Here is a 113,048-nt window from a genome sequence, read left to right as displayed (position 1 = left end):
GCCCCGAGCAGGTCTTCGTCGGCAACGGCTCGGACGAAGTGCTTGCACATGCGTTCCAGGGTCTGCTCAAGCATGAGCTGCCGCTGTGGATGCCCGACATTTCCTACAGTTTCTACCCGGTCTATTGCGGGCTGTACGGCGTCGAGTCGCGGATCGTTCCGCTGACTGAAAGCCTGCAGATCGATCCGGCAGACTATCTTCCCGACGGTGAGCGCCGGGCAGGTGCGATCATTTTCCCGAACCCCAACGCGCCGACCGGCAGCGCGCTGCCGCTCAAGGCAATCGAGCGCGTCGTTGCAGGAAACCCGGACGCTGTCGTGCTGATCGACGAGGCTTATGTGGATTTCGGCGGTGAAAGTGCAATTGCGCTGGTAGACCGCTACCCCAACCTGCTGGTGTGCCAGACCTTCTCCAAGAGCCGCTCGCTGGCAGGCCTGCGGGTCGGCTTCGCGATCGGACATGCGGACCTGATTGCCGGACTTGAGCGGGTCAAGAACAGCTTCAACTCCTACCCGCTCGACCGCCTAGCGCTTGCCGGGGCCGAGGCCTCGGTTGAAGACGACGCCTACTTCCTTGAGAGCTGCCGCAAGGTGATTGCCACGCGCGAGGCGCTGGTCGTCAGGATGCAGGCACTCGGCTTCGAGGTACTGCCGTCAGCCGCCAACTTCATTTTCGCCCGCCATCCGCAGCGCGACGGCGCCGAACTGGCCGCGGCCTTGCGCCAGCGCGCCATCATCGTGCGCCATTTCAAGGCCCCGCGCATCGATCAGTTCCTGCGTATCACGGTCGGCACCGACGCACAGTGTGAAATGCTGGTCAGCGCGCTGGGAGAGATTCTCGCCGCCTGACATACCCCGAGGCCCCGGCGCGCTTCTCAAGCGCGCCGGGGCCTCGGGGTATGTCAGGCGAAAGCCGGAAAATCAAACCTTCAGCCGCATCTCCGCCGAGCGTGCGTGAGCCTGCAGCCCCTCACCATGCGCGAGAATCGACGCAACCTTGCCCAGATGCTGGGCTCCCGCCTCAGAGATGTGCACGATGCTGGTCCGCTTCTGGAAGTCATACACCCCCAGCGGTGACGAAAAGCGCGCGCTGCGCATGGTCGGCAACACGTGGTTGGGGCCGGCACAGTAATCGCCAAGCGCCTCGACCGCCCAGTGACCGACGAAGATCGCACCCGCATGGCGGATGTGATCAACCCACTGCTCGGCGTTGTCCATCGACAGCTCAAGGTGTTCCGGTGCGATGCGGTTGGCGATGGCACACGCCTGCTCGAGACTCTCGACATGAATCAGCGCACCGCGATTGGCCAGCGATTTTGCGATGGTCTCCTGTCGCGGCATCGTCGGCAACAGACGATCGATCGCATCGTGCACTGCGTCGATGAAGTCTGCGTCGGTGCACAACAGGATGGACTGGGCGAGCTCGTCGTGCTCGGCCTGGGCGAAGAGGTCCATGGCCACCCAGTCAGCATGGCCACTGCCATCAGAGATGATCAGCACCTCTGACGGCCCGGCCACCATGTCGATGCCCACCGTACCGAACACCCGCCGCTTGGCCTCGGCAACAAAGGCATTGCCCGGCCCGACAATCTTGTCCACCTGGGGAATGGTCTGCGTGCCATACGCCAGCGCAGCAACCGCCTGCGCACCGCCAATCGTGAACACCCGGTCCACGCCGGTAATCGCTGCGGCTGCCAGCACCAGCGGATTCTGCTCGCCGCCCGGCGTCGGCACGACCATGATCAGCTCGCCAACACCGGCCACCTTGGCCGGAATCGCATTCATCAGCACCGAACTGGGATACGAGGCCCGTCCGCCTGGCACATACAGGCCAACGCGATCGAGGGGCGTCACCTTCTGCCCGAGGCGGGTTCCATCGGCCTCGGTGTACTCCCAGGAATCGGCCTTCTGGCGCTCGTGGTAGACACGCACGCGGTCGGCGGCCACACGCAGCGCCTCGCGCTGCTCGACAGCCAGGCCATCGAGCGCCGCATGCAGCGCGGACTTCGGCAGTTCAAGCGCCGCCATCGAGGCCACATCGAGGCGATCGAATCGTTTCGTGTACTCGATGACTGCCGCATCACCGGTCGCGCGCACCGCGCGCAGAATTTCGGTGACGGCGGCATCGATGCGGTCGTCCGCGGATGCCTCGAACGCGAGCAGCGCATCAAGTACCGAGAGAAATTCCGGCTCGCGCGCGTCGAGACGGCGAATGGGTGTCTGGCTCATGGTAGGCCTCAGGGTTTGACCGCGCCTGCGAAGGCGTCGAGCATCGGCTGGATAAGTTCGCGCTTGAGCTTGAGCGAAGCCTGGTTGACGATCAGGCGCGAACTGATCGGCATGATGTCTTCGACTTCCTCGAGATTGTTGGCGCGCAGCGTGCCACCGGTGGAGACCAGGTCGACGATGGCATCGGCCAGACCGACCAGCGGCGCCAGTTCCATCGAGCCGTAGAGCTTGATCAGGTCAACATGCATTCCCTTGCCGGCGAAATGCGCCTTGGCGGCATTGATGTACTTGGTGGCGACGCGGATACGACCGCCAGGACGGATTGCCGCCTCGTAGTCGAAGCCTTTCTGCACCGCTACACACAGGCGGCAGCGTGCGATGTTGAGATCGAGCGGCTGATAGAGCCCTGCTCCGCCATGCTCGATCAGCACGTCCTTGCCCGCGATGCCAAGATCGGCCGCGCCGTACTGGACATAGGTCGGTGTATCGGTCGCACGCACGATGACCAGACGCACATCCGGACGATTTGTGCCGATGATGAGCTTGCGCGAGCTTTCGGGATTGTCGGTCGGGACGATGCCGGCTGCTGCCAGCAGCGGCAGGGTTTCCTCGAAGATACGGCCCTTGGACAGGGCGAGGGTGATGCTGGACACGGTTCTGACCTTGCTGAATCGGGCCCGTATTGTAACCCGCCAAGGCTTCTGTTAGCCTCACACCGAATGGCTGAACCGCGACAGCGGCTCGGCCATTTTCTTTGTCTGCTCGACCATTTTCCTTTTTGTCATCAGGAAACGATCATCATGAAACCCGAGATCATTCTCTCAACGCAGGACATGGACAGGCTCGAAGGCCTGCTGTCCGCCCCCGCCGCACGCAGCAGAAGCGATCTCGATCCGCTGCGGGCCGAACTCGATCGCGCCGATGTGCGCGAGACGGAAGACATGCCGGACGACGTCATCATGATGAACAGCCGCGCACGCTTCCTGGAAGAAAACACCGGCCGTGAATACGAGCTCACGCTCACCTACCCGCGCGACGCCAGCGCCGAAACCAGCCACGTGTCCATCTTTTCGCCTGCGGGCAGCGCGTTGATCGGCCTCGCGACCGGCCAGAGCATCGACTGGACAACACCCGACGGGAAGCCGATCCGGCTGAAGGTACTGGCCGTAAAACAGGCCGCAGCAACGGCGCAGCCGTAAGCGAAACATCCGGCGCGCCCTGACGGGCCGCGCCGGTGCAGGCGTCTTCAGTTCAGACGACGCACGCGCGCGCCGAGCGCCGCCAGCTTTTCCTCAAGTCGTTCGTAGCCGCGGTCGAGATGGTAGATGCGCTCGATCGTGGTCTCACCATCCGCTATCAGCCCGGCAATCACCAGACTGGCCGACGCACGCAGATCGGTCGCCATGACCGCAGCGCCCTGCAGACGCTCGACCCCCTTGACCACCGCCGTATTGCCGTCGATGCGGATGTCTGCACCGAGGCGCTGCAGCTCGACCGCATGCATGAAGCGGTTCTCGAAAATGGTTTCGCGGATCATCGCAACACCGTCCGCCACGCAATTGAGCGCCATGAACTGCGCCTGCATGTCGGTGGGAAATGCGGGATAGGGCGAGGTCCGCAGGTTGACCGCCTGCAGACGCTGAGGTGCCTTGAGGCGAATCGCATCGCGCTCGGTCTCGACCTCGCAACCCGCATCCATCAGCTTATCCACGACGGCATCGAGGTAGGCCGCAGACGTTCCCGTCAGCCGGACATCACCGCCGGTCACAGCTGCAGCGCACAGATAGGTGCCGGTCTCGATGCGGTCGGGCATGATCCGGTGCGTCGCGCCATGCAGGCGCTCAACCCCCTGGATACGAATGACGTCGGTCCCTGCACCGGAGATGCGGGCCCCCATCGCCACCAGGCAGTTGGCAAGATCGACGATCTCCGGTTCGCGTGCCGCGTTCTCGATCACGGTCTCGCCGTCTGCCAGACAGGCCGCCATCATCAGGTTCTCGGTGCCGGTCACCGTCACCATGTCGGTGAACAGTCGTGCGCCCTTCAGGCGCGGCACTCGGGCATGCACGTAACCATGCTCAACCGTCACCTCGGCGCCCATCGCCTGCAGCCCCTTGATATGCTGATCCACCGGGCGTGCGCCGATGGCACAGCCGCCGGGCAGGCTGACACGTGCCTCGCCGCAGCGCGCCACCAGCGGCCCCAGCACAAGGATGGAGGCGCGCATGGTCTTCACCATCTCATAGGGCGCGACCGGATTGTTCAGGCCGGCAGCCTCCAGCGTCGCGGTGCCGCCATCGATGCTGACCTTCACCCCCATCTGCCCGAGCAGGTCGAGCAAGGTGCCGATGTCCTTGAGCTGCGGAACATTGGTAAAGGTGACAGGCTCCGCCGTCAGCAATGCGGCACACAGGATCGGCAGCGCCGCGTTCTTGGCACCGGAGATGGCTACTTCACCCGAGAGGCGGAAACCGCCTTCAATCAACAGCTTGTCCATGATCTTCGCTTACAGTCCCAACTCGACGCGCGCCTCGGCCCATTTGGCCGGGGTATAGGTTTGCAGCTGCAGGGCATGGATCTCGTTGCCCATCAGCTTGCCCAGCGTGGCGTAAACGGCCTGGTGCTGGCGCACCTTGAGCTGGCCCTCGAAACTCGCGCTGACCACGATCCCGCTGAAATGCACACCATCATCACCGTCGATGAGGACGAATTCGCAGGGGAGACCCTGCTCGATCAACCGCTTGACTTCACTTGCCTCGAACATTTCCAGACTCCTCTCAGGCGCGCAACTTGTAGCCCCGTGCGAGCATCGCCAGGGTCAGTACCGCGACAAAAACAAAACACCCGCTCACCACACCGAGGCTGAGCCAGGGCGACACGTCGGACTGGCCGAAGAAGCCGTAGCGGAAGCCGTCGATCATGAAGAAGAACGGGTTGGCATGGGATACGTCCTGCCACAGCTGCGGCAGGGAATGAATCGAATAGAACACGCCCGACAGCATCGTGAGCGGCATGATCAGGAAGTTCTGAAACGCGGCAAGCTGATCGAACTTGTCCGCCCAGATGCCGGCAATGACGCCGAGCGAACTGAGAATACCCCCGCCCAGCACGGCAAACACGATCACCCACAGGGGCGCGGCCATATGCAGTTCGACAAAGGGGATCGAGATCAGCAACACGCCGACGCCGACGAACAGACCACGAAAGGTCGAGGCGATCACGTAGGCCGCATAGAACTCGCGATACGACAAGGGCGGCAGCAGCACGAAGATGATGTTGCCGGTGATCTTGCTCTGTATCAGCGAGGACGAGCTGTTCGCGAAGGCGTTCTGCAACAGCGACATCATCACCAGACCGGGCACGAGAAAGGCGGTATAGGCGATATCGCCGTATACCGTGACGTGACGATCAAGCACATGGGAGAAGATGAGCAGGAAGAGCACGGCGTTGAGCACCGGCGCCATGACGGTCTGGAAGGCCACCTTACGGAAGCGCAACACTTCCTTGTACAGCAGGGTGCGAAACCCCATCCACGGGGCGTCCTCACCAGACACTATCTGCTGTGGGCGCTCAGACACGATGCATGACCTCAATGAAAACCCGTTCCAGATCCGGCTCGCCGAGATGCATCTCGGTCACGCCTGCATTGCCTTCACGCAGACGGGCCAGCAGTTGTTCGACATCGGCGAAGGCATCGAAGGGGAACTCGATCCAGCCGCCCTCCACCGCATGCCCGCCAAGCACGAGCGCGACCTCCGGATGTGCGACCTTCACCCGCATGGTGTGCGTTGCAAAGCGATTGAGCAGGTTCTGCGTCGTATCGAGCGCGACCACCTTGCCCGCCTTGAGCATGGCGATGCGGCCACACAGGGTCTCGGCCTCTTCGAGATAGTGCGTGGTCAGCACGATGGTATGACCGTCCCGGTTGAGCTTGCGCACGAACTGCCACAAGCCCTGGCGCAACTCAACATCGACGCCCGCGGTCGGTTCGTCGAGCACGATCACCGGCGGGCGATGAACCAGCGCCTGCGCCACCAGCACCCGGCGCTTCATGCCGCCGGACAGGGTCCGCATGTTGGAAGCCGCCTTGGCCGTCAGATCCAGGCTGGCGAGGACCTCGTCGATCCAGTCGTCGTTGTTGCGAATGCCGAAATAGCCGGACTGGATGCGCAACAACTCGCGCACGGTGAAGAAGGGATCGAAGACCAGTTCCTGCGGCACCACCCCGAGATTGCGCCTGGCCTTGCGATAGTCGCTCACGACATCGTGGCCCATCACTTCAAGCTTGCCGCTATCCGCACGCACCAGGCCGGCCAGCGCAGAAATCAGTGTTGTCTTGCCGGCGCCGTTTGGCCCCAGCAGGCCAAAGAACTCGCCCTGCCGGATCTCAAGGTCGACGCCGCCCAGCGCCTGCAGGCGCCCGTACTGCTTGGTCACGGACGAAATCCGGATTGCGGGAACAGTCGTCGTCATGCTCAGCCGGCAAGCGGCAGGACTTCGTCCAGACCATAGAGTTCGATCAGACTTTTGAGCCCGTCAGGCATGCCGGTGACACTGAGTGTGTTGCCACGCGCCTTCAATCGGCGCAGCCACTCCAGCAGCAAGGCCAAGGCAGCGGAGTCCGCTTCGGTGACGCCCGCGAGGTCGACGACACAGTCGCCCTCGGGAAGAGTGCGACCGATCAGTCCGGCAACCGTCCGCATGGTCAGCGCACCGTCCATGCGGACAACGGATGCTTCAGCCATCAACTGCCCGCCTGAGCGCTCACGAGCGAACTGTTCTTCGCCTCAAGTGAACGAATCAGACCATCGATGCCGTTACTGCGAACCTCGGAGCCAAAGCTGCCCCGATAGTTGGTTACCAGGCTCACGCCGGCCACCACCACGTCGAATACCTTCCAGCCTGTGCCGGTCTTTTCCAGCATGTAGTCGATGCCGATGGGCTGCGCCCCCGGCTGACGTACCTCGGTGCGCACCTGGACCGTCGTGTCGGTCGCACCCATGCGGGTGGGCTTGAAATCGATGACCTGCTCGCGATACTGGGTCAGCGCATTGGAGTAGGTCCGCACCAGCAGGGTCTTGAATGCTTCGGTCAGACGGTCCTGCTGCGCCGGCGTGGCGTTGCGCCAGTCACGACCGACCGCCAGCATGGTCATGCGGCGGAAGTTGAAGTGGGGCAGCACCCGCTCTTCCACCAGACCAAGCGCACGCGCGGTATCGCCCGACTGAATGGCCTTGTCTTCGCGCACGATGGTCAGTACGTCGTTGGTCACCGAGCGCACCAGCACATCGGGCGGGGTCTTCTCGTCGAGCGCAAACGCGGCAGGCGCAGCAGTCGCGAACATCAACAGGAAGCAGCACAAAAATCTCTTCATCATTCTCACCAGTTCAGTTGAAATGCCCGCCAGTTTGGGCATTCAGCGCAAAATCACCGACACCGAGCAGTTCCAGGTCTTCCACTGCAACCGCTGCGAGTTCGTCTGCAGCCCTGCCCAGCGGCAGGCTGTCACCGTCTACACGGCTGAAATCTTCGTACACCCGTGGCGGGTTGCCATCGAAAACTTTGTAACGGCGCTGTTCAAGATAGAAGTCGCGCACATAGCTGTACTTGTCGAGCGTACCTTCTTCCAGGGTCTTGTCCACACCGAGGAGATTTGCGCGCGTGTTCAGGAGACGCACACCGGTCATCGTATTGCGCGTCGGGATGTGGCCAACGGACGACACGGGATCGACCGACATATCGACCGGAAGCATTGCTGCGTCACGCAAGGTGCGCGGACCGAAGAAAGGCAGCACGATGTATGCGCCATCGCCGACGCCCCAGCGGCCGAGCGTCTGACCAAAGTCCTCGTCATGCTTGGCAAAGCCCATCTCTGTCGCAATATCGAGCACACCGGCAATACCGAATGTCGAGTTGAACAGGAAGCGCATCATGTCACTCAGCGCATCTGCGAACTTGCCCTGAAGCAGGTTGTTGACGCCGATCCAGGGGTCGCCGAGGTTGCCGAACACGTTGCTCACGCCCGTGCGGACCGGCGACGGCAATACCGCATCGTAGGCCTGGGCGGCCGGCTTGATCACGGCCTTGTCCAGCCCTTCATTGAAGGAGAACATGGCCCGGTTGTAGCCTTCGAGCGGATCCTCAGGATTCGATGCCGTCGTCGCACAACCGCTGCCCAGCAACACGGTTGCCGCCAAGACCAGCACACGCGCGCCGCTTCGGAGGGGACGCATTGTTGCGTTCATTTCGGTTTTCTCCATCGGGACGAGGCCGTCATTGCGCCGGCGCTTCGGCCGCCTTGTTGAACATGAACTGACCGATCAGCTTCTCGAGCACGACTGCAGACTGCGTAATCTGGATGACGTCGCCACCCTTGAGCACGTCGACCTCCGCCCCCGGTTCAAGTCCGATGTACTGCTCGCCGAGCAGACCGGAAGTCAGGATGGTGGCAATGGTATCGCGGGGAAATTCGTAACGACTATCCAGTTCAAGCTTGACCACCGCGCGATAGCGCTGCGAATCGAAGCGGATATCCGCAACACGCCCCACCAGCACCCCGGCACTCTTGACCGGCGCCCGCACCTTGAGCCCGCCAATGTTGTCGAAGGGCGCCTCAACCACATAGAGCGTTGCGCCACTCAGGCCGGTGAAATTGCCGACCTTCATCGCCAGAAAGATCAGTGCTGCACAACCCAGCACTACGAATACACCCACCCACAGGTCGAGCGTCGTTCTGCTCATCATTGACCCCGGAACATGAAAGAAGTCAGTACAAAATCCAGCGCCAGAATTGCCAGCGCCGAGCTCACCACCGTGCGGGTAATTGCCCGCGAAACACCTTCGGCCGTCGGATTGCAGTCATAGCCTTCGAACACCGCAATCAGCGATACCGCCACACCGAAAACAAAGGATTTCAGCACCCCGTTCAGGATGTCGTAGCGAAAATCCACAGCCGCCTGCATCTGTGACCAGAACGCGCCATCGTCGACGCCGATGAACACCACCCCGATCAGCCAGCCACCAAACACGCCCATGGCAGAAAACATCGCTGCCAGCAAAGGCATCGAAATCACCCCACCCCAGAAGCGCGGCGCAACGACACGCGCAATCGGGTTCACGGCCATCATGTCCATGGCCTTCAACTGCTCGGTCGCCTTCATCAAACCGATCTCGGCCGTAATTGCGGAGCCGGCACGACTGGCAAACAGCAAGCCGGCAACCACCGGACCCAGCTCGCGCGTCAGCGAGAGCGCCACCAGCACCCCGAGCGCATCGCTCGACCCATAGCGCTGCAGCGTTTCATAGCCCTGCAGCCCGAGCACCAGTCCGACAAAAAGCCCGGACACCAGAATGATCAGCAGCGACAGCACGCCACTGAAGTAGATCTCACGGATGGTGAGATGCACACGACGGATCGACTGTCCCGAATACAGCAGCATCATGACGAAAAAGCGCGCCACAAAACCGAAGCGCCATACTGCGTCCACCGTCATTGCACCGACGCGCCGCACAAAATCAATGACCGGATTCATCGCACACCCCGATCGAGCAGACTGGACATCGGCGCCGCCGGATAATGGAAAGGCACCGGTCCGTCCGCTTCTGCGTTGACAAACTGATGCACGAAAGGATGCTCGGACGCACGGATCTCCTCCGGCGTGCCCTGGGCCACGATCCGCCCCTCGGAAACGAAGTACACGTAATCGACGATCTCGAGCGACTCATTCACATCATGGGTCACCATCACCGTACTTGCACCCAGCGCATCGTTGAGCCGACGAATCAACTGCCCGACGATGCCGAGCGAAATCGGATCGAGACCGGCAAAAGGTTCGTCGTAGAGCACCAGCATCGGATCAAGCGCCACTGCACGAGCCAGCGCCACCCGCCGCGCCATCCCGCCCGAGAGCTCGGACGGCATCAGTGCAGCAGCCCCGCGCAAACCCACTGCCTGCAGCTTCATCAGCACGAGATCACTGATCAGCCCCGAGGGCAGCTCGGTGTGCTCGCGCAACGGAAAGGCCACGTTGTCAAACACACTCATGTCGGTAAACAGTGCGCCAAACTGGAACAGCATGCCCATGCGCCGGCGCAAGGCGTAGAGCGCAGCGTTTCCGAGCTCGCCCACGTTCTGGCCTTCCACCTCAACGCGACCGCCCGTCGCGCGAATCTGGCCACCGATCAGGCGCAGCAGCGTGGTCTTGCCACAGCCACTGCCGCCCATGATTGCCACGACCTGGCCACGGTGCACATCCAGGTCGATACCGCGCAAGACTTCCCGCTCGCCATAGGCAAAACGAACGTCGCGCAGGCTGACGAGAGGCGCTTGCGTAGAAGAGGGAGTCACCGGGGAAGTCTTAGGGTAGCAAAGGGCAGCAGTTTAGCAGAGGAGCGCCGCGTCTCACGCCAAATCTGTTGCAACGCGACAACGTGCGACACGCCCCCATCAGCGGCAGGGACATCGCGGACACACGGCAGGCAGCCAGTCAGTCAATGCGACCGACCCCGCCAGCAGCGCCCCCGCAACTTGACGCAGCGACACGAGAATGTATTATGCTAATCGCATTCGTAAATTCATTATGCATATACACAAACTCATCCCCGCCATCATCTGCGCCTCGGTACTGGGCTGCGCCCAGCCGCTCCCGCGTGCGCCAGCGAATGCGCACCTGAATGCAAACGAGGTCGGGATGAGCGCCGAGGCAGCACCCACACAATCGAAACCGGCGCCAACCGCGACGGCGCACGCCCCCGAAGCCCCTGCCCCGACCTACTCGGTTTCGGTGAACCGGGTGTCAGTCGTCGAACTCCTCAATGCGATCGCACGCGACGCGCGGCTCGACATCGACATCCATCCGGGCATTACCGGCGTCGTGACGCTCAATGCCTTCAATCAGCCCCTGAGACAACTGCTTACGAGAATCTCGCGCCAGGCCGACATCCGGTTCGAACTCACAGACAGCTATCTCGCGGTGATGCCAGACACCCCCTACCTGCGCACCTACCAGGTGGATTACGTCAACCTGAGCCGAAGCATGAACGGCTCGGTCGCCACCAGCACCCAGATTGCAACCAGTTCGAGCGCGCTTGACGGCAAGCGCAGTGCCGGCGGCAACACCTCTCTCACGCAAATCGAAACACTGTCGGCAAACCGCTTCTGGGAGTCGCTCGAAACCAACATCCGGACCATCCTCAGGGAGCACACCCGGTTCATCCTGCGTCGCCGCTGCGAGGACCGCCGGCAGGATTCGTCTGATCGCGACGGCGGGCAGTCCGCCCCCTGCTCGGAGCCCGAGCAGGCCGAGTTCGTGATGGTCAATCGTGAAACCGGCGTCCTGATGGTCCGCGCCAACAGCACTCAGCACGAACGCATTGTCGAGTTCCTTGAGCGGGTTCAGACCGCCGCGCGGCGTCAGGTCATCATCGAGGCCACCATCGTCGAGGTCGCGCTCAGCGACGGATACAAGCAGGGCATCGACTGGACGCGCCTCGGCACCCGCAGCGGCAGCATCCAGCCTCGCGGCTCTGGCGCCGACAGCAGCACTCTGTCGCCAACACTCTCCTACCTGTCGGACAAGCTCGACATCAGGCTCGAACTGCTCGAATCCTTCGGCACGGTGAAAGTGCTTTCAAGCCCCCGGCTTTCGGTGCTGAACAATCAGACCGCGATGCTCAAGGTCGTCGAAGAAGTGGTCTACTTCCTGGTCGATGCCTCGACCACCGCCTACGGCGACAGCGACCGCGAGAAGATCACCGCGACCACGACACCGCAATCGGTTTCGGTCGGCATGGTGATGGCCCTGACGCCACAGATCAGCGCGAACGGCGAGATCATCCTCAACGTACGGCCGACGATCTCCAGCATTTCCGGTTTCCGCGACGACCCAAACCCTTCGCTCGGAAGCATTCCAAACCGTGTGCCGCAGATTCGCACACGTGAGATCGAATCCGTCCTGCGCCTGGCCAGCGGCGAGATCGCCGTACTCGGCGGGCTGATGGAAGACAAGCTCGATTACGACACCGGGCGCATCCCGCTTCTCGGGGCAATCCCCATCCTCGGTGAGTTCTTCACCCGGCGCGAGAACTCGGCACAGCGCACCGAACTGGTCATCTTCCTACGCCCGGTCCTGATCGAGCACCCCGCAATCGACGCCGGCTACGCCGGATATCGCGAATCGCTGCCGGCTCCGGATTTCTTTCGCGCGCCGCCCGAGCAAGCGCACGTCTTCGGTTCGCTGGCACCGGACAATGCATCCGGCCCGGGCACGCGACAACGATGAACATGATCGCCCCGCCCCCGGCCGCCGCCCCTGATCCGCAAACGATCGGGCAGCAACTGCTCGATGCCGGGCTGATCACCGAAGACCAGCTTCGCATCGGCCTCCTTGAACAGTCTCGCAGCAAACAGCCACTGGGGCGCGCCCTCATCGAGCTCGGCTTTCTCACCGAAGGCACGCTGCGTGACATCCTGAGCGCGCGACTGGGGCAACAAAGCGTCGAGCTCTCCAGCGTCGTCATCGATCCGGCCATCCTTGCCCTCGTCCCCGAGCACATCGCCCGCCAGCATCGCCTGCTGCCCTTGCACTTCGACGCAGATATCAGGCAGCTCACCCTTGCCAGCCCCGGTGGGCACGACATCATTGCACTCGATGCGCTGCGCAGCGTATGCGAACCGGGCATCGACATCATCCTGCGCCTAGCGGCCGAATCCGAACTGCGCCAGGCACTTGATCGCCATTACGGCTACCAGCTTTCAATCGACGGCATCCTGCACGAGATCGAATCCGGCACCGCACCCCAGCCACAGGATCACGGCCCGGGCCACCCCCGGCAACCCGTCATCCGACTCATTGATGCGCTGCTGGTCGACGCGGTCAAACGCGACGCTTCCGATATCCACTTCGAGCCCGAAGCCGGTTTCCTGCGGATTCGTTACCGCATCGATGGCCTGCTGCAACAGATCCGGGTGCTGCATCACAGTTACTGGCCGGCCATGGTGGTCAGGCTGAAAGTGATGGCGGGCCTCAATATCGCCGAGACGCGCAGTCCCCAGGATGGCCGCATCTCGCTCACCCTCAACGGCCGTCCAATCGACTTCCGGGTCTCCGCCCAGCCGACGCTTCACGGCGAGAACATCGTCCTGCGCATCCTCGACCGGCAGAAGGGGATCGTTCCTCTCGCGCAGCTGGGGCTCGCCGCCGAGCAGCAGGATCGCATTTCACGGATGATCGCTCACCCCGAAGGCCTGATCCTGGTCACGGGCCCGACCGGAAGCGGCAAGACCACCACGCTCTACTCCATTCTCAACCAGCTCAACGACGAAACCCGCAACATCATGACGCTGGAGGACCCGGTGGAGTATCCGATGCCAATGGTCCGTCAGACCACGATCTCGGACGGCGCGAGGATCGACTTCGCCAGCGGCATCCGTGCCATGCTCAGGCAGGACCCGGACGTGATCCTGGTCGGCGAGATCCGCGACACGGATACCGCGGAGATGGCGCTGCGGGCAGCCATGACCGGTCATCAGGTGTATTCAACCCTGCACACCAATTCCGCGCTCGGCGCCATTCCCCGGCTGCTGGACATCGGGCTTCGCCCCGACCTGCTCGCTGGCAACCTCGTCGGCGTGATCGCCCAGCGCCTGCTCAGACGCCTGTGCCCGGCATGCCGTCAGCCCGACCGCCCCTCCGTCGCCGAACAGCAAGTGCTCGGCATCCTGCCGGAGCACGCCGCGACGACGAGAATTCATCGTCCCCGGGGTTGCCCCGAGTGCGCTCACCGCGGCTATCGCGGGCGGCTTGCCATCGTCGAATGTCTGCTGATGGATGAAGAACTCGACGACCTCGTCAGTCGACGGGCAGGACGGCGCGAGCTCGCCGCCGCCGCAGCGCGCAAGGGTTTTGTCGACCTGGCCCGGGACGGCACGCGTCGCGTGCTCGACGGCAGCACCAGCATCGAAGAGCTGTCCCGCGTCGTCCGTCTCCACCGCCACGACCAGCCCCCGTCATGACGCTCCATACCTATCGGGCAATCGACAACGGTGGCCGCAGCGTGCGCGGCACCACAGACGCCGCGGACATCGAGGATCTCGAATCGCGCCTGCAGCGGCGCGGACTGACACTCGTCCACGGCGAACCGGCCAACCCGCACACCGGACGCCGCGTCTGGAGCCGACGCATCCCGCGCAGCGAACTCATCCATTTCTGCTTCCACCTGGAACAGCTGCTCGCTGCCGGCGTCCCCATCATCGAAAGCCTCACCGACCTTCGCGAAGCCACCGCGCACACGCAGATGCAGCAGGTCGTGAGCACACTGGTGGAGGACATCGAGGGCGGACGCCCGCTATCGGAAGCCGCGGCCCGCCATCCGGGTGCATTCGACGCGGTGTTCTGCAGCCTGCTCCGGGTCGGCGAGCAGACCGGCACGCTCGCCCCTGTGCTCCGCCAACTCGCAGATGCCTTGCACCGTGAAGACGAACTCGCCGCCCACGCGCGCAAACTCGCCATCTATCCGATCATCGTCGGCTCGGTCCTGTGCGCGGCAATCGCGGTCGCGCTCCTGTTCGTCGTTCCCGAGCTCGGCCGCCTGTTCCGCAGCACAGGGCAGGCCCTGCCACTGCAGACCCGCATCCTGATCGAGCTGTCGAGCGGCCTCGCACACCATGGATGGCTGATCCCGGTGGCGCTCGCCCCCGCCTTGGGCGCGACGCGCTTTGCCATCCGCAACAACCCGGCGCTCCAGCTTGGTTTCGACCGTTTGCGCCTGCGCCTGCCGTTGCTCGGTGCGCTGCAGTACAAGATAGCACTGGCACGCGTCGCCAGCCTCCTTTCCATGCTCTACGCGTCCGGGATCACGCTGCTCGACGCCCTGGGCACCGCAGAACACGCCAGTGGCAATCTCGCCATCCGCGACAGTCTGCGCACAGCAAGCCTGCGCATCACCGAAGGTCACGACATCGCGTCTGCCTTCGAGCTCACCGGTCTCTTTCCCCAGCTGGTGACCCGCATGCTGAGGATCGGAGAGCAGACCGGCAGCCTCGACACCGCGCTCGGCAACGTCGTTCATTTCTACGAGCGCGACACCAAGGAATCCATCGAGCGTCTTCAGGCGAGCGCCGAGCCCATGCTCACCCTGATCCTGGGCGCCTTGATGCTGTGGATCGTGTTTGCCGTGCTCGGCCCGGTGTACGACATCCTCACCCGGCTACCCGTCTGACTGGAGCGCAATCAATGAAGCCCGACAGACTGCTCGTGATCGACGCCGACGGACTCGAAGCCTGGCGCCACGAACGGGGTCGCCTCGAACCCTGCGCACAGTTCCGGACCGGTGGCGACGAAGCTGTCGTCGCCTTCCGCAACTGGCTGGATACACAGGTGCATCGGTGCCGCTTCGCGATCCTGATCGATCTTGCCGAAGAGCGGTGCGTGCTGGAGCACCTCCCCCGCGCCAACCGCAGTGACCGCAAGGCAATGATCCTGCGCAAGACGCGCCAGCACTTTCCGGACACGGACTTCACCACCAGCGAGCACCACGGGCGACATGACGGCAACCCGGCGCTCGATACCTTCCTGCTGTGTGCGCTGACGCGCCCGGCACTGTTCGAGCCATGGTTCAAGGCGCTCGAGCAAACCCTGGCAATCGTGACCCGCATCGACACCCCGCCTCGCCTGCTCGAGCGCTGGAACCGCGGAAACCCGTCCGGCAGTGACACCTGCCTGCTACTGAGCCTCACGGCAGCCGGGATGCGTCAGACTCTTCTTCGACACGGCAGGATGAGTTTCACCCGCATAGCGCCCCCACGAGCAGGTTCGCTTGCGGAATGCCTGCCTTTCTATGCCAGCGAGCTGTCCCAGACCCGGGCCTATCTTTCGGGTCAGCGCCTGATTGCCGACAACCTGGCGCTGAAAACCCTGTTTCTTGCCCACCCGGCAGACCGCGACATCCTGAGCAGCATCGGCGCGCAGGACAAGCGCATTGACCTTCATTTCATCGATCTCCCCGCTCAGGCGCAGCCACGGCAACCCCGCGGAGCGACGTCCGCCTCCGACACGCGTCCTTTCCTGTTGCAAGGACTCGTCGACAAACCGCCACCCATCCACTACCCGGCTGCAACCCTGACGAGCAAATTCACCACGGCGCGCCTCCGGCGCAGGTTACTCGGGATCGCCGGCAGTGCGACCCTCGCCATGCTTCTCGCAGCCAGTGCGATGTTGCTCGACGCCCGCAGCCTCGCACGACAGACCGCCCCTCTCGAAGCCGAACGGGTCGCACTGCAGCGGCAGGCTGACGACGTGAACAGGCAACGCCCTGCGCTACCCGCGCCAATGGCGGTCACGCTCGACTGGCTCGACGATCTTGAACACATCCGGAGCCGTGGGATACCAGACGATCATGTGATGCATCAGGTCAGCGCGATGCTCGAGGCCGCACCGGCACTTCAGCTCGAGCGCCTGAGCTGGCATGCGGCCGGCGCCGCACCGGACAGACGCGGCACGGTGGCCGGCCCGGCAGAGATCGCCGTCGAAATCGACGCGAGCCTTGAGCCCGACACCACCTTCGCCGATGACAGTCCGATGGAGCAAACCCAGCGCCTGATCGATGACTGGCAGCGCAGCTTCCATCTCCAGATTGAGGCCAGACACCTCCCGGGTCTCGCTTCTTCGGCGGATGAACTTGCGCGCGACCTCCCCCGACCGTCCCGCCTGAGCCTGCGCTTCATGCTGCCGCCGGCACAATCCACGCAAGGTGAGCCGTGATGGGCAGGCGCATTCCGTCGTCGCTGCACAAGGCACTGGCAATCGCCACGCTTCTGCTCGCAGCCGCAGGAGGTGTGCTTGCGCTGTCCATCCATTTCAGACACGGCCAGACACAGGCCCTCGCACTTGCACAGCGGGCACTGGAGCAGGCGCGGCTGCAGTTGCAACAGTCAAGGGACGACACTGCGCGCAGCCAGCTTGCCCAGTCTCGCCTTGCCGCACTCGAACTCGTAGACGCCGATACCCTCCCTGCCCTGCAGCACGATGCGCTGCGCAGGCTTCAGTCTGATCCGCACCTGTTCTCGGTCGAGCTCAGAACAAGACCGCGTGTGTCAGACAAACCCGCCGCTCCTGGACTCCCGACGCGCACTATCCTGCATCTGAGCCTGCGTGCCGGCGTGCTGCATGAAGAGGCGCTGAGCGTCGCGCTGCACTCCCTTGCCGCCACGCCCGGGGTCAATGTCATCCCGCGCGGATGCAACATCGTCCGCGCGCGCTCAACGCACGACGACGCCCCCACCATCGTCACGCCACTGCAGGCACGCTGCGAGCTCGACTGGCTCACCCTGCACCCGGCCACGGGTGCATCGTCATGAGAGCCAGGCGCATCCTCGTCCTGCTGCTGTGCGCCGCCCTCGCGATCAGCGGGCTGGCGCGCGCAGAACGCCCTGGCCGCCTGTTCTTCACGCCCGATGAACGGCGGGCACTCGAGGCGGCCCAGCTTCGTCCCGCCCCCAGAGCCACTCCCGAGCAGGCCGGCATTCGCTTCGACGGCATGATCTGGCGCGAGCGGCAGGTGGTGAAGGTATGGGTCGATCAGGACACGCAACTGCCGGAGCCGCCCTACCACCCGGAGCTTGAGACCGCGCAACTCCGAATCGACGCACGCACAGGGCACGAGGTTCGGCTAAGCGCTGGACAGCACTGGTCTCCAGCCAACACCACGCGGCAGCAGGAAACAATCCCGCTTCAGCGCGGAGACGAAGGCCGCGTGAAATGAAAAGGATGCAGAAGGGATCCATTCTGATCGCAGTACTGCTGATCCTCGTGATCGGCGGCACCGGCGTGATGCTGAGCGCCGACAGACTCTCGGCACGGATCCAGCTGCAGGCGCAGGCCAGGAGTACGGTTGCGCTCGCGCAGGCAAGAGATGCGCTGCTCGGCTACGCCATCAGCTATGCAGAACAGCATCCGGGTCAAGGCTACGGTTATCTGCCCTGTCCCGACGCAGCGAACACCGGCTCGGCCCGGATAGGGGCATGCAATGTCCGTGACCATGGCGCCATCGGCCGCTTTCCCTATCGCACCCTGGGGCTGTCCGATGTGCGCGACGGCTGGGGCGATTGTCTGTGGTACGCGGTGGCGGGCAGCGTCAAGAACAACCCCAAGCCGCTCGCACTCAACTGGGACAGTCCCGGTCAGTTCGACCTCACCGACAGCGCAGGGCGCCCGCTCGCTGCTCAGGGCGGGCGGACCCCGCGTGCAGTGGCGGTGCTGCTTGCCCCTGGCCTCGCCAACGCATCGCAAGCAAGACCCCCTGCATCAGGGCGGCTCTGCCCGGGGAGCAACGATGCGGTTGCCGATCTTCCCGCCTACCTCGACCAGCCTTACCCCGCAGACTTTTCATCCACGCTTGCCATCGTGCAAGGGAATCCCGCAGACACGGTCAACAACGACCTCATCGCCTGGATCACCACCGACGACATCTTCGACGGCCTGCGCCGACGGCACGACTTCCCCCTCCTCCTCGACGCCATGATCAGCCGCGCGACCACTGCACTCGACACCGCGCTGAACCAGACCGGCTTCCTTGCCGCTCACGCAACCCAGGTCAGCACTGAACGTTTTCAGGGGCTGGTCCCGGATGCCAGCACCCTTGGCATCGCTCCGCAGTTCGCGGACCTGCACGAGAACTGGCGCGACCAGCTGCATTTTGTGGCCTGTGCCAACGGCAGTCCCTGCCTGCAGGCATTCCTGACCGACACCGCCCATTCGCCTCCGCTTGCCGCCGTCGAATCATGTCGCGCACTCGTCCTGTTCGGTGGCGAACGCATCCGCAGCGGCGCTGCCGCTCAGTCGCGGCAAAGCCCTGCCGAGCGCGCCGATCCCGCGCAGTTCTTCGAGGGTCTCAATGCCGCGAGTCTGCTGGCGGGCAGCGGGGATTTCAGCGGCTCGACCGCCTTCACGATTGCGACACCCTCAGACCCGGCGAGCGCGGACGTGATCAAATGCATTCATTAGCCCGTCCGCACGCCTGCGCACGCCCGCTTTCAGGCGCCGGCTTCACCCTTGTCGAGATGGCGGTGGTGCTGGTGATCCTCGCCCTGCTGAGCAGCACCCTGATGGCACCGATCAGCGGCCAGATCGAGGCACGTGCCAGACAGGAAACGGCATCCAGGCTTCACGACATCGAACAGGCCCTGATCGGCTTCGCCATCATTCACGGCCGCCTGCCCTGCCCAAGCACCGAGCCCGACCCTGCGAGCCCCGCCTACGGGCTTGAGCAAAGCCCGCCCTGCAACCACGGCAGTCCGGGTTACCTGCCCTGGCGCACCCTGGGAACCGAGCCGACCGACGCCTGGGGCACCCCGCGCACGTCCGCGGCTTCGAGCTGGCACGGTCACTGGCGATACCGCGCTGACGCCGGCCTTACCGACGCAGCCATCAGCGCAACGTCGACGACTCAAAGCAACCTGCAGATTCGTGACCACGCCGGCACGCCGATCACCACGACCAGCGCATCACGCGCAGCTGCAATCGTCTTCTCCACCGGCCCGAACGGCATCGCCGACGGCCTCAACGCCAGTCATTCTGCAGCCACCCCCGTTTTTGAAGCCGGTGAAGCCACCAGCAGCTTCGACGATCAGCTGCGCTGGATTGGCCACCCCCTGCTGATCGCCAGGCTGGCTCAGGCGGGACGACTGTGATCGCAGCCGACGCCCTGCTCCACATGATTCATTTTCAACACAAGCCAAAAGGAGTCGTAACGTGAAAGCAAGGCAAACCGGTTTTACCTTGGTCGAAATCGCCATCGTGCTGGTCATCATCGGCCTGCTGATGGGTGGGGTTCTGAAAGGGCAGGAGCTGATCAACAGTGCCAAGGTCAAGAACCTCGCCCAGGATTTCCGCACGGTCCCGCTGTACATCTATGGATACCAGGACAAGTTCCGTGCGCTCCCGGGTGACGACGCGCGCGCCGGCACGCATGTGTGTGCGGCAGGCAGCACGTCATGCACCACGCTCGGCGACGGCAACGGCCGGATTGATGGCGACTGGGACGCTGCAGTCGGGAGCCCACAACCGGAATCCGTGCTGTTCTGGCAGCACCTGCGCCTGGCCAACCTGGCCAGCGGGCCGACAGAGACGACCGCCTCCAACTTCCTCCCGCTGAACGCCGACGGCGGTCGCATCGGGGTGCAGGCGGGCGGAGCCGGTGCGCCACTTGGTGTCCGCGGCAGCCATGCCATGTGCTCGGGCGGAGTCCTCGGGAAGTACGTCGTACAGCTCGATACCGCACTCGACGACGGCGATCCGACGACGGGTTCGATGCGAGCAGGGACAGGGAGCGGCACCACCCTCACCCCGGTCAGCACCACCAACCCGCTCGACGAGGCAGTCGCCTACGCGGTTTGTCTCGGGTTCTGAGCGCCGCTCACGCGCCCTTGAGCAATCGCTGCTCGGCCAGCTCCAGCCCCGCAGGAAGGCCGAGCAGCACGACCACGTCACCTTCGAGAATGCGGGTATCCGGACTCGGCGACAAGCCGCGAATGCCGCGCCGGCGAACGGCCGATACCGAAACCGAGATCTCATCCAGATGCAGGTCGACGAGCGTCATCCCCACCGACGCAGCACCCGGCGGCACGGACACCGAATGCAGGCGGACCAGGCTGGAATCCGGCTCGCCGACATCGGTTGCGCCATGAAAGAAGCCCCGCATCAGACCATAACGCTGATTCCGGATATCGCGAATCCGCCTCACCACGCGGTTCAGGGGCACCCCGACCAGCGCGAGCGCATGTGAGGCGAGCATGATGCTGCCCTCGAAAGCCTCCGGCACCACCTCGGCTGCACCGCCCAGGGAAAGCTTGTCCATGTTCGATTCGTCCGTCGCCCGCACCACAACCGGCAGATCGGGGCGCAGCGCATGGGCGTGATGCATCACCCGCAGTGCAGCCTCGACCTCGCTGAAGGAAATCACCAGTGCGCTGGCACGCATGATGCCGGCCGCCATCAGGGTCTCGCGCCGCGCAGCGTCGCCATACACCACCGTATCTCCGGCAGCGCCGGCCTCGCGCACGCGGTCGGGGTCGAGGTCGAGCGCCACGTAGCTGACGTTCTCCTGCTCCATGAAGCGGGCCATATACTGACCGCTGCGCCCATAGCCACAAACGATGATGTGCTTGTCGTTATTGAGTGACTGCGCCGCAACCCGGGTCAGCTCCATCGAGCGCATCAGCCACTCGGACGCCACGAAGCGCAGGACCAGTTTGTCGCTGATCTGCACGATCAGCGGTGCAGCCAGCATGGACAGCACCAGTGCAGCCACCGTCGTCTGCAGCAGGCCGGCCGGCATCAGGTTCTCTCCGGCGATTTCGGACAACAGCACGAAGCCGAACTCGCCGCCCGCACACAGCCACAGGCCCGAGCGCATCGCAGTGCCCGGCGGCGAGCCGAGTGCCTTCGACGCCATGAAGACGATGCCGAACTTGAATACCAGCAGCGCAATCACCAGACCAATCACCGCAGGCAGGTTGTGCACGATCGCGATGACATCCAGGAACATCCCCACCGTGACGAAGAACAGTCCGAGCAGTACATCGCGAAACGGCTTGATGTCCTCTTCCACCTGGTAGCGGTACTCGGTCTCGGAGATCAGCATCCCGGCGAGGAACGCCCCCAGCGCGAGCGACAGGCCGACCAGCTCCGAAAGCCATGCCAGCCCGAGCGTGATCAGCAGCACATTGAGCATGAACAGCTCGCCCGACCTGCGCTTGGCCACCACTGTGAACCACCAGTGCATCAGGCGCTGGCCAAACACAAGCACCAGCGCGAGCAGGACGACGGCCTTGACCGCCGCCAGCCCGAGCGTGAACGCGAGCTCCTCGGGCGGTCGCGACAAAGCGGGCAGGAGGATCAGCAGCGGCACCACCGCGATGTCCTGAAACAGCAGCACACCGATCGTCTCGCGCCCGTGCCGGCTGTCGAGCTCGAGCCGGTCGGTGAGCAGCTTGGACAGAATGGCGGTGGATGACATCGCCAGCGTACCGCCGAGGGCAAAGCTGGCCGTCCATCCGAAGCCGAAGAGCCGTCCGATCAGCATGGTCAGCAGCATGCAGGCCACCACCTGCAGCGCCCCCAGGCCAAACACGATGCGCTTCATTGCAAACAGGCGCGGCAACGAGAACTCGAGGCCAATCGAGAACATCAGGAACACGACTCCGAACTCTGCAAGATGGCTTGCGCCCTCCGACGATGGCACCAAACCCAGCGCATGCGGTCCCACTACCGCGCCGACAAGCAGATAGCCGAGTACCGGCGGCAGATTGAGGCTGCGAAATAGCGCCACCATCACCACCGAAGCGGCAAGCAGCAGCAAGACGAGTTCCAGGGTGTTCAGCATTGGAGCCTGTGGAGTTAAACGCCCGCACCCGGCGAGGGGTCCGGCTGTTATACAATCGCGGCCAGTCATGCCTGCCGGTTAAGCTCTCCGTCAGGCTCCGCTTTTCTTTCAGTTTAACCGCTTCATCCTATTGTGAAACCAATCGCCCCCGACTCTTCCTTGCTAGAAAGCGCTACCCGTGTCGGCCGCCGGGTGCTTGAGATCGAGGCTGCCGCGGTTGCTGCGCTGGCCGGACGCCTGGGCACCGAGTTTGAACAGGCCGTTGCGCTCATTTTGCAAAGCCCGGGCCGTGTCATCGTCACGGGCATCGGCAAGTCCGGGCACATTGCACGCAAGCTTGCCGCAACGCTCGCGAGCACCGGCACCCCGGCCTACTTCGTGCACGCTGCCGAAGCCGCACACGGCGACCTCGGCATGATCACCGAGGATGACGTCGTGATCGCACTATCGAATTCCGGCGCAAGCGACGAACTGATGATGATCGTGCCCCAGGTCAAGCGCCGCGGCACCAGACTGATTGCCATGACCGGCAAGCCAAACTCGCCGCTCGCCCGCGAAGCCGACATCCATCTCGACGCAGCCGTCAGCGAGGAGGCCTGCTCGCTCAACCTCGCGCCGACCGCCAGCACCACTGCGGCACTCGCGCTGTGCGACGCGCTTGCGGTCGCCCTGCTCGATGCGCGCGGCTTCGGCGAAGAAGACTTTGCCCGCTCCCACCCCGGTGGCAGCCTCGGCCGCCGCCTGCTGACCCACGTTCGCGACGTGATGCGTGCAGCCGACCGGGTCCCGGTCGTTGCCGAAGCGGCACCGCTGAACGAAGCATTGCTGGCAATGACCCGGGGCGGCATGGGCATGACTGCGATCGCATCGGCGGACGGGAAGGTCTCGGGCATTTTCACCGACGGCGATCTGCGTCGTGCGCTCGAGCGTGGCATCGACTTTCGCACCAGCGTGCTGGCCGACGTGATCACCCGCAACCCGCATTCGATCGGCCCTGACGCACTGGCGGCAGAAGCCGCCGAGATGATGGAACGCCTGCGTATCAGCCAGTTGCTGGTCATCGAAGACAGCGGCGCGCTTGCCGGCGCACTCACCACGCACGACCTGATGCAGGCCAAGGTCATCTGATGTCGGGACAGTCTGTGCGAATGCAGTACATTTCCGGCCGCCCCGCTCGCGGCCGCCGCGGGTAAGCGCGATGCAGTCAGCCTATCGCATCTACCCTGTACTTGCGCTTGCACTGCTTGCCGGCGCATCGATCTGGCTTGAGCGCCTGACCCGCGCCCCCGTCGCGGACGTCGCCCCGGCACAGAGCGGCGCACCCGACTTCATCGCCAATCAGACCCGCATTACCGGCTACGGCAAGGACGGCACAGAACGTTACGTGCTGCTGTCCGACCAGCTCACCCACCTGCCGCAATCGGGCGTCACCCAGCTTGATCGCCCACGGCTTGAGATCCTTTCAGGCAGCCGCCGGATGGAGATCACCGCGAATACAGGGGAAGTCTCTGCCGAGGGAGAGCGGGTCGATTTCCACGGCCAGGTCAGGGCCGAGCGCGAGGGCAATCCCGGGCAGGACATGATGCGCTTCGCCTCGGAAAAACTCACCGTCTGGCCCGAAGATCACCGCGCCGAATCCACCGCCCCGGTCAAACTGACCCAGGGGCTCACCACCGCCGAGGCGCTTGGCCTGCGTGCGGACAACCTTTTTGGCACTCTGGACCTGATCGGTCAGGCCCGGGTGAACATCCCCCGACGCCAAGGGAAAAACCCATGAAAACTGCTTTGACCATCTCCCTGCTCGCATTGGCAACGATCTGCATGCCCGCATTTGCCGAACGTGCCGACCGCGAAAAACCTGTCGACATCGAAGCCGACCGTGTCACGGTCGACGACCGCAACAAAGTCCATATCTTCGAGGGTAACGTCGTTCTCACCCAGGGCACGCTGCAGATCAAGGGCGACAAGCTGGTCGTCACGCAGGGCGCCGATGGCTTTCAGAATGGGGTTGCCACGGCGTCCGGTGGAAAGCTGGCTTCTTTCCGGCAGAAACGCGAAGGCAGCGGCGACTATGTCGACGGCGAAGCCGAGCGCATCGAGTACGACAGTCGTGGCGAGAAAGCCAAACTGTTCAAGCGCGCCTACGTTCGCAGCGGTGGAGACGAAGTGCGCGGAGCGTACATCGAGTACGACTCGGTCAGCGAGAACTACCTGGTGACCAATGCGCCGGGCAGCACCGCAAGCCCCGGCCGCGTGCGGGCAACGATTCAACCCAAGGGCGACAACAAGGCAGCACCCGCAACCCAATAAAACAACAATCGCAAACCAGAAAAGGAGAACGCATGAGTTACGAACTGATCATCACCGAGACTCGCGGCCGCGTCGGCCTGATCACGCTCAACCGGCCCAAGGCCCTGAACGCACTCAACGACAGTCTGGTCGATGAGATCGGCCATGCACTCGACGCGTACGAAGCGGACGAAAACATCGGTGCGATCCTGATTACCGGTTCCGATAAAGCATTCGCTGCCGGCGCAGACATTGGCGCCATGGCTGAGTTCTCCTATATGGACGCCTACAAGGGCGACTACATCACGCGCAACTGGGAGCGGGTCAAGACCTGCCGCAAGCCGGTCATCGCGGCGGTTGCTGGTTTCGCGCTTGGCGGCGGATGCGAACTGGCCATGATGTGCGACTTCATCATTGCAGCCGACTCGGCGAAGTTCGGCCAGCCTGAGGTCAAGCTCGGTATCCTTCCGGGCGCCGGGGGAACCCAGCGTCTGCCGCGCGCCGTCAGCAAGGCGAAGGCAATGGACATGTGCCTGACCGCGCGTTTCATGGATGCAGCCGAAGCCGAGCGTGCCGGGCTGGTATCGCGCGTGGTGCCCGCCGACAAACTGCTCGAAGAAGCCTTTGCGGCAGCCGAGACCATCGCCGGATACTCCCTGCCCGTGGTCATGATGATCAAGGAATCGATCAACCGCGCCTTCGAAAGCAGCCTCAACGAAGGCCTGCTGTTCGAGCGCCGCGTCTTCCACTCGTCGTTCGCACTGAACGACCAGAAGGAAGGCATGGCCGCGTTTGTTGCCAAGCGCAAGCCGGTGTTCAAGCACAACTGAACTTCGCTGCGGATGCCGCCGGTGCAATGCCGGCGGCGGCTTCTCCTTGAAGCGGTTTTTCATCGGTTTGAAACACCCTCTGTGCACGATGACGTCAACATGTCTGCAACGACGCTCTGACGCCGTTTCAGCGGCATTCAAGACCTCCCGGCCTGCAAGAAGCATCAGCTAAGCACTTGAATATGCAGCAGGTTAGGAAATGGTGCAGCGCACAAAAAAATAGCTTGACATGCGATCTCGTCTGCCTATAATTCAGACCATGCTGCAACGCAACATCGCGGCAAACCAAAACCCGATGTCTTTGCATAACCGCTTTTTTAGCATTCACCCAGGAGATGACCATGACCGCATTTACCCCCGAGCAGTTCGCCGCCACCAACAAGGCCAACATCGAAACCCTGCTGAGCCTGACCAACAGCGCTTTCGCCAACGCTGAGCGCCTGGCTGCCCTGAACCTGAACACCGCTCGTTCGATCCTCGAAGACAGCGTTGCCAGCACCAAGGCCCTGATGGGCGCCAAGGACCTGCAGGAAGTTCTGTCCCTGCAAAGCTCGCTGGCTCAGCCGCTGGTCGAGAAGGCTGTTGCCTACGCTCGCAGCGTGTATGAAATCGCTTCGCAGAGCCAGGAAGAGCTGTCCAAGGTCGTCGAAGGCCAGGTCGCTGAAATGAACAAGGGCGTTGCCGTTGCTCTGGACAAGGCTGCCAAGTCCGCACCGGCTGGTTCCGACGTTGCCGTGGCTGCTGTCAAGTCCGCCATCGCCGCCGCCAACAGCGCCTACGACAGCTTCAGCAAGGCCGCCAAGCAGGCGACCGAACTGGCCGAAGCCAACGTTGCTGCTGCTACCAGCGCAACCGTGAAGGCCGTGAGCACCACGACCAAGACGGCTGCCAAGAAGGCTGCCTGATCGAATTCAGCCCCGGCTGAATGAAAATGGCCCCGCAGTGCGGGGCCATTTTTTCGTCTACGGCATATCGCGCTCATGGAAGGGCGCAGAGAGTGCGCAGCCAGATGGGCATCCGGCCACTACAACAACTGCTTGAGAGACTCCAGACTGTCGGGGCCACCGTCCAGGCGAACGCAATCGTCTGATTCCTGCTCCCACGCCGCCGCTGAAGCCAGATGAAGGTGCGCAGAGATTCTGGATGCGACCAGTCCTGTGAGCAGGCCGGCTGGAACCCAGAACATCTCCGTACCTCTCAGCGCATTTGGAACGGGGCTGCCACATACCGAACAGAAGTCTGTCCGGTAGCCGCCTGGCTTTTGAAAGGAGCGGATTCTTTCCTGACCGGACACCCAGCGGAAGTGCGCTTGCTGGACAAAAGTAGCGGCATTGGCCGCAGACCCAGTTGCTCGACGACACAGGGAGCAGTGGCATTGATAGAGGTTCGGCAGCGCTCCATCAATTTCGAACCTTACCTCTCCGCACAGGCATTCGCCTTTCATCAAGCCCCCTGATCACTTAACACCGGACCGGATCGTCTGCGCAGGCTCCTGAACCTGGCCAGCGCACTGCGCTCCCGATCTTATCAACCGAGGTCTTCGGACTCGGCAGCCTTGATGTCCGGGCCAACCGCTGCCAGAGCCTCAGCCGTGTAGTGATGCGGAAAGAGCCGCCGCATCTCGCCCTCGATCCAGGCTTCGGCCCGGGTGTTCAGCTCTTCCGTTTTCACACCTTTGACGTCGATCGGAGGCCCGATGCTGACCACGATCTCGCCGGGCTGCTTCAGAAACGCATTGCGCCGCCAGAACTCGCCCGCATTGTGAGCCACCGGCACGATGGGGACCCCGGCGCGCTTTGCCAGCCAGGTTCCGCCGATCTTGTAGCGACGGGTCGTTCCCGGCGCCACGCGCGTGCCTTCGGGAAACACCACGACCCAGAAGCCTTCCTTCAGCCTGGCCCTGCCCTGCTCAACGACTTGAGCGAGCGCATCCTTGCCGGCAGCGCGGTCGATGGCGATACCGGGAATCTGGGCCAGCCCCCAACCGAAAAACGGTACGCGCAGCAACTCACGCTTCAGCACGAAGCACAGGGGCGGAAAGATCACCTGCAGGGCCATGGTTTCCCACGCCGACTGATGCTTGGACAGGATGACGGACGGCCCCGCAGGAATGTTCTCCTTGCCGATCACCCGGTAGCGGATACCGAGCAGGTGCCACACGAACCACATGACCAGCGGCGCCCACGAGGTGATGATCCGGTGCCTGACCCGCGGCGGGAAGGGAAAGGTCAGCACCCCGAAGATCGCATACGGCGGCGTGACGATCGCGAGGACGATCGCAAACAGAAAGGAACGGAGAAAGATCACGATAAAGACCCGCAGGCTCAGGCAGTGAGATCGGCAACAACCGCTGCCAGATCAGGATAGACGAGCGTCCCTTCGGGCAGGGCCGGGTCCTGTTGAGTTCTCGTGCCCTTGCCGGTGAGCACGAGATAGGGTTTGCAGCCGACGGCGATGCCAGCCTGCAGGTCGCGCAGACTGTCGCCGACGACCGGCACGCCCTTGAGGTCGACGTTGAAGCGCTCCGAGACCTGAATCAGCAAGCCAGGCTTCGGTTTGCGACACTCGCAGGTGGAGTCGGCCGAATGCGGACAGAAGAAGATCGCATCGAGCCGGCCACCGACCTGCGCCAGACTCTTCACCATCTTGTCGTTGATTGCATTGAGCGTGTCCATGCCGAACAGCCCGCGCCCGACGCCGGACTGATTGGAGGCCACGACCACCCGCCAGCCCCACTGATTGAGCCGTGCAATGGCTTCCAGCGAGCCGGGAATCGGCTTCCACTCATCGGGAGACTTGATGAACTGGTCGGAGTCCACATTGATGACTCCGTCACGGTCCAGGATGATCAGCTTCATTCACACGCTCCGCACGGGTTGGAGGCGATCCGCACGCAGCGGGCCGCCTCCGGATCGATCAGGCCGACAGACGCGAAAGGTCAGCCACCTGGTTCATCAGGCCAGCAAGCCGCGCCAGCAGGGCGAGCCGGTTCTGCCGCGTCAGGGGCTCTTCGGCCATCACCATCACGCCGTCGAAAAAGGCATCCACCGCATCGCGCAGGCTTGCGAGCTTGAGCAGGGCTTCGGTGTAGTTCTCGTTGGCAACATGAGAGCTGACCAGCGGCGCAATCTCGTTGAGCTGGTGGAAAAGCGCCTTCTCCGCCTCTTCCTGCAGCAAGGCCACGTCAGGCTCGCCGGGCTGCGCTTCGGTCTTCTTCAGGATATTGACGATGCGCTTGTTGGCGGCAGCCAGTGCGGCAGATTCGGGCAGCGCGAGGAAGGCCTCGACCGCGTCGAGCTTGGCCGGCACGAGGTCGATGCGGGCCGGGCGCAGCGCAAGCACTGCGTCGGCGACGGCAGCATCGCGCCCGCCCGCGCCTTCGCGCAGCAGGTTGCGCAGACGCTCGAGCATGAAGTCCTGCAGCTGCGCCTGGAAGCCTTCGGCAGTCAGCACTCCGGGGGCAAACCCGGCGGCGGCGAGTTCGATCAGCTGCGGCAACTGGAGCGGCAGCGGTGCTTCCATCAGGATCCGCAGCACGCCCAGCGCCGTCCGACGCAGCGCGAACGGATCGCGGTCGCCCGTCGGCACCATGCCAATGCCGAAGAATCCCACCAGCGCATCGAGCTTGTCGGCAAGCGCAACCGCACACGCAACGTTGCCGTCCGGCAGCACGTCACCGGCGAAACGCGGCTGATAGTGCGCCTGGATGGCATCCGCCACCACCGCGCTCTCACCGTCATGGCGGGCATAGTAGCGCCCCATCACGCCCTGGAGTTCCGGAAACTCGCCGACCATGTCGGTCACCAGATCGACCTTGGCCAGCAATGCGGCACGTGTCGCTGCCTGGACGTCGGCAGACAGCAGGCCGGCGATATGACCGGCCAGCACGCCGAGCCGTTCGACGCGCTCGAACTGGTTACCCAGCTTGTTGTGGTAAACCACGCTCGCCAGCCGCGGCAGGCGCGACTCGAGGGTCTGCTTCTTGTCCTGTTCAAAGAAGAAGCGCGCATCGGACAGACGCGGACGCACCACGCGCTGATTGCCGATGATGATGTTCGACGGGTCTTCCAGCTGCATGTTCGATACGATCAGGAAGCGGTTCAGCAGCGTCCCGTCGACGTCAAACAGCGGAAAGTACTTCTGGTTCGCGCGCATGGTGAGAATCAGACACTCCTGCGGTACGGCCAGGAATTCAGCCTCGAACTCACCAACGTAGACCGTGGGGTGCTCGACCAGCGCCGCCACTTCGTCGAGCAGATCGGCATATTCGCCGATCGACGCCTGCTGGCGTGCAGCCTCGGCGATCAGCTGGCGTTCGATCTCGCCTCGGCGCCCGGCAAAATCCGGCATCACCTTGCCTTCGGCCAGCAGCGTGGGCTCGTAGGCGTCGGCGGTGGCGATATCGATCTCGCCTCGGCTCATGAAACGGTGACCACGGGTGGTGCGGCCACTGTCGAGATCGAGCACACGCCCCGGCACGACGTCCGCGCCGTGCAGCATTGAGAGCTTGTGCACCGGACGCACGAAGGTCGCATCACCATCCCCCCAGCGCATCACCTTCGGGATGGGCAGCGCCTTGACCGCGTCCTGAACGATGGTCGACAGCACGTCTTCCAGCTTCGCACCCGGCACGGTTGCGGTGTGGAACAGGGCTTCGGCCTTGCCATCGACACGGCGCTCGAAGCCGGCAACCGCATCCAGCGCAATGCCCTTTGCTTCCATCTTCTTGAGCAAGGCCTGCGTGGGCTTGCCTTCGGCATCGAGGGCCACGGACACAGGCATCAGTTTCTCTGTCACGTCCTTTGCCGCAGCGGCAGCGACAACGTCCGCCACGGTCACGGCCAGCCTGCGGGGGCTGGCGAAACTGCGGAAGGTCGCAGTGGCGGGTGCCAGCCCGCGTGCTTTCAGACCCTCGGCAATCTTGGCAGCAAAAGTCTCGCCCAGACGCGGCAGCGCCTTGGGTGGCAATTCTTCGGTCAGAAGTTCGACGAGCAGGGTCGCGCTGGTCATCACGCGGGCTCCTTGTTGTTCAGCATCGGGAAGCCAAGCGCTTCACGGGATTCGTAGTAAGCCTGCGCCACCGCGCGCGACAGGTTGCGGATGCGGCCGATGTAAGCCGCGCGCTCGGTCACCGAGATCGCGCCACGGGCGTCGAGCATGTTGAAGTTGTGCGCCGCCTTGAGCACCATTTCGTAGGCCGGCAGCGCCAGGCCGACTTCCATCAGGCGCTTGGCTTCGGATTCATAGTTGGCAAACAGCGAGAACAGGAACTCGACGTTCGAGTGCTCGAAGTTGTAGGTCGACTGCTCGACCTCGTTCTGGTGGTAGACGTCGCCGTACGTAACCTTGGAACCGTCCGGATACACGGCCCAAACGAGGTCATAGACGTTCTCGACGCCCTGCAGATACATCGCCAGGCGCTCGAGACCATAGGTGATCTCGCCCAGCACCGGCTTGCAGTCGATGCCGCCAACCTGCTGGAAATAGGTGAACTGGGTGACTTCCATGCCATCGAGCCACACTTCCCAGCCCAGACCCCAGGCGCCGAGCGTGGGGTTCTCCCAGTCGTCCTCGACAAAGCGGATGTCGTGCGCGTTGGGATCGATACCGAGCGCACGCAGGGAATCGAGATAGAGCTCCTGGATGTTCAGCGGCGACGGCTTGAGCACCACCTGATACTGGTAGTAGTGCTGCAGACGGTTCGGGTTCTCACCATAGCGGCCATCCTTGGGACGGCGCGAGGGCTGGACATAGGCCGCATTCCACGGCTCGGGGCCGAGTGAGCGCAGAAAGGTGGCGGTGTGCGAGGTGCCGGCACCCACTTCGAGATCGTAGGGTTGCAGCAGCACGCAGCCACGCTCGCCCCAGAACTGCTGGAGCGTCAGGATGACTTGCTGGAAGGTCGGATTCTTGAGTGACATGGTCTCGGGCGGCAGGGCCGCGCAACGAACGCAAAGCACAGGATTTTACTGGCATTCGGCCCCGCGCGGGCAGGCGATCAGCTGCATCGGCTCAATCGCGGTGCGCCAGCGCGCATTTTCAGGGTGTCTGCAATGCCGGCGGCAAGCGCATTGCCAGCGCCGTCAGGCTAGGCGGCAGGCGCCCGCCGTCGCCGCAGCACGGCGATCAGCAGCAGTCCGGCAGCAATTAGCAACACCGGCCAGTTGCCCCAGTGTGCATATGGCGTCATCCCTTTGAAGCCACGCACCTCGGCTTCGAGCACCCCCGCCTCGAAGGCTGGCAACACCGCGTCGACGTGACCATCGGGCTGAATCACGGCAGTCATGCCGGTATTGGTCGAGCGCAGCATCGGGCGTCCGGTCTCGAGCGCGCGGACGCGGGCGATCTGCAGATGCTGGGGCTGCGCCAGCGAATCGCCATACCAGGCAAGATTGGAAATGTTCAGCATCAGCGTAGCTTGCGGCAGGCTGGAGAGCAGCTCCGCCCCGAAGAGATCTTCGTAGCAGATGTTCAAGGCCACGCGCTGCCCAAGCACACTCATCGGCGGCTGCTCGCGGGCACCGCGCGTCTGATCCGACATCGGGATGTCCGCCAGACGGTAGAACCAGCCAAAGAAAGGCGGCGAATATTCGCCGAAGGGCACGAGATGGCGCTTGGCGTAGTGCTGCTGCGGCCCGTTGCCAACGCTGATCGCGGCATTGAAGATCTGCCCGGCATCGTCACGGGAGAACACCCCAAGCACCAGCATGCCGCCACGCTCACTCACCATGCCGCCGAGCAGGTCGAGATAGCCTTCAGGCAGTCGCTCCACCAGTGTCGGCAGGGTGGTCTCCGGCAACACCACGAAATCCGCGCGACTATCGCTCACCAGCCTCAGATTGGTCTGCAACACCTCGGCAAAGTGCCCGGGCGCCCACTTGAGGTCTTGCTCGACATTCGTCTGGATCAGGGCAACCGACAGCGGCTCGCCCTCGGGCTCGGTCCACTCGACGCGGCCAAGTCCGATCGCGAGCACGAACACGCCGGCGATGATCGCAAGCGGTCGCGGCAAGCCCCGCAGCCGGCGCCAGGGTGCAAGCGCAGCCAGGGCCGCAACGAAGGCGACCGCGCCGCCGACGCCGTACACGCCGATCACCGGCAGATAGGCAGCCAGCGGGCTGGGCGGGGTCTGCGAATAACCGGTGGCAAGCCAGGGGAAGCCGGTGAAGACAACGCCCCGCAGCCACTCGGCGAGAATCCACAAGGCCGCGAACAACACCCCCCTCCAGACCAGACCGCCTGACTTGAGGCGCACATAGAGCGCACCGGCCAGCGCCGGATAGAGCGCGAGGTAAAGGCAGAACAGCAGAATGGCGAACGCCGCGAGCGGCATGGGCATGCCACCGAAACGGTTGAGCGCAACGTAGAGCCAGGACACGCCGGCCAGGAAAGCACCCAGCCCCCATCCGAGCCCGCACATGAATCCCGCCCGGGCATCGGGGGCGCGCTCAAGAAGGAAGGCCAGCGCGCCCACACCGAGAAATACGAGCACGAACCAGCCGAAGGGCGCGAAGCCGAGCACCGACACGCCACCAGCCAGCAACGCCGGCAGGAAAACCGGCGTCAGCCGGCCCCGCAACAGCGCGATCATCAGTCGCCGCTGACTTCGGATACGACCGGCACCCGCTCCACCACGAGGGTGTGCACTCGGCGACTGTCTGCGCGGAGCACCTGGATTTTCAGCCCCTCAAGCACCACGGCCTCGCCACGCTTGGGCAGGCGACCGAACTGACGAATGACCAGGCCACCGACGGTGTCGACTTCCTCATCGCTGAAATGAGTCGCAAACGCCGCGTTGAAGTCCTCGATCTCGGTGGTTGCCTTGACGCGGTAGCGCCCGCTCTGGTCGAGGCGGATGTTGTCGCCGATCTCGTCGAAATCGTACTCGTCCTCGATGTCGCCGACGATCTGCTCGAGCACATCCTCGATGGTCACGAGGCCGGCAACGCCACCGTACTCGTCGACAACGATGGCCATGTGATTGCGGCTGACCCGGAAGTCGCGCAGCAGCACGTTGAGGCGCTTGGATTCGGGCACGAACACCGCTGGACGCAGCATGTCGCGCAGATCGAACTCGCGACCGGCAAAGTAACGCAGCAAGTCCTTTGCCAGCAGGATGCCCGATACATCGTCCTTGCTCTCCCCGATTGCAGGGAAGCGCGAGTGGGCAGTGTCGACGACAAAGGCGGCGATCTTGTCCATCGGATCGTCGACATGCACGACGTCCATCTGGGCACGGGGAATCATCACGTCACGCACCTGCATGTCCGACATCTGCAGGGCGCCCTCGATGATCGAAAGGGCATCGGCATCGAGCAGATTGCGATCGAATGCCGAGTGAAGTAGCGCGAGAAGCTCATCGCGATCTTCCGGCTCGCGCGAAAGAAGGGCCGAAAGTCGCTCGATTAGCGAGGGTTTACTAGGGCTACTGTCCATTTTAGTGATGGGTAAGGAATAAGGAGTGAGCAATTACAAGCACGAACCATGCATGCAATCACCCACGCCTTACGCCTCACCCCGAGGCGTTGCCCTCATGCATATGGGTCAGCATAGCCGAGGGTACGCAGAATGTCGCGCTCGCGCGCTTCCATGACGCTCGCCTCAGCCTCCACTTCATGGTCATAGCCCTGCATGTGCAGCATGCCATGCACCACCAGATGGGCAAAGTGCGCATCGAGCGACTTGCCCTGCTCACCCGCTTCGCGCACCACAACCGGCACGCACAGGACGAGATCGCCCATCAAGGGTGCGCCCTCGACCTGCGGCATGTCCGACTCCTCGCCGTAGGCAAAGGTCAGCACATTGGTCGCATAGTCCTTGCCACGGTAGTTGCGGTTGAGCTCCCGGCCTTCCGCTTCGCCCACGAGACGCACGGTAACCTCGACATCCCGCTGCAGCGCAGCCTGAGCCCAGCGCCGGATCTGGTGCTTCTTGGGCGCACTGATCCGGTCGCTGCCTTCCAGCGCCTTCTGCACCGTCAGATTCAGCATCGGCGGCGCTACGGTTTCCGGCAGATCGATCGAATCGACCTCGATCATGTCGTGATGCACGTCCACGCGCAGGGTCAGCACGTTACAGGCGGCCGGTTGCACGCTGATGACGGGGACATCGGCCTCATTTACCGTGTCCGCCTCGACCTCGATGTCTCCCCACGCCTTGCTGGGAAAGGACAGCAGCAGGCGGCGGCCATCGCTGAACTCAACCTCAAGGCGCTCGGCCTTGACACGGCTCGAGCGCCCCTCGCTGTCGATGGCAATGATCTTGGGGCTATTCGCCTGCCTGGGCATGACTCACTTCCTTTGCTTTTGCTGTAGCAGCACGCGCAACGCGCGCCGTCTGCTTGTCGTAGGCTTCAACGATGCGGGCCACCAGGGGGTGACGCACCACATCTTCTTTCTGAAATTCGGTAAAGGCCAGTCCGCGCACCTTGCCAAGCACTTCGCGTGCCTCAAGCAGGCCGCTGCGGTTGCCTCGCGGCAAATCGATCTGGGTGAGGTCGCCGGTAACGACGGCCTTGGCACCGAATCCGATCCGGGTCAGGAACATCTTCATCTGCTCGGGCGTCGTGTTCTGTGCTTCATCGAGAATGATGAACGCGTTGTTCAGCGTGCGCCCGCGCATGAAGGCAAGCGGTGCGATCTCGAGCGTACCGCGCTCGAAGAGCTTGGTGACCCGCTCCACCCCCATCAGTTCATACAGGGCGTCGTACAGCGGTCGCAGATAGGGGTCGACCTTCTGCGCCAGATCGCCCGGCAGAAAGCCAAGGCGCTCGCCCGCCTCGACCGCAGGCCGGGTCAGCAGGATGCGCTCGACCAGGTCGCGCTCCAGTGCATCGACCGCACTCGCGACCGCGAGATAGGTCTTGCCAGTACCGGCGGGGCCGATGCCGAAGGTGATGTCATGCTCCTGGATGTTACGCAGGTATTCGACCTGACGCGGCGTGCGCCCGTGCAGATCGTGCTTGCGCGTCATCAGCACCGGCGCCGATTTCACGGCATCCGCATGGGTGCCGATCTCGATCAGCGCAAGCTGCAGATCGGCGGGCGACAGGTGCTCGTCGGCCCCGGCATAGAACTGCTTCAGCGCCTGCTCGGCGAGCCGCGTCTTGGTCAGCGCCCCCTGCAGCGAGAAGCGCTCGCCACGGCGGGAAATGGTGATGTCGAATGCAGCTTCGATCTGGCGCAGATTCTCGTCGAGCGTGCCGCACAGATTGGCGAGCCGGGCATTGTCGACCGGCTCGAAGGACAGTTCGATACTGCGCGCCATCAGGACTCCCGCGTCACGATTTCGCCACGCAGGCTGTGCGGCAGCGCAGACGTGATCCGGACATCGATGAACTGGTTGATCAACCGGGTCCGGTTGGGCGAGCTTGCCACAAAGTTGACCACGCGGTTGTTATCGGTGCGCCCTGCAAGCTCGTCCGGATCCTTGCGCGAAGGCCCTTCGACGAGGATGCGCTGCACGGTTCCCACCATGGCCTGACTGATGACCTGCGCCTGCTCGTCGATCCGCTTCTGCAGCCGCGCCAGCCAGCGCAACTTGGTCTCCTGCGGTACCGGATCTTCAAGATCCGCCGCAGGCGTACCCGGACGCGAACTATACACAAAGCTGAAGGACGAATCGAAGCCCACCTCGTCAATCAGCTTCATGGTCTTCTCGAAGTCCTCTTCGGTCTCACCGGGGAAGCCCACGATGAAGTCCGACGACAGCGACAGGTCGGGCCGCGCAGCGCGCAGCTTCTTCACCACCGACTTGAATTCGAGCACGGTGTAACCACGCTTCATGGCCGCCAGCACGCGATCGGAACCGGACTGCACGGGCAGATGGAGATGGGACACCAGCTTGGGGATGTTCATGTAGGCATCGAACACCCGCTGCGACATCTCGCGCGGATGCGAGGTCGTGTAGCGGATACGCTCGATGCCGGGGATGTCGGCCACACACTCCAGCAGGAAGGCAAAATCACCCTCCTCGCCGCCTTGGCGCACGATCTCGCCGCGCCAGGCATTCACGTTCTGCCCCAGCAGGGTCACTTCCTTCACCCCTTGCGCCGCCAGTCCTGCGACCTCAGCCAGGACATCATCGAGCGGGCGGGACACCTCCTCGCCACGTGTGTAAGGCACCACGCAGAAAGTACAGTACTTGGAGCACCCCTCCATGATCGACACGAAGGCACTCGCGCCCTCAACCCGCGCCGGCGGCATGGCGTCGAACTTCTCGATCTCGGGGAAAGAGATATCCACCTGCGAGCGACCGCTCTTGCGCCGGGCCTCGATCAGCGCCGGCAGACGATGCAGGGTCTGGGGGCCGAACACCACGTCCACGTAGGGCGCGCGCTTAACGATCGCCTCGCCTTCCTGGCTCGCCACGCAACCACCCACACCAATGATCAGATCCGGATTCTGCTGCTTGAGCAGACGCACCCGACCAAGGTCGTGAAACACCCGCTCCTGCGCCTTCTCGCGTACCGAACAGGTGTTGAACAGGATGATGTCCGCTTCTTCGGGGTTCTCGGTCTTGGTCAGACCGTCTTTCGCACCAAGTACGTCCGCCATCTTGTCGGAGTCGTACTCGTTCATCTGGCACCCGAAGGTGCGGATGTAGAGTTTCTTCATTGAGGGGTGTTCACTGCTTGGGGTCGGGCGCAGCGATTTCCTCGGGCGTGAGAATCCACACCCGATGAACCTGGCCAATATTATCGATCAGCACTCGAACCATATGCTCTCCGTTCACGTAGGAGGGCAATACGATACGGTTGTGGGTGTCACGAATCTGTGCACCGGGACTGAGCAGGAAGACATCGCCATCCACACTCACCTTCCCGACCGCGACAAAGGTCATTTCCACCTTCTTGGCACCAGCGGGAAACGGCCGCAGCCCAGCGGCGAGCGCAAGCTGAGAACTCAGGCAGGCCAAAACGAGGCACAAAACGAGACGGAGGTCGCGCACGATTTCCCGGCAATGCCGATGGAGGATATCAAGGCTCTGGATGATCTCCGATCGCCCCCGTCCTGTCAATGCAAACCCCTTATAAATCAAGCCCTCCAGCCCGGACGCCAGCAAAACCCCAGCCTCGCCGCGCACAGCGCACCTGAAAATTCCCTTCAACAGGATATTGACGCACACAGGTTGAACGGCTATATTGCTGCGCTCTGTTGGTGATGTAGCTCAGACGGTTAGAGCGATGGATTCATAACCCATAGGTCGGCAGTTCGATTCTGCCCATCACCACCAAAAATACTCAAGGCCGTTGATCCGCAAGGTTCAGCGGCCTTTTCTCTTTCAGGAAGCCGTCCGGTGCTGCACAAAGGTGCTACACATGGCCAGAGACTTCCTAACCCGATCCAGGCACGGCACTATCTATTATTTTCGCCGTCGGGTGCCCGATGATTTACTCACTGCGGTTGAACAGCCTTTTTTGATCCGCTCTCTCGGGACCAGTGAGCGCAGTCAGGCTATCATCTTGGCCCGTGCTTACGCGGCACAGACCGATATTGCTTTTGCCCAACTTCGCACCATGACTGACAAGAAGCTCACAGCCCAGGAACTTCTCGACAACTTCGCCAAGCTACCCGACTGCCGAGAACGAATCAGACGGGCCGGAATGCAGCTTCGACTTGCAGAGTCAGAGCGCGATAATGACAGGCTCGAACGCGAGATCGCAGAGGGGCTATATCAGCAGCAGGAGCAGCAAAAGCGCCATGCGCGTGACTTGGAAGTTGCGATCATGGTAGGAGCAGCCAGATCAACCCCGCCAGCCCCTCCGAGCACCACCCCGAGCATTTCAGCCGATGAATTATTCGAGGACTTCTTGCGAGAAGGCGTCGGATCAGGGCGCTGGAAAGACGCCAAAACCGCCAGAACTCGGGACTATGGGCCAATCTGGAGAAGGTTCGCTGCCCATGCAGGCAAGCACGACTTGACGGTTGCAGCCGCAAAAGCCTATCGGGCAGAAGTCATGGGGCGTGAGCAGGACAGCCCCGAAACGAAGAACCGAAATCTATACCGGGTTAGCGCTGTGATCGCTCACGGAGTTAATCACCACGACCTCGACGCAAAGATGCTGCCCCACTTGAAGGCCGCCAAAGGTAAGCGGAGTGGTGGTAGCAAGGTGAAGAGTTACCTTCCTTTCACGGACGACGAGCTGAGGCTGCTATTCCACTCAGAGTTCTATCGGGAGAATTCATTTAAGAAGGCTTCGCAGTTCTGGTTGCCCATGCTCGGCCTCTATACAGGCGCACGCCTGGAGGAACTGGCCGGGCTGCACCTTGCATCGTTCTCGACGGTTCATAGCCACCACTCCATGCGGCTGTCAGACCACGACACCACTGACGAGGGCAAGAACGAACACGCCCCGCGGGAGGTGCCAATTCACCCCGAGCTAATCAGGGCAGGTCTGCTTGATTACGTTGAATTGCTGCGTGCTGAAGGACACGAGCGGCTATTTCCAGAGATAGGTGCTGCTGCCCGTGACGGCTTCGCCAAGCGTGCCACGACTGATTTCACGGACTACCGGCGATCAGTTGGCGTAGGCAAGGATGAAGGGGAGCGTTCTCGAAAAGTTTTCCATTCGTTCCGTTCAACCCTGGCCGGCAAGTTGTTCCCCTTGACGGGTGATGCCGACCTACGTCGTCGCTTGCTTGGACATGCAGCAAAGGACGTTCATGCTGGCACCTACCTAGGTGCGATAGACATCCCGATGGAGCGTGCAACAGAGGTAATGTCCCGCGTGTCGTTCGGGCTTCAACACCCGGAGTTCAAGGACACGACCGCTTACAAGAAAGCCAGGAACCGCAAACCACGCTCCCTGAAGCCCTGAGAGGCTGCCAGGGCCTCACAATCACGCTCTATGCAGCTTTCTCGGAACTGGGTATAGCCACCCATTACCTGGGCTATTCACGGGCTCTGCGGCCCTAACAAAGAATCGGAAGTGCTTAGCTCCGATACGTTACGATTGCACGTTGAGTTGTCGACGATCCTAGCTGGCGCACGTTGGTCATGGACATGAAACAGAAATACAAAGTTATCTCCTTATTCTCAGGCGGCATGGGTCTTGACCTTGGCCTAGATAGCACAGGCCGTTACGAGATCGTTGCGTGCGCAGAGAAGGAGCGCGTTTTTTGCGACACGATCAGAAAGAACGTTGCCGCAGGACGGGTGAATCCCAACCTTCAAGTTTTCGAGGGTGACATTACCGACCTGGCCCCATCAGAGGTATTGAATGCGCTTAGCCTAAAACCGGGGGAGGTTGATCTGTTGGTGGGCGGCCCACCGTGCCAATCTTTTAGCACCGCCGGGAAGCGAGGAACGGTCCAAGACCCCAGAGGGACATTGCTCTGGCAATACCTTCGTTTCGTTGAACACATCCAGCCCAAATTCTTTTTGATGGAGAACGTTAGAGGGCTTATCTCTGCCGCGTTACAGCATCGCCCTATTGCCGAGCGGCCAGAAAATGGTGGGCCACCACTAAGCGCTGATGAAGAGCCTGGCTCCGTGGTCCGACGCTTTTCCGAAGATTTGCAGGCGATACCTGGAGCAGCTTACCACCTTGATGTATTCGAGGTGAATTCAGTCAATTATGGTGCGCCTCAAATTCGTGAGCGAGTGATCTTCATCGGCAATCGCTACAACGAACAGGTGGATTTTCCCAATCCAACCCATGGCCCTGTCGAATCAGTGAAGCCACAGGCTGATTTGTTCCAGAGCGCGGCAATACATCCCTGGAGAACTCTTCGTGATGCTATTGGCGATTTACAGGAAGCCGATCCTGTCGTTCTGGATTTCAGCCCTCGGAAAAAGAGTTTTCTGTCACTCATCCCGCAGGGGTCAAATTGGAGAAGTTTGCCTGTCGAGTTGCAGCAGGAGTCAATGGGAAAGGCATGGCACGCCAAAGGCGGGCGCTCTGGCTGGTGGCGTCGGCTGACCTTCGATCTGCCATGTCCTACGTTAGTCACAATGCCGAATCACGCCAGCACTTCGCTCTGCCACCCGGTTGAAACACGAGCGTTGAGCCTGCGCGAATACGGCCGAATTCAAGAGTTTCCTGATGACTGGGAGTTCTCAGGGACGGTTTCCGAAAAATACCGCCAGGTTGGGAACGCGGTTCCGACTCGCTTGGGCAAAGTTGCCGGTGATGTCATCGCATCACATTTAGATGTCGTGAAGGCGCGGGACTGGAAAAAACTTGACGTCGCCCCTGATGCATTCAGAATAGTCTATATTCAGTCGCATGTGAGAACCCGTCAGTGGTTCAAGGGCGGGAAGGCTATTGTCTGGGAGGACGGTGGCGACAGCGATGAGGCCGCATACGCCCACAGAAAAACACAACGAAAATCGCGCAAAATCGCGTAGAAGGAATTGGTGATGGCGAGAGGTCACGCAGGGTTACCACGTGCGGTTCCACTTACGCTGAGCAAAGCGGAGCTATTGGAAACTCTTGGTTGCATTGATCAGGACTCCTTAGCCAGGCAGCGTGTCTTGGACATAGAGACGTTGTTCCGCGCGAAAATCAGCAATCATGTTGCGAGCTTGCCGCCGGCGGAGTCTGTGTTCGCCAAATTCTCGACAAGCCCTTTCGTATTGATGATGTATTCCAAGAGGAACAATTATTCGCGGGTCAGCCAGATCGAAGGTGACATCTTACCTGCAAAGTTATTCTCTTCGATGGAGACATCGGCAGGCAGAATGATTGAAGAGATTCTGCTGCCGGTCTTTGGTTGGCAATGTGTTCTCAGCGGAATGCATACCTCCAACTCCTCCCTTGATGGGCGAAAGCTGGACCGTGGTTTGCTCAAGGTTGCCACCCTCAAGAGTGGTCCTCGTTGCCTAAATGATGAGATGAGCGAGAACTTTGCTGACGCTATCATCAGCCACGCACCTGCCTGGGCAGCGGAGGCAGGAGTTACGGAGATTGATTTCACGTATGGCGTCCTTTACGGCACTCAGAAGCAGTCGAATAAGAAGGACTGGCACATTATTCGCAATCTGGCTGAGAAATTGCCAGAAGGCAGCTTCCACGAACTACCTCACAGTCGTTGGCAGTGTGGATTCACTCATAAGGGAATCAGGATCAATGCAACGATCCGCGTAGGGAAAAGCTGGTGGGATTTCCTTGGTGGCCAGACGTGCTTGGTAGAGTTGTGTGCAGCGCTAATCCGCGCCTGCGTTCGCCCTGGTGAGATGGACGCTGAGGACCAGAGCTACACAATTTCGGACTTGGCCGACATTGTCTCGACTCGTTCCGTGCCGCAAGCCTTCAACTCCGCCCTCTTGCAGCGAAGTCAAATTCCTTGGTTGTTCTTTCTGGTGCGTCATTTCTGCGATTCATTGACTGACTAGGCACGGCTTGGGTGGCCTATCTGTTTCATGACGCGCTGAAGTTGAATTAGTGACCAGGAGCCACCCTTGGCGGTTTTTACGCCGAGGGTGTTTAGTTGATCAACCATGGCTCGCTGGGTCATTCCCGCCGCCTTAAACCCCGCAACCACGCCAGACAGGCGTTCGGCAAAAATTTTGGCTGCTGATTGACGAGCTTCAAGGTGAGGCTTGAGGTTTGCGGCTCCTGCTGAGCCAAGCTTGACCCCTCTTGCTTTTGCTGCTGCTAGTGCTGCCGTGGTCCGTTCGCTGATCTGGTCGCGCTCCCACTCGGACATTACGGCGTGCATGTGAATCATCGTCTTGTTGGCGTTGGGCATGTCAGCCGCCACAAAATCCACGCCTGTTTCTAGTAAGCCTGAAACGAAATGCACATTGCGTGCAAGTCGATCAAGTTTTGCAATGATCAGCGTAGCTTTGTTTCGCTTGCACATTGCAAGGGCTGCGGCCAGTTCAGGGCGCTTTGCCAGCGCATTGGAACCCTTGCCAGTTTCAATCTCTTGAAACTCCCCAATTAACTCCCCGTTCTGAGCTGCGAGATACGCGCCAACAGTTTGGTGTTGAGCATCAAGGCCAAGACCGCTCCGTCCCTGTTGGGCGGTGCTGACGCGGAAGTATGCAACGAACTTGCGGTGCCCCATGCGTTTCTCCTGACTACATTTCGAGACGGACGTTTGATATGTAGTCATGATATCATTTTTCGTGACATGTCACGTATTTTGTGATAGATTCGTTCTTATGAATACGAAATCCGAACCTTCCTCGAAGCGCGGTCGAAAGCCCATCGGTGATGCGCCCATGACCGCTGCCGAGCGAAAGCGTGCCAGCCGCGCTCGTAAGGCTGCTGAAGGTCATGGCGAGTTCATGGTCTCGCTTGGGGGTGGGATGCTGTCATTCATTGATAGGATGGTTCTTTCAAGCGGATCTAGCCGCTCGCAAGTGCTCTTCGACCTCCTTGAAATGGCTATCTCCCGCATGGCCTTAGTGGAAGTGCTTGCAGAAGAGATGTGGGCGCAGGGGGCGACCGATGAAGAGGTTCAGGCTTTCATGGCTGAATCGTTGCGTTCAGCCCCTCCCGCACACTTGGTTCAGAAATACAGGGAGGTGATGGGCATTCAGTAATCATTTCCCTCATGCTTTATCGGTATCCAGACGTTCGGGCATGAGTGGGCGGCATCTTTGATGGCGCAGGGGTAGAAGGAACTGACAGAACCCCAACGGTGGAGTTGGCCCAAAAGGTCGCCGCAGGCCGTGTCAGTGAGTGTGATTCGATGAGCGCCGGACCTCGATCTAGTCGAATCATGCAACACATAGCTGTGGCTACGATTGAGGCTCAATGGAACCTATACCATGTTCATGGTCGGGTTGAGGCGTGCCACCTAACCTTCATCGCACTCGATGGGGTTGGGGGAGTATTGCACCTCAACCTACCCATGTTTTGCATTCAGTATTCAGACCTCCGGTCTGAAACTGAAAAGAATGCCCTTCCTACGTCCAAAGTGTTTATCAGAAGAAAGTCATGATAAGGAAAACAGCAAGCCCCGCAGAGATCAGTCAGGCATTGGCGTTAAGAGAGGCCGGTTACACCGCCCTCTCAATCAGCCAGCGCCTTGGGATCAGTGTGCGGTCGTTGCAACGTCACTTTGCAGACCACGGCACGAAGAAGGGAAGTATCAAGAAAGATGTTTTGGACAACGCAAGGGCTGACCTGTTGAAGCGGGTTACGTCAGATGAGGCAATCAAAGAAGAGGCTGCCAAGCTCATCAATGACGACCTGGCGCACGCTCAACATCTCCGGGAGTTGATGATCAACGCCACCGAGCATCTTCAAGCTACATCGCTTAAGGAAGCCGTTCTGGTCATGCGTGCGGCAGCAGCCTACTCCACCGCGATCAAGAATACGTCAGACATGATGCGTCACACGCTACGGATCGAGAAGAGCATTGACGACACCGAGAAGGACTTGCCGGAGTTGTTGATCAAGGAACTGACCAGCGACGAGATTGAAGCCATGAGGAAGGCGGGTCGAGAGGACGAAGCAATCGTCTAATCCTAATGGCGGGGTGATGGCACGATCATGGCAAGGAGCGAAGTCCTAGAAGAATTGCGACGTCCAGATGCCCTACCTTGTCTTTTGCGCGAAGTGAATTTGAAAACTCACCTGACCAGGCCCGCCCTGGCAAGGTTGCCAATGGAAGGGTGATTGACCGTTACGGATTACGCCTTCACACTGCCGGTCAGGTGTTGCACTTGGGTGTGACACATCGATCAACCTCGACACCGAGGCGGCGACAGAAAGCCCCGACAGATCAACGGCCTGATTTTTTTTGGTGGTGATAGCTAGATTCTGCCCATCACCACCACAAAATACAGTGGAAAGCCCAGCCCTCACCGGCTGGGCTTTTTGCTTTCTGGCCTGGACCTGGGTCGCGGATCGACACACCTGACTCCGCCAAGGTGGACAACGAGTCCGTACCGGCGCAACTCAGCCACTTCGCAGAACAACACGAACAACCGAACATCGGCCGCGCCCGGTGAGGCGCGACAACTCGATGACCTCAGTCGGCCAAGGTTGGGGCGCACCAGGCAATGTGCCCCTTGCCAGCCTCATCCAGGCGCTCAACCAGAGCAGCGGCTGAGCTCTCCTCAAGCGAAAAAACGAACGTGACCTGTGCGCCATGCTGAACGCATTGCAGTTGCCCCCGGGCCGCTTCAAGCTCTCGACGCAGCAGCCCCTCAAGCGCGTAGGGAACCGCGCATTGAAGGGTTCGCACTTTCAGAACAGGCACCTTGGTCGCCGACTTGAGAGCCTGGGCAACGCAGTTCGTGTAGGCCCGCACCAATCCGCCTGCCCCTAGCTGAACGCCTCCGTAGTAGCGCACAACCGTCGCCACGACTCCGTCCAGATCCTGATGCCGCAGCACATCGAGCATCGGGCGCCCGGCCGTACCTGACGGTTCGCCATCATCCACCGCAGCGGAGTGGCCACCCGCAAGAAGCGCCCAGCAGACATGCGCGGCCCCGGGATGCGTCTCGCGCAATCCGGCGACGATGAGCTTTGCGGCCTCACGGTCGGGGACGGGTTGCACGCAACACAGGAACCGGCTCTTCTTGATGAGCAGTTCACTCTCAACGGCAGAGGCAATGGTCAGAGACATGAGCGGGAGGGTAAAGCAGGGGCAGGTCACCCGCCAACGGCGCACCGAAGAAAAACAATGAGCTCAGCCGTCACCGGCTGAGCTCATTCGCATTCCCTTCGGGCCATGGCTCAACGCAAAGGAGCCATGCTCAAACCGCCACCGGCATGGGGCCGTCACGATTCTCAGCAGACGCGCACTCCACCGGCCGCGATCAGGCCAGGCCCGCAATGAGTGTCTCGATCGTGCGCACGAGCACCTCTGATTTCCTTGCGTCAAGCCCATCGGGATGGGGCGAGGCAAACCGGCGTGAATCGTTGTCGTAGTACTTGCCGTTGGCCGTCGCAAACTCATCAGACAGTGCCGCGCGAGTGAGGATATCCGCTCCAATGGCGAGATCGCCGCCGTCGACGCCGAAGCCCTCCTTCACCATCTTGCTCCCCAGCAGGGATCCGGGATTAACCGCTACGATGACCGGCCCGTCCGCCTTCAGTTCGAGCGCCAGATGTCGGGCCCACATCGTCAGTGCCAGTTTGCTTTGCGCATACGCAGCCATGTCAGCCAGAGGGACCTTGCCCGCCAGCGCGTCCACATCAACCGGCGCCTGCGCAGCGGAGGACAGGTTGACCACCCGGCCAGACGGCCCCAGCAAAGGCATGAGCCGTTTCGTCAGCAGATAGGGCGCGATCGTATTCACCACAAATCGCACGTCGAGCCCGTCGGGGGTAATGGGTTCGGGCGTACGGAGGATGCCGGCGTTGTTGATCAGCACATCGAGTTTGGAATGCCGCGCGGCCACGGCGCTGGCGAGCCCCTCGACCTCGCCCATGCGTGACAGGTCAGCCACGTAGGTTTCCACCACACCAGCCCCCGGTAGCGCACGCAACGTTTTCTCCACCTCCGCCAACTTGCGCGGATTACGTCCGTGCAAGAGTACGGTGTGCCCTTTCGAGACCAGCATTTTTGCTGTCTCCAAGCCAATGCCGTCGGTCGAACCGGTGACAAGAATCGTTTTCTGCATTGTCGCTCCTCGCTTAAGCGCTGAAGTCCGGCAGCACTTCGGCGGCCAGACGGTGGATTGTGGTCTCGATATCAGCATGGTTGAAGCGCAGGTTCAGCGCCACGTGATTCACGCCGATCGATTCCAGCTCTTTCAGGTAGGTCCGAAGGTGAAGCACGCCTGAGCGAAAGCCCAGATGAATCGGTTGCGGCGGCATCTCAGGGTCGTCGGTCAGATCGACATAGAGCGATTGCATCGCCGGCTTTGCTGCGCCGCCCACGGCCTCGACCCGCGCCCGCCAGTCGGCAATGATCTTCGCCTGCACCAACGCCGGGCGCGGATAGGTGATCCAGCCCGCGCCGTGGCGTGCGATCCAGTCAGGGTCCTGCTGGCTGGCGCCAGTGATCAGCAGCGGCAGTTGTCCGCCCGCAGGTTTGGGCAACATGTCCATGTCGCCATCGGGGCAGCCATAGATGTTCTCAAACGCTGGCGATGCGTCCGACATGCGCTCGATATAGTCGAAGCTGGCACGAAAACGGGCGCCGCGTTCGGCAAAAGGCAGGGCGAGCGCCGGATACTCTTCCGGCCGGTCCCCCGACGCAACCCCGAGAATGATCCGCCCCTCCGACAGCACGTCTGCGCTGGCCGCCGCCTTCGCCACATGGGCCGGATGACGCAGGGGCAGCACGATACTCGCCACGCCCAGCGCGATCCGCTCGGTACGGGCGGCGAGAAAACCGAGGTAGGTAAAGGGGTCGAAGATCTGACCTGCATCGCCGAATGAGGGGACGTTGAAGGGAACGTCCCGCAGCCAGACCGCAGAAAAGCCAAGCGCCTCGGCCAGCCGAACCCGCTCCACGTGACGGGCCATGGTTGGCACCGGACTGCTTGCATAGGTTTCCAGCGGCACTACCAGTCCGAGGCTCAGCCGGTTCGGGCGGAAGGTGCTGTTGTATCCCCGGTTGATAGGCTGAAACTGTGGGGTATCGATCGTCTTGGACATGCGGTTTTCCGTTATTGCGAGCAGCGGACGACGACACACGCCGCGGCGATCGCGTTCCTTGCCGATCCGCGCCGTTCAGGCGAGATCGTCGTTGCCTTCGATGAGGAAGTGGTGAGTTATGGGGCACAGACTGCAAAGCACCTCGACGCCCTGCTGCCAAGCCGTGGACATCCAGAGCACGGGCTTAAAGGTAAAGACTTGCGTTTCGTGGATAAAGCAGGCATTCAGGAGTTCTTAATTCGGCTTTTTGATATAAACATGGATACAGAAAGCATCCGGCTCTTTCTACTTGCGGCGGAAAAGCTCAACATCAGTGCCGCAGGCCGCGCATTGGGCCTCGCGCCTGCTGCGGCAAGTGCGCGACTGGCCAAGCTGGAAACCACCCTGGGTGCGGACTTGCTGCTGCGGTCAACGCGCAAGGTGGCCTTGTCGATGGAAGGGGCCGAGTTCCTGCCCTACGCCCGGGAGATCCTCGCGCAGGAGAGCGCGGCATTTGCAGCCCTGGGACTGGGACGGCCGGTTGCGAGCGGCACCTTGCGCTTTGCCGCTTCGAGCACCTTTGCACAGCTCTACATCGCGCCGCTGCTGCCGGAATTCCTTGCCCTGCACCCAGGCATCACGCTCGACCTGAGACTGTCCGACACGCAGTTCGACCTGATTGAGGGCAGCTTCGACCTTGCCCTGCGCAACGCGGTGCTCGATGACAGCAGCCTCAAGTGTAGAAAGCTGGCCGAAGACCGGCGCGTGCTGTGCGCATCGCCCGCTTACCTTGCGCAGAACGGAGTCCCCCGCCACCCCGACGACCTGGGTGCACATCAGCTGATCGGCTTCAGGGACCTGGCGTCCAGGGCGCTGATCAGTGACGACGGGCGATCGGGGCGTTTCGACCCGCGCCTTGCAGGCGGCCGACTGGTGCTGGATGACGGCTTGAGTCAGAAGATCGCCACACTCGCAGGGGCAGGAATCTCGGTGAATTCACTGTGGAGCGTTCATCGCGAACTTGCAGAGGGCAAGCTCGTACGCGTACTGCCGGACTACTGGGTCGACGATCAGTCCGCGTTGTGGCTGGTCTATCCGAAATCCAATGTCCTGACGGCAAAGGTCAGGATATTCATCGACTTTCTGATGGACAGAATCGGCAACGCGCCAGCATGGCGCGCGCCTTGAAAAACAGCGCCCGGCAGCCACGACAAGGGCCGCCGGACGCTGATGCCATCAGTCCTCGATGACCGGCGCCGGTTCGTCCACTCCGGCAAACCAGGTGGACTTGATCACGTCGTGAATCTCGCCGATCCCCACCTGCAGATCATCCACAAACCGGTGCAGGTCGTCCGGTGAGCCGGCCAGCCAGTCGGTATCCACCGAGTCGAAGCGCGCCTGCAACGCCGTTACCACTGCACAAGCCGCATCGTTCCGCGGCAGGGTGTACATGTTTCGATGCAGGTCCATGAGACAGCGCTTCACCGAACGCGGAAAAAGCGGGTCGTTGAGGATGAAGCGAACCACTTCCGGACCGCGCACGCGGTGACGAACATGCTGGCGGTACATCTGGTAGGCCGACAGCGACTTGAGCACGCCCATCCACTGCAGATTCTCGAAGGGTGTGAGATCTCCCGGTGCGCGGGGCAGCAGGTTCGCCGAGCGCACGTCCAGGGTACGGGTGGTCATGTCGGCACGCTCGAGATAGCAGCCCATACCGCAGAAGGTGCGGGCCGGCGTGTGACTCAAGGTACCGATGATCATCCCGGTAATGGTCTGGCAACCGCGAATCACGGTCTTGAGAAACCCGTCCATCCGGCGCACTGAAATGCCCTGGCTGGCCTGCTCGCTGACGGCGTGGTAAAGCTGATTGACTTCCTCCCACACCTCGCGCGGCATCACCTCGCGAGTGGTACGCAGGTTCTCGCGTGCGGCAGCAAGTGCCGAGACGATCGAGCCACTGTAACGCCGGTCGGCACACAGGAAGGCCAGCACGCTGGCCTCGTCGCGCTTGCCATAGTGCTCGTTGAAGAGTTCGTCACTGCCCGTGATATTGATCAGCGAGGACCAGCCCAGGTTGGCCGTACCCGGAAAATCGAGCATCACGTGGCGGCTGACCTGGATCAGACGGGCAGTGTCTTCGGCGCGCTCCATGTAGCGCCCCATCCAGTAAAGGTTTTCTGCGACTCGGGACAACATGTTCAGGCCCCCTCGGTATCGACAATCCAGGTGTCTTTGCTGCCACCACCCTGAGATGAGTTCACCACCAGCGACCCCTTGACCAGCGCAACCCGTGTCAGGCCACCCGTCGTTACGTAGGTATCGGTACCGGCAGAGAGAATGAACGGACGCAAATCGACGTGCCGTGGATCGATACCGTCTCCGCACAGTGTTGGCGCGGCAGACAGCATGAGTGTCGGCTGCGCCATGTAGTTGCGCGGATCGGCCTTGATGCGCTCCGCGAATTCGGCCTGCTGTTCAGCTGTTGAGTGCGGCCCGACCAGCATGCCGTAACCGCCTGATTCGTTGGCAGGCTTGACCACCAGCTTGTCGAGATTGTCGAGCACATAGCGCCGGTCGTCTTCGTACATGCACAGATAACTCGGCACATTGGGCACGATCGCCTCTTCGCCAAGGTAATACTTGATGATCTTGGGGACGAACGCGTACACGACCTTGTCGTCCGCAACACCCGCACCCGGCGCATTGCACAGCGCCACCTTGCCCGCGCGCCAGGACCGCATCAGGCCGCGCACGCCCAGCATCGAGTCGGGATTGAAGGCCTCCGGATCGATGAACAAGTCATCAACCCGCCGGTAGATCACATCCACCCGCTTGAGGCCATCGATCGTGCGCATGTAGACACAATCGTCGGTACCGACAATGAGGTCGGAGCCTTCGACGAGATCCACGCCCATCTGCTGCGCAAGATAGGCGTGCTCGAAATAGGCCGAGTTATAGATGCCCGGGGTCAGGATCGCGATCGAAGGCATCTCGCCCGGACGCGGCGACATCGCCGAGAGCATGTCGTAGAGCTGTGACGGGTAGTCGTCGACCGGCATGATCCTGCCGGTTTCGAACATCTCGGGCATCACCCGCTTCATCACGTTGCGGTTCTCGAGCATGTAGGACACGCCCGAGGGGATGCGCAGATTGTCTTCGAGGACGTAGATGGTGCCATCCTTGTCGCGCACCAGATCCGAACCGCAGATGTGTGCCCAGATGCCGTGCGGCGGACTCACACCCACGCATTGAGGGCGGAAGTTCACCGACTGCTCGAGCAGTTCGGCCGGAAAGACGCCATCCTTGATGATGCGCTGGTCGTGGTAGAGGTCGTCGATGAACAGGTTCAGCGCGTGCACGCGCTGCTTGAGCCCCGCCTCGACGCGCTCCCACTCCTTCAGCGGAATGATTCGCGGCACGATGTCGAAGGGCCAGGCCCGATCGATCATGTTGCCGTCCGAATACACGGTGAAGGTGATTCCCATCACCTGAATCGCCACCTCGGCGGCGGTCTTGAGCTCTGCCACCTCTTCGGCGGACAGGCTCGCCAGGTAACGGCACAACTCATCGGCTGCTTCCCGGGGCACCCCGTCCTCGGTGACAAGCTCGTCGTACAAACCCGAACAGGCGTAATCGCTCCAATCGATGCGTGCCATAGCTCCCTCTGCGGTACCGGCCCGCGAATTGCGGGTAGATTCGTCATACAGTACCCTTGCCGCGCCGTATTTTCCAGCACAGCCTTCATCAAGCGCGTTCATGCGCCCACGGCTTGACGACGGATACGCCGCATGGGGAATTGAGCCACAAAATTGGCGGGGGCATCCGCCCCTTACTGCACAGCGAAGCCCGCCATGCGCGACGTGAAGAGCGCCCACCCGACCCGGCTTCGCCGACGCATGCACGCGCACGCGGGCGGTTTCCTTAAATTAGGGCTTTCGGTTGATGGCCTGCTGGCTGGCCGCATTCAGGCACTGGCGTAGCAGATTTCCATGCTGGTTGTCTCACGGGCAGTGCCGGCGCACACTTCCCGCACAGAGGATTGAAATCCATCTGCGTGCAGCCGAGACATCCGCCGCATTCATTCCTACTTACGAAGTGGTAATCTTCGCCACCGCAAAGCGCCCCGGGACCGCGCTGCCGATGTCTCGTCATCGGTCGTTACCGAAAATGCTCCAAGGCCGTTTTCAGGAAGGAAGATTCTGATGCACCGCATTGCTCTGACACTGACCGTCGCCACATGTCTCGCCTTTCCCTTGCACGCGGCCAGCCAGCAGGAGCGCACCGGACGCCTTGAACGCGTCACGGCAGACAGGCAGGTCCGCGTCTGCATCTGGCCGGACTATTACGGCATCAGCTATCGCAACCCGAAAACGCAGGAGCTCTCGGGGATCGACATCGACATGGCCGAGGCGCTCGGCAAGGATCTTGGTGCCAGCGTTGTTTTCGTAGACAGCTCATTCGCACGCCTGATCGACGACATCAGCGCCGACCGGTGCGACGTCGCCATGTTCGCGGTTGGCATCACCCCGCAACGACAGAAAAAACTGCGCTTCACCACGCCGCATCTCGCCAGCGACATCTACGCCATTGCGTCGAAAACCAACCGCCGCATCAAGCAGTGGGACGATATCGACAAGCCGGGGTCGGTCGTCGCCGTGGCGAAGGGGACGCTGCATGAGCCTGTGATGCGCAACAAGCTCAAGGCCGCCGAACTGCTGGTGCTCGACACCCCGTTTGCGCGCGAACAGGAGGTGCAGGCGGGGCGGGCCGACGTATTCATGACCGATTACCCTTACATTCAGCGCTTTCTCGCGAATGCACAGTGGGCCCGACTCGTGTCCCCTCCAAGCACGTATCACGTCACGTCCTATGCCTATGCGATGCAACCCGGGGATGACGATTGGCATGCCCGCCTCGAGCGCTTTGTCAGCGACATCAAGCGTGACGGTCGCCTGATGTCTGCCGCCAGGCGCCACAAGCTTGACCCGATCGTCGCTCCGTGACGCAGAGCGTGCGCCAGCTGCGCCTCACCTTCCTGCTCACGCTGTCGCTGTTCTCGGCCGGGCTCCTTGCAATCACCGGCTACACCCTGTGGCGCCTGAACGCTGACGCGGTGCGTGCGGGCTATGAGATCTCGGCGCTGCACACCCGCAGCTTCGAGGACTATCTGACACAGAGCCTGAATATTGCCGAACTGGCGGCCGCCACCTCGGTGACAGAAAACGATGGCCGCCCCGACCTCGCGGCGACTGAGGTCGCCTTTCTCGCCACCTTGCGCAATTCTCCCTTCCTGCGCTCGATGTCGCTGGTCGACGATCAGAACCGCATCATCGCCAGTTCCAATCCGGCCAATATCGGCGAGACGATCACGCTGGAAGACTTTCTTCCGCCGGTCAGCGGCGCCCGCGAGATTCTGCGCATTGGCGTCCCGTGGGCCGGACGCGATTTTGCCGGCGGACGCCGCTCCACGGCAGACGCCCCGCTGGACGCCGATGCGCTGAGTTTCATCCCGGTCGCGCGCAGCCTGAGCTTCGGCGACCACGCGGTCACGATCCTGATCGCGCTGAATCCGGACTTCTTCGTCAACCTGATGTCGCAGAGCGTCCATTCCGAAACGGCCCTGATCAAGGTGCTGCGCTACGACGGCACACTGCTGATCGCCAACGACCCCGACGCCCGAGCAGGCACGGTCAATGCCGGCGACCTCGCTGCCCTGGTGCAAACCGACGCCGAGCACGGTCGCTTCGAGCGCGACACGGATGACCGCGGTGGCGCCCTGAGCACCTTCCGCGCCTCCTCCCTGTACCCCTTCATCGTGATCACCCACCTGTATCGCGACACCGCGCTGCAAGGCTGGAGAAGCGAAGCGAAAGCCCTGGTGTTCGTGGTCGGCTCGGCCCTGCTCGCCGTCATCCTGATCGCCGGCGCCTTCTACCGTCGCCGCATCCAGCTGATGACCCAGCGCGCCGAAGCGGAGCGGCTGCAGCGCATCAATGCGACGGTTTTCGAGTCCAGTGCCGAGGCGATCGTCATTACCGACGTCAACGCCGACATCATCTCCGTCAATGCCGCCTTCACCCGCATCACCGGTTACGGCACAGACGAGGTCATCGGCCGCAACCCCCGTCTGCTCGCATCCGGCACACATGACAGAGCCTTCTACACCCGGATGTGGACCACCCTGCTCAACGAGGGCTTCTGGCGCGGGCAACTGGCCAACCGGCGCAAGGACGGCACGCTCTACCACGTGCAGATGTCGATCACCGCCTCGCGCGACACACAGGGAAAACTGCAGCACTACATCGGCGACATTGTCGACATCACCGAACGCAAGCAGGCGGAGGAGCGCCTGCACCTCGCCGCCAGCGTATTCACCCATGCACACGAAGCCATCATGATCACCGCACCCGACGGCCGCATCATCGATGTCAACGCAGCCTTCAGCCGCATGACCGGCTTCAGCCGCGAAGAGGCGCTGGGGCAGAACCCTCGTATCCTGAAGTCCGGCCGTCAGTCCGACGAGTTCTACGCAACGATGTGGAAAACCCTGGTCGAGAACGGGCAGTGGTCGGGGGAGGTCTGGAACCGACGCAAGAATGGCGAGGTGTTCGCCGAAATGCAGACCATCAGCGCGGTGCGCGACGAGCACGGCAACATTCAGCGTTACGTGGCACTTTTTTCGGACATTTCCCGGCTCAAGGAGCACGAGAGCCAGCTGGAGCACATTGCCCACTACGATGCGCTGACCAGCCTGCCCAACCGCGTACTGCTTGCCGACCGGCTGCACCAGGCCATGGCCCAGGCCCAGCGGCGGAAACAGCGCCTGGCCGTCGCCTATCTCGACCTCGACGGCTTCAAATCGGTCAACGACCACAACGGCCATGACGCGGGTGACCAGCTGCTGATGACCGTGTCGACACGCATGCGCCAGACGCTGCGCGAGGGCGACACGCTCGCCCGCCTGGGCGGCGACGAGTTCGTCGCGGTCCTGGTCGATCTCGATGCGGTCGCCGACAGCGTGACACTGCTCACCCGCCTGCTCGCGGCTGCCGCCCAGCCGGTTCATGTCGACGATCTGGTGCTGCAGGTTTCGGCCAGTGTCGGCGTCACCTTCTATCCGCAGACGGAGGAAGTGGATGCCGACCAGTTGCTGCGTCAGGCCGACCAGTCGATGTACCAGGCCAAGCTCTCGGGCAAGAACTGCTATCACGTCTTCGACGCCGACCATGACCGCAGCGTGCGCGGCCACTACGAGAGTCTCGAACGCATCCGCCAGGCCATGACCGAGAACGAACTGGTCATGTATTACCAGCCCAAGGTCAATATGCGCACCGGCAAGGTGGTCGGCGCCGAAGCGCTGATCCGCTGGCAGCACCCCGAAAAGGGACTGCTGCTCCCGGGCTCCTTCCTGCCGGTCATCGAGAACCATCCGCTGTCGATCGAGCTCGGCGACTGGGTCATCGACACCACGCTGAGCCAGATGGAAGCCTGGCATGCCCTCGGCCTCGACCTGCACGCCAGCATCAACGTCGGCGCCCGCCAGTTGCGCGACCCCGGCTTTGTGGACCGCCTGCGCGACATCCTGAGCGCACACCCGCAGATCCCGCCCTCCTGCGTTGAGCTGGAAGTCCTGGAGACAAGTGCGCTCGAGGATCTCGCCGGGGTCGCGGAGATCATCCAGGCCTGCAGCGAGCTCGGCGTAAAGTTCGCACTCGATGACTTCGGCACCGGCTATTCGTCGCTGACCTACCTCAAGCGCCTGCCGGTCGCCCAGCTCAAGATCGACCAGAGCTTCGTACGCGACATCCTCGACGACCCTGACGATCTCGCCATTGTCGAAAGCGTGCTCGGCCTGGCCGCAGCGTTCCGCCGCCAGGTCATTGCGGAAGGCGTGGAGACCGTGGAGCACGGAGAGCTGCTGCTGCAGCTCGGCTGCGAACTGGCGCAAGGCTACGGGATCGCGCGTCCGATGCCCGCCGCGGCGATACCTGGCTGGTGCGCATCGTGGCGCCCCGACCCGACATGGCAGGCTTGCCGGACCGTCAGACGCAGCGCGCTGCCCCTGCTCTTTGCCAGTGTCGAACATCGGGCGTGGATCAGCGCCTTGATTCATTACCTCAAGGGCGAACGGGGGGCACCGCCACCGCTCGATCGTCATGAATGCGCATTCGGCAAGTGGCTGGACGCTGGCGGCCTGAACCATCGCCGAGGCGACAGGACCTGGGAGCAGATTCAGTCCGTGCACCGGTCGGTTCATGAACTGGGCACGCAATTATGCACCATGCATGCCCGGGATGAGGTTCAGCACGCCGAGCTTGAACGCGGCATCCGCGACTTGCTCGAACTGCGCAATGCGCTGATCCTCCAGCTGCGGGCATTGCTCCAGCTTGCCGAGCGCCCGGCCGGGCAGCGCCAGGCGGAGTACCGCCCGGCGGAAGCGGTCACGCAGCGCTCACATACCGCCGGCACGGAAAGATAAACCCGCCTGCATGTACAAGGCTGGAATGAAACATAGACCATGCTAAGGTTTGTACCTGCGCAGGCGTTTTCGCCTGACGCGCGGCAATGCTCAACCCCAGCGCTGAAGAGGATCCATGGCGATTGACAAGAAGCTACTCGACGACCTTGAGCGACGCCAGGCCGAGGCCATTGCCTCCGGCGGGCCGGAACGCATCGCCAGGCGCCATGCCAAAGGCCAGCTGACCGCACGCGAGCGGCTGCAGGGCCTCTATGCCAGGGACACCTTCCAGGAGTTCGGTCTTCATGCCCAGCATGAGACGCGCGGCTTCGGCATGGAGAAGAAATCGCTCCCCACCGATGGCGTCATCACCGGTATCGGCTTTGTCGACGGACGCCCGGTCGCAGGTTTCAGCCAGGACTTCATGATTGCCGGCGGATCACTCGGCGCCGTCCACGCGCGCAAGATCTGCGAGCTGATGGACCATGCCGCACGTGGCGGCATGCCGCTGGTCGGCTTCAACGATTCGGGTGGCGCGCGGATTCAGGAAGGTGTGGAAAGCCTGTCGGGCTATGGCCAGGTATTCAACCGCAACGTGCTGATGTCAGGCGTCGTACCCCAGATCGCGGTCATCTGCGGGCCGTGCGCAGGCGGCGCGGTGTACTCCCCGGCGATGATGGACTTTCTGATCATGACGCGCCACTCGGCGAGCATGTTCATCTGCGGTCCGGAAGTCATCCGCGCCGTCACCGGCCAGCACACGACCTTGGAAGAAATTGGCTCGGCCGAAGCCCATGCGCGCGACTCGGGCAACATCCACTTCATTGCGGAAGATGACCGCCACGCCCTGGAGCTGGTACGCAAGCTGCTGAGTTATCTGCCATCGAACAACATGATGGACCCGCCCCACCGCCTGAGCGAAGAGATCACGCTGCAGGACGACACCGGTATCGAAGACATCCTGCCGGAAGACGCCAAGCGTGCCTACGACGTCAAGGATGTCATCGCCCGCCTGGCCGACGAAGGCAGCTTTCTGGAGGTGCAGCAGGAGTTTGCAGCCAACCTCGTCATCGGGCTCGGACGCATCAATGGCGTCGTGGTCGGCTTTGTCGCCAACCAGCCCCTGGTCAAGGCCGGCACGCTGGACATCGACGCCTCGGACAAGGGTGCGCGCTTCATCCGCTTCTGCAACATCTTCAACATTCCCCTGGTCACGCTGGTCGATGTGCCCGGCTTTCTGCCCGGCGTGGCGCAGGAGAAGCAGGGCATCATCCGGCACGGCGCCAAGATGCTGTTCGCCTATGGTGCAAGCACCGTCCCCAAGATCACCGTCATCATGCGCAAGGCCTACGGCGGCGCCTTTCTGGCAATGTGCTCGCGCGACATGGGTGCCGACCTCGTGCTGGCGTGGCCGACGGCCGAGATTGCCGTCATGGGGGCGGAGGGTGCAGTCAACATCCTGTACCGCAAGGAGATCGACGAGGCTGAAGACCAGGCCGCACGTCGTCGCGAGCTGATCGACGAGTATCGCGCCGAATTCGCATCGCCCTACCAGTCTGCCGCGCGCATGTTCGTGCATGACGTGATCCAGCCACGGCGAACCCGCGCTGCGGTGTCGCTGGCCCTGCGCTCCTTGCTCTCCAAACGCGAGACGCGTCCTCCCAAGAAGCACGGCAACATCCCGCTGTGAGGACCGGGGAGCACCAGCGATGAGCGTAACCGACACCCTGGCATTCATTCTGACCGGCTTCAGCGTCGTGCTCATCGCACTGTCGCTGCTGTGGCTGGTCAGCGCGCTCATCGGGCGCCTGTTCGCGGTCGCCGCGCCCCGTCCGGCCGCCGTCGCTGCGGTCGCCCCGCCTGCAGCCGGGCCGACACCCGCTGCGCCCGGCATCCCGGCGGCGCATGTCGCAGCAATCACGGCCGCCGTCGCGGTCATGACCGGTGGGCGCGGACGGGTGGTCTCGGTGAGGGCGCCAGCCCATCTGGCCGTCACCTGGGCCCGCGAGGGCCGCACCGAGCAGTTTTCATCGCATCGCGTGCGCTGGGACTGGGCCATCCCCGGCCCACCCCATGTTGACCAGGACGCACCCCCGCAAGACCCGGCGCCCGTGCAGCCCCCCGTCAACAGACATCAATGAGAGAAACAATGAGAAATTTCAGGATCACCGTTGACGGCACCCCCTACGAAGTCAGCGTCGAGGAACTGGATGCTGTCGCGCCGGCCAGCGCGAGCCCGTCACCGGCACCGTCCCCCGCTCCGCGCCCCGCTCGCCCCGCAGCGGCGGCCGCGCCAGCCGCGCCGCCACCCGCTGCAGCAGCTGACGGCGGTGCGGGCGACGTGCCCAGCCCACTTGCCGGGACAGTGGTTTCGGTCGATGTCGCGGTCGGTCAGCACGTCACGAAGAGCCAGCAACTCGTGGTCCTCGAGGCGATGAAGATGAACACCTACATCACCGCACCGCGTGACGGCAGAATCACGGCGATCAACGTCGCTGCCGGCACCGCAGTGGCCGAGGGGCAGTCCCTCCTGAGCATCGGCTGAAGCGTGCACCACAGCCCCCCGACAGCCCGAGCACCTCATCCGAAGGCCTCCCGATGGACATGCTGAACGACCTCATTGCGCTCACCGCCTTCGGCCATGTGACGCTGCAGATGATGATCATGTGGGTGGTCATCTGCGGCCTGCTCTACCTCGCGGTGTACAAGAACTTCGAGCCCTTGCTGCTGGTGCCGATTGCCTTCGGTGCGCTGCTGGCGAACCTGCCCACCGAGGGCATGGTCAACCCGCCGGTGGGCGACACCCCGGGCGGTCTGTTCCACTACATCTCGCTCGGGGTCCATCTGGAGCTGTTCCCGCCGATCATCTTTCTCGGCGTCGGCGCACTGACGGATTTCGGCCCGGTCATCGCCAACCCGCGCACCTTCCTGCTCGGTGCCGCCGCCCAGTTCGGTGTCTTCGCCACCTTCATCGGTGCCGCAATGCTCGGCTTTTCGACCGACCAGGCAGCGGCCATCGGCATCATCGGCGGCGCCGACGGCCCGACATCGATCTTTCTCGCCAACAAGCTCGCCCCCGAACTGCTGGCACCGATCGCGGTGGCGGCCTATTCCTACATGGCGCTGGTACCGCTGATCCAGCCCCCGATCATGCGCGCGCTGACCACCACCAAGGAGCGCGCCATCCGCATGCGCTCGCTGCGTCAGGTATCGAAGACGGAGAAGCTGATTTTCGCGCTGGTGGTCACCGTGCTGGTCATCCTGCTGGTGCCCGCCGCCTCAGCCCTGATCGGGATGCTGATGCTGGGCAATTTCCTGCGCGAGTGCGGCGTGACAGAGCGTCTGAGCAAGGCCGCACAGAACGAAATCATCAACATCGTCACCATCCTGCTCGGCACCTCGGTCGGCATCACCATGACCGGTGAGCGCTTCCTGCAACTGGAAACGCTGAAGATTCTGAGCCTGGGCATCGTCGCCTTTTCCATCTCGACGGCATCGGGCGTGCTGATGGCCAAGCTGATGAACCTGGTGTCGAAAGAGAAGATCAATCCGCTGATCGGTTCGGCAGGCGTGTCTGCCGTCCCGATGGCGGCCAGGGTCAGTCAGGTGGAAGGTCAGCGCGCCGACCCCGGCAACTTCCTGTTGATGCATGCGATGGGGCCGAACGTGGCCGGCGTCATCGGCACTGCCGTCGTCGCCGGTTACTTCATCGCCAGGCTCGGAAACTGAACCCGGTCGCGTCGGCCTCAGCCCCGCTTTCCCTCATTGCCATGCGTTTCGGCAAAACGCCTCTCCAGCTCGAGGCGCAGCGCCTTGCGTGCCGCAGCGGCCTCGAAACGGCGCTTCTCCTCGGGGCTGAACGGCCGTAGCGGCGGCACCGGCACCGGCTTGCCCTCGTCGTCCACCGCAACCATGGTGAAGAAGCAGCTGTTGGCATGGCGCACTTCCTGGGTGCGGATGTTTTCCGCCACCACCTTGATGCCGACCTCGAGAGAAGACTTGCCGGTGTAGTTCACGCTGGCGAGAAAGGTCACCAGCTCGCCCACCATGATCGGCTGGCGGAACATCACCTGATCGACGGAGAGCGTCACGCAGTAGCGTGCGGCGTAGCGACTGGCGCAGGCATAAGCCACCTGGTCGAGCTGCCTGAGGATGGCACCACCGTGCACCTTGCCGGAAAAGTTAGCCATCTCCGGGGTCATGAGGACGGTCATCGTGAGCTGGTGTGCAGGCAAATCCATTGTTCTTGCTTCCGACTGAGTGTTGGGGGGTGCCCTATATTCGCATGATCCGACGCCCGGGCGCACGGCTGCAAGCCGGATTCAGCCTCATCCTGCCACCAGCGTACTTTCGGTTCGCTTTCGGCTCACGGACGCCCAAAAAAATGCCCCGCTCGCTGGCGGGGCATTCGTGAAGCAATGCTGACCTTTGGTCAGGCTTCGACCGAACTCCGGATCAGGTGATCGAAGGCGCTCAGCGCGGCCTTGGAACCCTCGCCCATGGCGATGATGATCTGCTTGTACGGCACCGTGGTGCAGTCACCGGCGGCAAAGATGCCCGGCACCGAGGTCTGGCCCTTGGCGTCAACGATCACTTCGCCGAAGCGCGACAGCTCGATCGCGCCCTTCATGAAGTCGGTATTGGGCAGCAGGCCGATCTGGACGAAGATGCCTTCGAGCTCGATGCGCTTCATCTCGCCGGTGCTGCGGTCCTTGTACATCAGGCCATTGACCTTGTCGGTACCGGTCACTTCGGTGGTCTGGGCACTCTTGATCACGGTGACGTTGGGCAGGCTGTAGAGCTTCTTCTGCAGCACTGCATCGGCACGCAGAGTGTCGGCAAACTCAAGCAGGGTGACATGGGCCACGATGCCGGCAAGGTCGATCGCCGCCTCGACGCCCGAGTTGCCGCCACCGATCACTGCCACACGCTTGCCCTTGAACAGCGGGCCATCACAGTGCGGGCAGTAGGCCACGCCCTTGCCACGGAACGCCTGTTCGCCCGGCACGTTCATTTCGCGCCAGCGTGCGCCGGTCGCCAGAATCACGGTCTTCGCCTTGAGCGAGGCGCCGTTTTCAAGCTGCACCTCGGTCAGGTCGCCCGGCACCAGCTTGGCCGCACGCTGCAGGTTCATGATGTCGACGTCGTACTGCTTGACGTGCTCTTCGAGCGCCGCAACCAGCTTCGGCCCCTGGGTTTCCTTCACCGAGATGAAGTTCTCGATCCCCATGGTATCCATCACCTGGCCACCGAAACGGTCGGCCACGATGCCGGTGCGAATGCCCTTGCGTGCGGAATAGATCGCCGCCGCCGCACCCGCCGGGCCACCACCGACGATGAGCACGTCGAACGCGTCCTTGGCGGCAATCTTGGCGGCCTCGCGCTTCTCGGCGCCGGTATCGATCTTGCCGATGATCTCGGCCAGCTCCATGCGCCCCTGGCCAAATTCCTGGCCGTTCAGGTAGACCGTGGGCACGGCCATGATCTTCCGCTCTTCCACTTCGCCCTGGAACAGCGCGCCATCGATCATGGTGTGGCGGATGTTCGGATTGAGGATGGAGAGCAGGTTGAGCGCCTGCACCACGTCCGGGCAGTTGTGGCAGGACAGCGAGATGTAGGTCTCGAAATTGTATTCGCCCTCGATGTTCTTGATCTGCTCGATCACGTCCGCCTCGACCTTGGGCGGATAGCCCGCGCTCTGCAGCAGGGCAAGGATGAGGGAGGTAAATTCATGCCCCATCGGCAGGCCGGCAAAGCGCACGCGCGCTTCTCCGCCCTTGGGACCGACCGAGAAGGAGGGCTTGCGCTCGGAGTCGTCACGACGTTCGATGACGCTGATGAGGTCCGACTGTTCGGCGACATCCTTGATCAGCGCCTGCATTTCGCGCGACTTTTCGCCATCGTCCAGCGACGCCACGATCTCGATCGGCTGCGTCACCCTTTCCAGATAGGTTTTCAGTTGAGTCTTGATATTGGCGTCCAGCATGATGACTTCTTCCTTGATAGTGAGGACCATCGGCATGTTCGGTGGTCCGGATACAACGCAGCCGGCGCGTGGCCGGCTGCAGAGCAGGCTGCCTGGGCCGGATAGGCCCGGGCAACTACAGCGACAACTTAGATCTTGCCGACGAGGTCGATGGACGGAGCCAGGGTCTGCTCGCCTTCCTTCCACTTGGCCGGGCACACTTCGTTCGGGTGCGAGGCAACGTACTGAGCAGCCTTCAGCTTGCGCACGGTTTCGGTCACGTCACGGGCGATCGCGTTGTCATGGACTTCCATGGTCTTGATGACGCCGTCCGGATTGACGATGAAGGTGCCGCGCAGTGCCAGGCCTTCTTCGGCGATATGCACGTCAAAGGCGTTGGTCAGCTTGTGGGTCGGATCGCCCACCAGCGCGAACTTGGCCTTGCCCACGGCGGGGGAGGTCTCGTGCCACACCTTGTGCGAGAAGTGCGTATCGGTGGTAACGATGTACACTTCGGCGCCAGCCTTTTCGAACTCTGCATAGTGCTCGGCCGCGTCTTCAATCTCGGTCGGGCAGTTGAAGGTGAAGGCTGCAGGCATGAAAATCAGGACGGACCATTTGCCCTTCAGATCTGCATCGGTCACTTCGATGAACTTGCCGTTCTTGTAGGCTTGAGCTTTGAAAGGCTGAACTGCGGTGTTGATCAGGGACATTGCTGAGTCTCCGTGTGGGTTGATGTAACTGCGACGAACAAATGATAGTCGCTTGAACGAATTTGCTCTAATTGAGATTGAAGATGGCCTCGATTGGAATTTACTATCGAAAGCCATCAGGTGATTGCCAGCCTGAATTCTACTGAATCTGAACCCGCCCCGCGCAAGCAACTCAAAGACGCGTTCCCACCCCCTTTAAAACTGCATCACGACCATGACAGCACTTCGCACCCTTATTGAATCCATTGGTTTTCAACGTTTCATCATCACGGTGATTGTCATCAATGCCATCACCCTCGGGCTGGAAACCTCGGAAGCGGTGATGGGCGCTGCAGGTGGGGTGCTCATTGCCCTCGACCGGCTCGCGCTGGCGATCTTCGTCGTCGAGATCGCACTCAAGCTCCTGGCCTACCGGCATCGCTTCTTCACAAGCGGCTGGAACCTGTTCGATTTCACCATCGTCGCCATCACGCTGGCGCCCACAGGCGAAGGCATGGCCGTGCTGCGCGCGCTGCGAATCCTGCGGGCCCTGCGCCTGGTGTCGGTCATTCCGTCGATGCGCAAGGTGGTCAACGCCCTGCTCCGCGCCCTGCCCGGCATGGGCTCCGTCCTTGCGCTGCTGCTGCTGGTGTTCTATGTCTCATCGGTGATGAGCACCAAGCTCTTCGGTGCGGACTTCCCGGAGTGGTTCGGCTCCATCGGTGCGTCCTTCTACACCCTGTTCCAGGTGATGACGCTCGAATCGTGGTCGATGGGTATCGTGCGCCCGGTGATGGAGGTCCATCCGCTGGCCTGGGTCTTCTTCGTGCTCTTCATCCTGCTCACCACCTTCGCGGTGCTCAACCTCTTCATCGCCATCGTGGTCGACGCGATGACCGAGGTCGAACATCAGGAGCAGGACCAAACACGCACCCTGGTCATGGTGGATCACGAAGTCCTGATGGCGGAGATTCGTGCGCTGAGGACGGAAATCAGAGCGCTCAAGAACGACGCCTGATAATCGAGTAGGGGACGGGGTCGCCCCCGTCGCCCTCTCACACCACCGTACATGCGGTTCCGCATACGGCGGTTCATGAAAAACACTGGAGTCGTCGCGTCGTGTCGAGCAGCGACACCAGCCCCAAACGATCAAAGAAGGACTTCGGGAAGGCCGCATTCATGTGGCTGGCGCCACTGTTCCACCACGGCCCGCGCTGATTGAACGCTGAGCGAAACGCCCGCTCCTCCTTCAGTCCTGCCCTCACCAGGCTCTTGGCACGCGTATAGGGCCGCTTCCACTGCCGCCACAGGATGCAGCGCAGCTTACGCCGGAGCCAACCGTCGATCTCTTCCAGCACCCGCTTGGTCTCGGTCAGCTTGAAATACGCTGCCCAACCCCGTAGCACCGGATTCAATTCTTCGATCGTGGCGCGCACGCTGCGACCCCTCGCGCCTTTGAGCACATCGCGAATCTTGTCCTCCAGCCGTTTCAGGCTGACTGGCGCAATCCGCAGCTTCGGGGTCTTGTGCCATGTCAGGCTATAGCCCAGAAACTTCCTCTCCCACGGTCGTGCGACCGCGCTCTTGGCCTCATTGACCGTGAGCTTGAGCCGCTCGGATAGAAACTGGCTGATACCCGCCAGAACACGCTCGCCTGCCGCATGGCTTCGGACGTAAATGTTGCAGTCGTCTGCGTAACGGCAGAACGCGTGGCCCCGACGCGCCAGCTCCCGGTCCAATTCCGTCAGCACAATGTTCGACAGCAGCGGACTCAATGGGCCGCCTTGCGGCGTACCCTGCGTCCTCGGGCTGACCACCCCCTCTGCCATCATCCCTGCCTCCAGATACCGTCGAATCAGCTTCAGTACCCGCCCATCCTCGATCTTCTTCGCCAACTTTGCCATCAGGATGTCGTGATTGACCCGGTCAAAGAACTTCTCCAGATCCATATCCACCACGACTCGTCTGCCTTGGGCGACGTATTGCTGTGCCGCCTTGACCGCCTGATGGGCAGACCTCCCCGGTCGGAAGCCGTAGCTCGACTCGGAGAACTCCGCCTCGAAGATCGGTGAGAGCACCTGATGCAACGCTTGCTGGATCAAGCGATCCGTCAGCGTCGGAATGCCCAGCATCCTCATCCCACCTTGCGGTTTCGGAATATCCACTCGGCGCACTGCTTGCGGAACGTACATCCCCGCCAGCAGCTTGGCCTTGATCGTCGGCCAGTGTTGCTGCAAGTGAGCCTTGAATTCGGACACCCCGATGCCATCGACACCGGCCGCACCCTTGTTCCTGACCACCCGCTCATACGCAAGCCACAGGTTGCCGCGCTCACACACGACTTCCATCAGCCCGCTTTCACACGCCCACTCCGCTTTCGTCCGCTCAACACCCGCCGATTCAACCTCGACACGCAGCCCAGCACCCTCCAGATACCGTCCAGACTCCTCTGCCCGCGCCCCATCTGCCCGATGGGCTTCTGTCTTCGTCAGTTTCATCGAGAAACGTTCGCCTACTCGCGTTCTTCCATGTTCGGCCCTTCGCCCCAAACCGGCGGCTACTATGGCCTCGGCTGACTTCCTCACGCGCATCCCGACGCCTCACGACGTCAGTAGCACCATGGCACCCGTGAGGATCTCCCCGGGTATGACGCACATACCTTCACGCTTATGCCTGTCGGATCTACGCCACAGCGTTCCGTGCAAGTTTCGGGCTTTGACGATATTGGCCGCCTCACCCCACTGCAGCGCCTCGTATCCGCTTCCTGTTCGTCAGGCCAGCGCTTTGCCTTCGGCTTCCTCCAGATTCGCAGTTGCCCGCGACACCCTTGCCGTTCAGCTAACTCTTCCCCTTGCCGGGTGAGTAGAGGACTTACACCTCCTAGTAAGTGCGCCCTGCCGGGCGCACCAAAACAAAGCGGGCGCCCAGTGGCGCCCGCTTTGCGATTGAAACGGCTTGCGACGCCTCAGGCCGAAGCCAGGTGACGGCGCACCGAGATCTCCGCACCAAGCCAGCCCAGAAAGGCTGCAAACGACACGATCGCGAGCGACTCCGGCCACTGCGGCCCGGCCAGCGAAAACACCGCGCCATAGGTCTCCGCCAGCCCTGCAACCGGTGCGGCCAGCGCGGCCACGCCCAGCCACACGGCCCCCAGCGCCACCAGGCCACCAAGCACGCCCTGCAGGCCGCCGAACCAGTAGAAGGGGCGGCGGATGAAAGGATCGGTCGCGCCCAAGAGCCGGCTCACCTCGATCTCTGCCCGCTGGGTAAGAATCTGCAGCCGGATGGTATTGAAGGTGACGATGACCAGCGCGAAACCGAGCAGCCCCGCCAGCATCAGCACCGCCGAGCGGCCGAGCACAAGCAGCGCATGCAGCCGCTTCACCCATCCCGAGTCGAGCTGCACATGTGCCACCCTGGGCCAGGTCTTCATCTCGCCGGTGAGCGCTTCGAAGGCAGCGGGATCGCCGGTGCGCAGCGTCACCACGAAGGCGTCGGGCAGCGGGTTGGCATCGAGCCCGCCAAGCACGTCACCCAGCCCGCCCCGCTCCAGTTGCTGCAGGGCTTCGTCCCGCGGCACAAAGCGGAAGCTGGCCAGTTGCGGATCGGCGCGCAGGCGCTTCTCGATGGCTGCGGCGTCGGCTTCGTCGGCACCGGTTTCGAGAAAGACGCTGATCTCCGGCGTGCCCGAAACCCCGCGCGCAAGCGAAGCGATATTGTCCAGCAGCAGATAGCCGCCTGCCGGCAGCGACAGGGCAATGCCCATCACCAGCGCCGACAGCAAGGTGCCCAGAGGCTGGCTGGCAAGGCGCCCGAGCGCCTGGGCGATCGCCCTGAAATGCAGATAGAACCAGTTGCTCATGCGCCCTCCGTCAGCAGACCCTTGGCCAGCGTCAGCCGACGCGGCGAGGACTCGGCGAACAGGGTCGCATCATGGGTGGATACGAGCACGGTGACACCTGCACTGTTGAATGATTTGAACAAGGCGGCAATCCCGGCCGCAGTGGCCGAATCCAGATGCGCCGTCGGTTCGTCGGCAAGCAGGATCGAGGGGCGGTTGACGATGGCACGGGCAATGGCGACCCGTTGCTGCTCACCGCCCGACAGGCCCGCCGGCATCTCTCTTCCCCGCCCGTCCAGCCCCACGCGCTCGAGTGCCGCCGCGACACGCTTGGCGGCGTCGCCGGGCGGGTGTCCGGTGATGACCAGCGGCAGCATCACGTTGTCGAACACCGAACGGTCGAACAGCAGGCGGCTTTCCTGCAGCACCAGCCCGAGGTTGCGCCGCAGGTAGGGAATGGCGCGCGACGGCAGCCGGGACACATCCTGCCCGTTGATCCGCACCGCACCCGCGGTCGGCCGTTCAATGGCCGGGATCAGCTTGAGCAGGGTGCTCTTGCCTGCGCCTGAATGGCCCGACAGCACCACCAGTTCGCCATGGCGAATCTCGAAGCTGACGCCGGCAAGCGCCGTGTAGCCGCCCGCATAGCGTTTGGCAACGTCCTCGAAAACGATCATGCCTTGTCGCCCCTGGCCGCAGCGTTTGCCCCGGCAAGCGGCTCGAACAGGGCGTCGACGAACTCACGCGACTTGAAGGGCTGCAGATCGTCGATGCCTTCGCCCACGCCGATGAAGCGCAAAGGCTTGGGGCACTGACGCGCGATTGCGGCAATGACGCCGCCCTTGGCCGTGCCGTCGAGCTTGGTCACCACCAGTCCGGTGACACCGATGGCGGCATCGAAGGCCTTGACCTGGGCGAGTGCGTTCTGGCCGATGTTGGCGTCGAGCACCAGCACGACCTCGTGCGGACCGGTGGGGTCGGCCTTGGTCACGACGCGGCGCACCTTGGCGATTTCCTCCATCAGGTGCAGCTGGGTCGGCAGACGCCCGGCCGTATCGGCGAGCACGATATCGATGCCGCGCGCACGCGCCGCGTTGATGGCGTCGAAGATCACTGCAGCCGCATCACCGCCGTCCTGCGCGATCACGGTCACGTTGTTGCGCTGCCCCCAGGTCATCAGCTGCTCACGCGCAGCGGCGCGGAAGGTATCGCCCGCGGCCAGCAGCACGCTCTTGCCCTGAAGCTGGAAGTACTTGGCGAGCTTGCCGATCGAGGTCGTCTTGCCCGAGCCATTCACCCCCGCAATCATGATGATGTAGGGCTTGTGGCCGGACACGTCGAGCGGCTGCTCGAGCGGCGCGATGATCTTGTGCAGGCCATCGGCCAGCGCCTGCTGCAGCTGGTCGGCGGTTTCGAGCTTGTCGCGCTTCCAGCGCAGGCGCAGGTCGTCGATCAGGTGCTGGGTGGCGTCGACGCCGCAGTCGGCCATCAGCAGCGTTGATTCGAGCTCTTCGAGGAGGTCCTCGTCGATCTTTCTGCGCCCGAACAGGCTCGCCAGACCGCCACCGAACTGCTGCCGGGTTCGCGACAGGCCGGCCTTGAGGCGCTCGGCCCACGAACGCTTGGGCGCAGCCGCCTGTTCGACTGCGGACGCAGCCACGGCCGGGGTAACGACCGGGGTAACGGCGGCGGGCGCGGCAGGTGAGACAGGCGCTTCAGGCTCGACCGCATCCGGCGTCACCTTCGCAGGCACCGCAGGCTTCTCCTCGGGCAGCGGCGCGGGGACGGGTGCTGCGGTTTCAGTGGTTGAGGGCGCGGACGGATCGTCGGCAGACGGCGTTACGGCAGGCTTTTCGGACTTGCCGGACTTCTTGAAGAAACCAAACATGGGCGCTCGGGTCAGAGGGATCGTTCGGGTGGGCGCCATCGCACTGAGCGGGCGCTGCAATCCGGATAGGACTAAGATGCGGCTCCGCGTCGTTCCGGCTTCGGCCGAAGCGAGCATGGCGCCCCGAATTCTATCAGATGCAGGACATCTCCATGTTTCACCAGACCTTTCCACGCTTGCTGCTTGCCGGTGCCACGCTGCTGCTCAGCCTGGGCGCCCACGCCAACCCGTTCGAGACCACGCTCGCCAATGGCATGAAGGTGATCGTCAAGGAAGACCGCAGGGCTCCCTCGGTCGTGCACATGGTGTGGTATCGCACCGGATCGATGGACGAGCCCGAAGGCGTCTCCGGCGTCGCCCATGTGCTCGAACACCTGATGTTCAAGGGCACGAAAACGCTGAAGGCAGGCGAGTTCAACAAGCGCGTTGCGGCAGTGGGCGGGCGTGACAACGCCTTCACCAGCAAGGATTACACCGCGTACTTTCAGCAAGTACCGCCTTCGCATCTCGGCCAGATGATGACGCTCGAAGCGGATCGCATGCGCAACCTCGTCATCACCGACGGCGAGTTTGCGCGCGAGCGCGCCGTGGTCCAGGAGGAGCGCCGCCTGCGCACCGACGACCAGCCCCGCGCCCTCGTGTACGAACAGCTGATGTCCACCGCCTTTCAGGCGCACCCTTACCGGCGTCCGGTCATCGGCTGGATGAGCGACCTCGAGGCGATGAAGGCAGAAGACGCGAGGACCTGGTACCGACGCTGGTACGCCCCCAACAATGCCTATCTGGTCGTCGTCGGCGACGTCGACCACAAGTCCGTCTTCGAGATGGCGCGCGAGCACTACGGCAAGATCAAGGCGAATCCCCTGCCCGAGCGCAGGATCAGCACCGAACCCGAACAGCAGGGGCCGCGCAGCGCGGTGGTGAAGGCGCCGGCCGAGCTGCCCTACCTGGCCATGGCCTGGAAGGTGCCGGCACTGCGCAACCCCGACGCTGACCGTGACGCCTATGCCCTGCAGGTTCTGGCCGCGATCCTCGACGGCTACGACGGCGCCCGTCTCAACAGTCGCCTGGTGCGCGACAGCCGGATCGCGATGTCGGCCGGGGCCGGCTACGACGGCACCGGCCGCGGCCCCTCCCTGTTCTACCTCGACGGCGTGCCGGCGGCCGGTCAGAGCATGGAGAGCCTTGAAACCGCGCTGCGCGCCGAGCTTCAGCGAATTCGTGACGAAGGGGTCAGCGAGGCCGAGCTCAACCGGGTCAAGACCCAGGCACTCGCAAGCAAGGTCTACAAGCGCGACTCGCTGATGGGGCAGGCGATGGAGATCGGCTATATCGAGGCCGCCGGCCTGTCCTGGCGCGACGATGAGCGTCTGCTCGAAGGTCTGCGCGAAGTCACGGCCGACGAGGTACGCAGCGTCGCACAGCGTTACTTCAGCGACGACACCCTGAGCATTGCCCGCCTGGACCCGCTTCCCGTAGGCAAAAAGACCCCGCGCTCACCGCTTTCCGCCATCCGTCACTGACCTTCCGGAAGACTGCTTTCAATGACAGCACGCATCGCTTTCCCGGCAGCCGCATCGCTGCTGCGCAACAGTCTGGCCCTGGCGGCCGGCCTCCTCTTTTTCGGCAATACGGCGCTGGCCGGACCGGACATCCAGCAATGGACGGCCAGCACCGGCGCCCGCGTCCAGTTCGTCGAGAGCCGGGCCCTGCCGCTGGTGGACATTCAGATCGACTTTGCCGCCGGCAGCGCCGTCGAACCGGCAGACAAGGCCGGCCTCGCAGGACTCACCCGGGGCCTGCTCGATGCTGGCGCCGGCACGCTGGACGAACAGGCGGTGTCCGACCTCAGCGCGGACATCGGCGCCCAGATCGGCGGCGGCACCGACAACGATCGCACCAACCTGTCGATCCGCAGCCTGTCTTCAGCCAGGGAGCTCAACGCCGCTGTCGACCTCGCGGCCACCCTGGTCTCGGACCCGACCTTTCCCGCGGCGGTCCTCGATCGCGAACGCGAACGTGCAATCGCCGGCCTGCGTGAATCCCTCACCAAGCCGGGGACGCTGGCTGCACGCAGCTTCAACGAGGTCGCCTACTCGGGCCATCCCTATGGCAGAAACGTCACGGCCGAATCGCTCGCCGCCATCAGCCGCGACGACCTGGTCGCCTTTCACCGCGACCACTACGCCGCCCGGTACGCCTCGGTCAGCATCGTGGGCGACGTGGACCGTGCCACCGCCGAAGAAATTGCCGTCCGCCTGACGAACCGGCTTCCCGCCGGCGTCGACACAGCCCCCCTGGCTGCGCCGGTGCAGCCAGCGGCACAGACCCTGCGCATCGCCCACCCCTCTGCACAGGCGCACATCGTGATCGGACAGCCGGGCATGGCGCGTGAAGACGCCGACTATTTCCCCCTGCTTGTCGGCAACTACGTGCTTGGCGGCGGCGGCTTCGTTTCCCGCCTGACGCGTGAGGTGCGCGAGAAGCGGGGCTTCGCCTACAGCGTCTACAGCTACTTCGCACCGCAGCAGGTCGCGGGACCGTTCGAGATCGGGCTGCAGACCCGCGGCACGCAGACCACCGAAGCACTCAAGGTGGTGAATGACACCCTCAACACCTTCATCGCCGAAGGTCCGACCGCCGCCGAACTGCAGGCGGCCAAGGACAACCTGGTCAATGGATTCGGGCTGCGTCTGGACTCGAATCGCAAGATCCTCGACTATGTCGCCATGATCGGCTTTTACCAGCTTCCGCTCGACTGGCTCGACCGCTACCCGCGTGCGGTGGCGGCGGTGTCCCGCGAACAGGTGCGTGACGCGTTCTCGCGCCGCATCCGCCCCGAGCACCTCGTGACCATCATTGCCGGCGGCGACGGCGACGTTGAGACGACCGGCAACGCAGGTGACAAGGGCCGATGAGTCGTGTTCGCATTGTCGGCGGCGAATGGCGCTCCCGCCTGCTCGACGTGGCCCGCGTGCCCGGACTGCGCCCCACACCCGATCGTGTGCGTGAGACGCTGTTCAACTGGCTGGGACAGGATCTCGACGGACTGAACTGCCTCGACCTCTTTGCCGGCACCGGCATTCTCGGGTTTGAAGCGGCCTCGCGCGGCGCCGAAAAGGTCACGATGGTCGAGTACGACCCCCGTGCTTTTGGTGCGTTGAAGCAGGCTGCAGAAACCCTACGAGCGTCGCAGGTAGAGATCATTCGCGGCGATGCGGTAAAATTCCTGCAATCCACCCCTCGGAAGTTCGATGTGGTGTTTCTTGATCCGCCATACAGGCAGGGCTGGATCGAGCGCGTGGCGCCTCTGATCGACAGAATCATGCAGCCGGATGGATGGCTGTATGTCGAATCGGAGTCGACGGTGACGCACCTGGGCGGATGGCAGACAGTCAAACAGGGTCACGCCGGACAGGTTCATTTCCATCTCATGCAGGGAACGCAGAAATGAAGGATGTGGTGGCGCTATACCCAGGAACCTTCGACCCGTTCACGCGGGGACACGAAGATATCGTACGACGTGCAGCGCTGTTGTTCGAGGAAGTCGTGGTAGCGGTGGCTGCGAGCCCGGGCAAAGGCCCGATCTTCAGTCTGGATGAACGCGTGGCCATTGCGCAGGAGGTGCTGAGCCCTTTTCCGAATGTTCGGGTCACGGGTTTCAGCGGACTGCTGATGGACTTCGTTCGCACTCAGCGCGCCCGGGTCGTATTGCGTGGCCTGCGTGCGGTTTCCGACTTCGAGTACGAGTTTCAGATGGCCGGGATGAACCGCAAGCTCTATCCGGACGTCGAAACGGTATTCCTGACGCCCGCCGAGGAATACATGTTCATCTCTGCCACCATGGTGCGCGAGATTGCCCGCCTGGGCGGGGACGTTAGCAAGTTCGTGCAGGCAAGCGTGCTTGCGCAGTTGCAGCACAAAGTGAATTTAAAGCGATAGCAAGGAAGCAATCCACATGTCTCTCATCATTACCGACGAATGCATCAACTGCGACGTCTGCGAACCCGAATGCCCCAACGGCGCGATCTACCAGGGTGACGAAATCTACGAGATCGACCCCAACAAGTGCACCGAGTGCGTAGGCCACTTCGACGAACCGCAGTGCCAGCAAGTCTGTCCGGTCGACTGTATCCCGCTCGATCCGAACAACGTCGAGACCAAGGAACAGTTGATGGAGAAATTCGTCAAGCTGACCGCGAAGAGCTGATCAGCCCCAACCCGGCTGAAAACACAAAGGGGCGAACATTGCGTTCGCCCCTTTTTTGTCTGCTCGGCTCGTCGCTCAGGCGACCCGGGCTTGCTGCTCCGCCTCTGCTGCCGGCTGCGCGCCCAGGGCGCGCATGATGTCAGCCTCGATTGCCGCCAGCTCTCCCAGCAGCACCAGCAAGCCGGCCTCGGCCTGCTTGAGTTCGTCCACCCGGTCTTCCAGCGTATCCGTGGCCTGATGGATTCGCTTCACGCTTTCCAGGCGACGCTTGAGTTGCAGTTGATACTCGCGCACCTGGGTCTCGAGCGGTGACATCACCGCACGCAGCCATTGCTCGACATCCCGGTTTGCAACTTCGAAGGTGCGACGCGCCTGAACCGCAACCGTCTCGAAAAACTTCTGCGTCAGGGTGTGCTTTTCGGTGGTCACCAGCGTCAGCGTGGTGTTGATCTGACGGTTGAACGCCTTTTCCAGACGGTCGAGTTCCGCCTCGTAGCGCTGCGTCGAAAACGCCTCGGGCGAGGTCAGCTGCAGACCATGCTCGACACTGAAACGCTTGTACATGCTGTCGAGCATGCGGGTGATCTCGGCAATCTCCGAGGTGGACTGGCTCAGATTGCCGCGCAGATGGGCGAAGAAACCTTCCATCGCATCACGCAGGCCGCGGGTGAAGCTCGACTCGAGCATGGCCTCGCGCGTGCGGCGGGTCTCGTTGCGCAATGCATCGAGACCCAGGTGCGTGAGCAGGTTATTGGTCAGATTCGAGAACACCGAGCGCACCGCATAGTATTTCTGCAAACCCTGCTCGAACTCCTCCTTTTCGACCCGGATCTTGCGCATCATGTATTCGATGACGTTCTGGTTCTTGCCGCGCAGATCGGTGAGCTCCTGCAACTGCTCGCGCACGCCATAGAGCCGCGCATCCAGCAGCGCCGTGGTCTGGCGCACCAGGTCGGAGGTTTCGCCGAGCGTGTTTTCGCGCACGATTTCCTGCTTGGTCGGCAGCAGGTCTTCCGTCAGCGCGCGCTCGAGTTCCGGCAGGCGACTGCGTGCCAGCAGCGACGCATCCCCATTGACCCGCGCAACCAGTCCCTTTTGCGCAGAGACGGGGAAAACCGCCTGCGGCTCCACGTCCAGCGTGTCGGCAACGGTCTGAACCTGGCGCGTGATCTCAGCCTCGATCCGGGCGTCATCGCGCAGTCCGTCCCACAGGCCGTCGATCTTGTTGAGCACGACCATGCGCCCGCGCTGCCGCCCCTGACCGACGCTGACGTACTCACGCCATACCGCGAGATCGCTCTGGGTCACACCGGTATCGGCGGCCAGGATGAACAGCACCGCATGCGCATTGGGCAGCAGTGACAGGGTCAGTTCGGGCTCGGCACCAATGGCATTCAGACCCGGCGTATCAAGCACCACCAGCCCCTGCTCGAGCAAGGGGTGGGGAAACTGGATCACCGCATGGCGCCAGCTCGGCACTTCCACCAGGCCATCGTTGCCGGGCTTCAGACCGTCATCGCCCCGTGGGTCCACCTTGAATCCGAGGCGCTCGGCCTCGTCCTGGCTTACCCGGTGCACCTCGCCGACGCGCGCCAGCGCGCCCTGCAGCTCCTTGGCGGAACCCGCCGTGAGCGGCACCACGGTCCATTCATCGGCCTTGAGCTTGAGTTCGCTGACCTGCGCCTGCAACACCCGGGTCGCAATCGGCAGCAGCCGCAACTCAGGCGTCGCCCCGGCAGTCCATTGCAGCTCGGTCGGGCACATGGTGGTGCGGCCGGCGCTGGACGGAAGAATGCGGTCTCCGAAATCGGAGAAGAAGATGGCGTTGATCAGCTCGGACTTGCCACGCGAAAACTCGGCGACAAATGCGATCGTCAGCTTGTCCTCGCGCAGGCGCTCAATCACGTACTGCAGGCGGAGGTCGGCCTGTGCATCGCCAACATCGTTGCGCGTCAACCAGCTGCGCAAACGCGCCACCGATTCCATGGCCGCGCCGCGCCAGCGGCTGTAGGCGGAAAACTGTTCTGCCAGAGTCATGATCAATTCACCTGTTCTGCCAATACTTTGAGCGCGCATGACGCTCACTCCGTGAGCATAGCGCCGATCGCACCGGCGTGCCATTCCTTCGTCCCCTCGTCTGCCAGGCCGCCACGGGCTCAGCGCCCCCGCCGCTGGCACTGCGGGCAGAAAAAACTCGCCCGCTGCCCGCTCACAAGCCGCTCGACCGGCGTACTGCAGACCCGGCACGACTCGCCGTCGCGTCCGTAGACGAAGTACTGCTGCTGAAAGTAGCCGGGCTGGCCGTCGCCACCGACGAAGTCACGCAGGGTACTGCCTCCGGCCTCGATTGCGGCGCTCAGGGTCGCCCGCACCGCCTCCGCGAGGCGCTGGTAACGTGCCAGCCCGATGCGTCCCGCCTGCTCCAGCGGATGAATGCGGGCGCGGAACAGGCTTTCGGACGCGTAGATATTACCCACCCCGACGACGCGATGGCTGTCCATCAGCACGTGCTTTACCGGCGCACGCAGACCGCGACTCAGCCGATACAGGCACTCGCCGTCGAAGGCGTCGCCCAGCGGCTCCGGCCCGAGCGAGGCGAGCAGCGGATGCATCTCGGCTGCGCCCTGCTGCCACACCACCAGACCGAAACGGCGCGGATCGCGCAGACGCAAGGCGCGATCGCCGAACACGAAATCCACATGGTCATGGACACCGGCGGGCTCGTCGGGATCGATCACCCTCAGGCTGCCCGACATGCCAAGATGCACGATCACGCTGCCATTGCCGAAATCGAACACCAGATACTTTGCCCGGCGCCATACGCGCACCAGGCCGCGTCCGCACACCTCCTCGGCAAGGGCTGGCGGAACAGGCTGGCGCAAGCGCGGATTCCGCACCGCAAGCCCCGTCAGCACGCGCCCTTCGACATGCGGGCGAACGCCGCGACAGGTGGTTTCGACTTCGGGCAACTCGGGCATCGGCAATCCGGAAAAGTGGGCTGAAGCGCAGGCAACTTGCCGGCGCAGGTGCAAAGTGCCTACCATGAGGCGAACCGAATTCTAGAACAGCCCTCCAAGCCATAGTACCTGCATCGCAGCCCTGCACCCCGTGCAGCGCCCCGAACCTGCAAAGCCCGCCAGCCGAGCCCACGGAACCAGCCGGACCGCCTTATGAATCGCACCATTGCCCGCCGCCTAGCACACCTCGGCACCGCCCTCTTGCTGGGTCTGTCGCCGGGCGCCTTTGCCCTTGCACAGGAAGCGCCAGCTGCAAGCACACTGCCCGCACAGGAACTCACCCCGCAGACGCTTTACCGTTTCCTGCTGGCGGAAATCGCTGGCGCCCGCGGGCAGATCGGTCTGGCTGCGCAGCTCTACCTCGAAATCGCACGCGACACACGCGACCCGCGCATCGCGCGCCGGGCAGCCGAGGTGGCGCTGTTTGCGCGCAACGCCGACATGGCCGCCGAGGCCGCGCGAATCTGGAGCGAAGCCGACCCCGACTCGGAAGAGGCCAAGCGCCTGCTCGCAGGCGTCGTCAGTACGCACGGCGGCCGCATGGAAGACGTGCAGATCCAGCTCGCCCGCGCGCTCGCCCAGGCGCCTGCGAATCTCGACGCCAACCTCATGGGACTGAACCGGGCCTTGTCGCGACTGGAGGACAAACAGGCCGCCCAGTCGATGGTCATTCGCCTCACCGAGCCCTACCTCGACCACCCGGAGGCGCATTTCGCCCGCGCGCAGGCCGCTGCGATTGCCGGCAGCCCGATGGAGTCGCTGACGGCGATCAACGCCTCGCTGCTTCTGCGCCCGGACTGGGAGACCGGCCTGCTGTTCAAGGCCCAGCTCCTGATGCAGACCGGCGCGCATACCGAGGCAAGCCACCTGCTGCAGGAGGCGATCACGCGCCAGCCCAACAACCGCAACCTCCGTCTGGGCTACGCGCGCAGCCTGATTGCCGCCAAGCAGTTCGAAACCGCGCGCACCGAGTTCCGGACGCTGCAGGAGAGCGCACCGGGCGATCGCGACCTGCTGTACGCGGTTGCACTGCTGTCGCTGCAGCTTGACGACCCCAGCGCGGCCGAGCCGCTGCTGAAACAGGCACTGGAGGCCGGCCATCCCGAAGCGGACGCCATCCGGATCCATCTCGGACAGGTCGCCGAACAACGCGAAGACGGCGCGGCCGCGCGCAAGTGGTTCGAATCCGTCGGCCCCGGCGCGCATTACGCCGAAGCCCGTATCCGCAGCGCACACAGCCTGGCGCGCGAAGGCCAGATCAATGAAGCGCGCAGCCTGCTGCAGACACCGACGGAGGACGCAAACCTGAGCAGGCGCTTCCGCCTTGCCGAGGCGCAGATGCTGCGCGAAGCCGGGCGCACGGAGGACGCTTTCGACGTCATCGACGACGCCTTGCTGCAAGCGCCCGACGACGCCGATCTGCTCTACGAGTCTGCCATGCTCGCCGAGCGCCTGGACCGCCTCGAGGTCATGGAAGGACGTCTGCGCAAGGTCATTGCGCTGACGCCTGATCACGCACACGCGAAGAACGCGCTCGGCTACTCGCTTGCCGACCGCGGCATTCGCCTGGAAGAGGCGGAGCGGCTGATTGCCAGTGCACACGAGCTTGCACCGGACGATGCCTTCATCCTCGACAGCCTGGGCTGGGTCAGCTTCCGCCTTGGCGACAACGAGGCCGCGCTCGAGCACCTCCAGCGCGCCTACTCGATGCGCCCCGACCCTGAGATTGCAGCACATCTGAGCGAGGTCCTGTGGACGCTAGACCGCCGCGCCGAGGCCGAAACGCTGCTCGACGAAGCCCTTGCCGAACACCCTGACAACGAAGCCCTGCGCAGCACCGCCCTGCGCCTGCGCAAACCGTGAGGGCAGCCAGGCACGTGCGCCGCAGGCTTCTCGCGACCACCTTCGTCACCGCCCTGCTCGCAGCCTGCGCACCGCTGCAAACCGTGCCGGGAAGCGTCGCGGTGGTTCGCACCGCCAGCCCGTACTTCGAGCTCGATGGTCGCCTGTCCGCCACCGACGGCGAGCGCGCAGCCAACGGTCAGATCGAGTGGCGCCACGCCCAGTCCGCCGACCAATGGACCGCGTACAGTCCGCTGGGACAGATCGTCGCGCGCCTCGACAGCAACGCAGCAGGGGCCGAACTGATGCTCGCCGACGGCAGGCGTCAGCGCGCCGCCAGCGCATCCGAACTGCTTCCTGCGCTCATCGGCGTCGACCTTCCCCTGCAGCGCCTTCCCGGCTGGATTCAGGCCAGCCCGCAACCGGACGCCGAGGTCCGCAGCCTCGACGAGGTCGGCCGGCCAAGTCTGGTCATCGATCAGGGCTGGCGCATCGACTACACCGAATACCTCAATCCCGCGGCAGATGCCCTGCCGCGCCGCCTTGAAATATCGCGTGGCGACGCCCGCGTCCGACTTGTGATCGACCGATGGACTCTGCAACCCTGACCCACCCTGCAAACCCGCCCGCCCCGCAGCTCAGGGGCTGCCTCGCCCCGGCCAAGCTCAACCTCTTCCTGCATGTCACCGGTCGCAGGGCCGACGGCTACCACCTGCTGCAAACCGCATTCCGCTTGCTCGACTGGGGCGACACCCTCGATTTCAGCGTGCGCGAGGACGGCCAGATCCGCCGCCTGTCCGACCTGCCGGGCGTGCCCGAAGAGGAGGACATCGTGATCCGCGCCGCGCGCCTGCTGCAGCAGTCGACACACTGCAGCGCCGGCGCTGACATCACCGTGCACAAGGTCTTGCCGATGGGTGGCGGACTCGGCGGTGGAAGTTCGGATGCAGCCACGACACTGATGGCGCTCAACCACCTGTGGCGCACCGGCCTCAGCGCGGAACAGCTGCAGGCGCTCGGACTGACGCTCGGGGCCGACGTACCCTTCTTCATCTATGGCCGGGACGCGTTTGCCGAGGGCGTCGGCGAGAAATTCCAGCCGTTGCATCTCGATCCCGCCTGCTACGTTGTGGTGTCGCCAGGTGTCGGAATATCGACAGCAGAAATTTTTTCATCGAAGGACTTGACGAGAGATAGCGTCCCCATCAAAATAGCGGACTTAACAGCAAGCCATGCACGGAACGACCTGCAAGCAGTAGCGTGCAGAAAGTACCCGGAAGTGGCTGAGGCAATCGACTGGCTGGCGCAATTTGCACCGGCAAGGATGACTGGCTCAGGTGCCTGTGTGTATGCGGCAGTCGATTCGGAAGCTCAGGCTCAACGTATCGTCGATCAATGTCCGACACGCTGGCAGGCCTGGAAGGCAATTAGCCTGGCACAGCATCCCATGAGTCGCCTCGGCGGGTGATCAGGTTTCAATTGGGGAGTCGCCAAGTTGGTCAAGGCACCGGATTTTGATTCCGGCATTCGAAGGTTCGAATCCTTCTTCCCCAGCCATATTACGACGGGCAGGCCTCTGGCCTGCCCGAGTCGTTTTTGAAGACAGTTTCATTCTATCGGCATCGGAGATTCGGTCATGCCCTACGGCAGCCTGATGGTCTTCACTGGCAACGCCAACCCCAAACTCGCAGCAGATGTGGTTCGGCGGCTGGGCATTTCCCTCGGTTCGGCCACGGTAGGCCGCTTCTCCGACGGCGAAGTCAATGTGGAGTTGCTCGAAAACGTGCGTGGCAAGGATGTGTTCATCCTCCAGCCTACCTGCGCACCCACCAACGAGAACCTGATGGAAATGCTGGTCCTTGTCGACGCGCTCAAGCGCGCATCGGCCGGCCGCATCACCGCAGCAATCCCCTATTTCGGCTATGCCCGTCAGGATCGTCGTCCGCGCTCGGCCCGGGTGGCGATCACCGCCAAGGTCGTGGCCAACATGCTGCAGGCCGTCGGTGTCCAGCGTCTGCTGACCATGGACCTGCACGCTGACCAGATCCAGGGCTTCTTCGACATCGCGGTCGACAACGTCTACGCCGCACCGGTGCTGCTCGCCGATCTCGACAAGCAGAAATACGAAGACCTGATGGTGGTCTCGCCCGACGTCGGCGGCGTGGTGCGCGCACGTGCATTCGCCAAGCGTCTCGAGTGCGATCTCGCGATCATCGACAAGCGTCGCCCCAAGGCCAACGTTTCCGAGGTCATGAACATCATCGGTGAAGTCGAAGGCCGCACCTGCGTGATCATGGACGACATCGTCGACACCGCCGGTACGCTGTGCAAGGCGGCCAGCGCGCTCAAGGCCAACGGTGCCAAGCGCGTGCTTTCCTACTGCACGCACGCCGTGCTGTCGGGTGCTGCGGTTGCACGTATCAACGAATCCGAACTCGACGAACTGGTTGTCACCGACACCATTCCGCTGCGCGAGGATGCCAAGGCCAGCAACCGCATCCGCCAGGTCTCGGTGGCCTCGCTGCTGGCCGACACCATGCTGCGCATCAGCAACGAGGAATCGGTTTCCTCGCTGTTCATGGAATAACCCTTTCGGCCCGCGGCTTGCTGCGGGCCTTTTCATCTCTGCCTGGTCGCGGGCAGAGACTTCATCAACTGGAGTAGTACACATGCAAATCGAATTCAAGGCTGTAAAGCGCGAACTGCAGGGATCGAGTGCGAGCCGCCGCCTGCGTCGCGAAGGCCAACTGCCCGGCATCGTCTATGGTGGCGAAGCTGCAGCTCAGCCGATCCTGCTGGATCACAACGAGCTGTTCCACCTGCTCAAGAAAGAAGCCTTCCACGCTTCCGTGCTGTCCATCAACATCGATGGCGCCAAGGAAACCGTCCTGCTGCGTGACACGCAGTGGCACGCCTACAAGCCGCAAGTCATGCACATCGACTTCCAGCGCGTCAAGGCCGGCGAAACCATCCACCTGAAGGTGCCGCTGCACTTCATCAACGGCGACGAGTGCCCGGCGGTCAAGACCGGCGGCTGCATCGTGGCTCACGTGCTGACCGAACTCGACGTCGAGTGCCTGCCCTCCAACCTGCCGGAATTCATCACGGTTGATCTGTCCGCTCTCGAGCCGGGCGAGTCGATCCACGTTTCCCAGGTCGTGCTGCCGGAAGGCGTGAGCACCGTGCATCACGGCGAAGGCGACCCGGTTGTGGCCAGCGCCCAGACGCCGCGTGGCAGCGTTTCCGCCCAGGCTGAAGGTGAAGAAGGCGAAGAAGCCGCAGAGTGATTGCGGCTGCTGCCAAACGGGCTTTCCGGGACTGAACGACGATGACGACTGCGGCAGCACGCCCTCCCCGTCTGGTTGTCGGTCTCGGCAATCCCGGCACCGAATATTCCGAAACCCGGCACAACGCCGGGTTTTGGTTTTGTGAGCGGCTCGCTGATCAGCTTGGCGCACGCTTCTCGCATGAATCACGTTTTCACGGGCTGGTCGCCAATGCGCGCGACGCCGGCATCATGTTGCTGATGCCCCAGACCTTCATGAACCGCTCAGGTCAGGCCATCGGCGCACTGGCACGGTTCTACCGTATCGAACCGGCAGAGATCCTGCTGGTGCATGACGAGCTCGATGTTCCGCCCGGCCAGTTGCGACTGAAGTTCGGCGGCGGACTCGGCGGTCACAACGGACTGAAGGACACCTCTGCCCACCTCAATACCAACGACTACTGGCGACTGCGAATCGGTATCGGCCATCCGGGCGATCGCAACGAAGTGGTCAACTACGTGCTCAAGCCCGCCCGGCGCGAAGAGCAGACGCTGATCGACGAAGCCATCGATCGCGCCCTCCTCGCCTGGCCCATTCTGGCCCGTGGCGACTGGACGGCAGCGACCCAGCGCCTCAATGCGCGCCCCGCTCCGCCCAAACCACCCAAGCCACCGAAGGCCCCCAGGCCCGTCGCAGACACGCGCGGTGCGCCAGACAACTCCAAGGACGAAACCCAGTCATGAGCCTGAAATGCGGAATCGTCGGCCTGCCCAACGTCGGCAAGTCGACCCTGTTCAACGCCCTCACCAAGGCGGGTATCGAAGCGGCCAACTATCCCTTCTGTACCATCGAGCCCAACGTCGGCATCGTTGAAGTGCCGGACCCGCGCCTCGACGCCCTGTCGGAGATCGTCAAGCCGCAGAAGATCCAGCCCGCCATCGTCGAATTCGTCGACATCGCCGGTCTGGTTGCAGGTGCATCCAAGGGTGAAGGCCTGGGCAACCAGTTTCTCGCCAACATCCGCGAGACCGATGCCATCGTCCACGTCGTGCGCTGCTTCGCCGACGATAACGTGATCCACGTTTCCGGCAGCGTCGATCCGATCCGTGACATCGAAGTCATCGACACCGAACTCGCGCTCGCCGACATGGCGACGGTGGACAAGGCCCTCAACCGCTACAAGCGCCCCGCCGCTGCCGGCGACAAGGAAGCAAAGGCGCTGGTTGCGGTGCTCGAGAAGTGCATCGCCCAGCTCGATCAGGCCAAGCCGGTGCGTGCCCTCGACCTCGCCAAGGAAGAGCTCGCCCTGATCAGGCAGTTCTGCCTGATCACCCAGAAGCCGGTGCTGTACGCCGCCAACGTCGCCGAAGACGGCTTCGAGAACAACGCGCAGCTCGACGCCGTCCGCGCCCATGCCGCGGCAGAAGGTGCCCAGGTGGTCGCGCTGTGCGCCTCCATCGAAGCCGAGATCGCCGACCTCGACGACGCCGACAAGAAGGACTTCCTCGAGTCCATGGGCCTCGAAGAGCCCGGCCTCGACCGCCTCATCCGCGCCGGATACACGCTCCTCGGCCTGCAGACCTACTTCACCGCCGGGGTGAAGGAAGTGCGCGCCTGGACCATCCACGTCGGCGACACCGCACCGCAGGCAGCCGGCGTGATCCACACCGATTTCGAGCGTGGTTTCATCCGCGCCCAGACCATCTCCTTCGACGACTTCATCACCTACAAGGGCGAGTCGGGGGCCAAGGAAGCGGGCAAGATGCGCGCCGAAGGCAAGGACTACGTGGTCAAGGATGGCGACGTCCTGAACTTCCTGTTCAACGTCTGACGCGGATGCCGGGCGACCGGCACCGTCCTGAAAACCGGACGATTCCGCAAGGATCCGAAAAGCCGCGTACCCACGCGGCTTTTTCTTTGCGCGTCGTTCCCTGCGCCTGCGATATGGCTTCCGGCGTCGATCAGGCCTCGTCCAGCCCCAGCGCCAGCCAGCTTCCACCGGCGTAACGCAGCAGCTGTGCGTCATCGAAGCGCCACAGGTGCAGCCAGCCATTGTCGAGGAGCTGGCGGACCACGTCGTGCTGCGCGATCACATGCTCGATCGCCCGCTGCGGCGCGTCGATGACCACCGTCAGACGCAGCGGCTCGTGCACCCAGCCCGCACCATCGTGCAAGGACTGCTTTGACAGCCCGATACGCAGATCGCCGCCGTTGCCCTCAAACACCCCGATGTGCCCACCCACCACGTTGTGCAGCAACTTGTTGCCGCTACCCAATCGACCTGGATCGCAGGTCGAGGCGTGGTATTGCCAGTTGATCCAGTGCGTCACCAGCATCGGCGCGGTCATCAGCAACTCAAGCACGCTGCCATCCGGGTCGTGCCCGGCATCGTAGTCATGCAGAAAGCTGCGTCCATCCAGCGCCAATCCGTGGCTGCGATGACGCGGCGCGATGATGAACGCCGCATTGCCCGCCAGCCCCCACTCGGGCCGGGTCTGGGCGCCATCGTTGGCACGGCGACGCAGTTGTGTCAGAAGGTGCTCGCCCCCGGCACGCGGATCCAGTCCGAGTCGCACGGCACGCTCGCGCCTGACCTGATCGCAAGCCTGGGCGAAGACGGTCCTCTGCAGTTCGTCCCAGCGCGCAAGCTTCGATGCCGGCAGCAGATCGAGATCAAAGCCTTCGATTTCATCGGTCGTCGTGTTGTGCAGGGCGGCGACAAACACGGTGTGCTCGGGAATGAAGACTCCGCCTGCCTTCAAGCCTGCACGTACGGCCGGCTCATTGAGCAGTTGCGCCAGCACGCGGGCATTCACTTCACCCGTCTGACCGCAGCAGGCGCCGCAATCCAGCGCGGCGGCGTGGGCATTGTTGGCACTCTGACTGCCATGCCCGACCAGCAGCACCAGCGGCGCGAGATCGCGATCCAGCCCCATGGCATGCAGCACACGCGACGACAGCGCCACCTTGGCGTCGATGTCCAGACCGGTGAGGCCCGGACGACACAGGGGCCGGTAACGCGCGGACAGGCCGGCCAGATCGTCACGCTTGCGCGCGGCCGTGGAAGGCCTCAGCCAGTTCGACAGCTTGCCGAGATAAGCCACACCGGCCGCTTCCACGAATGAGAACGCCGCACTGGGCCAGCGTCCACCTGCGCGCCATTGTGCCGACCAGGCAAAGCTGCGCTGCCGGGCCTGGCGCGCCGCGTGGTTCAGTTCATCCTCATCCGCGCCCCGACCGGACGCAGCCACCGTGATGCGATCCGTCACCTCGAGGGCCGGTGCAAGCAAGCCCGGCAACTGCGGTCGCCGTGCCGACGTGGCAAGTGGCGTATAGGCAAGCGGGAGGCCGAAGAAGCCCGCAAAACCAATGGTCTGGATGGCGGGACTGACCGCTTCAAGCGCCCTGCGCAAGGGCTCGCTGCGCACATCGATACAGAAGGCGGCCTGGATTTCGACGTGCTGCCCGGCACCGCCACGCCCTGTGCTGCGGGCGACTGTGCCGAGCTTGTGCGCCAGCTGACGCTGATAACCCGCTTCGAGTGCCACCTGCCAGACCTCATCCACGACGAGCATGTCTTCCGCCTCATCAAGCAGCGCAGCAGCACGAATCCATGCCCCCTGCACGGCTGCGAAGGCCTGCCGGGTGACGACATCGTCCTTGCACTCAAGCAGGATCGCCCCCCAGGCAAGCCGGATCGCGAGCAAGTCACGCAGATGCGAATCCGTCTGCCCTGCAAGTCTGGCCTGCCAGCCACGATAGGCACACCACGACGCCCAGCCATTGACCGTGAGCAGGATGGCTTCGAGGTAGTCGGGCCATACCGGCTCCGGCAGTCCCAGTCGCTGCAGAACCCAGCGCTCGGCGTCCTCCCGCGTGGCGGGCAGCGCGCTGAACGAACGTTCGAGATCGGGCAGCCCCATCAGCACGCCGATGCCATGATCGTGGATCAGGGTCTCCCGCCAGAAGGCATACAGCCCCTGATCGCGCTCGGGCTGCCAGTCCGCCTGATGCTCGTCGAAATAGGCGGCACAGGTCTGACTGACCTGATGCGTGATCGCCTGCCGCCACGACAGCCGGGCATGGCGCTCCGGATCGTCGTCCAGCACATCGATCAACAGGGGCAAGGCAGGCAAGCCAGGCGCAGTGTGCAAGGCATCGACACATTGCCGCTCGGTGAGCGCGGCGGCCTGAGCAGCAGACATTGAGGACAGCGCATGGGCAAGGTCCGGGCGGGTGATGCGCCCCGCCTCCCAGGCTTGCTGCAGATAGCTGCGCGACGGGAACACCTGGATGCCACCCAGCACCGCCATGCGCGCCGCGACCTGCCGAACGGGTCTGCCGATCCGCGACCAGTGCGGATTGACGGCAATTGCGCGATCGAGCGGCCAGGCCGGGGCGGTGGTCTGGCACGCCTGCTCGCACGCAGCTTCGATACGTGTGTGCAGCGCTGCGTCATCCTCAAGCCGGGACGAGGCGCGTACAAGGGTCACTGTGTCCATGAAATCCTCCTGAAATCTGATTACCTGGGGGCTGCGACGGCCACTGCGCCAGCCATCGCGTGGCCATCAGACGCTGCGGTTCCAGCGGTCCAGCGCGTTGGCCACAGGCGCAAGGCCAGGCGGGTGTAGAGCTCGTCCACATAGAAGCCGGCGTAGCTCCAGCGCCGCCACACGGCCAGCCATTGCGGATGAAGCTGCAGGGTGACGAGGCAGAGATACATCAGCGCCATGCCTGCCAGGGCGACAAGTCCGGCAGCATGGAGCGGTGCGTCCGTCAGGCCGAACGGCAGGGCATGTGCCACAAGCGCTGCCATCGTGAGCCCCGACACCATGCTCAAGCCCGCGACAAGCGACCACCACGCCCGACCGGCCTCGCCGTCATGCCGGGCGGGCGACCACAGCAGCGGCGACCACGCCAGCGCCAGCACGCCGCTCCACCACCATGGCCAGCCCGCAGCGGGGGCGAGCGCCTGAATCAGGCCGACAAGCGCAGCCGCCAGCAGCGGTGCCGCCACCAGACTCCGCACCGAAGACGCAGCACTGCCGCGCATCATCTGCAACTTGTTGGTGTGCACCACCGTGGATGCCGACAGAAAGGCATGCGCCTTGTACAGCGAGTGACCGACAAGATGCAGCGCGGCAAGCGTGTAGAGGCCGAGACCACATTCGAGCACCATGAAGCCCATCTGCGCCACGGTGGACCACGCCAGCCGGACCTTGATGCTGATGCGGGTCAGCATCACCAGGCCTGCAAGCAGTGCAGTGCCAAGCCCGAACGCGACCAGCAGCCAGCGTGCTGCAGGTACCGCCTCGAGCAAGGGCGCGAAGCGGATGAGCACGAAGCCGCCGAGGTTGACCACGCCGGCATGCAGCAGCGCGGAAACCGGCGTCGGCGCTTCCATGACCTGGATCAGCCAGCCATGCACAGGCAGCAGCGCAGTGCGCAGGATCACCGCCAGCACCAGACCCACTGCGCTCAACTGCAGCGGGAGCGACACGCCGTCCTGCGCCAGGTGTTGCCGGAGATCGGACAGCGATCCGCTGCCCACTGCCCACCATGCAAGCGCCGCAGCGCAGATCAGCAGTGCGTCGGCCAGGCGGTCGGCAATCCGCTTCTTGTGCGCGGCCAGCAAGGCGAACGGGCGATCCGGGTAGAAGCAGAGCAGGTGCTGCAACGCCACGCCCACCAGCGCCCAGGCTGCGATCAACACCAGCCAGTGCTCCGCAAGCAGCAGCAGATGGACGGCGGCCAGCACCCCTGCAAGCGCGGTGACATAGCGCGCCTGCCCTGCCTCGCCCTGCAGGTAGCGCGACGAGAATACTGCGATGACCGTACCCAGAAACTGCACCAGCACCGCCAGAACGGCACCCAGCGAACCGACCGCCAGCCAGGGCAGCCATTGCATTGAACTCGCACCCGGGGACGGTGGCACCAAGACCTGGTGCAGGCCCAGGCTCGCCAGCGCGCACAGCAGCGCAGCGCCGGAGAGAAGGCTGAAACGCTTCCACAGCGAGGCCTCGCGTGCGCTGCCGGCGCGGGGCAGCATCGCGGCGATCAACATCAGGGCAGCAGGCGCCAAAGCGCTGGCCGGGAGCAAGAAGCTCGATAGATCCATGACGGGCAACCTCAAATTGAACCGGCGCCATGGTGCTATCATCAATCAATTCCGTAAAACACATTAATCAGAACTAATTGATATCGAAAAGTGAATGGTTAATCTGGAGCAGCTGAACTTTCACCACCTGTTCTACTTCTGGCGCGTCGCCCGCATGGGCCACCTGACACGTGCCGCGCAGGAGTTGCACACCTCGCAGTCGGCACTTTCGGCGCAGATCAGGCAGCTGGAAGACCGTCTGGGTGAGGCCCTGTTCGAACGCGAGGGGCGACGCCTGGTGCTGACGGATACGGGCCAGCTGGTGCTCTACTATGCGGAGTCGATATTCGGGCTGAGCCAGGAAATGCTCGGGCGCCTGCAAGGCCGCAGCGAGGGCGTGATCCGGCTGCGCGTGGGCAGCGTCGCCACCATGTCGCGCAACTATCAGGAGAACTGGATTCGGCCGCTGCTGGCTGATTCCTCGGTGGTGCTGACCCTCGAGTCGGGTTTGCTGGAGGGCCTGCTCGAGCGCCTGGTGCAGCATCAGCTCGACGTGGTGCTGGCCAACGAAACCGTGCCCACAGATGCGGACCGCCCCTTGCACTGCCGTTTCCTGGGCAGTCAGGCGATCTCGCTGGTCGGGCCCGCAAGCATCTGGAAGGGCCGCAGCTTGCGCGTTCCGGATGACCTCGATGGTGTGGACCTTGCGTTGCCCGGACCACGACACGCCCTGCGCGCGCAGTTCGACGCCATGTGCATGTCTGCCGGGGTGCAGCCACGGCTGCGGGCCGAAGTCGACGACATGGCCATGCTCCGCCTGATCGCACGGGACAGCAACTGGCTGACCGTGCTGCCCGAGGTGGTGGTGCAGGACGAAATACACGCGGGCAGCCTGGTGAGCGTGGGCCAGTCCACGCAGCTGCAGGAGCGCTTTTACGCCATCACGACACCGCACCGCCATCGTATCGAGCGCCTCGAACGCCTGCTGCAAGGCTCCACCGAAGTACCGGACCCCTCTGGCGCTGCATGAAACGTGCGCAGCGGGCCTGGCGGCTGCGCGACAGCCGGACCGACCATCACCCGAGCTTCGGCGCCCCGCCCGATGCTCGCGAAACAGCCGTATCCAGCGCCCACAGGTGTGCTGCCACCAGCGCGCGCCAGGGCGAGAATTCGGCCAGGAAGCGTTCCGTTTCGGCGGGCGAAACAGGGACCGGGCTTTCCAGCAGGTGCTGCAGACCACGACGCACGGCAACATCGCCATGCAGCGAACCATCAAGCCAGCCGAAACCGCGCAACAGCGCGTAGTTGATGGTCCACGGCCCGATGCCGCGGATGCGCAGCAGGCAGGCCTGAATGTCGTCGATTGGCGGCTTCTCCACCCACGCATCGAGTGACAGATCGCCGCTGACAAGCAGCCCGCTCAGCGTGAGCAGGGTCAGCGCCTTGGCCCGGGAAAAACCCGCCGCGCGCAATCCAGGCTCGCCCAGCGCCTGCACGCCTGCCGCATCGGGATAACAATACAGACCACTCGAGTGACGAAGCCCGACCGCTTCGATCAGTCGCCGGCGAATCGTCAGCGCGGCGGCGACGCTGATCTGCTGCCCGGTGACGGCCCAGCTCAGCGCCTCGAAAGGTGTCGCCGCCAACGGTACGCGCAAGCCCGGATGGTCCGCGATAAGCCTGCCGACCTGCGGATGTGCGCGCCATCTTTGCTCGAAGTCCTCGACCGCCTGCGTCAGCCCGAGCATGCGCCTCACCATGCCCGTCAGCAGCAAACCGTCTGACGGCGAGAGCGGTCCATCGACATCCAGCCGCGCCGCGGCCCTTCCGCCCGTGAAGACAATCTCCAGGCAAGCCGCCCGCCCCGACCATGCCAGCCCCTTGCGCAAACAGTTCCCCTGCACCTGCTCCGCCACCTGCAGCGAATCGCGCAAATGAAGCGCAAGCACATCACCAGCACGAAACCCCACCGGCAGATCAAGCTCGCAATTCAGCACACCACCCTCCAGACCGCACCCTTAAAGCTCTCCGCGCCCTCCGCGCGAACCCGCCTTTCCTCCGTTCGTCACGCCCCATCCGCCTCATTCGCCCGCCGCCTCGCGCGCAAGCAGTGTCCGCTTTCGCTCCACCCCCCAGCGGTAGCCCGACAGGCTGCCATCAGTACGCACGATGCGGTGGCACGGAATCGCCACCGCGAGCACGTTGGCGGCACACGCCCCCGCCACCGCGCGCGCACCACGGGGCGTACCGACGCGCTCGGCAAGCTCGGCATAGCTCAGCGTCGTGCCTGCGGGAATCTCCCGCAGTGTCTGCCACACCCGCTGCTGAAATGCCGTGCCGCGAACATCCAGCGGCAGGTCCAGACCAAGACGCGGCGCCTCCACGAAAGCGATCACCCTTGCGACCAGGCGATCGAAGCCCGGGTCGTCGCCGATCAGTTCAGCCTGCGGAAACAGGTCCTGCAGGTCGCGCGCCAGCACTGCCGCGTCATCGCCCATCAGGATGGCGCACACGCCGCGTCGGCTGGCGGCAACGAGGATGGCGCCAAGCGCACACTCACCGATTGCGAAACGGATCTCGGTATCGACTCCGCCTGCACGAAATGCCGTGGGGGTCATGCCGATCAAGGCATCGGCATTCTCGTAGAAGCGGCTGCTGGCATTGAAACCGGCGTCGAACAAGGCTTCGGTCACGCTCGAACATGCGCGCAGCCTTGCCTGCACCCGCTGCGCGCGACGGCCTGCGGCATAGCCGGCCGGCGTCAACCCTGTCACCGACTTGAACACCCGCAGCAAATGGGACGCGCTCAGACCCGCGTGATCTGCGAGATCAGCCAGCTTTGGCGGGCTGTCGGCGGCGTCGATCATGCGACACAGGTCGGCAACCATATCCGCATGCAGGCGGGACTGAGGTGCCTGATCCGGACGGCAACGCTTGCATGGCCTGAACCCGGCAGCGATGGCGGCGGCCGCGTTGTCATGAAAATCGACGTTCTCCGGCCGCGCCGTGCGTGCGCCACACGACGGTCTGCAGAAGATGCCGGTCGTGCTCACCGAATACACGAAGCGGCCATCGGCACCGGGATCACGCGCCACCACTGCAGCCCAGCGCGGATCGGCAAGCGTGCGACCGGCGCGCAGTTCGCGGGCTTGGGACATCATGTTGTGCGCTCCTGAATGAATCCTTTCGACAGACTCATCCTAGCAAGGCCAACCCGAGCCGGCACTCCGCTACGTGCTTTCGAATTCGCACCCTGCCCGCACCCCTCGATCAGAAACCGATTCTGAGCAAGGCCCACAGCGTGATCAGCGTCCCCAGCAGCGCGCCGCCGTAACAGATCAGCCTTGCACCCGTGCCGCCGTGAATGCCGACATCGTGCAGGCTGTGAAATATGCGATGCCCGGCGTGCCACAGAAAGAGCGGAACGATGGCGAGCACGAAGGCCTTGCCGATCCAGCTCTGCGCAAAGGCCATCATGTTGGCGTAGCTCATCGCATCCGGCGCCAGCAGGATGCCAAGCGGAACCGCGATGCCGGTGATGAACACCAGCGCCGGCCCCAGAATGGCGGCCAGCATGCCACCGGCGCCGAACAGCCCCCAGAAGATCGGGGCATTGGAGCGCTTCAAGGGCCGGCTCATCGTGTCAGCCCCCATGCAAGTCCGAGCAGGACCAGGCTCGCCACTGCCGTCACAGCGAGGCCGCCACCGGTGATCATCGCCGGCGCCAGGCGCTTGCCGCCGATCACGACCGGCGGCATGGTCTTGGGCATGATCTTGAACCAGGTCCAGCTGTGGTAGGACATCATCGCCAGCACGGCGAGATGGAAGACCACCGCCAGCGGATGCTTCATCGCGGCAAGCCAGCCATTCCACGCCGCCTCACCCTGCGCCAGACACACCAGCCCGATCAGCAGCACCACGCCATAGGCAGCGACGAACAGGGCCGTGCCCTCGTGAATCATGTACTCGACGAAGAACGGGTTCTTGCGCCACCAGCCGGCCATCGGCCGCGTATAGGGACGTCGCTTGCTCATTTCTTTCCCCCCTTCGGCATCAGGAAACTCAGGAAGTAGTCGCGCGCCGCCGTCGTCTTGTTCTGATTCACCGCATTGGCCGGGTCGACATGCTTGGGACAGACCTCCGAGCAGTAACCGACTGCGGTGCAGTTGAACACGCCCTCTTCCGCCGCAACCAGTTCCATGCGCTGCGCCGCGCCGCCATCACGCGAATCGGCGTTGTAGCGGTGCAGCAGCGCAAGCGCGCCAGGGCCGACGAAATCCGGATTCAGTCCGTACTGCGGACAGGCCGCGTAGCACAGCAGGCAGTTGATGCATGAACTGAACTGCTCGTACTTCTCCAGCTCCGCCGGCGTCTGCAGATACTCGCCTTGAGCGAGCGTGCGGGGCGCTTTCGGGATGATGTAGGGCTGAATGCGCTCCAGCTTGTCGATGAAATCCTCCATCACCACGACCAGATCGCGCTCGATGGGGAAGTGGTTGAGCGCCTCCACCCGCACCGGCCCCGGATACAGGTCGCGCAGAAAGGTCTTGCACGACAGCGCCGGCTTGCCGTTGATCATCATTCCGCAGCTGCCGCAGATCGCCATCCGGCACGACCAGCGGAAACTCAGGGTTTCGTCCAGTTCGTCCTTGATGTGCAGGAGTGCCTGCAGCACCGACATGTCGTCGGTAAAGGGCAGCTCGTAGGTCTGGAGAACCGGCTCCGCATCCTGCTCCGGACGGTAGCGCAGCACTTCCATGGTGATCGTTCTAGCCATGCCGTGCCTCCTTTTCAGCCTTCTCGCCCGCAGCGCCATAGGCGCGGACCGCAGGTTGCGAGCGGGTGATCTTCACCGGACCATAATCAATGCGCGGCTGCGCCTCGCCGTTATAGTGCGCCAGCGAATGCTTGAGGAAGTGCGCGTCGTCACGCTGCTCGAGGCCATCCAGACGCTGATGCGCACCGCGCGACTCCTTGCGGTTGAGCGCCGAATACGCCATGGCTTGCGCCACATCGAGCTGATAGCCGAGTTCGATCGCCAGCAGCCAGTTGGTATTCCACACGCTGGACTTGTCCTCGATGCGCACATTGCGGAAGCGCGCGCGCAACTCGTCGAGCTTGTCGCACGCGGCCTGCATGGTGTCGGCCAGACGGTAGATGCCGCAGCCGCTTTCCATGGTCGCGGCCATCTCGCGACGCAGGGTCGCGATGCGTTCCGTGCCATCGGAGCGGGTCACCAGCGCGCGGGCTTTTTGCTCCACAGCCTGCGCCTGTCTGAGCAGGGTCGCAGAAGCACTGCGCGGTGCAGCCTTGGCAAAGGCAGCCGCCTCGAGTCCGGCCACCTTGCCAAACACGCACAGCTCGGCCAGCGAGTTCGATCCCAGGCGGTTGGCGCCGTGGATGCCGACGCTGGAACATTCGCCTGCGGCGTACAGGCCCGGCAGGGGCGAGGCGCAACGACCATCGACCAGAATGCCGCCCATCGTGTAATGCACCGCCGGCCGCACCGGGATGGGCGTCAGCGCAGGGTCGACGCCGAGAAACTCCTCGGCAAGCTCGTAGATCTGCGGCAGGCGCTCACGCAATTTCTTCTCGCCGAGGTGGCGCAGATCGAGGTGCACCACAGAGCCCTGCGGGCCCTCGATCGTGCGCCCCTTCTGCTGCTCATGCCAGAAGGCCTGGCTCAGGCGGTCGCGCGGGCCCAGCTCCATGGCCTTGTTGCGCGGCTCGGGTTCGGCCGGCCCGAGACCGTAATCCTGCAGGTAACGATAGCCGTCCTTGTTAAGCAGGAAGCCGCCTTCGCCCCGACAGGCTTCGGTAAACAGCAGGCCGGTGCCCGGCATGCAGGTGGGGTGGTATTGGACGAACTCCATGTCGCGCAGCGGCACACCGTGACGGTAGGCCATGGCCATGCCGTCGCCGGTGACGATGCCGCCATTGGTGTTCTCGCGGAACACACGACCCGCGCCACCGGTGGCCAGCACCACCGCGCCGGCTTCGATCAGGGTGAATTCGCCCGAGGCGATCTCGATCACCGCCACGCCCTGCGCACGCCCGTCCTCGACGATCAGGTCAGCACAGAAGTGCTCATCGAAACGCTTGATCGAGGGATACTTGATCGAGGTCTGGAACAGGGTGTGCAGCATGTGAAAGCCGGTCTTGTCGGCGGCAAACCAGGTGCGCTCGATCTTCATGCCACCGAAGGCACGCACATTCACATGGCCATCGGGCTTGCGGCTCCACGGGCAGCCCCAGTGCTCAAGCTGTACCATTTCCTCCGGGCACTGGGCGACGAAATAATCCACCACGTCCTGCTCGCACAGCCAGTCGCCACCGGAAACCGTATCGTTGAAGTGATGCTCGAAGCTGTCGTGCGACTGCACCACACCGGCCGACCCGCCTTCCGCTGCCACCGTGTGGCTGCGCATCGGATAGACCTTGGACACCAGCGCAACCTTGAGCGCAGGATCGGACTCGGCCACCGCAATCGCTGCGCGCAAGCCTGCGCCGCCCGCCCCCACGATCACGACATCTGCCTTGAAAACCTCCATCGACGGTCCTCCTGTTGCGTATTGAACGGAGTGATCCTTACCCTTCAGGCATGTCCGCAGCCGCCCGCAATCAGCTCAGCATCGCACGACCGGCTTGCCGTTGCGGCCCCGCCACTGCATGAGCATATCGTCATCGGGCCGCGAAAGGCACCGTTTTCTGCTGCGGCACCGCCCTCAGAGCACCGATTTCAACAGCCCCCTGATCCAGCGCCAGCGGCTGATGACCAGGGCCAGCGCAATCAGTCCGCAGCCCAGCAACTGCATGGCACTCATCGACTCGCCAAACCACCAGGCTGCGACCAGCGCAGTCCACACCGGTTCGAGCATCAGGATCACCGCCGCATGGCTTGGCGTGGTCAGACTCTGACCGTGCAACTGCACCAGAAAGCGCAGGGTCGTCGCGATCAGCGCGCTTGCCAGTAGCCAGAACAGCACGGGCGTTGGCACTGTCGCGGGCCAGGTTTCCACGAGTGCAGATGCCGGAAGCACCAGGACACCGACGATCAGGACCTGAATCGTGCTCAGCGCCAGCACCGGCACGCCACGCACCACGCGTGAGTTGAGGTTGAACAGGAATGCAAAGACCAGTGCAGCGGCGAAAAAGAACCACTGGCTGGGCTCGACCCGGAAACCGTGCGCCAGCGACAGACAGGCAAAACCGCTCAGGGCGACCGGCAAGGCCACCCAGGTGCTGACCGGCGGCCGTTCCCCGAAGAAGATTCGCGCAAACACTGGCACCAGCACGATACCCAGGCTGGCAATGAAAGCCCCTTCGCCGAGATGCTTGCCATGCTGAAGTCCGAGAATCCACAGTGACATCGCCGCGGCAAACAGCACACCCACCATCGCAGCACGCCCGAGCGCAGCGCGATCGAGTACCCGCAGCTGAGGCCAGCTGAAGACGGCGAGCACCAGACCGGCGATCAGAAAACGCCACCCCACGAACTGAAACGGCGCCAAGCCGGCAAGTGACTCCTTGGAGAAGATCCAGCCGCAGGCGGCGAGCAGGGTCGCCGCGAGCAAAAGCAGGTCAGCTTTCAGGGCATGGTTTCCGGATGCGTTCATCAGGGCCTGTAGCGGCCGTAGCCGAAGGGAAGCCGGCGATGTTACCCCGGCTTGCGTCGCCGCGCCCAGCGCACGCTTGATGCCCGGCGCCGGATTTCAGTCGAGGCCGGCTGCGGGCAGACGGGCGAGTTTTCGCTGCAGCGTGCGCCGGTGCATCTTCAGTGCGCGGGCCGTGGCGGAAATGTTGCCTTCATGTTCGGCCAGCACGCGCTGCAGATGTTCCCACTCCAGCCGGTCCACCGACATCGGCACGTCCGGCGCGCGCTCGTCGATCACCACGTCCTCGGCACGCAAGCCCTTGATGATGGAATCCACGTCGGCCGGTTTGGCGAGATACTGCGTAGCCCCGAGCTTTACCGCATCGACCGCGGTGGCGATGCTGGCATAGCCGGTCAGCACCAGGATGCGCGCGTTCGGGCTGGCTTCGAGCAGCGGGCGGATCAGGCGCAGACCCGAGGCGCCGTCGAGGTTGAGATCGAGCACGATGAACTCGGGCGCGTGATCGCGTGCAAGCGCGAGCGCGCCGTCGCTGTCGGTCGCGCCATGAACGTCGAAACCGCGCTGGCCCAGCGCGCGCGTGAGCACGCGATTGAAGGCGGGATCGTCGTCAATGACCAGCAGCGTCGCAGCACAGTCCGTATTCATTCCGGTTTTTCCTGCAGGGGAATGCTGAGACGGGCGATGGTGCCACCATTGCTGCCGATGGTGAAGCCGAGCGTGCCGCCATGATGTTCAACCGCCGAATACGCCAGAAACAGCCCGAGCCCCATACCCGACGCGCTCCCGGCCAGCGGCCCCGTGCGCGCGGCGGCGCACACCGCAGCCGGAATACCGTCCCCCTGATCGGACACCTCGACCACGAAGTCACCGCCGGACACCTGCGCCCTGACCCCTACCGGCGCACGCGCCTGCCCGGCCTTGGCATTGGCATTGGCCGCGTTGTCGATGAGATTGTGCAGCGCCTCACCCAGACTCGCATCGGCCACGATGCGGGCCGCGTGCAGCGGCACAGGGATGCTCAGCGCGGCGCTGGCGTGCGGACGCAGCCCGCGCCAGCGCGTCAGCACCCCGTCGATCCAGTCGCCAGCACTCACCGCACCGCCACCTTCGGCACGCTGCTGCCCCGCCTCGCGCGCAAGGCCATTGAGGATGTCCCGGCAATGATCGACCTGGGTCCGCATCAGTTCGATGTCTTCGCGTGCGTCGTCGCCGAGGTCGGTGCGACGGGCCAGTTCATCGCTGAGGATGCGCAGGGTACCCAGAGGCGTGCCCAAACGGTGAGCGGCGCCGGCGGCAAGCTTGCCCACCCCGACGACATAGGCATCACGCGCACGTGCGGCATCGCTCGCGGCCAGCGCCTGCTCCCGGCGCAGCAAGGCAGCGTTGAGACGAACCACGAACCACACCACGGTGAGCGCCGAAAAGGAAAAACCCAGCCACATGCCTGCAAGGTGCCAGGTCATGGCCATGTGTGCATCCGCCAGTTGCACCGCATGATGGAAGCGCCACAGCAGCGAGTATTCGAGCACGGCCAGCGCCGCCAGCGCCCAGGCCTGCGGGGCCGACAGGATGGTCGCCCCGACGGCGACCAGGGGCAGCAGGAAGGCAATCGCCGGATTGGTCGCCCCACCGCCGAAGTACAGGAATGTCCCCCACGCGAGCATGTCCGCCATCAGCTGCAACATCGCCCCGCGCCGCCCGGTCAGGCCGGACAGCACACCGGCATGCATCAGCAAATTGATCGCCACCAGCGCCAGTATCACGGCAAACAGGGGGCTGCGCGGATGTGCAGGCGCCACCTGCGGAAAGACCAGCAGCGCCACCACGGACATTGCAAGCACCGACAGCCAGCGCAAATGCAGCAGGCGCTCGCGATCCGTGCGCACCTCGCCGAGCGCCTCGGAAGGCCTTGCCACCCGCGCCTCGGAAGACGTCACGGAGACGGGGTTGGGCGCGGATTCGGACGTACTCATGCCGGTACTCGAGTGAGAACAGTGTGCATCTAATCGATCGACTGATTTTCCGTCCTTGTCATGAATCAAGGATTTCAATATCCAGCGCTCCTAAAGTGTCCCTGCGACAAAACGTCACAGGACAATGTGTCGCAGGCAGACAGCCCGCGTTTCCGCCCGCAGCACGCGATGCGCCCGGTGCCTCGACATGCAATTACCACAGCTGAAACGGAGCCATACGATCATGAACGAAGCCAAGATGAAGCCGGCCGGCGAGATGCCCGATCCGGGCCGCCGCAAGTTTCTGAACACCGCCGCATTCGCCGGCCTCGCCGGTGCCGGCCTGTCGGTCGGGCTTTCTGCCTGCAACAAGGAAACAGCACCTGCGCCTGCTGCCTCAACGGCACCGATGGCAGCCGCAGAGCATCTCGAAGTCGGCAAGTACGAAGTCGCGCCCGGTCAGCTCGATGAATACTATGCCTTCTCCAGTGGCGGTCACTCGGGCGAATGCCGTATCTACGGCCTGCCGTCGGGTCGTGAGCTGAAGCGCATCCCCGTGTTCAACATGGACTGCCTGGTCGGCTGGGGCACGACCAACGAATCCAAGGCCATCCTCGGCACCAAGCCCAACGGCACGCCCAAGTACACCACCGGCGACACCCACCACGTTCACCCCTCGTACACCGACGGCACCTACGACGGCAAGTACATGTTCGTGAACGACAAGATCCACGGTCGCCTCGCCCGTATCCGCATGGACACGATGGAAACCGACAAGATCACCGAGATTCCCAACATCCAGGGTTTCCACGGCACCTTCCCCGACAAGCGCGACCCGGTCGATGCGGCCATCAACCACACTACCCGCGTGTTCTGCGGTGCCGAATTCTCGATTCCGCTGCCCAATGACGGCCGCGACATGGAAGACGGCAGCAAGTACAAGTCGCTGTTTACCTGCGTCGATGCCGAGACCATGGAGGTGCGCTGGCAGGCACTGATCGACGGCAACTGCGACCTCGTCGCCAGTTCCTACGACGGCAAGCTGGCTGCGACCAACCAGTACAACACCGAGATGGGTATCCACTACGAAGGCATGATGGGCGCCGAGATGGACGCCTGCCTGTTCTTCAACGTCGCCCGTATCGAAGAAGCGGTGAAGGCCGGCAAGTTCACCACCATCGGCAGTTCCAAGGTGCCCGTGGTCGATGGCACACGCGCCGCGAACGCCGACCCCAAGACCGCACTGACCTGCTATGTGCCGATCCCGAAGAACCCGCACGGCGTGAACATCAGCCCCGATGGCAAGTACTACGCCTGCTCCGGCAAGCTGTCACCGACGGCCTCCGTCATCGAACATGCGCTGGTGCTGAAGTGGTTCGACGGCGAACTGCCCGAAGCCCGCGAAGCCGTAGTTGCCGAGCCGGAAATCGGCCTTGGCCCCCTTCACACCGGTTTCGACAACAAGGGCAATGCCTACACCACGCTCTTCCTCGACAGCCAGATCGTGAAGTGGAACGTGGAAGCCGCGATCAAGTCGTTCAAGGGCGACACCGCGGCCAAGGTGGTGCTCGACCGTATCGACGTGCACTATCAGCCGGGTCATGGCTTCACCTCGATGGGTGAAACCAAGGAATCCGACGGCCGTTACTTCGTGTCCGACAACAAGTTCTCCAAGGACCGCTTCCTGCCCGTCGGCCCGCTGCATGCCGAAACCGCCCAGCTGATCGACATCAGCGGCGACAAGATGAAACTGGTGGCCGACCACTCGGTGTATTCCGAGCCGCACGACTCCATCATCATCCGCCGCGACATCATCAAGACGCGCCAGATCTACAACCTCGACGACTTCCCGCATGCGGTCAAGGATCCGAAGGAATCGGGCGTGTTCCGCGACGGCAAGAAGGTCACGGTCAAGCTCACCAGCCAGGCACCAGCCTTCAGCCTTCGTGAGTTCAAGGTCAAGAAGGGCGACGAAGTCACCATCATCCTGACCAACCTCGACAAGGTGGAGGATCTGACCCACGCCATGGCGATTCCGAAGTACGACATCAACTTCATCGTCAATCCGCAACAGACCCAGTCGGTGACCTTCGTTGCCGACCAGCCGGGCGTGTACTGGTGCTACTGCACCAACTTCTGCCACGCCCTGCACCTCGAGATGCGCTCGCGCATGATCGTCGAGGCCTGACCGAAAGCCATGACGTTGCAGGGTAAAACCTGCAGCGCCGGGTGATGACAAGCAGTTTTCGGGGGGCGTCAGCCCCCCGCTTTTTTTTCTTCGCCCCGGCCAACTTGATACGAAACAAGGCACCCGCTGCCTTGGCAAATTAGTCTTTCCGCATCTACTGTTTTCCATCGAGGAGTTCCCGAATGTCTGTCCTCGCAGCACTACGCAACCTGGCCCTCGCGCTCACGCTCGGGGCCTGCGCGGGATCGGCCTTCGCCAATTCGTATGAAGCACAGCTTCCGCCCGAACTGAACAGCTCGCCGCGCATGTGCGACTACGTCGCCTGCGCCGACGTGATGCCGGGCGCAGACAGTTTCTCCGAACGCAGGGGTCAACCCCCCTATGTCGAGGCCTATCGCAGCGCGGACGGCGGCAAGCAGTTGCTCGGCTACGTCATGCTGTCGACCGACATCACCGATATCCCTGCCTACTCGGGCAAGCCGGTGGTCACCCTGATCGGCATGGACACCAGCGGTCACTTCACCGGGGTGAAGGTGCTCAAGCACTCCGAACCCATCCTGCTGCTGGGCATCCCGGAAGAGGCGCTGATCGAATTCAACAACCAGTACCTGGGCAAGTTCGTCGGCGACAACATCGAAATCGGGCGCTCGCGCCCCGAGCAGGACATCATCGGCCTCGACGCCATCACCGGCGCCACCGTGACCGTGATCGCGCAGAACCAGGTGATGATGCTGTCCGGCGGCGAAGTGGCCAAGCAGGTTGGCATCCTCAAGCCGACGATCCGTCCGCAGGCGAAATTCATCGATACCGGCGCCAGGCCGGGCTGGCAGCAACTGGTGGAAGACGGCAGCGTACAGCGCCTCACCGCGACCGCCGAAGAAGTCGGCCTGCCGCACCGTGGCCAGCCCTATATCGACCTCTGGTTCGGCTACCTCAACCAGCCCACCGTCGGCCGCGCCGTGCTTGGCGACGGCCCCTACAACAGCCTGATGAGCCGGCTGGGCGAAGGCGACCACGCCATCTTCATCGTGCGCAGCGCCGGCATCGAGTCGTTCAAGGGCTCGGGCTTCGTGCGCGGCGGCATCTACGACCGTGTGCAGGTGCGCCAGGAGCGCGACGCCTTCACCTTCCGCGACACCGACTACTTCAACCTCTACGGCATCGCCGCAGCCGGCGCGCCCGCCTTCAGCGAGTCGGCCATCTTCATCGTGCGCTCGGGCGCCTTCTCCGCCGCCTACCCGTGGAAGCTGGTGTTCCTCGCCAACAAGATGGACAAGGCCACCGGCGCCAAGACCTTCGCCAACTTCGACACCGAATACTGGCTGCCCGCGACCTACATGGAAGGCGGCCACCCCGAGATCGTCAAGCCCGACCCGGTGTGGCTGAAGATCTGGAAGGAGCGCATGCTCACCATCATCGCCTTCACCGCCTTCCTCGTCGCCATCGCCGTCGTCTATTCGCAGCGCGACACCCTGGTGCGGCGCTCGACGCGCAAGAACAAGTGGCCGGTGAATGCCTTCAAGTACGTCGGCTGGGTGATCAGCATCGGCTTCGTCGGCTTCGGCCTGCTGGCCCAGCCCTCGATCACCCAGGTGCTGACCTGGTTCCATGCGCTGCTGTTCCAGTGGCAGTGGGAGCTGTTCCTGTCCGACCCGTTCATCTTCATCTTCTGGTGGTTCATCATCATCACCGTGTTCCTGTGGGGGCGCGGCCTGTTCTGTGGCTGGGCCTGCCCCTTCGGTTCGCTGTCCGAACTGCTGTACAAGATCGGCGGCTGGGTGGGACTCAAGCGCTACCAGTTCAAGCTGCCCAAGCCCCTGCATGACAAGCTCAAGTGGGTAAAGTACGGCGTCTTCTTCGGCCTGCTGGCGGTGAGCATGTTCTCGATGGGGCTGGCCGAAAAGCTGGCCGAGGTCGAGCCGTTCAAGACCACCTTCCTGGTCGGACTGTTCAACCGCAGCTGGCCCTACACCCTGTTTGCCAGCGCCCTGCTCGGGCTGTCGATCTTCACTGAGCGGCCGTTCTGCAAGTACCTGTGCCCGCTCGGCGCCGGCCTCGCGATGCCATCGACCTTCCGCTGGTTCGGTCTCAAGCGCAAGCAGGAGTGCGACTCGTGCAAGGCCTGTGCCGTAGGTTGCGGCTCGCAGGCCATCGACAAGGACGGTCGCATCGATCAGCGCGAATGCCTGCTGTGCATGGACTGCATGGTCTACTACTACGAAGACCATGCCTGCCCCCCGCTGTCGCAGGAGCGCAAGCGCCGCACCAAGGCCGGCCTCACGCTGACGCCGATCGGCGCCGACGGCTACTACATTCCGATCAAGCCGGTCGCGGCCTCCTAGTGACTGCCCGCTTGACCACGATCATGGGGAAACAAAATGGTTAATCCGAAAATGCCGACCGAGCCAATGGACCCGCCCTATGCCGGCAAGACCGGCGTTGCCGGTCGCATCGGCGCCGAGCTCTGGGATCACCTGTGGCCATGGAGCCGTACCGGCTTCCAGCGCCAGCGCGCCATTCAGGCCGCCGGTCTGGCCCTTGGGCTGGCCGCCTCGGTGGTGTGGGTGCTCGCCGCCATGGGACGCCTGGAGGCCGGCGCGATCATCGGCTGGTGGTTCGGCTGGAGCGTGTTCGAAGTCGTCGTCCGCCTCGGTGCCAAGCCCTACGTCAAGGAAGGCCCGTGGTGGGGCGCGGCTTACCGCAGCGCGACGCTGATGGACATGATCTGCTACGTCTCGTTCAAGAATCTGCTGATCGGCGCCGTGCTCTTCCTGTCGCTCAAGAGCCTCGGGCTGGTGAGTGTCTGAGAACCCCGTCCAAACCACACAAGGATTGACCCCGATCATGCTGCGCTTCGCCCTCCCCGTCCTGCTGCTGTGGCTGTGCACCTCGGTGCACGCCGCCACGTGGACGGTGCGCCCGGGCGAGTCCATTCAGGCCGCCATCGACGCCGCTGCCGCCAATGACACGGTGAGCATCGAGCGCGCGCATTACCGCGAGAACCTCGTTCTCGACAAGCCGCTCACGCTCAAGGGTATCGACCGCCCGACGCTCGACGGCGGCCATCGCGGCGACACCATCCGCATCCGCAGCGCGCAGGTGACGATTGACGGCCTCATCGTGATCAACTCCGGCGCCGACCTCGAAAAGCAGAATGCGGGCATCTACCTGCAGCCGGGCTCGGATTCGACGCAGGTACTCAACTGCGACCTCGTCTACAACCTGTTCGGACTGTGGATCGAGACCTCGAAGAACGTCGAGATCCGCGACAACCTGATCGCCGGCAAGCGCGACCTGATGTCACAGCACCGCGGCAACGGCATCCAGCTCTACAACACTGAGGGCGCACAGATCATCGGTAACAACATCAGCTTCGTGCGCGACGGCATCTACGTGGATGTGTCGCATCACGCGGTGTTTGCGCGCAACCGCATCCATCACGTGCGCTACGGCACCCACTACATGAACTCCCACAACAACGTGTGGGAAGACAACGATTCGTACTACAACCGCGGTGGTCTGGCGCTGATGATGACCCGCAACCAGGTCATCCGGAACAACCGTGCCTGGGGCAATTCGGACCACGGCATCATGCTGCGCACCATCCAGGATTCGGTGATCGAGAACAACGTGGTGGCGGGCAACGCACGCGGCTTCTTCATCTACGACGCCGAGTTCAACACCCTGCGCAACAACCTGGTGGTCGACAACGATGTCGGCGTGCATCTGTGGGCGGGGTCCTACCGCAACCAGGCCGAAGGCAACGACTTCATCTCCAACCGCACCCAGATCAAGTACGTCGCTGCACGCGACGAGATCTGGGGCAAGGAAGGCGGCAACTACTGGAGCAACTACGTCGGCTGGGATCGCAACGGCGACGGCATCGGCGACGTGCAGTACGAAGCCAACGACATGGTGGACCGCCTGTCATGGCGCCACCCGATGATGAAGCTGCTGCTCGCCAGCCCGGCGGTGCAGACCCTGCGCCTGGTAGCGCAGCAGTTTCCGCTGCTGCGCGCACCGAGCATCGTCGACCCCAAGCCGCATATGCAGCCGACCCACCCTGACTGGAGCCAATGGCGTGGCAGACACTTCCCCCACCCCGACTGATTCGGGCGACGCCGTGATCGTCGCCCGCGGGGTCCGCAAGCACTACGGCGCAATCCACGCGGTTGACGGCGTCGATCTCGACGTCCGCAGCGGCGAGCTGTTTGGCCTCATCGGCCATAACGGCGCCGGCAAGAGCACGATGTTCAAGATGATGCTCGGCCTCATCCCCGCAACGGCCGGCGAGATCCGCATCGACGGTGCCATCGTTGGCGGCGGCAACTTTCGCGCAGTGCGCCGCAGCGTCGGCTACCTGCCGGAAAACGTCGTGCTCTACGACAACCTGACCGGACTGGAAACGCTGCAGTTCTTCGCCCGCCTGAAGGCAGCGCCACAGGCGGACTGCGCCCCCGCGCTGGAGCGCGTCGGCCTTGCCCATGCGGCGAAGCGGCGCGTCCGCGAATACTCCAAAGGCATGCGCCAGCGCCTCGGCTTTGCCCAGGCCTTGCTTGGCAAGCCGCGCATCCTGTTTCTGGACGAACCCACGACCGGCCTCGACCCCGAAGCCATCCGCGGTTTCTACGCCATCCTGCGCCAGCTCAAGAGCGAAGGCGTGACCATGGTGATCACCTCCCACATCCTCGCCGAGATCCAGGAGCGGGTCGACCGGCTCGCCATCATGACCGCGGGCAAGGTGCAGGCCAGCGGCACGGTGCAGGCGCTGCGCGAAGAGATGGATCTGCCGCTGTGGTTCAGCGTTCACGTCGCGCCCGAGGACTTTGACGCGGTACGCAACGCGCTCGGCCACTTGCCGGTGATCGCCATCGAGGCCCGCGACGATCACGTCGCCGTGCAGTGTCGGCGCGAGTCGAAGATGGCGGTGATCGAGGCCCTCGCCGGACTCGATGGCCGGGTGCGCGACCTCACCGTACGCGAACCCTCGCTCGAAGACGTGTTCTTCGGCTTTTCGGACTAAGGAGGCGAACATGGAAATCGCACAGATCGCCACCATCGCCGGCAAGGAATTCTGGGACCGCATCCGCAACCGCTGGGTACTTGCGGTTGCCTTGGTATTCACGGTCTTCGCCCTCGTGATCGCCTATTTCGGCGCCGCACAGCAGGGCGCAGTCGGCTTTCGCTCAATCGACGTCACCATCGCCAGCCTGGTCAGCCTGGTGATCTATCTCATCCCGCTGATCGCGCTGGTGCTCGGTTTCGACGCCATCGTCGGTGAGCGCGAACGCGGCTCGCTCGACCTCCTGCTGTCGATGCCGATCACCCGGGTGGAGCTGCTGCTGGGCAAGTATCTCGGCCTGGCTGCCGCACTCACCTTTTCCACCGTGGCCGGTTTCGGGCTGGTGGCGGTGGTGCTGTCGTCGCAGCTCGAGCTCGACGCGCTGTTCCACTACTTCGGCTTCATGCTCAGCTCGGTGCTGCTCGGCTGCGCCTTTCTCAGTCTGGCGGTGATGCTGTCGGTGTTCGCCGGCGACCGCACCCGCGCCTCCGGTCTCGCGATCGCGATGTGGTTCTTCTTCGTGCTGGTGTTCGACCTGCTGCTGCTCGGTGCCCTCGTCGTCAGCGGCGGACAGTGGGGCGGCGAGCTCTTCCCCTACCTGCTGCTGCTCAACCCCGCCGACGTGTTCCGCATCCTCAACATCTTTTCGCTGGAGGATGTGCGTGCGCTCTACGGCCTCGCCACCGTCTTCCCCCCCAGCCTGGCCAACCCTGCACTGCTGGGCGTCGTCATGTTTGCCTGGATCGCTCTGCCGCTCGGCATTGCGGCGTGGCGCTTCAGAAAGTGAGTACAAAAATGAACCCCTCCCGCTCCCCCCTCATCCGCCTGCGCGGCGCCGTCACGGTGCTGCTTGCCGCGGGACTGCTGGCAGCCTGCGGCGCCGACAAGGGCTCGGACAGCAGCATCCTTGCCGTCGAAATCGACCGCAGCACCAGCTGCGCCCTCGACGGCATGCTGCTGGCCGACTATCCCGGCCCCAAGGCCCAGATTCATTTCGACGGCCTCACCCAGCCCGAGTTCTTCTGCGACACGGTGGAGATGTTCTCGATCTACCTCAACCCGGAGCAGGCCCGCCGCGTCAGTGCGATGTTCGTGCAGGACATGGCCAAGGCCGACTGGGACAACCCGAAAGGCCACTGGATCGACGCCAGAACGGCCACCTATGTACATGGCTCGAAGCGCACCGGCTCAATGGGGCCGACCATCGCCTCGTTCGCCAGCGCGGACGATGCACGCAAGTTTGCCGATACCGAAGGCGGCAAGGTGCTGCGCTTCGACGAGGTGACGCCCGACATGGCGATCCTCGACGGCGGCGCCCTGCACGACAAGAGGATGTAAGCCATGGAATCCATCTACGAACATGTTTCACCCGAGATCGCAGCAGAGCTGCAGCAGACCGCAAAGGTGATCTACGAGACGCGCGAGAACCGCAGACGGGTGCTGCAGCACGCCGGCGCCACGGACGAAACCGCGCTCCTAGACAGCATCGCCAGCGGCACGGTCGCCGAGCATCCAGCCTACGAGCTCTACCTCGCGGCACGCATCCTGGCCGACACCTGCGAGGCTGCCCGCGCCGCCCTTGCGGCCAGACTGAAGGAGGTCAACCGCTGATGAACCTGCACACCGAACTGCTCGACCACATCACCGCCCGTTTCGGCGAGCGTCTGCAGGGCGCACCGCAGCTGACGCAGGACGCACTCGCGCTCAGCCTGGACAACGGCGTGCAGCTCACCATCCGCTACGCGGCGACCGACGCCTACTCGCTGCGCTGGACCTGCCAGGCCGTCGGGAAATCGGTTGAGATGGGCATCGACACCGCGCCGGCGCACCCGACCCTCGCCACCCGTCCCAACCATCTGCACCTGGCCGATGGCCGTGCGGTGGCCGATCCGCTGACCCGGACGGACGCCTCCCCCGCAGACAACCTGTCTGCCCTGATCGAAGCCCTGCTGCGCGACCCGCAACTGGACTTCCCGCAACCATGAACAGCGGCGGCGCACTGCGCAGTGTGCTGCTGGGCAGCGCCGCCCTGTGCGTTGCAACCGCGGCGGCACTGTCGTGGCAGTATGCGGCCCGCCCCAGTGTCGAGTTCTCGCCTTCGCCCGAAGACATCTGCATCGTGCCACCGTCTCGAGCCTCCACGGCCCATCCGTGGAACCCTGCCTCCGGACTGGGCAAGCATGACGCCCGCCCCGCGCCTGCGGATGCGCGCTGCCCGGTGTGCGGCATGTATCCCGCGCGCTTTCCGACATGGGTGGCGCAGATCATCTTCGAAGACGGTTCGGCGCACTTTTTCGACTCGCCGGTGGATCTGCTGATCTTTCTGCAGGACCCCAGGCGTTTTGACGCCGAGCACAGCGCATCCGACATCGCGAAGCGCTACGTCGTCGATCATCGCAGCGGAGATTGGCTCGATGCCGGCAAAGCCAGCTTCGTGCTCGGCTCCACTGCCCGCGGGCCGATGCGCGGCCCGGATCTCCCCGCATTCACCAGTGCCACCGAGGCAGCCGCCTTTGTTGCGCAACGCGGTGGGCGCATCGTCACGCTGAAAGACATCGACGCCGACACCCTCGCCCGCTTGCGTGACGCCAGCCACGCCGCGCATTCAGGCTGAGGCACAGCGCGCCGGACAAAAAAATGGAGGCCTCGCGGGCCTCCATTCTGTTTGTGTCGCAGCCCTGCGGGGCTGCAGACGATTACTGCGATTTTGCGACCATGTAATCGACCGCCGCCATCACTTCCTCATCCTTCAGGGTTGCCGCACCGCCGCGCGCCGGCATCATGCCTTTCTCACCGGTGAATCCCTCGAGTGCATGCTTGTGCAGGACGTCCATGCCCTGGGCGATACGGGGAGCCCATTCATCCTTGTTGCCCGGCATCGGCGCACCGGCCACACCCGCTGCATGGCACAGCGCACAGGTCTTCTTGTACACGCTTTCGCCCGCAGCATTCGCAGGCGCTACAGATGCCGGCGCCGGAGCCGGGGCTGCGGCGACCGGGGCGGGAGCAGGCGCAGCGGGCGCCGCCGTGCCCTGAGCCGAACCGGAATCCTGGCCGCCACACGCGGCAAGCAGGGCCGAGAGGGCTGCGGCCACGATCAAGGTGTTCTTGTTCATCTGTTTTCTCCGTCAATTCCAGGGGGTTCAAAGAGCCGGGCCATGTCGTCTCACCGGCAATGCCTGCATGCTAGCGAACGCGTCCCCGGATTGGATTGACTGCAATCAATTCACGATTTTCGAACACCGCTTCAGGCCTGAAGCGTGGCTGATGACAAGGCGGTGCGGACCAGTCTCACCGCAGGTCCGTGCGCGCTGGCCTCAACCCCGAAACCAAGGCCTTTCGCGAATTCGAGCATGCGCGTATTGGTCGCCAGAATCTGTCCGTACATCGTCTTCAATCCCCGGCTTCTGGCATGCCGGATCAGCGCCTTCATCAGGCGGCGGCCCACCCCGCTTCCCTGCCAGGCATCGGTCACCACAAGGGCAAACTCACAGCTCATGCCGTCGGGCTCGATACAGTAACGGGCAGCAGCAATCTCCACCGCCTCACCTGCGGCCTGAGCAAGCACGATGAATTCCGTGCATTCATGCGGGTCGGGGTCGCACAGCCCCTGCAACTCTGCCTCGGCAAACTGAAAGTCACCGCGCCCGAAGCGGAAATAGCGTGCGCCATACGACAATCCGCGCAGAAAGGATCGCGATCTGGCGATATCGGCCGGACATACCGGGCGCAACAACAGCTGGCTGCCATCGCGGCCTACCCAGGTTTCCTCGATGTCGCCACGGACGGCAGCGCGCGTACCGCAGCACGTGCCGGCATCGGGCGCGACGAACAAGGGCAAGGCCGGCAGACGGGCGGACTTAAACGGCGACTCGGTCGACATAAGCGGAAATCATCAGAGAGGTCTGAGCGGACAGCTGTCCAGGCCCCATCCCGACGCCGAACGACGCTTCGACTTGAACCGGAGAATCCTGTGCTGACGCTTGAATGCTCGCGCTTGAGCATCGCTCGCCAAGGTTGCGAGCGCATTACAGAAGCATGACAAGAGCCAGGCCAAGGCGCCACCCATGCCCCTGCTGCTATGCTTGCAGCCCGTTCCACGCGCCGCCGGACACCGGCACCGCCCCATTCACCGACGCCGGAAGCAGGCATGACTCCCGACCGCGAAGCCCCCGCAGCCCTTGCCGGACGCCCCCTCTACGAACCGATTGCGGAACTGCTCGCGCGCTTTGCCGATACGACGCTGCCGGACACCGGCCAGCTCGACCTGCTGTTGCAGCACACCGCCGCCCACACGCTCAAGACCGGCGGCAGGCCGATCCGCTTCGTCGCGCCGCCAACCGTGCTGCCCGCCTACGAGTCACATATCTTTGAGACGGGTGAAGTACCCACCCGGCCCGATGACTGGCACGACTTCTTCAATGCACTGGCATGGTGTGTATGGCCGCGGACGAAATCCCGCTGCAACGCGCTTCACATGCAGGAGATGCAGGCACGCAAGGACGCAGGCCTGAGCGGACGCGGGCCGATGCGCGACACCCTCACACAGTTCGACGAATGCGGCATCGTGGTGGTGTCGTCCAGCGCCGAGATCACCGCGCTGCTCGCGGCCCATGCATGGGAGGAAGCGTTCTGGGAACGACGCGCGCAGCTGATCGGGAGCACGCGCTTTCTGATCATCGGCCATGGCATCTGGGACCAGTTGCGCCAGCCCTTTATCGGTCTGTGCGCCAAGGCCATTTACCGCGTCGTCGATCCAGCGTGGCTCAGACTCCCGCCCTCCGAGGCGCAGGCCGAGTGCGATGCCTGGCTCGCCGCCCATCTGTCAGACCCGGCCACGGTGCTGACGCCGCGCGCGCTGTCGCCCCTGCCGCTACTGGGCATTCCGGGCCTCACGCCGGACAGCGAATGCCGCGACTACTATCGCGACACCCGCCAGTTCCGGCCGCGGCGCGCGCGCTGAGGCAGATCAGCCGCCCGAGCACCCGCAGCCATTGCCGCCGCCGCAGCTGCCGGCCGCCGGGCCTGCCGCGGCAGTACCCGCAGCGGCCTCACTCACCTGCACACTGAAGTCGATGACGATGTTGCCCGGCTCGCGTGCCACGTAGGCAATGCCGACCTGGCGGCCATAGCGCTGCTGGATCTGGTCGAGCAGCGGCAAGGGGTCGTGGTCGTTTACGAAGCGCATGGTTTCACCGTCGGACAAAGCCTCGAGTGCGCCGAAAATGGCTGCATGGCGAAATCGCTTGGCAACGCCACGCGCGTCAAAAGAATGAACTGCAGTATCGAACATCGCGGTCTCTTCCATCAGGGTTTGGTCCGGACTTTCATTGCGGCCGGTATCGCATCGACCCGCATCCTGATCCAGCCGGCGACAACAATCCTTGAGGAAAAACAAGAAACGCCCCGCGTTTCGCGCGCGCTTCGCCTGCCCGTTCTGTGCCCTGCGTCCGACATCGCCGGGCGACTGCTTTATACTTCGGCCCAACGCAGAAGGACGGATTGCTTCCGACAGGTCCGCTTCGTCGACATGTGGTCGCCACGGCCGACTTCCACGGGCGGGCTTCGCCGTCATGGCCTCGCCAGACTGCCGCCCTCAGCACCACTGCACCACATCGATTTACCGGCCTCGCGGCACCGTGCTGCCAACAGGCCATCCACCGGAGTTTCACCAGCATGATCACCCTCAAGAGCGTCACCCTGCGCCGCAGCGCCAAGGTGCTGCTCGACAACGCATCCGTTACCCTGAACCCGGGCGAAAAGGTCGGCCTGGTCGGGCGCAACGGCGCCGGCAAATCCACCCTGTTCGCACTGCTCAACGGCACCCTGCACGAAGACTCGGGCGACTTCAGCATTCCCGCACACTGGCGCATGGCGCAGGTGGCGCAGGACATGCCGGAAACCGATCAGTCCGCCACCGACTTCGTCATCGAGGGCGACGTCGCCCTGCTCGCTGCGCAGAAGGAAGTGACTGCGGCAGAAGCGGGGGACGATGGCGAACGCATGGCCTACGCCTACATGGCCCTGCACGACGCCGGCGCGCATGACGCCCAGGCGCGCGCGCAGGCGCTGATCCTCGGTCTCGGCTTCAAGACCACCGAGCTGTGCAACCCGGTCAACAGCTTCTCCGGCGGGTGGCGCATGCGCCTGCAGCTGGCACGCGCACTGATGTGTCCGTCCGACCTGCTGCTGCTAGACGAACCGACCAACCACCTCGACCTCGACGCGCTGGTGTGGCTCGAAGCGTGGCTCAAGCGCTATGACGGCACCCTGGTGGTGATCAGCCATGACCGCGAGTTTCTGGACGCGATCACCAACGTCACGCTGCACATCGACAACAGCAAGCTCACGCGCTACGGCGGCAACTACAGCACCTTCGAAGACACCCGCGCGCAGCAGATGGAGCTGCAGCAGAACGCCTACGCCAAGCAGCAGGACAAGATCGCCCACCTGCAGAAGTTCATCCAGCGCTTCAAGGCCAAGGCGAGCAAGGCCAAGCAGGCACAGAGCCGGGTCAAGGCCCTCGACCGCATGGAGCGCCTGGCACCGGTGCTGGCAAGCGCCGACTTCACCTTCGAGTTCAAGGAGCCGGTCAGCCTGCCCAACCCGATGCTGACCATGGAGCACGCCTGCTTTGGCTACCCGCCTCCCGAGGACGCGCCGGCCGGCACACCGCCCACCACCATCGTGCGCAATGTCAGCAAGTCGGTGATGGCGGGCCAGCGCATCGGCATTCTCGGTGCCAACGGTCAGGGCAAGTCGACCGTGGTCAAGACCGTTGCCCGCGCCCTCAAGGCCACGGCCGGCGAGATCACCGAAGGCAAGGGCCTCAACATCGGCTACTTTGCGCAGCAGGAACTCGACGTGCTGCGTCCGCAGGACAATCCGCTCGAACACATGGTGCGCATGGCCCGCGAAGGCCTGCCTGCCGGCCAGAGCGGACGCGAGCAGGATCTGCGCAACTTCCTCGGCACCTTCAACTTCAGCGGCGACATGGTCAAGCAGGCCGTCGGCACCATGAGCGGTGGCGAGAAGGCGCGCCTGGTGCTGTGCATGCTGGTGTGGCAGCGCCCCAACCTGCTGCTGCTCGACGAGCCGACCAACCACCTCGACCTCGCCACCCGCGAGGCGCTGGCGATGGCGCTCAACGAGTTCGAAGGCACGGTGATGCTGGTCAGCCACGACCGTTCGCTGCTGCGTTCGGTGTGTGACGAGTTCTGGCTGGTTTCGCATGGCGGCATCGAGCCTTTCGACGGCGACCTCGACGATTACCAGCGCTACCTGCTCGACGAAGCCAAGCGTGCCCGCGAAGAACTGAAAGAGTCACTGAAGAGCCCGGCAAAGGAAGTCGCCCCGGTCGCTGCGCCGGTCAAGGCGGCCGCAAAGCCGAGCCCGGAGGCGGTCAAGGTGCTCAGGCGCGACCTGGGCAAGGTCGAGCAGCGCATCCTCGAACTGCAGACGCAGAAGCATGCGCTTGAGGCCCGCCTCGCTGCACCGCTGCCGCCGCAGGAGATCGGCGAGATCGGTATCCAGGTGCAGAAGCTGACCGAAGAGCTCGACGCCCAGGAGGAAATCTGGCTCGATCTCTCGACCCGGATCGAAGAAGCAACACAATAAGCTGACAGCAGATAACAGGATGCCCCCCCCAACCCTGGCATGAGAGGAGTTTCCACATGGACACAGTGATTGATTTTCTGAACACGATCTTCTGGGGCTATGTGCTCATCTACGGACTGCTCGCGGTTGGGGTGTTCTTCACGCTGCGGCTGGGCTTCCTGCAGATCGTTCATTTCCCCGAGATGATCCGGGCCATTCGCGGTTCGCGCAGCGCCGACCGCGAGGGCATCTCGCCCTTTCAGGCCCTGTGTACCAGCCTCGCCTCGCGCGTCGGCACGGGCAACCTGGCCGGGGTGGCGGTTGCACTCTACCTGGGCGGCGCCGGCGCGATCTTCTGGATGTGGATGGTGGCTTTCGTCGGCATGGCGACGGCCTACGCGGAAAGCACCCTCGCCCAGCTCTACAAGGTGCGCAACGAGGACGGACAGTTTCGTGGCGGCCCGGCGTTCTATATTGCGAGAGGCCTGGGCGCGCCGTGGGCGGCTTCAATCTTTTCCGTCTGCCTGATCCTGTCCTTCGGCCTCATCTTCAACGCGGTGCAGGCGAACTCGATCTCCAGCGCAGTCGAAGCCGCATTCGGCATCCCGAAGATCGCTGTCGGACTGGGTATCGCGGTACTGGCCGGCATCGTCATCTTTGGCGGCATCCGCGGCATCGCCCGCTTCGCCGAACTGGTCGTACCGTTCATGGCCGGTGCCTATGTGCTGGTCGCGCTTGCGGTCATGGCCCTCAACATCGGTGAGGTTCCGGACGTCCTGATGCATATCGTGCGCTCTGCTTTCGGCCTTGAAGAGGCGGTCGGCGGTGTCGCCGGCTCGGTTGCCGCGGCCATGCTCAACGGCGTGAAGCGCGGGCTTTTCTCGAACGAAGCCGGCATGGGCAGCGCGCCCAACGCAGCGGCCACGGCATCGCCCGATCCGCACCACCCGTCGTCGCAGGGCTTCGTGCAGGCGTTCGGCGTGTTCATCGACACCATCGTGATCTGCACCGCAACCGCGGTGATGATCCTGCTTTCTGGGGCGCTGGAGCCCGGCTCCGGGCTCACCGGCACCGAGCTCACCCAGGCCGCACTGACGGTGCACCTGGGCGCATTCGGCACCTATTTCGTCGCCATCGCAATTTTCTTCTTCGCCTTCACATCCATTGTCGCCAACTACGCCTACGCCGAGAACGCCCTCACCTATCTCGGAGTCGGTCACCACGCCGGGCTGACCGTCCTGCGTATCGCCGCCCTCGCCATGGTGGTGTGGGGTGCGCTGCAGAGCGTGGCAACGGTGTTCAACGCAGCAGACGCATCGATGGGACTGATGGCGTCCATCAACCTGGTGGCCATCCTGCTGCTGTCGGGCACGGTCGCGAAACTGACCAAGGACTATCTGGAGCAGCGTCGTGCGGGCCTGACGCCGCATTTCCACGCGGCCAAGTACCCCGAGCTCAAGGGCGAGTTCGACCCCACCATCTGGACCGAGCGCTGACGATGACCGCGCATGCGCCTGCGGCAACCCCGCAAGCGCATGCCGGCGCCCGAAATCGGGGAGGCACGACCACCGCCCCGATGTCCGTCACACCGTCGCGATCACCGCATCGGACAGCGTCTTGAGCGCCGGCATCGGCGCTGCCGAGCGCAGACGGATCATGCCGGTCGGAACATGCGCAAACTCCTCGGGCAGGGTCTCGACCACCAGACCGGAGAAATGCGGTGACTGCTCGACGACCCGGCGCGGCATCAGCGTCCACCCGAGGCCGACGGCAACACAGCCGAGGATGCCTTCCAGCGTCCCGAACTCCATCGCATCCGCCATCGCGTTGCCGGATGCGCGCTGCCACGACAGTGCGCGCGTCCGGTAGGCACAGCCCTCGCGAAAGATGATCAGCGGCTGACTGACCGGGCTGGTGCCGGACGCACTGACCTGAACCAGCTCTTCCACCACCAGTTCGTCGAAATGCAGGTCGGCATGCATGACCGGCCCCGCAACAAAGGCGCAATCGAGCTTGTGGTCGATCACCATCTCGGCCAGTGCGGCGCTGGTCTGCGTCTGCACCCTCAGCTCCAGGCCCGGATGGGCGGCTCGCACCGCTTTCAGCGCAGCGGGCAGATGCAGGGCGGCGAAGGTC

Annotated in this window: 109 protein-coding genes and 2 tRNA genes (2 of these 111 only partly in view); 57 read left to right on the top strand and 54 right to left on the bottom strand. The window is 63.4% G+C overall.

Annotation, left to right across the window (positions count from 1 at the left end; all coding sequences use genetic code 11):
• Nucleotides 1–848 carry the 3' portion of a histidinol-phosphate transaminase gene (gene hisC, locus AC22G6_RS04905; RefSeq protein ID WP_487365853.1) on the top strand. 226 nt of this gene lie to the left of the window's left edge, so the window shows 848 of its 1,074 coding nt (coding positions 227–1,074); the start codon falls outside the window, past its left edge; the stop codon is at nt 846–848.
• Nucleotides 849–920: 72 nt separating this feature from the next.
• Here hisC and hisD read toward each other — a convergent pair whose 3' ends face one another.
• Both hisD and hisG read right to left on the bottom strand, forming a co-directional pair.
• On the bottom strand, nt 921–2,228 hold the full coding sequence (gene hisD, locus AC22G6_RS04900; RefSeq protein WP_487365852.1) for a histidinol dehydrogenase: 1,308 nt from the start codon (nt 2,226–2,228) through the stop codon (nt 921–923).
• An 8-nt stretch (nt 2,229–2,236) separates the two neighbouring features.
• Nucleotides 2,237–2,881, bottom strand: coding sequence for an ATP phosphoribosyltransferase (gene hisG, locus AC22G6_RS04895; RefSeq protein ID WP_108949354.1), 645 nt, complete (start codon nt 2,879–2,881; stop codon nt 2,237–2,239).
• A gap of 147 nt (nt 2,882–3,028) precedes the next feature.
• Between hisG and rnk the strand changes: the two genes are divergently transcribed.
• The gene (gene rnk / locus AC22G6_RS04890; RefSeq protein ID WP_487365851.1) at nt 3,029–3,427 is read left to right on the top strand and encodes a nucleoside diphosphate kinase regulator; all 399 of its coding nucleotides are present in this window, start codon (nt 3,029–3,031) and stop codon (nt 3,425–3,427) included.
• Between the two features lie 47 nt (nt 3,428–3,474).
• On the opposite strand, the gene murA is transcribed toward rnk, so the two are convergent.
• Genes murA through AC22G6_RS04840 form a run of 10 tightly spaced genes read right to left on the bottom strand, consistent with a single transcriptional unit; the run spans nt 3,475 to nt 10,575 of the window.
• Nucleotides 3,475–4,725 (bottom strand): UDP-N-acetylglucosamine 1-carboxyvinyltransferase, encoded by a 1,251-nt coding sequence (gene murA / locus AC22G6_RS04885; RefSeq protein WP_108971229.1) that lies wholly within the window; start codon nt 4,723–4,725, stop codon nt 3,475–3,477.
• Between the two features lie 9 nt (nt 4,726–4,734).
• The gene (locus tag AC22G6_RS04880; protein ID WP_108949356.1) at nt 4,735–4,992 is read right to left on the bottom strand and encodes a BolA family protein; all 258 of its coding nucleotides are present in this window, start codon (nt 4,990–4,992) and stop codon (nt 4,735–4,737) included.
• A gap of 13 nt (nt 4,993–5,005) precedes the next feature.
• Nucleotides 5,006–5,758, bottom strand: coding sequence for an ABC transporter permease (locus tag AC22G6_RS04875; protein WP_108949357.1), 753 nt, complete (start codon nt 5,756–5,758; stop codon nt 5,006–5,008).
• A gap of 40 nt (nt 5,759–5,798) precedes the next feature.
• Entirely contained in the window at nt 5,799–6,701 is a 903-nt protein-coding gene (locus AC22G6_RS04870; RefSeq protein ID WP_487365850.1) for an ABC transporter ATP-binding protein, read from the bottom strand.
• Between the two features lie 2 nt (nt 6,702–6,703).
• On the bottom strand, nt 6,704–6,973 hold the full coding sequence (locus AC22G6_RS04865) for an STAS domain-containing protein (RefSeq protein WP_487365849.1): 270 nt from the start codon (nt 6,971–6,973) through the stop codon (nt 6,704–6,706).
• Nucleotides 6,973–7,602: an MlaC/ttg2D family ABC transporter substrate-binding protein gene (locus AC22G6_RS04860; protein ID WP_487365848.1), complete on the bottom strand. Its 630-nt coding sequence runs from the start codon at nt 7,600–7,602 to the stop codon at nt 6,973–6,975. Before AC22G6_RS04860 ends, AC22G6_RS04865 begins: the two co-directional genes overlap by 1 nt.
• Before the next feature lie 13 nt (nt 7,603–7,615).
• Nucleotides 7,616–8,473, bottom strand: a complete 858-nt coding sequence (locus AC22G6_RS04855; protein WP_487365847.1) for an MlaA family lipoprotein — start codon at nt 8,471–8,473, stop codon at nt 7,616–7,618.
• A gap of 28 nt (nt 8,474–8,501) precedes the next feature.
• Entirely contained in the window at nt 8,502–8,969 is a 468-nt protein-coding gene (gene mlaD / locus AC22G6_RS04850; protein ID WP_487365846.1) for an outer membrane lipid asymmetry maintenance protein MlaD, read from the bottom strand.
• Nucleotides 8,969–9,760 (bottom strand): lipid asymmetry maintenance ABC transporter permease subunit MlaE, encoded by a 792-nt coding sequence (gene mlaE, locus AC22G6_RS04845; RefSeq protein ID WP_108949362.1) that lies wholly within the window; start codon nt 9,758–9,760, stop codon nt 8,969–8,971. The genes mlaD and mlaE overlap by 1 nt, the downstream gene beginning before the upstream one ends.
• Entirely contained in the window at nt 9,757–10,575 is an 819-nt protein-coding gene (locus AC22G6_RS04840) for an ABC transporter ATP-binding protein (protein ID WP_108949363.1), read from the bottom strand. Before AC22G6_RS04840 ends, mlaE begins: the two co-directional genes overlap by 4 nt.
• Nucleotides 10,576–10,918: 343 nt before the next feature.
• Between AC22G6_RS04840 and AC22G6_RS04835 the strand changes: the two genes are divergently transcribed.
• From AC22G6_RS04835 to AC22G6_RS04795, 9 genes are all read left to right on the top strand, one after another.
• A complete protein-coding gene (locus AC22G6_RS04835; protein ID WP_487365845.1) occupies nt 10,919–12,508 on the top strand; it encodes a secretin N-terminal domain-containing protein in 1,590 nt (529 codons plus the stop codon).
• On the top strand, nt 12,505–14,241 hold the full coding sequence (locus tag AC22G6_RS04830; RefSeq protein WP_487365844.1) for a GspE/PulE family protein: 1,737 nt from the start codon (nt 12,505–12,507) through the stop codon (nt 14,239–14,241). Before AC22G6_RS04835 ends, AC22G6_RS04830 begins: the two co-directional genes overlap by 4 nt.
• Nucleotides 14,238–15,446 carry a type II secretion system F family protein gene (locus AC22G6_RS04825; protein ID WP_487365843.1) on the top strand — a complete coding sequence of 403 codons (1,209 nt, stop codon included), beginning with the start codon at nt 14,238–14,240 and terminating at the stop codon, nt 15,444–15,446. The genes AC22G6_RS04830 and AC22G6_RS04825 overlap by 4 nt, the downstream gene beginning before the upstream one ends.
• A gap of 14 nt (nt 15,447–15,460) precedes the next feature.
• The gene (locus AC22G6_RS04820; protein ID WP_487365842.1) at nt 15,461–16,987 is read left to right on the top strand and encodes a hypothetical protein; all 1,527 of its coding nucleotides are present in this window, start codon (nt 15,461–15,463) and stop codon (nt 16,985–16,987) included.
• Nucleotides 16,987–17,583 (top strand): hypothetical protein, encoded by a 597-nt coding sequence (locus AC22G6_RS04815; protein WP_487365841.1) that lies wholly within the window; start codon nt 16,987–16,989, stop codon nt 17,581–17,583. Before AC22G6_RS04820 ends, AC22G6_RS04815 begins: the two co-directional genes overlap by 1 nt.
• Nucleotides 17,580–17,987: a hypothetical protein gene (locus AC22G6_RS04810; RefSeq protein ID WP_487365840.1), complete on the top strand. Its 408-nt coding sequence runs from the start codon at nt 17,580–17,582 to the stop codon at nt 17,985–17,987. Before AC22G6_RS04815 ends, AC22G6_RS04810 begins: the two co-directional genes overlap by 4 nt.
• Nucleotides 17,988–17,992: 5 nt before the next feature.
• Entirely contained in the window at nt 17,993–19,228 is a 1,236-nt protein-coding gene (locus AC22G6_RS04805; RefSeq protein WP_487365839.1) for a hypothetical protein, read from the top strand.
• Nucleotides 19,216–19,914: a prepilin-type N-terminal cleavage/methylation domain-containing protein gene (locus tag AC22G6_RS04800; RefSeq protein ID WP_487365838.1), complete on the top strand. Its 699-nt coding sequence runs from the start codon at nt 19,216–19,218 to the stop codon at nt 19,912–19,914. The genes AC22G6_RS04805 and AC22G6_RS04800 overlap by 13 nt, the downstream gene beginning before the upstream one ends.
• A gap of 61 nt (nt 19,915–19,975) precedes the next feature.
• Nucleotides 19,976–20,632, top strand: coding sequence for a type II secretion system protein (locus AC22G6_RS04795; protein WP_487365837.1), 657 nt, complete (start codon nt 19,976–19,978; stop codon nt 20,630–20,632).
• A 7-nt stretch (nt 20,633–20,639) separates the two neighbouring features.
• Here the strand turns inward: AC22G6_RS04795 and AC22G6_RS04790 are convergent, their stop codons facing one another.
• Nucleotides 20,640–22,607: a monovalent cation:proton antiporter family protein gene (locus tag AC22G6_RS04790; RefSeq protein ID WP_487365836.1), complete on the bottom strand. Its 1,968-nt coding sequence runs from the start codon at nt 22,605–22,607 to the stop codon at nt 20,640–20,642.
• Between the two features lie 159 nt (nt 22,608–22,766).
• On the opposite strand from AC22G6_RS04790, the gene AC22G6_RS04785 reads away from it, so the two are divergent.
• The 5 genes from AC22G6_RS04785 to AC22G6_RS04765 all read left to right on the top strand — a co-directional run bounded on the left by AC22G6_RS04785 (nt 22,767) and on the right by AC22G6_RS04765 (nt 26,631).
• Complete coding sequence (locus tag AC22G6_RS04785; protein ID WP_487365835.1) at nt 22,767–23,735, top strand: KpsF/GutQ family sugar-phosphate isomerase; 969 nt, start codon at nt 22,767–22,769, stop codon at nt 23,733–23,735.
• Between the two features lie 70 nt (nt 23,736–23,805).
• Nucleotides 23,806–24,384: an LPS export ABC transporter periplasmic protein LptC gene (gene lptC / locus AC22G6_RS04780; RefSeq protein ID WP_487365834.1), complete on the top strand. Its 579-nt coding sequence runs from the start codon at nt 23,806–23,808 to the stop codon at nt 24,382–24,384.
• Nucleotides 24,381–24,917 (top strand): lipopolysaccharide transport periplasmic protein LptA, encoded by a 537-nt coding sequence (gene lptA / locus AC22G6_RS04775; RefSeq protein WP_487365833.1) that lies wholly within the window; start codon nt 24,381–24,383, stop codon nt 24,915–24,917. The genes lptC and lptA overlap by 4 nt, the downstream gene beginning before the upstream one ends.
• Before the next feature lie 32 nt (nt 24,918–24,949).
• A complete protein-coding gene (locus AC22G6_RS04770; protein WP_487365832.1) occupies nt 24,950–25,726 on the top strand; it encodes an enoyl-CoA hydratase in 777 nt (258 codons plus the stop codon).
• Nucleotides 25,727–26,067: 341 nt separating this feature from the next.
• Nucleotides 26,068–26,631 carry a phasin family protein gene (locus AC22G6_RS04765; RefSeq protein WP_108951350.1) on the top strand — a complete coding sequence of 188 codons (564 nt, stop codon included), beginning with the start codon at nt 26,068–26,070 and terminating at the stop codon, nt 26,629–26,631.
• A 119-nt stretch (nt 26,632–26,750) separates the two neighbouring features.
• On the opposite strand, the gene AC22G6_RS04760 is transcribed toward AC22G6_RS04765, so the two are convergent.
• The 11 genes from AC22G6_RS04760 to AC22G6_RS04710 form a co-directional block, all read right to left on the bottom strand.
• Complete coding sequence (locus AC22G6_RS04760) at nt 26,751–27,170, bottom strand: GFA family protein (RefSeq protein ID WP_487365831.1); 420 nt, start codon at nt 27,168–27,170, stop codon at nt 26,751–26,753.
• Nucleotides 27,171–27,253: 83 nt separating this feature from the next.
• Complete coding sequence (locus AC22G6_RS04755; RefSeq protein ID WP_487365830.1) at nt 27,254–28,033, bottom strand: lysophospholipid acyltransferase family protein; 780 nt, start codon at nt 28,031–28,033, stop codon at nt 27,254–27,256.
• A gap of 17 nt (nt 28,034–28,050) precedes the next feature.
• Nucleotides 28,051–28,584: a D-glycero-beta-D-manno-heptose 1,7-bisphosphate 7-phosphatase gene (gene gmhB / locus AC22G6_RS04750; protein ID WP_487365829.1), complete on the bottom strand. Its 534-nt coding sequence runs from the start codon at nt 28,582–28,584 to the stop codon at nt 28,051–28,053.
• Between the two features lie 58 nt (nt 28,585–28,642).
• A complete protein-coding gene (gene glyS, locus AC22G6_RS04745) occupies nt 28,643–30,736 on the bottom strand; it encodes a glycine--tRNA ligase subunit beta (RefSeq protein WP_487365828.1) in 2,094 nt (697 codons plus the stop codon).
• The gene (glyQ, locus tag AC22G6_RS04740; RefSeq protein ID WP_108949381.1) at nt 30,736–31,647 is read right to left on the bottom strand and encodes a glycine--tRNA ligase subunit alpha; all 912 of its coding nucleotides are present in this window, start codon (nt 31,645–31,647) and stop codon (nt 30,736–30,738) included. Before glyQ ends, glyS begins: the two co-directional genes overlap by 1 nt.
• Nucleotides 31,648–31,814: 167 nt before the next feature.
• A complete protein-coding gene (gene lnt / locus AC22G6_RS04735; RefSeq protein ID WP_487365827.1) occupies nt 31,815–33,317 on the bottom strand; it encodes an apolipoprotein N-acyltransferase in 1,503 nt (500 codons plus the stop codon).
• On the bottom strand, nt 33,317–34,162 hold the full coding sequence (locus AC22G6_RS04730; RefSeq protein ID WP_108949382.1) for a CorC family transporter: 846 nt from the start codon (nt 34,160–34,162) through the stop codon (nt 33,317–33,319). The genes lnt and AC22G6_RS04730 overlap by 1 nt, the downstream gene beginning before the upstream one ends.
• Before the next feature lie 95 nt (nt 34,163–34,257).
• The gene (gene ybeY / locus AC22G6_RS04725) at nt 34,258–35,013 is read right to left on the bottom strand and encodes an rRNA maturation RNase YbeY (RefSeq protein WP_487365826.1); all 756 of its coding nucleotides are present in this window, start codon (nt 35,011–35,013) and stop codon (nt 34,258–34,260) included.
• The gene (locus AC22G6_RS04720; RefSeq protein ID WP_487365825.1) at nt 34,994–35,992 is read right to left on the bottom strand and encodes a PhoH family protein; all 999 of its coding nucleotides are present in this window, start codon (nt 35,990–35,992) and stop codon (nt 34,994–34,996) included. Before AC22G6_RS04720 ends, ybeY begins: the two co-directional genes overlap by 20 nt.
• A complete protein-coding gene (gene miaB / locus AC22G6_RS04715; protein WP_487365824.1) occupies nt 35,992–37,341 on the bottom strand; it encodes a tRNA (N6-isopentenyl adenosine(37)-C2)-methylthiotransferase MiaB in 1,350 nt (449 codons plus the stop codon). Before miaB ends, AC22G6_RS04720 begins: the two co-directional genes overlap by 1 nt.
• A 10-nt stretch (nt 37,342–37,351) precedes the next feature.
• Entirely contained in the window at nt 37,352–37,834 is a 483-nt protein-coding gene (locus AC22G6_RS04710) for a hypothetical protein (protein WP_487365823.1), read from the bottom strand.
• Between the two features lie 49 nt (nt 37,835–37,883).
• Between AC22G6_RS04710 and AC22G6_RS04705 the strand changes: the two genes are divergently transcribed.
• The 4 genes from AC22G6_RS04705 to AC22G6_RS04690 all read left to right on the top strand — a co-directional run bounded on the left by AC22G6_RS04705 (nt 37,884) and on the right by AC22G6_RS04690 (nt 42,064).
• A tRNA-Met gene (locus AC22G6_RS04705) sits at nt 37,884–37,960 on the top strand.
• A gap of 85 nt (nt 37,961–38,045) precedes the next feature.
• A complete protein-coding gene (locus tag AC22G6_RS04700; RefSeq protein WP_487365822.1) occupies nt 38,046–39,545 on the top strand; it encodes a DUF6538 domain-containing protein in 1,500 nt (499 codons plus the stop codon).
• Nucleotides 39,546–39,724: 179 nt separating this feature from the next.
• Entirely contained in the window at nt 39,725–41,077 is a 1,353-nt protein-coding gene (locus tag AC22G6_RS04695; protein ID WP_487365821.1) for a DNA cytosine methyltransferase, read from the top strand.
• Between the two features lie 126 nt (nt 41,078–41,203).
• Nucleotides 41,204–42,064: a PDDEXK family nuclease gene (locus AC22G6_RS04690; protein WP_487365820.1), complete on the top strand. Its 861-nt coding sequence runs from the start codon at nt 41,204–41,206 to the stop codon at nt 42,062–42,064.
• On the opposite strand, the gene AC22G6_RS04685 is transcribed toward AC22G6_RS04690, so the two are convergent.
• The gene (locus AC22G6_RS04685; RefSeq protein WP_487365819.1) at nt 42,061–42,741 is read right to left on the bottom strand and encodes a recombinase family protein; all 681 of its coding nucleotides are present in this window, start codon (nt 42,739–42,741) and stop codon (nt 42,061–42,063) included. The two genes, AC22G6_RS04690 and AC22G6_RS04685, sit on opposite strands and share 4 nt — an antisense overlap.
• A gap of 157 nt (nt 42,742–42,898) precedes the next feature.
• Between AC22G6_RS04685 and AC22G6_RS04680 the strand changes: the two genes are divergently transcribed.
• Together AC22G6_RS04680 and AC22G6_RS04675 are read left to right on the top strand one after the other, a co-directional pair.
• A complete protein-coding gene (locus tag AC22G6_RS04680; RefSeq protein ID WP_487365818.1) occupies nt 42,899–43,222 on the top strand; it encodes a hypothetical protein in 324 nt (107 codons plus the stop codon).
• 397 nt (nt 43,223–43,619) lie between these two features.
• Nucleotides 43,620–44,150, top strand: coding sequence for a hypothetical protein (locus tag AC22G6_RS04675; RefSeq protein ID WP_487365817.1), 531 nt, complete (start codon nt 43,620–43,622; stop codon nt 44,148–44,150).
• A 508-nt stretch (nt 44,151–44,658) separates the two neighbouring features.
• Here AC22G6_RS04675 and AC22G6_RS04670 read toward each other — a convergent pair.
• The 3 genes from AC22G6_RS04670 to AC22G6_RS04660 form a co-directional block, all read right to left on the bottom strand.
• Nucleotides 44,659–45,258, bottom strand: a complete 600-nt coding sequence (locus AC22G6_RS04670; protein ID WP_487365816.1) for an IMPACT family protein — start codon at nt 45,256–45,258, stop codon at nt 44,659–44,661.
• Between the two features lie 193 nt (nt 45,259–45,451).
• On the bottom strand, nt 45,452–46,258 hold the full coding sequence (locus AC22G6_RS04665) for an SDR family NAD(P)-dependent oxidoreductase (RefSeq protein ID WP_487365815.1): 807 nt from the start codon (nt 46,256–46,258) through the stop codon (nt 45,452–45,454).
• Nucleotides 46,259–46,271: 13 nt separating this feature from the next.
• Nucleotides 46,272–47,240, bottom strand: coding sequence for an LLM class oxidoreductase (locus AC22G6_RS04660; protein WP_487365814.1), 969 nt, complete (start codon nt 47,238–47,240; stop codon nt 46,272–46,274).
• A 258-nt stretch (nt 47,241–47,498) separates the two neighbouring features.
• Between AC22G6_RS04660 and AC22G6_RS04655 the strand changes: the two genes are divergently transcribed.
• Entirely contained in the window at nt 47,499–48,407 is a 909-nt protein-coding gene (locus tag AC22G6_RS04655) for a LysR family transcriptional regulator (protein WP_487365813.1), read from the top strand.
• A 48-nt stretch (nt 48,408–48,455) separates the two neighbouring features.
• Here the strand turns inward: AC22G6_RS04655 and AC22G6_RS04650 are convergent, their stop codons facing one another.
• Together AC22G6_RS04650 and AC22G6_RS04645 are read right to left on the bottom strand one after the other, a co-directional pair.
• Entirely contained in the window at nt 48,456–49,418 is a 963-nt protein-coding gene (locus AC22G6_RS04650; RefSeq protein ID WP_487365812.1) for an alpha-E domain-containing protein, read from the bottom strand.
• Nucleotides 49,419–49,420: 2 nt separating this feature from the next.
• A complete protein-coding gene (locus AC22G6_RS04645) occupies nt 49,421–50,878 on the bottom strand; it encodes a circularly permuted type 2 ATP-grasp protein (protein ID WP_487365811.1) in 1,458 nt (485 codons plus the stop codon).
• A 546-nt stretch (nt 50,879–51,424) separates the two neighbouring features.
• Between AC22G6_RS04645 and AC22G6_RS04640 the strand changes: the two genes are divergently transcribed.
• The 6 genes from AC22G6_RS04640 to AC22G6_RS04615 all read left to right on the top strand — a co-directional run bounded on the left by AC22G6_RS04640 (nt 51,425) and on the right by AC22G6_RS04615 (nt 59,409).
• Nucleotides 51,425–52,225 carry a substrate-binding periplasmic protein gene (locus tag AC22G6_RS04640; RefSeq protein ID WP_487365810.1) on the top strand — a complete coding sequence of 267 codons (801 nt, stop codon included), beginning with the start codon at nt 51,425–51,427 and terminating at the stop codon, nt 52,223–52,225.
• The gene (locus tag AC22G6_RS04635; RefSeq protein ID WP_487365809.1) at nt 52,222–55,701 is read left to right on the top strand and encodes an EAL domain-containing protein; all 3,480 of its coding nucleotides are present in this window, start codon (nt 52,222–52,224) and stop codon (nt 55,699–55,701) included. Before AC22G6_RS04640 ends, AC22G6_RS04635 begins: the two co-directional genes overlap by 4 nt.
• Before the next feature lie 115 nt (nt 55,702–55,816).
• Complete coding sequence (locus AC22G6_RS04630) at nt 55,817–57,370, top strand: acyl-CoA carboxylase subunit beta (protein WP_487365808.1); 1,554 nt, start codon at nt 55,817–55,819, stop codon at nt 57,368–57,370.
• Nucleotides 57,371–57,389: 19 nt separating this feature from the next.
• Nucleotides 57,390–57,821 carry an OadG family transporter subunit gene (locus AC22G6_RS04625; RefSeq protein WP_487365807.1) on the top strand — a complete coding sequence of 144 codons (432 nt, stop codon included), beginning with the start codon at nt 57,390–57,392 and terminating at the stop codon, nt 57,819–57,821.
• An 8-nt stretch (nt 57,822–57,829) separates the two neighbouring features.
• The gene (locus tag AC22G6_RS04620) at nt 57,830–58,225 is read left to right on the top strand and encodes an acyl-CoA carboxylase biotin carboxyl carrier protein subunit (RefSeq protein WP_487365806.1); all 396 of its coding nucleotides are present in this window, start codon (nt 57,830–57,832) and stop codon (nt 58,223–58,225) included.
• A 53-nt stretch (nt 58,226–58,278) separates the two neighbouring features.
• The gene (locus tag AC22G6_RS04615; RefSeq protein ID WP_487365805.1) at nt 58,279–59,409 is read left to right on the top strand and encodes a sodium ion-translocating decarboxylase subunit beta; all 1,131 of its coding nucleotides are present in this window, start codon (nt 58,279–58,281) and stop codon (nt 59,407–59,409) included.
• Between the two features lie 17 nt (nt 59,410–59,426).
• Here AC22G6_RS04615 and AC22G6_RS04610 read toward each other — a convergent pair whose 3' ends face one another.
• The 3 genes from AC22G6_RS04610 to ahpC all read right to left on the bottom strand — a co-directional run bounded on the left by AC22G6_RS04610 (nt 59,427) and on the right by ahpC (nt 62,358).
• On the bottom strand, nt 59,427–59,921 hold the full coding sequence (locus AC22G6_RS04610; RefSeq protein ID WP_108949396.1) for an acyl-CoA thioesterase: 495 nt from the start codon (nt 59,919–59,921) through the stop codon (nt 59,427–59,429).
• Nucleotides 59,922–60,112: 191 nt separating this feature from the next.
• Nucleotides 60,113–61,666, bottom strand: coding sequence for an alkyl hydroperoxide reductase subunit F (gene ahpF / locus AC22G6_RS04605; RefSeq protein ID WP_487365929.1), 1,554 nt, complete (start codon nt 61,664–61,666; stop codon nt 60,113–60,115).
• Nucleotides 61,667–61,794: 128 nt separating this feature from the next.
• Nucleotides 61,795–62,358 (bottom strand): alkyl hydroperoxide reductase subunit C, encoded by a 564-nt coding sequence (gene ahpC / locus AC22G6_RS04600; protein ID WP_108949397.1) that lies wholly within the window; start codon nt 62,356–62,358, stop codon nt 61,795–61,797.
• A gap of 214 nt (nt 62,359–62,572) precedes the next feature.
• On the opposite strand from ahpC, the gene AC22G6_RS04595 reads away from it, so the two are divergent.
• The gene (locus AC22G6_RS04595) at nt 62,573–63,355 is read left to right on the top strand and encodes an ion transporter (RefSeq protein ID WP_487365804.1); all 783 of its coding nucleotides are present in this window, start codon (nt 62,573–62,575) and stop codon (nt 63,353–63,355) included.
• Nucleotides 63,356–63,428: 73 nt separating this feature from the next.
• On the opposite strand, the gene ltrA is transcribed toward AC22G6_RS04595, so the two are convergent.
• From ltrA to ftsY, 4 genes are all read right to left on the bottom strand, one after another.
• Nucleotides 63,429–64,928, bottom strand: coding sequence for a group II intron reverse transcriptase/maturase (gene ltrA / locus AC22G6_RS04590; protein WP_487365803.1), 1,500 nt, complete (start codon nt 64,926–64,928; stop codon nt 63,429–63,431).
• Nucleotides 64,929–65,302: 374 nt separating this feature from the next.
• Nucleotides 65,303–66,199, bottom strand: a complete 897-nt coding sequence (gene ftsX, locus AC22G6_RS04585; protein WP_487365802.1) for a permease-like cell division protein FtsX — start codon at nt 66,197–66,199, stop codon at nt 65,303–65,305.
• Nucleotides 66,196–66,855 (bottom strand): cell division ATP-binding protein FtsE, encoded by a 660-nt coding sequence (locus AC22G6_RS04580; protein WP_487365801.1) that lies wholly within the window; start codon nt 66,853–66,855, stop codon nt 66,196–66,198. Before AC22G6_RS04580 ends, ftsX begins: the two co-directional genes overlap by 4 nt.
• Nucleotides 66,852–68,066 carry a signal recognition particle-docking protein FtsY gene (gene ftsY, locus AC22G6_RS04575; RefSeq protein ID WP_487365800.1) on the bottom strand — a complete coding sequence of 405 codons (1,215 nt, stop codon included), beginning with the start codon at nt 68,064–68,066 and terminating at the stop codon, nt 66,852–66,854. The genes AC22G6_RS04580 and ftsY overlap by 4 nt, the downstream gene beginning before the upstream one ends.
• A 152-nt stretch (nt 68,067–68,218) precedes the next feature.
• Between ftsY and AC22G6_RS04570 the strand changes: the two genes are divergently transcribed.
• The 5 genes from AC22G6_RS04570 to AC22G6_RS04550 are packed head-to-tail and all read left to right on the top strand — an operon-like array spanning nt 68,219 to nt 72,276.
• Entirely contained in the window at nt 68,219–69,589 is a 1,371-nt protein-coding gene (locus AC22G6_RS04570; RefSeq protein WP_487365799.1) for a M16 family metallopeptidase, read from the top strand.
• Nucleotides 69,590–69,610: 21 nt separating this feature from the next.
• On the top strand, nt 69,611–70,984 hold the full coding sequence (locus AC22G6_RS04565) for a M16 family metallopeptidase (RefSeq protein ID WP_487365798.1): 1,374 nt from the start codon (nt 69,611–69,613) through the stop codon (nt 70,982–70,984).
• Nucleotides 70,981–71,520 (top strand): 16S rRNA (guanine(966)-N(2))-methyltransferase RsmD, encoded by a 540-nt coding sequence (rsmD, locus tag AC22G6_RS04560; RefSeq protein WP_108949403.1) that lies wholly within the window; start codon nt 70,981–70,983, stop codon nt 71,518–71,520. Before AC22G6_RS04565 ends, rsmD begins: the two co-directional genes overlap by 4 nt.
• Entirely contained in the window at nt 71,517–72,008 is a 492-nt protein-coding gene (coaD, locus tag AC22G6_RS04555; RefSeq protein ID WP_487365797.1) for a pantetheine-phosphate adenylyltransferase, read from the top strand. The genes rsmD and coaD overlap by 4 nt, the downstream gene beginning before the upstream one ends.
• A gap of 16 nt (nt 72,009–72,024) precedes the next feature.
• Nucleotides 72,025–72,276 carry a YfhL family 4Fe-4S dicluster ferredoxin gene (locus tag AC22G6_RS04550; RefSeq protein ID WP_108949405.1) on the top strand — a complete coding sequence of 84 codons (252 nt, stop codon included), beginning with the start codon at nt 72,025–72,027 and terminating at the stop codon, nt 72,274–72,276.
• Nucleotides 72,277–72,351: 75 nt separating this feature from the next.
• Here the strand turns inward: AC22G6_RS04550 and AC22G6_RS04545 are convergent, their stop codons facing one another.
• Both AC22G6_RS04545 and mutM read right to left on the bottom strand, forming a co-directional pair.
• Nucleotides 72,352–74,313: a dynamin family protein gene (locus AC22G6_RS04545; protein WP_487365796.1), complete on the bottom strand. Its 1,962-nt coding sequence runs from the start codon at nt 74,311–74,313 to the stop codon at nt 72,352–72,354.
• A 119-nt stretch (nt 74,314–74,432) separates the two neighbouring features.
• Nucleotides 74,433–75,254: a bifunctional DNA-formamidopyrimidine glycosylase/DNA-(apurinic or apyrimidinic site) lyase gene (mutM, locus tag AC22G6_RS04540; protein ID WP_487365795.1), complete on the bottom strand. Its 822-nt coding sequence runs from the start codon at nt 75,252–75,254 to the stop codon at nt 74,433–74,435.
• Nucleotides 75,255–75,446: 192 nt separating this feature from the next.
• On the opposite strand from mutM, the gene AC22G6_RS04535 reads away from it, so the two are divergent.
• The 8 genes from AC22G6_RS04535 (at nt 75,447) to ychF (ending at nt 82,232) form a co-directional block, all read left to right on the top strand.
• The gene (locus AC22G6_RS04535) at nt 75,447–77,156 is read left to right on the top strand and encodes a tetratricopeptide repeat protein (RefSeq protein WP_487365794.1); all 1,710 of its coding nucleotides are present in this window, start codon (nt 75,447–75,449) and stop codon (nt 77,154–77,156) included.
• 14 nt (nt 77,157–77,170) lie between these two features.
• Entirely contained in the window at nt 77,171–77,743 is a 573-nt protein-coding gene (gene lolB, locus AC22G6_RS04530) for a lipoprotein insertase outer membrane protein LolB (protein WP_487365793.1), read from the top strand.
• Nucleotides 77,725–78,603, top strand: a complete 879-nt coding sequence (gene ispE / locus AC22G6_RS04525) for a 4-(cytidine 5'-diphospho)-2-C-methyl-D-erythritol kinase (RefSeq protein WP_487365792.1) — start codon at nt 77,725–77,727, stop codon at nt 78,601–78,603. Before lolB ends, ispE begins: the two co-directional genes overlap by 19 nt.
• Before the next feature lie 12 nt (nt 78,604–78,615).
• A tRNA-Gln gene (locus AC22G6_RS04520) sits at nt 78,616–78,692 on the top strand.
• A 79-nt stretch (nt 78,693–78,771) separates the two neighbouring features.
• A complete protein-coding gene (locus tag AC22G6_RS04515) occupies nt 78,772–79,722 on the top strand; it encodes a ribose-phosphate pyrophosphokinase (RefSeq protein WP_108949410.1) in 951 nt (316 codons plus the stop codon).
• An 82-nt stretch (nt 79,723–79,804) separates the two neighbouring features.
• Nucleotides 79,805–80,422: a 50S ribosomal protein L25/general stress protein Ctc gene (locus AC22G6_RS04510; protein ID WP_487365791.1), complete on the top strand. Its 618-nt coding sequence runs from the start codon at nt 79,805–79,807 to the stop codon at nt 80,420–80,422.
• A gap of 41 nt (nt 80,423–80,463) precedes the next feature.
• Nucleotides 80,464–81,144 (top strand): aminoacyl-tRNA hydrolase, encoded by a 681-nt coding sequence (pth, locus tag AC22G6_RS04505; protein ID WP_108971284.1) that lies wholly within the window; start codon nt 80,464–80,466, stop codon nt 81,142–81,144.
• The gene (gene ychF, locus AC22G6_RS04500) at nt 81,141–82,232 is read left to right on the top strand and encodes a redox-regulated ATPase YchF (protein ID WP_487365790.1); all 1,092 of its coding nucleotides are present in this window, start codon (nt 81,141–81,143) and stop codon (nt 82,230–82,232) included. The genes pth and ychF overlap by 4 nt, the downstream gene beginning before the upstream one ends.
• 130 nt (nt 82,233–82,362) lie before the next feature.
• Here ychF and AC22G6_RS04495 read toward each other — a convergent pair whose 3' ends face one another.
• Together AC22G6_RS04495 and AC22G6_RS04490 are read right to left on the bottom strand one after the other, a co-directional pair.
• Nucleotides 82,363–84,903: a YbcC family protein gene (locus AC22G6_RS04495; RefSeq protein WP_487365789.1), complete on the bottom strand. Its 2,541-nt coding sequence runs from the start codon at nt 84,901–84,903 to the stop codon at nt 82,363–82,365.
• A gap of 20 nt (nt 84,904–84,923) precedes the next feature.
• Nucleotides 84,924–86,519, bottom strand: coding sequence for an NADH-quinone oxidoreductase subunit L (locus tag AC22G6_RS04490; protein ID WP_487365788.1), 1,596 nt, complete (start codon nt 86,517–86,519; stop codon nt 84,924–84,926).
• A gap of 94 nt (nt 86,520–86,613) precedes the next feature.
• Here AC22G6_RS04490 and AC22G6_RS04485 point away from each other — a divergent pair, with 94 nt between their 5' ends.
• Complete coding sequence (locus tag AC22G6_RS04485) at nt 86,614–87,528, top strand: LysR family transcriptional regulator (RefSeq protein WP_108971288.1); 915 nt, start codon at nt 86,614–86,616, stop codon at nt 87,526–87,528.
• A 46-nt stretch (nt 87,529–87,574) separates the two neighbouring features.
• Here the strand turns inward: AC22G6_RS04485 and AC22G6_RS04480 are convergent, their stop codons facing one another.
• The 9 genes from AC22G6_RS04480 to AC22G6_RS04440 all read right to left on the bottom strand — a co-directional run bounded on the left by AC22G6_RS04480 (nt 87,575) and on the right by AC22G6_RS04440 (nt 96,087).
• On the bottom strand, nt 87,575–88,495 hold the full coding sequence (locus AC22G6_RS04480) for a DNA-3-methyladenine glycosylase family protein (RefSeq protein WP_487365787.1): 921 nt from the start codon (nt 88,493–88,495) through the stop codon (nt 87,575–87,577).
• A gap of 84 nt (nt 88,496–88,579) precedes the next feature.
• Nucleotides 88,580–89,659, bottom strand: coding sequence for a bifunctional DNA-binding transcriptional regulator/O6-methylguanine-DNA methyltransferase Ada (gene ada, locus AC22G6_RS04475; RefSeq protein WP_487365786.1), 1,080 nt, complete (start codon nt 89,657–89,659; stop codon nt 88,580–88,582).
• A gap of 109 nt (nt 89,660–89,768) precedes the next feature.
• Nucleotides 89,769–90,125 (bottom strand): fumarate reductase subunit FrdD, encoded by a 357-nt coding sequence (gene frdD / locus AC22G6_RS04470; RefSeq protein ID WP_487365785.1) that lies wholly within the window; start codon nt 90,123–90,125, stop codon nt 89,769–89,771.
• 8 nt (nt 90,126–90,133) lie between these two features.
• A complete protein-coding gene (locus AC22G6_RS04465; protein WP_487365784.1) occupies nt 90,134–90,532 on the bottom strand; it encodes a fumarate reductase subunit C in 399 nt (132 codons plus the stop codon).
• Nucleotides 90,529–91,275 carry a succinate dehydrogenase/fumarate reductase iron-sulfur subunit gene (locus AC22G6_RS04460; protein WP_108949419.1) on the bottom strand — a complete coding sequence of 249 codons (747 nt, stop codon included), beginning with the start codon at nt 91,273–91,275 and terminating at the stop codon, nt 90,529–90,531. The genes AC22G6_RS04465 and AC22G6_RS04460 overlap by 4 nt, the downstream gene beginning before the upstream one ends.
• Nucleotides 91,268–93,049, bottom strand: coding sequence for a fumarate reductase (quinol) flavoprotein subunit (gene frdA, locus AC22G6_RS04455; RefSeq protein ID WP_487365783.1), 1,782 nt, complete (start codon nt 93,047–93,049; stop codon nt 91,268–91,270). Before frdA ends, AC22G6_RS04460 begins: the two co-directional genes overlap by 8 nt.
• Nucleotides 93,050–93,223: 174 nt before the next feature.
• Nucleotides 93,224–94,114 carry a DMT family transporter gene (locus AC22G6_RS04450; protein WP_487365782.1) on the bottom strand — a complete coding sequence of 297 codons (891 nt, stop codon included), beginning with the start codon at nt 94,112–94,114 and terminating at the stop codon, nt 93,224–93,226.
• A gap of 96 nt (nt 94,115–94,210) precedes the next feature.
• Nucleotides 94,211–94,759, bottom strand: a complete 549-nt coding sequence (locus AC22G6_RS04445) for a response regulator transcription factor (RefSeq protein ID WP_487365781.1) — start codon at nt 94,757–94,759, stop codon at nt 94,211–94,213.
• Nucleotides 94,756–96,087: a sensor histidine kinase gene (locus AC22G6_RS04440; protein WP_487365780.1), complete on the bottom strand. Its 1,332-nt coding sequence runs from the start codon at nt 96,085–96,087 to the stop codon at nt 94,756–94,758. The genes AC22G6_RS04445 and AC22G6_RS04440 overlap by 4 nt, the downstream gene beginning before the upstream one ends.
• A 223-nt stretch (nt 96,088–96,310) precedes the next feature.
• On the opposite strand from AC22G6_RS04440, the gene nosZ reads away from it, so the two are divergent.
• The 10 genes from nosZ (at nt 96,311) to AC22G6_RS04390 (ending at nt 105,930) form a co-directional block, all read left to right on the top strand.
• Nucleotides 96,311–98,254 carry a TAT-dependent nitrous-oxide reductase gene (nosZ, locus tag AC22G6_RS04435; protein WP_487365779.1) on the top strand — a complete coding sequence of 648 codons (1,944 nt, stop codon included), beginning with the start codon at nt 96,311–96,313 and terminating at the stop codon, nt 98,252–98,254.
• Between the two features lie 182 nt (nt 98,255–98,436).
• The gene (locus AC22G6_RS04430) at nt 98,437–100,596 is read left to right on the top strand and encodes a 4Fe-4S binding protein (RefSeq protein WP_487365778.1); all 2,160 of its coding nucleotides are present in this window, start codon (nt 98,437–98,439) and stop codon (nt 100,594–100,596) included.
• A 36-nt stretch (nt 100,597–100,632) separates the two neighbouring features.
• Nucleotides 100,633–101,061 (top strand): transcription regulator, encoded by a 429-nt coding sequence (locus AC22G6_RS04425; RefSeq protein ID WP_108949426.1) that lies wholly within the window; start codon nt 100,633–100,635, stop codon nt 101,059–101,061.
• A 37-nt stretch (nt 101,062–101,098) separates the two neighbouring features.
• Entirely contained in the window at nt 101,099–102,364 is a 1,266-nt protein-coding gene (locus AC22G6_RS04420) for a nitrous oxide reductase family maturation protein NosD (RefSeq protein WP_487365777.1), read from the top strand.
• Entirely contained in the window at nt 102,336–103,277 is a 942-nt protein-coding gene (locus AC22G6_RS04415) for an ABC transporter ATP-binding protein (RefSeq protein WP_487365776.1), read from the top strand. Before AC22G6_RS04420 ends, AC22G6_RS04415 begins: the two co-directional genes overlap by 29 nt.
• Nucleotides 103,278–103,287: 10 nt before the next feature.
• Nucleotides 103,288–104,103, top strand: coding sequence for an ABC transporter permease (locus AC22G6_RS04410; protein ID WP_487365775.1), 816 nt, complete (start codon nt 103,288–103,290; stop codon nt 104,101–104,103).
• Nucleotides 104,104–104,111: 8 nt separating this feature from the next.
• A complete protein-coding gene (locus AC22G6_RS04405) occupies nt 104,112–104,654 on the top strand; it encodes a nitrous oxide reductase accessory protein NosL (RefSeq protein ID WP_487365774.1) in 543 nt (180 codons plus the stop codon).
• A gap of 3 nt (nt 104,655–104,657) precedes the next feature.
• A complete protein-coding gene (locus AC22G6_RS04400) occupies nt 104,658–104,927 on the top strand; it encodes a hypothetical protein (RefSeq protein WP_108949431.1) in 270 nt (89 codons plus the stop codon).
• A complete protein-coding gene (locus AC22G6_RS04395; protein WP_487365773.1) occupies nt 104,927–105,301 on the top strand; it encodes a toxin-antitoxin system TumE family protein in 375 nt (124 codons plus the stop codon). Before AC22G6_RS04400 ends, AC22G6_RS04395 begins: the two co-directional genes overlap by 1 nt.
• A complete protein-coding gene (locus tag AC22G6_RS04390; protein WP_487365772.1) occupies nt 105,298–105,930 on the top strand; it encodes a nitrous oxide reductase accessory protein NosL in 633 nt (210 codons plus the stop codon). The genes AC22G6_RS04395 and AC22G6_RS04390 overlap by 4 nt, the downstream gene beginning before the upstream one ends.
• Nucleotides 105,931–106,012: 82 nt before the next feature.
• On the opposite strand, the gene AC22G6_RS04385 is transcribed toward AC22G6_RS04390, so the two are convergent.
• Complete coding sequence (locus AC22G6_RS04385) at nt 106,013–106,432, bottom strand: c-type cytochrome (RefSeq protein ID WP_487365771.1); 420 nt, start codon at nt 106,430–106,432, stop codon at nt 106,013–106,015.
• Between the two features lie 131 nt (nt 106,433–106,563).
• Nucleotides 106,564–107,199, bottom strand: coding sequence for an N-acetyltransferase family protein (locus tag AC22G6_RS04380; protein ID WP_487365770.1), 636 nt, complete (start codon nt 107,197–107,199; stop codon nt 106,564–106,566).
• Between the two features lie 267 nt (nt 107,200–107,466).
• Here AC22G6_RS04380 and AC22G6_RS04375 point away from each other — a divergent pair, with 267 nt between their 5' ends.
• Nucleotides 107,467–108,279, top strand: coding sequence for a DUF3025 domain-containing protein (locus tag AC22G6_RS04375; protein ID WP_487365769.1), 813 nt, complete (start codon nt 107,467–107,469; stop codon nt 108,277–108,279).
• Between the two features lie 6 nt (nt 108,280–108,285).
• On the opposite strand, the gene AC22G6_RS04370 is transcribed toward AC22G6_RS04375, so the two are convergent.
• On the bottom strand, nt 108,286–108,609 hold the full coding sequence (locus tag AC22G6_RS04370; protein ID WP_487365768.1) for a DUF2249 domain-containing protein: 324 nt from the start codon (nt 108,607–108,609) through the stop codon (nt 108,286–108,288).
• 383 nt (nt 108,610–108,992) lie between these two features.
• Between AC22G6_RS04370 and AC22G6_RS04365 the strand changes: the two genes are divergently transcribed.
• Complete coding sequence (locus AC22G6_RS04365) at nt 108,993–110,933, top strand: ABC-F family ATP-binding cassette domain-containing protein (protein ID WP_487365767.1); 1,941 nt, start codon at nt 108,993–108,995, stop codon at nt 110,931–110,933.
• Nucleotides 110,934–110,989: 56 nt separating this feature from the next.
• On the top strand, nt 110,990–112,408 hold the full coding sequence (locus AC22G6_RS04360; protein ID WP_487365766.1) for an alanine/glycine:cation symporter family protein: 1,419 nt from the start codon (nt 110,990–110,992) through the stop codon (nt 112,406–112,408).
• A gap of 87 nt (nt 112,409–112,495) precedes the next feature.
• On the opposite strand, the gene AC22G6_RS04355 is transcribed toward AC22G6_RS04360, so the two are convergent.
• On the bottom strand, nt 112,496–113,048 hold the 3' portion of the coding sequence (locus AC22G6_RS04355) for a LysR substrate-binding domain-containing protein (RefSeq protein ID WP_487365765.1). The gene runs 293 nt beyond the window's last position; the window shows 553 of its 846 coding nt (coding positions 294–846); the start codon falls outside the window, past its right edge; its stop codon occupies nt 112,496–112,498.

The organism is Parazoarcus sp. PS-13 R2A (assembly GCF_057621855.1).
The sequence above is the reverse complement of the archived record's forward strand: the minus strand, read 5'-3'. Positions and strand labels throughout refer to the sequence as shown.

Bases quoted from the DNA above. Each gene is read 5' to 3' on its own strand.
- AC22G6_RS04615 (WP_487365805.1), top strand. From the start codon at position 58,279: ATGGACATGCTGAACGACCTCATTGCGCTCACCGCCTTCGGCCATGTG.
- ftsX (WP_487365802.1), bottom strand. From the start codon at position 66,199: ATGAGCAACTGGTTCTATCTGCATTTCAGGGCGATCGCCCAGGCGCTC.
- AC22G6_RS04645 (WP_487365811.1), bottom strand. From the start codon at position 50,878: ATGGCACGCATCGATTGGAGCGATTACGCCTGTTCGGGTTTGTACGAC.
- AC22G6_RS04365 (WP_487365767.1), top strand. From the start codon at position 108,993: ATGATCACCCTCAAGAGCGTCACCCTGCGCCGCAGCGCCAAGGTGCTG.
- AC22G6_RS04825 (WP_487365843.1), top strand. From the start codon at position 14,238: ATGACGCTCCATACCTATCGGGCAATCGACAACGGTGGCCGCAGCGTG.
- pth (WP_108971284.1), top strand. From the start codon at position 80,464: ATGACGACTGCGGCAGCACGCCCTCCCCGTCTGGTTGTCGGTCTCGGC.
- AC22G6_RS04810 (WP_487365840.1), top strand. From the start codon at position 17,580: ATGAGAGCCAGGCGCATCCTCGTCCTGCTGCTGTGCGCCGCCCTCGCG.
- AC22G6_RS04765 (WP_108951350.1), top strand. From the start codon at position 26,068: ATGACCGCATTTACCCCCGAGCAGTTCGCCGCCACCAACAAGGCCAAC.
- AC22G6_RS04380 (WP_487365770.1), bottom strand. From the start codon at position 107,199: ATGTCGACCGAGTCGCCGTTTAAGTCCGCCCGTCTGCCGGCCTTGCCC.
- AC22G6_RS04650 (WP_487365812.1), bottom strand. From the start codon at position 49,418: ATGTTGTCCCGAGTCGCAGAAAACCTTTACTGGATGGGGCGCTACATG.
- ada (WP_487365786.1), bottom strand. From the start codon at position 89,659: ATGATGTCCCAAGCCCGCGAACTGCGCGCCGGTCGCACGCTTGCCGAT.
- murA (WP_108971229.1), bottom strand. From the start codon at position 4,725: ATGGACAAGCTGTTGATTGAAGGCGGTTTCCGCCTCTCGGGTGAAGTA.
- AC22G6_RS04770 (WP_487365832.1), top strand. From the start codon at position 24,950: ATGAGTTACGAACTGATCATCACCGAGACTCGCGGCCGCGTCGGCCTG.
- coaD (WP_487365797.1), top strand. From the start codon at position 71,517: ATGAAGGATGTGGTGGCGCTATACCCAGGAACCTTCGACCCGTTCACG.
- rsmD (WP_108949403.1), top strand. From the start codon at position 70,981: ATGAGTCGTGTTCGCATTGTCGGCGGCGAATGGCGCTCCCGCCTGCTC.
- AC22G6_RS04385 (WP_487365771.1), bottom strand. From the start codon at position 106,432: ATGAACAAGAACACCTTGATCGTGGCCGCAGCCCTCTCGGCCCTGCTT.
- AC22G6_RS04595 (WP_487365804.1), top strand. From the start codon at position 62,573: ATGACAGCACTTCGCACCCTTATTGAATCCATTGGTTTTCAACGTTTC.
- AC22G6_RS04375 (WP_487365769.1), top strand. From the start codon at position 107,467: ATGACTCCCGACCGCGAAGCCCCCGCAGCCCTTGCCGGACGCCCCCTC.
- AC22G6_RS04465 (WP_487365784.1), bottom strand. From the start codon at position 90,532: ATGAGCAAGCGACGTCCCTATACGCGGCCGATGGCCGGCTGGTGGCGC.
- hisD (WP_487365852.1), bottom strand. From the start codon at position 2,228: ATGAGCCAGACACCCATTCGCCGTCTCGACGCGCGCGAGCCGGAATTT.
- AC22G6_RS04675 (WP_487365817.1), top strand. From the start codon at position 43,620: ATGATAAGGAAAACAGCAAGCCCCGCAGAGATCAGTCAGGCATTGGCG.
- AC22G6_RS04830 (WP_487365844.1), top strand. From the start codon at position 12,505: ATGAACATGATCGCCCCGCCCCCGGCCGCCGCCCCTGATCCGCAAACG.
- AC22G6_RS04800 (WP_487365838.1), top strand. From the start codon at position 19,216: ATGCATTCATTAGCCCGTCCGCACGCCTGCGCACGCCCGCTTTCAGGC.
- AC22G6_RS04360 (WP_487365766.1), top strand. From the start codon at position 110,990: ATGGACACAGTGATTGATTTTCTGAACACGATCTTCTGGGGCTATGTG.
- ybeY (WP_487365826.1), bottom strand. From the start codon at position 35,013: ATGCCCAGGCAGGCGAATAGCCCCAAGATCATTGCCATCGACAGCGAG.
- AC22G6_RS04580 (WP_487365801.1), bottom strand. From the start codon at position 66,855: ATGATCGTTTTCGAGGACGTTGCCAAACGCTATGCGGGCGGCTACACG.
- AC22G6_RS04405 (WP_487365774.1), top strand. From the start codon at position 104,112: ATGAACCCCTCCCGCTCCCCCCTCATCCGCCTGCGCGGCGCCGTCACG.
- AC22G6_RS04835 (WP_487365845.1), top strand. From the start codon at position 10,919: ATGAGCGCCGAGGCAGCACCCACACAATCGAAACCGGCGCCAACCGCG.
- AC22G6_RS04685 (WP_487365819.1), bottom strand. From the start codon at position 42,741: ATGGGGCACCGCAAGTTCGTTGCATACTTCCGCGTCAGCACCGCCCAA.
- AC22G6_RS04450 (WP_487365782.1), bottom strand. From the start codon at position 94,114: ATGAACGCATCCGGAAACCATGCCCTGAAAGCTGACCTGCTTTTGCTC.
- mlaD (WP_487365846.1), bottom strand. From the start codon at position 8,969: ATGAGCAGAACGACGCTCGACCTGTGGGTGGGTGTATTCGTAGTGCTG.
- AC22G6_RS04430 (WP_487365778.1), top strand. From the start codon at position 98,437: ATGTCTGTCCTCGCAGCACTACGCAACCTGGCCCTCGCGCTCACGCTC.
- AC22G6_RS04400 (WP_108949431.1), top strand. From the start codon at position 104,658: ATGGAATCCATCTACGAACATGTTTCACCCGAGATCGCAGCAGAGCTG.
- AC22G6_RS04865 (WP_487365849.1), bottom strand. From the start codon at position 6,973: ATGGCTGAAGCATCCGTTGTCCGCATGGACGGTGCGCTGACCATGCGG.
- AC22G6_RS04490 (WP_487365788.1), bottom strand. From the start codon at position 86,519: ATGGATCTATCGAGCTTCTTGCTCCCGGCCAGCGCTTTGGCGCCTGCT.
- AC22G6_RS04655 (WP_487365813.1), top strand. From the start codon at position 47,499: ATGGATACAGAAAGCATCCGGCTCTTTCTACTTGCGGCGGAAAAGCTC.
- AC22G6_RS04395 (WP_487365773.1), top strand. From the start codon at position 104,927: ATGAACCTGCACACCGAACTGCTCGACCACATCACCGCCCGTTTCGGC.
- AC22G6_RS04630 (WP_487365808.1), top strand. From the start codon at position 55,817: ATGGCGATTGACAAGAAGCTACTCGACGACCTTGAGCGACGCCAGGCC.
- AC22G6_RS04445 (WP_487365781.1), bottom strand. From the start codon at position 94,759: ATGAATACGGACTGTGCTGCGACGCTGCTGGTCATTGACGACGATCCC.
- AC22G6_RS04695 (WP_487365821.1), top strand. From the start codon at position 39,725: ATGGACATGAAACAGAAATACAAAGTTATCTCCTTATTCTCAGGCGGC.
- AC22G6_RS04485 (WP_108971288.1), top strand. From the start codon at position 86,614: ATGGTTAATCTGGAGCAGCTGAACTTTCACCACCTGTTCTACTTCTGG.
- ahpC (WP_108949397.1), bottom strand. From the start codon at position 62,358: ATGTCCCTGATCAACACCGCAGTTCAGCCTTTCAAAGCTCAAGCCTAC.
- ahpF (WP_487365929.1), bottom strand. From the start codon at position 61,666: ATGCTGGACGCCAATATCAAGACTCAACTGAAAACCTATCTGGAAAGG.
- AC22G6_RS04510 (WP_487365791.1), top strand. From the start codon at position 79,805: ATGCAAATCGAATTCAAGGCTGTAAAGCGCGAACTGCAGGGATCGAGT.
- AC22G6_RS04570 (WP_487365799.1), top strand. From the start codon at position 68,219: ATGTTTCACCAGACCTTTCCACGCTTGCTGCTTGCCGGTGCCACGCTG.
- AC22G6_RS04425 (WP_108949426.1), top strand. From the start codon at position 100,633: ATGGTTAATCCGAAAATGCCGACCGAGCCAATGGACCCGCCCTATGCC.
- AC22G6_RS04535 (WP_487365794.1), top strand. From the start codon at position 75,447: ATGAATCGCACCATTGCCCGCCGCCTAGCACACCTCGGCACCGCCCTC.
- AC22G6_RS04440 (WP_487365780.1), bottom strand. From the start codon at position 96,087: ATGAGTACGTCCGAATCCGCGCCCAACCCCGTCTCCGTGACGTCTTCC.
- lnt (WP_487365827.1), bottom strand. From the start codon at position 33,317: ATGATCGCGCTGTTGCGGGGCCGGCTGACGCCGGTTTTCCTGCCGGCG.
- AC22G6_RS04550 (WP_108949405.1), top strand. From the start codon at position 72,025: ATGTCTCTCATCATTACCGACGAATGCATCAACTGCGACGTCTGCGAA.
- mlaE (WP_108949362.1), bottom strand. From the start codon at position 9,760: ATGAATCCGGTCATTGATTTTGTGCGGCGCGTCGGTGCAATGACGGTG.
- AC22G6_RS04680 (WP_487365818.1), top strand. From the start codon at position 42,899: ATGACCGCTGCCGAGCGAAAGCGTGCCAGCCGCGCTCGTAAGGCTGCT.
- AC22G6_RS04515 (WP_108949410.1), top strand. From the start codon at position 78,772: ATGCCCTACGGCAGCCTGATGGTCTTCACTGGCAACGCCAACCCCAAA.
- AC22G6_RS04545 (WP_487365796.1), bottom strand. From the start codon at position 74,313: ATGACTCTGGCAGAACAGTTTTCCGCCTACAGCCGCTGGCGCGGCGCG.
- AC22G6_RS04640 (WP_487365810.1), top strand. From the start codon at position 51,425: ATGCACCGCATTGCTCTGACACTGACCGTCGCCACATGTCTCGCCTTT.
- AC22G6_RS04460 (WP_108949419.1), bottom strand. From the start codon at position 91,275: ATGGCTAGAACGATCACCATGGAAGTGCTGCGCTACCGTCCGGAGCAG.
- ltrA (WP_487365803.1), bottom strand. From the start codon at position 64,928: ATGCGCGTGAGGAAGTCAGCCGAGGCCATAGTAGCCGCCGGTTTGGGG.
- nosZ (WP_487365779.1), top strand. From the start codon at position 96,311: ATGAACGAAGCCAAGATGAAGCCGGCCGGCGAGATGCCCGATCCGGGC.
- AC22G6_RS04610 (WP_108949396.1), bottom strand. From the start codon at position 59,921: ATGGATTTGCCTGCACACCAGCTCACGATGACCGTCCTCATGACCCCG.
- lptC (WP_487365834.1), top strand. From the start codon at position 23,806: ATGCAGTCAGCCTATCGCATCTACCCTGTACTTGCGCTTGCACTGCTT.
- AC22G6_RS04855 (WP_487365847.1), bottom strand. From the start codon at position 8,473: ATGAACGCAACAATGCGTCCCCTCCGAAGCGGCGCGCGTGTGCTGGTC.
- AC22G6_RS04670 (WP_487365816.1), bottom strand. From the start codon at position 45,258: ATGTCTCTGACCATTGCCTCTGCCGTTGAGAGTGAACTGCTCATCAAG.
- AC22G6_RS04760 (WP_487365831.1), bottom strand. From the start codon at position 27,170: ATGAAAGGCGAATGCCTGTGCGGAGAGGTAAGGTTCGAAATTGATGGA.
- rnk (WP_487365851.1), top strand. From the start codon at position 3,029: ATGAAACCCGAGATCATTCTCTCAACGCAGGACATGGACAGGCTCGAA.
- AC22G6_RS04815 (WP_487365841.1), top strand. From the start codon at position 16,987: ATGGGCAGGCGCATTCCGTCGTCGCTGCACAAGGCACTGGCAATCGCC.
- AC22G6_RS04860 (WP_487365848.1), bottom strand. From the start codon at position 7,602: ATGAAGAGATTTTTGTGCTGCTTCCTGTTGATGTTCGCGACTGCTGCG.
- AC22G6_RS04880 (WP_108949356.1), bottom strand. From the start codon at position 4,992: ATGTTCGAGGCAAGTGAAGTCAAGCGGTTGATCGAGCAGGGTCTCCCC.
- frdA (WP_487365783.1), bottom strand. From the start codon at position 93,049: ATGGAGGTTTTCAAGGCAGATGTCGTGATCGTGGGGGCGGGCGGCGCA.
- miaB (WP_487365824.1), bottom strand. From the start codon at position 37,341: ATGAAGAAACTCTACATCCGCACCTTCGGGTGCCAGATGAACGAGTAC.
- AC22G6_RS04495 (WP_487365789.1), bottom strand. From the start codon at position 84,903: ATGGACACAGTGACCCTTGTACGCGCCTCGTCCCGGCTTGAGGATGAC.
- AC22G6_RS04390 (WP_487365772.1), top strand. From the start codon at position 105,298: ATGAACAGCGGCGGCGCACTGCGCAGTGTGCTGCTGGGCAGCGCCGCC.
- glyS (WP_487365828.1), bottom strand. From the start codon at position 30,736: ATGACCAGCGCGACCCTGCTCGTCGAACTTCTGACCGAAGAATTGCCA.
- AC22G6_RS04370 (WP_487365768.1), bottom strand. From the start codon at position 108,609: ATGTTCGATACTGCAGTTCATTCTTTTGACGCGCGTGGCGTTGCCAAG.
- AC22G6_RS04720 (WP_487365825.1), bottom strand. From the start codon at position 35,992: ATGGCGCGCAGTATCGAACTGTCCTTCGAGCCGGTCGACAATGCCCGG.
- gmhB (WP_487365829.1), bottom strand. From the start codon at position 28,584: ATGAAGCTGATCATCCTGGACCGTGACGGAGTCATCAATGTGGACTCC.
- AC22G6_RS04410 (WP_487365775.1), top strand. From the start codon at position 103,288: ATGGAAATCGCACAGATCGCCACCATCGCCGGCAAGGAATTCTGGGAC.
- AC22G6_RS04820 (WP_487365842.1), top strand. From the start codon at position 15,461: ATGAAGCCCGACAGACTGCTCGTGATCGACGCCGACGGACTCGAAGCC.
- AC22G6_RS04805 (WP_487365839.1), top strand. From the start codon at position 17,993: ATGCAGAAGGGATCCATTCTGATCGCAGTACTGCTGATCCTCGTGATC.
- AC22G6_RS04875 (WP_108949357.1), bottom strand. From the start codon at position 5,758: ATGGGGTTTCGCACCCTGCTGTACAAGGAAGTGTTGCGCTTCCGTAAG.
- AC22G6_RS04870 (WP_487365850.1), bottom strand. From the start codon at position 6,701: ATGACGACGACTGTTCCCGCAATCCGGATTTCGTCCGTGACCAAGCAG.
- AC22G6_RS04790 (WP_487365836.1), bottom strand. From the start codon at position 22,607: ATGCTGAACACCCTGGAACTCGTCTTGCTGCTGCTTGCCGCTTCGGTG.
- glyQ (WP_108949381.1), bottom strand. From the start codon at position 31,647: ATGTCACTCAAGAATCCGACCTTCCAGCAAGTCATCCTGACGCTCCAG.
- AC22G6_RS04625 (WP_487365807.1), top strand. From the start codon at position 57,390: ATGAGCGTAACCGACACCCTGGCATTCATTCTGACCGGCTTCAGCGTC.
- AC22G6_RS04730 (WP_108949382.1), bottom strand. From the start codon at position 34,162: ATGGACAGTAGCCCTAGTAAACCCTCGCTAATCGAGCGACTTTCGGCC.
- ispE (WP_487365792.1), top strand. From the start codon at position 77,725: ATGGACTCTGCAACCCTGACCCACCCTGCAAACCCGCCCGCCCCGCAG.
- lptA (WP_487365833.1), top strand. From the start codon at position 24,381: ATGAAAACTGCTTTGACCATCTCCCTGCTCGCATTGGCAACGATCTGC.
- AC22G6_RS04565 (WP_487365798.1), top strand. From the start codon at position 69,611: ATGACAGCACGCATCGCTTTCCCGGCAGCCGCATCGCTGCTGCGCAAC.
- AC22G6_RS04620 (WP_487365806.1), top strand. From the start codon at position 57,830: ATGAGAAATTTCAGGATCACCGTTGACGGCACCCCCTACGAAGTCAGC.
- AC22G6_RS04660 (WP_487365814.1), bottom strand. From the start codon at position 47,240: ATGTCCAAGACGATCGATACCCCACAGTTTCAGCCTATCAACCGGGGA.
- ftsY (WP_487365800.1), bottom strand. From the start codon at position 68,066: ATGTTTGGTTTCTTCAAGAAGTCCGGCAAGTCCGAAAAGCCTGCCGTA.
- mutM (WP_487365795.1), bottom strand. From the start codon at position 75,254: ATGCCCGAGTTGCCCGAAGTCGAAACCACCTGTCGCGGCGTTCGCCCG.
- AC22G6_RS04700 (WP_487365822.1), top strand. From the start codon at position 38,046: ATGGCCAGAGACTTCCTAACCCGATCCAGGCACGGCACTATCTATTAT.
- ychF (WP_487365790.1), top strand. From the start codon at position 81,141: ATGAGCCTGAAATGCGGAATCGTCGGCCTGCCCAACGTCGGCAAGTCG.
- AC22G6_RS04420 (WP_487365777.1), top strand. From the start codon at position 101,099: ATGCTGCGCTTCGCCCTCCCCGTCCTGCTGCTGTGGCTGTGCACCTCG.
- AC22G6_RS04665 (WP_487365815.1), bottom strand. From the start codon at position 46,258: ATGCAGAAAACGATTCTTGTCACCGGTTCGACCGACGGCATTGGCTTG.